Origin of the sequence: Escherichia sp. WS338 (assembly GCF_046486405.1) — a bacterium.
Taxonomy (GTDB): domain Bacteria; phylum Pseudomonadota; class Gammaproteobacteria; order Enterobacterales; family Enterobacteriaceae; genus Escherichia; species Escherichia coli.
The window spans coordinates 1-115,343 of the sequence record NZ_JBJQLL010000002.1; the positions used below are offsets into that span (position 1 = coordinate 1).

At 51.5% G+C, this 115,343-nt stretch carries 98 protein-coding genes, 1 pseudogene and 1 riboswitch; of the genes and pseudogenes, 39 read left to right on the top strand and 60 right to left on the bottom strand.

From position 1 onward, the window contains the following. From fcl to wza, 11 genes are all read right to left on the bottom strand, one after another. On the bottom strand, positions 1 to 951 hold a 951-nt coding region (fcl, locus tag ACJHWT_RS01470; protein WP_410232305.1), incomplete at its 3' end, for a GDP-L-fucose synthase. Positions 952 to 953: 2 nt separating this feature from the next. Continuing rightward, positions 954 to 2,075 carry a GDP-mannose 4,6-dehydratase gene (gmd, locus tag ACJHWT_RS01475; protein WP_000048190.1) on the bottom strand — a complete coding sequence of 374 codons (1,122 nt, stop codon included), beginning with the start codon at positions 2,073 to 2,075 and terminating at the stop codon, positions 954 to 956. A gap of 26 nt (positions 2,076 to 2,101) precedes the next feature. Then, positions 2,102 to 2,650 (bottom strand): colanic acid biosynthesis acetyltransferase WcaF, encoded by a 549-nt coding sequence (wcaF, locus tag ACJHWT_RS01480; protein ID WP_001153582.1) that lies wholly within the window; start codon positions 2,648 to 2,650, stop codon positions 2,102 to 2,104. 15 nt (positions 2,651 to 2,665) lie between these two features. Next, positions 2,666 to 3,412, bottom strand: a complete 747-nt coding sequence (gene wcaE, locus ACJHWT_RS01485; RefSeq protein ID WP_410232306.1) for a colanic acid biosynthesis glycosyltransferase WcaE — start codon at positions 3,410 to 3,412, stop codon at positions 2,666 to 2,668. 10 nt (positions 3,413 to 3,422) lie between these two features. Then, entirely contained in the window at positions 3,423 to 4,640 is a 1,218-nt protein-coding gene (gene wcaD, locus ACJHWT_RS01490; protein ID WP_021539218.1) for a colanic acid polymerase WcaD, read from the bottom strand. Further along, positions 4,615 to 5,832, bottom strand: a complete 1,218-nt coding sequence (wcaC, locus tag ACJHWT_RS01495) for a colanic acid biosynthesis glycosyltransferase WcaC (protein ID WP_065793212.1) — start codon at positions 5,830 to 5,832, stop codon at positions 4,615 to 4,617. Before wcaC ends, wcaD begins: the two co-directional genes overlap by 26 nt. Further along, positions 5,829 to 6,317 (bottom strand): colanic acid biosynthesis acetyltransferase WcaB, encoded by a 489-nt coding sequence (gene wcaB / locus ACJHWT_RS01500; protein ID WP_000888740.1) that lies wholly within the window; start codon positions 6,315 to 6,317, stop codon positions 5,829 to 5,831. The genes wcaC and wcaB overlap by 4 nt, the downstream gene beginning before the upstream one ends. Before the next feature lie 2 nt (positions 6,318 to 6,319). Continuing rightward, the gene (gene wcaA / locus ACJHWT_RS01505) at positions 6,320 to 7,159 is read right to left on the bottom strand and encodes a colanic acid biosynthesis glycosyltransferase WcaA (protein WP_021539220.1); all 840 of its coding nucleotides are present in this window, start codon (positions 7,157 to 7,159) and stop codon (positions 6,320 to 6,322) included. 92 nt (positions 7,160 to 7,251) lie between these two features. Continuing rightward, positions 7,252 to 9,414 (bottom strand): tyrosine-protein kinase Wzc, encoded by a 2,163-nt coding sequence (wzc, locus tag ACJHWT_RS01510; protein ID WP_021539221.1) that lies wholly within the window; start codon positions 9,412 to 9,414, stop codon positions 7,252 to 7,254. A 2-nt stretch (positions 9,415 to 9,416) separates the two neighbouring features. Next, positions 9,417 to 9,860: a low molecular weight protein-tyrosine-phosphatase Wzb gene (wzb, locus tag ACJHWT_RS01515; RefSeq protein ID WP_000482901.1), complete on the bottom strand. Its 444-nt coding sequence runs from the start codon at positions 9,858 to 9,860 to the stop codon at positions 9,417 to 9,419. Positions 9,861 to 9,865: 5 nt separating this feature from the next. Then, complete coding sequence (gene wza / locus ACJHWT_RS01520; protein ID WP_000978094.1) at positions 9,866 to 11,005, bottom strand: polysaccharide export protein Wza; 1,140 nt, start codon at positions 11,003 to 11,005, stop codon at positions 9,866 to 9,868. Between the two features lie 658 nt (positions 11,006 to 11,663). On the opposite strand from wza, the gene ACJHWT_RS01525 reads away from it, so the two are divergent. After that, the gene (locus ACJHWT_RS01525) at positions 11,664 to 13,247 is read left to right on the top strand and encodes a TerC family protein (RefSeq protein ID WP_000454701.1); all 1,584 of its coding nucleotides are present in this window, start codon (positions 11,664 to 11,666) and stop codon (positions 13,245 to 13,247) included. 449 nt (positions 13,248 to 13,696) lie between these two features. On the opposite strand, the gene asmA is transcribed toward ACJHWT_RS01525, so the two are convergent. From asmA to udk, 3 genes are all read right to left on the bottom strand, one after another. Then, entirely contained in the window at positions 13,697 to 15,550 is a 1,854-nt protein-coding gene (gene asmA, locus ACJHWT_RS01530) for an outer membrane assembly protein AsmA (protein ID WP_032251893.1), read from the bottom strand. Between the two features lie 21 nt (positions 15,551 to 15,571). Then, on the bottom strand, positions 15,572 to 16,153 hold the full coding sequence (gene dcd / locus ACJHWT_RS01535; protein WP_001234777.1) for a dCTP deaminase: 582 nt from the start codon (positions 16,151 to 16,153) through the stop codon (positions 15,572 to 15,574). Positions 16,154 to 16,244: 91 nt separating this feature from the next. Further along, positions 16,245 to 16,886 (bottom strand): uridine kinase, encoded by a 642-nt coding sequence (udk, locus tag ACJHWT_RS01540; protein ID WP_001295424.1) that lies wholly within the window; start codon positions 16,884 to 16,886, stop codon positions 16,245 to 16,247. Between the two features lie 317 nt (positions 16,887 to 17,203). Here udk and ACJHWT_RS01545 point away from each other — a divergent pair, with 317 nt between their 5' ends. Then, positions 17,204 to 20,521, top strand: coding sequence for a diguanylate cyclase (locus ACJHWT_RS01545; RefSeq protein WP_021539223.1), 3,318 nt, complete (start codon positions 17,204 to 17,206; stop codon positions 20,519 to 20,521). A gap of 38 nt (positions 20,522 to 20,559) precedes the next feature. On the opposite strand, the gene alkA is transcribed toward ACJHWT_RS01545, so the two are convergent. After that, positions 20,560 to 21,417: a DNA-3-methyladenine glycosylase 2 gene (gene alkA, locus ACJHWT_RS01550; protein WP_021539224.1), complete on the bottom strand. Its 858-nt coding sequence runs from the start codon at positions 21,415 to 21,417 to the stop codon at positions 20,560 to 20,562. A gap of 133 nt (positions 21,418 to 21,550) precedes the next feature. Here alkA and yegD point away from each other — a divergent pair, with 133 nt between their 5' ends. Next, positions 21,551 to 22,903, top strand: coding sequence for a molecular chaperone (gene yegD / locus ACJHWT_RS01555; RefSeq protein WP_000469732.1), 1,353 nt, complete (start codon positions 21,551 to 21,553; stop codon positions 22,901 to 22,903). A 12-nt stretch (positions 22,904 to 22,915) separates the two neighbouring features. On the opposite strand, the gene yegI is transcribed toward yegD, so the two are convergent. The 7 genes from yegI to ACJHWT_RS01590 all read right to left on the bottom strand — a co-directional run bounded on the left by yegI (position 22,916) and on the right by ACJHWT_RS01590 (position 27,536). Beyond that, positions 22,916 to 24,856, bottom strand: coding sequence for a protein kinase YegI (gene yegI, locus ACJHWT_RS01560; protein ID WP_021539225.1), 1,941 nt, complete (start codon positions 24,854 to 24,856; stop codon positions 22,916 to 22,918). Next, the gene (pphC, locus tag ACJHWT_RS01565) at positions 24,853 to 25,614 is read right to left on the bottom strand and encodes a protein-serine/threonine phosphatase PphC (protein ID WP_410232307.1); all 762 of its coding nucleotides are present in this window, start codon (positions 25,612 to 25,614) and stop codon (positions 24,853 to 24,855) included. Before pphC ends, yegI begins: the two co-directional genes overlap by 4 nt. Beyond that, entirely contained in the window at positions 25,611 to 26,270 is a 660-nt protein-coding gene (locus ACJHWT_RS01570; RefSeq protein WP_000003158.1) for a vWA domain-containing protein, read from the bottom strand. The genes pphC and ACJHWT_RS01570 overlap by 4 nt, the downstream gene beginning before the upstream one ends. A 221-nt stretch (positions 26,271 to 26,491) precedes the next feature. Further along, a complete protein-coding gene (gene ibsA, locus ACJHWT_RS01575) occupies positions 26,492 to 26,551 on the bottom strand; it encodes a type I toxin-antitoxin system toxin IbsA (RefSeq protein ID WP_010723109.1) in 60 nt (19 codons plus the stop codon). A 272-nt stretch (positions 26,552 to 26,823) separates the two neighbouring features. Next, entirely contained in the window at positions 26,824 to 26,880 is a 57-nt protein-coding gene (locus ACJHWT_RS01580) for a type I toxin-antitoxin system Ibs family toxin (RefSeq protein ID WP_100249772.1), read from the bottom strand. Between the two features lie 271 nt (positions 26,881 to 27,151). Beyond that, positions 27,152 to 27,208 (bottom strand): type I toxin-antitoxin system Ibs family toxin, encoded by a 57-nt coding sequence (locus ACJHWT_RS01585; RefSeq protein ID WP_012767741.1) that lies wholly within the window; start codon positions 27,206 to 27,208, stop codon positions 27,152 to 27,154. 271 nt (positions 27,209 to 27,479) lie between these two features. Beyond that, positions 27,480 to 27,536 carry a type I toxin-antitoxin system Ibs family toxin gene (locus ACJHWT_RS01590; RefSeq protein WP_100249771.1) on the bottom strand — a complete coding sequence of 19 codons (57 nt, stop codon included), beginning with the start codon at positions 27,534 to 27,536 and terminating at the stop codon, positions 27,480 to 27,482. A 278-nt stretch (positions 27,537 to 27,814) separates the two neighbouring features. On the opposite strand from ACJHWT_RS01590, the gene mdtA reads away from it, so the two are divergent. From mdtA to yegQ, 8 genes are all read left to right on the top strand, one after another. Further along, the gene (gene mdtA, locus ACJHWT_RS01595; RefSeq protein ID WP_001563608.1) at positions 27,815 to 29,062 is read left to right on the top strand and encodes a multidrug efflux RND transporter subunit MdtA; all 1,248 of its coding nucleotides are present in this window, start codon (positions 27,815 to 27,817) and stop codon (positions 29,060 to 29,062) included. Continuing rightward, positions 29,062 to 32,184, top strand: coding sequence for a multidrug efflux RND transporter permease subunit MdtB (gene mdtB, locus ACJHWT_RS01600; protein ID WP_065203328.1), 3,123 nt, complete (start codon positions 29,062 to 29,064; stop codon positions 32,182 to 32,184). Before mdtA ends, mdtB begins: the two co-directional genes overlap by 1 nt. Beyond that, positions 32,185 to 35,262, top strand: coding sequence for a multidrug efflux RND transporter permease subunit MdtC (gene mdtC, locus ACJHWT_RS01605; protein WP_021539226.1), 3,078 nt, complete (start codon positions 32,185 to 32,187; stop codon positions 35,260 to 35,262). Then, on the top strand, positions 35,263 to 36,678 hold the full coding sequence (locus ACJHWT_RS01610; RefSeq protein WP_021539227.1) for an MFS transporter: 1,416 nt from the start codon (positions 35,263 to 35,265) through the stop codon (positions 36,676 to 36,678). After that, positions 36,675 to 38,078: a two-component system sensor histidine kinase BaeS gene (gene baeS, locus ACJHWT_RS01615; RefSeq protein ID WP_021539228.1), complete on the top strand. Its 1,404-nt coding sequence runs from the start codon at positions 36,675 to 36,677 to the stop codon at positions 38,076 to 38,078. Before ACJHWT_RS01610 ends, baeS begins: the two co-directional genes overlap by 4 nt. After that, a complete protein-coding gene (gene baeR, locus ACJHWT_RS01620) occupies positions 38,075 to 38,797 on the top strand; it encodes a two-component system response regulator BaeR (RefSeq protein ID WP_000137881.1) in 723 nt (240 codons plus the stop codon). The genes baeS and baeR overlap by 4 nt, the downstream gene beginning before the upstream one ends. A 190-nt stretch (positions 38,798 to 38,987) precedes the next feature. Continuing rightward, positions 38,988 to 39,320, top strand: coding sequence for a YegP family protein (locus tag ACJHWT_RS01625; RefSeq protein ID WP_000929408.1), 333 nt, complete (start codon positions 38,988 to 38,990; stop codon positions 39,318 to 39,320). Positions 39,321 to 39,467: 147 nt separating this feature from the next. Beyond that, entirely contained in the window at positions 39,468 to 40,829 is a 1,362-nt protein-coding gene (gene yegQ, locus ACJHWT_RS01630; RefSeq protein ID WP_000476014.1) for a tRNA 5-hydroxyuridine modification protein YegQ, read from the top strand. A gap of 329 nt (positions 40,830 to 41,158) precedes the next feature. On the opposite strand, the gene yegR is transcribed toward yegQ, so the two are convergent. Beyond that, positions 41,159 to 41,476, bottom strand: a complete 318-nt coding sequence (yegR, locus tag ACJHWT_RS01635; RefSeq protein ID WP_000716757.1) for a protein YegR — start codon at positions 41,474 to 41,476, stop codon at positions 41,159 to 41,161. Positions 41,477 to 41,890: 414 nt separating this feature from the next. On the opposite strand from yegR, the gene yegS reads away from it, so the two are divergent. After that, the gene (gene yegS, locus ACJHWT_RS01640; protein ID WP_000807362.1) at positions 41,891 to 42,790 is read left to right on the top strand and encodes a lipid kinase YegS; all 900 of its coding nucleotides are present in this window, start codon (positions 41,891 to 41,893) and stop codon (positions 42,788 to 42,790) included. 81 nt (positions 42,791 to 42,871) lie between these two features. Here the strand turns inward: yegS and ACJHWT_RS01645 are convergent, their stop codons facing one another. The 8 genes from ACJHWT_RS01645 to fbaB all read right to left on the bottom strand — a co-directional run bounded on the left by ACJHWT_RS01645 (position 42,872) and on the right by fbaB (position 50,404). Then, a complete protein-coding gene (locus tag ACJHWT_RS01645; RefSeq protein ID WP_001295426.1) occupies positions 42,872 to 43,645 on the bottom strand; it encodes a DeoR/GlpR family DNA-binding transcription regulator in 774 nt (257 codons plus the stop codon). A 105-nt stretch (positions 43,646 to 43,750) separates the two neighbouring features. Then, a complete protein-coding gene (gatD, locus tag ACJHWT_RS01650; protein ID WP_000844230.1) occupies positions 43,751 to 44,791 on the bottom strand; it encodes a galactitol-1-phosphate 5-dehydrogenase in 1,041 nt (346 codons plus the stop codon). 47 nt (positions 44,792 to 44,838) lie between these two features. Then, the gene (locus ACJHWT_RS01655) at positions 44,839 to 46,194 is read right to left on the bottom strand and encodes a PTS galactitol transporter subunit IIC (protein WP_000490679.1); all 1,356 of its coding nucleotides are present in this window, start codon (positions 46,192 to 46,194) and stop codon (positions 44,839 to 44,841) included. A gap of 3 nt (positions 46,195 to 46,197) precedes the next feature. Continuing rightward, positions 46,198 to 46,482, bottom strand: coding sequence for a PTS galactitol transporter subunit IIB (gatB, locus tag ACJHWT_RS01660; protein ID WP_000823288.1), 285 nt, complete (start codon positions 46,480 to 46,482; stop codon positions 46,198 to 46,200). 30 nt (positions 46,483 to 46,512) lie between these two features. Further along, positions 46,513 to 46,965 (bottom strand): PTS galactitol transporter subunit IIA, encoded by a 453-nt coding sequence (gene gatA / locus ACJHWT_RS01665; RefSeq protein ID WP_000182900.1) that lies wholly within the window; start codon positions 46,963 to 46,965, stop codon positions 46,513 to 46,515. Positions 46,966 to 46,974: 9 nt separating this feature from the next. Continuing rightward, on the bottom strand, positions 46,975 to 48,237 hold the full coding sequence (gene gatZ, locus ACJHWT_RS01670; protein WP_021539229.1) for a tagatose-bisphosphate aldolase subunit GatZ: 1,263 nt from the start codon (positions 48,235 to 48,237) through the stop codon (positions 46,975 to 46,977). Between the two features lie 28 nt (positions 48,238 to 48,265). Beyond that, the gene (gene gatY, locus ACJHWT_RS01675; protein ID WP_001362262.1) at positions 48,266 to 49,120 is read right to left on the bottom strand and encodes a tagatose-bisphosphate aldolase subunit GatY; all 855 of its coding nucleotides are present in this window, start codon (positions 49,118 to 49,120) and stop codon (positions 48,266 to 48,268) included. A gap of 231 nt (positions 49,121 to 49,351) precedes the next feature. Continuing rightward, positions 49,352 to 50,404, bottom strand: coding sequence for a class I fructose-bisphosphate aldolase (fbaB, locus tag ACJHWT_RS01680; RefSeq protein WP_000129551.1), 1,053 nt, complete (start codon positions 50,402 to 50,404; stop codon positions 49,352 to 49,354). A gap of 256 nt (positions 50,405 to 50,660) precedes the next feature. Here fbaB and ACJHWT_RS01685 point away from each other — a divergent pair, with 256 nt between their 5' ends. The 3 genes from ACJHWT_RS01685 to ACJHWT_RS01695 are packed head-to-tail and all read left to right on the top strand — an operon-like array spanning position 50,661 to position 53,901. Continuing rightward, a complete protein-coding gene (locus ACJHWT_RS01685) occupies positions 50,661 to 51,938 on the top strand; it encodes a nucleoside permease (RefSeq protein ID WP_021539230.1) in 1,278 nt (425 codons plus the stop codon). Continuing rightward, a complete protein-coding gene (locus tag ACJHWT_RS01690) occupies positions 51,935 to 52,939 on the top strand; it encodes an ADP-ribosylglycohydrolase family protein (protein ID WP_001563635.1) in 1,005 nt (334 codons plus the stop codon). The genes ACJHWT_RS01685 and ACJHWT_RS01690 overlap by 4 nt, the downstream gene beginning before the upstream one ends. Continuing rightward, positions 52,936 to 53,901, top strand: coding sequence for a carbohydrate kinase family protein (locus ACJHWT_RS01695; RefSeq protein ID WP_000011940.1), 966 nt, complete (start codon positions 52,936 to 52,938; stop codon positions 53,899 to 53,901). The genes ACJHWT_RS01690 and ACJHWT_RS01695 overlap by 4 nt, the downstream gene beginning before the upstream one ends. On the opposite strand, the gene ACJHWT_RS01700 is transcribed toward ACJHWT_RS01695, so the two are convergent. The 5 genes from ACJHWT_RS01700 to rcnR all read right to left on the bottom strand — a co-directional run bounded on the left by ACJHWT_RS01700 (position 53,875) and on the right by rcnR (position 57,636). Then, the gene (locus tag ACJHWT_RS01700) at positions 53,875 to 54,621 is read right to left on the bottom strand and encodes a GntR family transcriptional regulator (protein WP_000434038.1); all 747 of its coding nucleotides are present in this window, start codon (positions 54,619 to 54,621) and stop codon (positions 53,875 to 53,877) included. The two genes, ACJHWT_RS01695 and ACJHWT_RS01700, sit on opposite strands and share 27 nt — an antisense overlap. A 51-nt stretch (positions 54,622 to 54,672) precedes the next feature. Then, positions 54,673 to 55,491: a glycoside hydrolase family 25 protein gene (locus ACJHWT_RS01705; protein WP_021539231.1), complete on the bottom strand. Its 819-nt coding sequence runs from the start codon at positions 55,489 to 55,491 to the stop codon at positions 54,673 to 54,675. A gap of 64 nt (positions 55,492 to 55,555) precedes the next feature. Then, entirely contained in the window at positions 55,556 to 56,356 is an 801-nt protein-coding gene (gene thiD, locus ACJHWT_RS01710; RefSeq protein WP_021539232.1) for a bifunctional hydroxymethylpyrimidine kinase/phosphomethylpyrimidine kinase, read from the bottom strand. Then, positions 56,353 to 57,141 carry a hydroxyethylthiazole kinase gene (gene thiM, locus ACJHWT_RS01715; protein WP_001195614.1) on the bottom strand — a complete coding sequence of 263 codons (789 nt, stop codon included), beginning with the start codon at positions 57,139 to 57,141 and terminating at the stop codon, positions 56,353 to 56,355. The genes thiD and thiM overlap by 4 nt, the downstream gene beginning before the upstream one ends. A 34-nt stretch (positions 57,142 to 57,175) precedes the next feature. Beyond that, positions 57,176 to 57,272: riboswitch (TPP riboswitch) on the bottom strand. Positions 57,273 to 57,363: 91 nt separating this feature from the next. Then, complete coding sequence (gene rcnR, locus ACJHWT_RS01720) at positions 57,364 to 57,636, bottom strand: Ni(II)/Co(II)-binding transcriptional repressor RcnR (protein WP_000019944.1); 273 nt, start codon at positions 57,634 to 57,636, stop codon at positions 57,364 to 57,366. A gap of 121 nt (positions 57,637 to 57,757) precedes the next feature. Between rcnR and rcnA the strand changes: the two genes are divergently transcribed. After that, on the top strand, positions 57,758 to 58,582 hold the full coding sequence (gene rcnA / locus ACJHWT_RS01725) for a nickel/cobalt efflux protein RcnA (RefSeq protein WP_021539233.1): 825 nt from the start codon (positions 57,758 to 57,760) through the stop codon (positions 58,580 to 58,582). 218 nt (positions 58,583 to 58,800) lie between these two features. Further along, on the top strand, positions 58,801 to 59,139 hold the full coding sequence (gene rcnB / locus ACJHWT_RS01730) for a Ni(II)/Co(II) efflux transporter accessory subunit RcnB (RefSeq protein WP_000153067.1): 339 nt from the start codon (positions 58,801 to 58,803) through the stop codon (positions 59,137 to 59,139). 81 nt (positions 59,140 to 59,220) lie between these two features. Here rcnB and ACJHWT_RS01735 read toward each other — a convergent pair whose 3' ends face one another. From ACJHWT_RS01735 to apbC, 6 genes are all read right to left on the bottom strand, one after another. Beyond that, entirely contained in the window at positions 59,221 to 60,255 is a 1,035-nt protein-coding gene (locus tag ACJHWT_RS01735; protein WP_021539234.1) for a putative fimbrial-like adhesin protein, read from the bottom strand. A gap of 15 nt (positions 60,256 to 60,270) precedes the next feature. After that, entirely contained in the window at positions 60,271 to 62,751 is a 2,481-nt protein-coding gene (locus tag ACJHWT_RS01740; protein WP_021539235.1) for a fimbrial biogenesis outer membrane usher protein, read from the bottom strand. Between the two features lie 15 nt (positions 62,752 to 62,766). Beyond that, positions 62,767 to 63,441, bottom strand: a complete 675-nt coding sequence (locus ACJHWT_RS01745) for a fimbria/pilus periplasmic chaperone (protein ID WP_000677332.1) — start codon at positions 63,439 to 63,441, stop codon at positions 62,767 to 62,769. A gap of 80 nt (positions 63,442 to 63,521) precedes the next feature. Continuing rightward, positions 63,522 to 64,064 (bottom strand): fimbrial protein, encoded by a 543-nt coding sequence (locus ACJHWT_RS01750; protein ID WP_021539236.1) that lies wholly within the window; start codon positions 64,062 to 64,064, stop codon positions 63,522 to 63,524. 292 nt (positions 64,065 to 64,356) lie between these two features. Beyond that, the gene (locus ACJHWT_RS01755; RefSeq protein ID WP_001046487.1) at positions 64,357 to 64,638 is read right to left on the bottom strand and encodes a YehE family protein; all 282 of its coding nucleotides are present in this window, start codon (positions 64,636 to 64,638) and stop codon (positions 64,357 to 64,359) included. 262 nt (positions 64,639 to 64,900) lie between these two features. Then, positions 64,901 to 66,010 (bottom strand): iron-sulfur cluster carrier protein ApbC, encoded by a 1,110-nt coding sequence (gene apbC / locus ACJHWT_RS01760; protein WP_001005448.1) that lies wholly within the window; start codon positions 66,008 to 66,010, stop codon positions 64,901 to 64,903. A gap of 131 nt (positions 66,011 to 66,141) precedes the next feature. On the opposite strand from apbC, the gene metG reads away from it, so the two are divergent. From metG to ACJHWT_RS01805, 9 genes and pseudogenes are all read left to right on the top strand, one after another. Then, a complete protein-coding gene (gene metG, locus ACJHWT_RS01765; RefSeq protein WP_001563647.1) occupies positions 66,142 to 68,175 on the top strand; it encodes a methionine--tRNA ligase in 2,034 nt (677 codons plus the stop codon). Positions 68,176 to 68,316: 141 nt separating this feature from the next. Beyond that, entirely contained in the window at positions 68,317 to 72,105 is a 3,789-nt protein-coding gene (locus ACJHWT_RS01770; RefSeq protein WP_021539237.1) for a DUF4132 domain-containing protein, read from the top strand. A 9-nt stretch (positions 72,106 to 72,114) separates the two neighbouring features. Beyond that, positions 72,115 to 75,746, top strand: a pseudogene (yehI, locus tag ACJHWT_RS01775) (DUF4132 domain-containing protein YehI). A gap of 61 nt (positions 75,747 to 75,807) precedes the next feature. After that, complete coding sequence (locus tag ACJHWT_RS01780) at positions 75,808 to 76,161, top strand: hypothetical protein (protein WP_000636928.1); 354 nt, start codon at positions 75,808 to 75,810, stop codon at positions 76,159 to 76,161. A 1,147-nt stretch (positions 76,162 to 77,308) separates the two neighbouring features. Next, positions 77,309 to 78,397, top strand: coding sequence for an ATP-binding protein (locus tag ACJHWT_RS01785; protein ID WP_001563691.1), 1,089 nt, complete (start codon positions 77,309 to 77,311; stop codon positions 78,395 to 78,397). Between the two features lie 10 nt (positions 78,398 to 78,407). Then, complete coding sequence (locus ACJHWT_RS01790; RefSeq protein ID WP_021539238.1) at positions 78,408 to 80,687, top strand: DUF5682 family protein; 2,280 nt, start codon at positions 78,408 to 78,410, stop codon at positions 80,685 to 80,687. Beyond that, complete coding sequence (locus tag ACJHWT_RS01795; RefSeq protein ID WP_021539239.1) at positions 80,680 to 81,816, top strand: vWA domain-containing protein; 1,137 nt, start codon at positions 80,680 to 80,682, stop codon at positions 81,814 to 81,816. Before ACJHWT_RS01790 ends, ACJHWT_RS01795 begins: the two co-directional genes overlap by 8 nt. Continuing rightward, positions 81,813 to 83,813 carry an SWIM zinc finger family protein gene (locus tag ACJHWT_RS01800; RefSeq protein WP_021539240.1) on the top strand — a complete coding sequence of 667 codons (2,001 nt, stop codon included), beginning with the start codon at positions 81,813 to 81,815 and terminating at the stop codon, positions 83,811 to 83,813. Before ACJHWT_RS01795 ends, ACJHWT_RS01800 begins: the two co-directional genes overlap by 4 nt. A 124-nt stretch (positions 83,814 to 83,937) precedes the next feature. Continuing rightward, positions 83,938 to 84,399 carry a YehR family lipoprotein gene (locus ACJHWT_RS01805; protein ID WP_001296231.1) on the top strand — a complete coding sequence of 154 codons (462 nt, stop codon included), beginning with the start codon at positions 83,938 to 83,940 and terminating at the stop codon, positions 84,397 to 84,399. 41 nt (positions 84,400 to 84,440) lie between these two features. Here the strand turns inward: ACJHWT_RS01805 and ACJHWT_RS01810 are convergent, their stop codons facing one another. Genes ACJHWT_RS01810 through btsS form a run of 3 tightly spaced genes read right to left on the bottom strand, consistent with a single transcriptional unit; the run spans position 84,441 to position 87,359 of the window. Beyond that, positions 84,441 to 84,911, bottom strand: coding sequence for a DUF1456 family protein (locus ACJHWT_RS01810; protein WP_001295430.1), 471 nt, complete (start codon positions 84,909 to 84,911; stop codon positions 84,441 to 84,443). Between the two features lie 46 nt (positions 84,912 to 84,957). Then, positions 84,958 to 85,677, bottom strand: a complete 720-nt coding sequence (gene btsR / locus ACJHWT_RS01815; protein ID WP_000598641.1) for a two-component system response regulator BtsR — start codon at positions 85,675 to 85,677, stop codon at positions 84,958 to 84,960. Then, the gene (btsS, locus tag ACJHWT_RS01820) at positions 85,674 to 87,359 is read right to left on the bottom strand and encodes a two-component regulatory system sensor histidine kinase BtsS (RefSeq protein ID WP_001309587.1); all 1,686 of its coding nucleotides are present in this window, start codon (positions 87,357 to 87,359) and stop codon (positions 85,674 to 85,676) included. The genes btsR and btsS overlap by 4 nt, the downstream gene beginning before the upstream one ends. 221 nt (positions 87,360 to 87,580) lie before the next feature. On the opposite strand from btsS, the gene mlrA reads away from it, so the two are divergent. Together mlrA and ACJHWT_RS01830 are read left to right on the top strand one after the other, a co-directional pair. Beyond that, positions 87,581 to 88,312 carry an HTH-type transcriptional regulator MlrA gene (mlrA, locus tag ACJHWT_RS01825; protein ID WP_001240405.1) on the top strand — a complete coding sequence of 244 codons (732 nt, stop codon included), beginning with the start codon at positions 87,581 to 87,583 and terminating at the stop codon, positions 88,310 to 88,312. 59 nt (positions 88,313 to 88,371) lie between these two features. Further along, a complete protein-coding gene (locus ACJHWT_RS01830) occupies positions 88,372 to 88,479 on the top strand; it encodes a protein YohO (RefSeq protein ID WP_001216963.1) in 108 nt (35 codons plus the stop codon). On the opposite strand, the gene yehW is transcribed toward ACJHWT_RS01830, so the two are convergent. From yehW to bglX, 5 genes are all read right to left on the bottom strand, one after another. Continuing rightward, complete coding sequence (yehW, locus tag ACJHWT_RS01835; RefSeq protein ID WP_000783127.1) at positions 88,460 to 89,191, bottom strand: glycine betaine ABC transporter permease YehW; 732 nt, start codon at positions 89,189 to 89,191, stop codon at positions 88,460 to 88,462. The genes ACJHWT_RS01830 and yehW overlap by 20 nt on opposite strands. A 4-nt stretch (positions 89,192 to 89,195) precedes the next feature. After that, positions 89,196 to 90,122: a glycine betaine ABC transporter ATP binding protein YehX gene (gene yehX, locus ACJHWT_RS01840; RefSeq protein WP_021539241.1), complete on the bottom strand. Its 927-nt coding sequence runs from the start codon at positions 90,120 to 90,122 to the stop codon at positions 89,196 to 89,198. Then, positions 90,115 to 91,272: a glycine betaine ABC transporter permease YehY gene (gene yehY, locus ACJHWT_RS01845; protein WP_021539242.1), complete on the bottom strand. Its 1,158-nt coding sequence runs from the start codon at positions 91,270 to 91,272 to the stop codon at positions 90,115 to 90,117. Before yehY ends, yehX begins: the two co-directional genes overlap by 8 nt. A 6-nt stretch (positions 91,273 to 91,278) precedes the next feature. After that, the gene (gene osmF / locus ACJHWT_RS01850) at positions 91,279 to 92,196 is read right to left on the bottom strand and encodes a glycine betaine ABC transporter substrate-binding protein OsmF (RefSeq protein ID WP_021539243.1); all 918 of its coding nucleotides are present in this window, start codon (positions 92,194 to 92,196) and stop codon (positions 91,279 to 91,281) included. 189 nt (positions 92,197 to 92,385) lie between these two features. Continuing rightward, positions 92,386 to 94,683 carry a beta-glucosidase BglX gene (gene bglX / locus ACJHWT_RS01855; RefSeq protein WP_000871488.1) on the bottom strand — a complete coding sequence of 766 codons (2,298 nt, stop codon included), beginning with the start codon at positions 94,681 to 94,683 and terminating at the stop codon, positions 92,386 to 92,388. Positions 94,684 to 94,878: 195 nt separating this feature from the next. Here bglX and dld point away from each other — a divergent pair, with 195 nt between their 5' ends. Next, positions 94,879 to 96,594 (top strand): D-lactate dehydrogenase, encoded by a 1,716-nt coding sequence (gene dld, locus ACJHWT_RS01860; protein WP_025492012.1) that lies wholly within the window; start codon positions 94,879 to 94,881, stop codon positions 96,592 to 96,594. Between the two features lie 38 nt (positions 96,595 to 96,632). Here the strand turns inward: dld and pbpG are convergent, their stop codons facing one another. Continuing rightward, positions 96,633 to 97,565 (bottom strand): D-alanyl-D-alanine endopeptidase, encoded by a 933-nt coding sequence (gene pbpG / locus ACJHWT_RS01865; protein ID WP_001319943.1) that lies wholly within the window; start codon positions 97,563 to 97,565, stop codon positions 96,633 to 96,635. Positions 97,566 to 97,738: 173 nt separating this feature from the next. After that, complete coding sequence (locus tag ACJHWT_RS01870; RefSeq protein WP_001295454.1) at positions 97,739 to 98,326, bottom strand: Yip1 family protein; 588 nt, start codon at positions 98,324 to 98,326, stop codon at positions 97,739 to 97,741. Between the two features lie 169 nt (positions 98,327 to 98,495). On the opposite strand from ACJHWT_RS01870, the gene ACJHWT_RS01875 reads away from it, so the two are divergent. After that, a complete protein-coding gene (locus ACJHWT_RS01875) occupies positions 98,496 to 99,074 on the top strand; it encodes a DedA family protein (RefSeq protein WP_000365433.1) in 579 nt (192 codons plus the stop codon). Positions 99,075 to 99,203: 129 nt separating this feature from the next. Here the strand turns inward: ACJHWT_RS01875 and ACJHWT_RS01880 are convergent, their stop codons facing one another. Both ACJHWT_RS01880 and mdtQ read right to left on the bottom strand, forming a co-directional pair. Beyond that, entirely contained in the window at positions 99,204 to 99,965 is a 762-nt protein-coding gene (locus ACJHWT_RS01880) for an SDR family oxidoreductase (RefSeq protein WP_021539245.1), read from the bottom strand. Between the two features lie 52 nt (positions 99,966 to 100,017). After that, positions 100,018 to 101,454, bottom strand: coding sequence for a multidrug resistance outer membrane protein MdtQ (mdtQ, locus tag ACJHWT_RS01885; RefSeq protein WP_021539246.1), 1,437 nt, complete (start codon positions 101,452 to 101,454; stop codon positions 100,018 to 100,020). 223 nt (positions 101,455 to 101,677) lie between these two features. Between mdtQ and yohP the strand changes: the two genes are divergently transcribed. Further along, positions 101,678 to 101,761, top strand: coding sequence for a small membrane protein YohP (gene yohP / locus ACJHWT_RS01890; RefSeq protein WP_000691708.1), 84 nt, complete (start codon positions 101,678 to 101,680; stop codon positions 101,759 to 101,761). A 387-nt stretch (positions 101,762 to 102,148) separates the two neighbouring features. On the opposite strand, the gene dusC is transcribed toward yohP, so the two are convergent. The 6 genes from dusC to ACJHWT_RS01920 all read right to left on the bottom strand — a co-directional run bounded on the left by dusC (position 102,149) and on the right by ACJHWT_RS01920 (position 108,136). After that, complete coding sequence (dusC, locus tag ACJHWT_RS01895) at positions 102,149 to 103,099, bottom strand: tRNA dihydrouridine(16) synthase DusC (RefSeq protein WP_021539247.1); 951 nt, start codon at positions 103,097 to 103,099, stop codon at positions 102,149 to 102,151. 61 nt (positions 103,100 to 103,160) lie between these two features. Further along, positions 103,161 to 104,354, bottom strand: coding sequence for a 3-hydroxybenzoate 6-monooxygenase (locus ACJHWT_RS01900; RefSeq protein WP_065203325.1), 1,194 nt, complete (start codon positions 104,352 to 104,354; stop codon positions 103,161 to 103,163). 14 nt (positions 104,355 to 104,368) lie between these two features. Continuing rightward, positions 104,369 to 105,013 carry a maleylacetoacetate isomerase gene (maiA, locus tag ACJHWT_RS01905; protein ID WP_000781176.1) on the bottom strand — a complete coding sequence of 215 codons (645 nt, stop codon included), beginning with the start codon at positions 105,011 to 105,013 and terminating at the stop codon, positions 104,369 to 104,371. Positions 105,014 to 105,020: 7 nt separating this feature from the next. After that, positions 105,021 to 105,722 (bottom strand): fumarylacetoacetate hydrolase family protein, encoded by a 702-nt coding sequence (locus ACJHWT_RS01910; protein ID WP_001561652.1) that lies wholly within the window; start codon positions 105,720 to 105,722, stop codon positions 105,021 to 105,023. A gap of 15 nt (positions 105,723 to 105,737) precedes the next feature. Next, positions 105,738 to 106,766, bottom strand: coding sequence for a gentisate 1,2-dioxygenase (gene gtdA, locus ACJHWT_RS01915; protein ID WP_021539248.1), 1,029 nt, complete (start codon positions 106,764 to 106,766; stop codon positions 105,738 to 105,740). 11 nt (positions 106,767 to 106,777) lie between these two features. Beyond that, positions 106,778 to 108,136 (bottom strand): MFS transporter, encoded by a 1,359-nt coding sequence (locus ACJHWT_RS01920; RefSeq protein ID WP_065203323.1) that lies wholly within the window; start codon positions 108,134 to 108,136, stop codon positions 106,778 to 106,780. Between the two features lie 126 nt (positions 108,137 to 108,262). Here ACJHWT_RS01920 and ACJHWT_RS01925 point away from each other — a divergent pair, with 126 nt between their 5' ends. The 8 genes from ACJHWT_RS01925 to preA all read left to right on the top strand — a co-directional run bounded on the left by ACJHWT_RS01925 (position 108,263) and on the right by preA (position 115,303). Further along, entirely contained in the window at positions 108,263 to 109,171 is a 909-nt protein-coding gene (locus ACJHWT_RS01925; RefSeq protein ID WP_001561655.1) for a LysR family transcriptional regulator, read from the top strand. Between the two features lie 130 nt (positions 109,172 to 109,301). Continuing rightward, entirely contained in the window at positions 109,302 to 109,700 is a 399-nt protein-coding gene (locus ACJHWT_RS01930; protein ID WP_001295452.1) for a CidA/LrgA family protein, read from the top strand. Beyond that, complete coding sequence (locus tag ACJHWT_RS01935; RefSeq protein ID WP_000968208.1) at positions 109,697 to 110,392, top strand: CidB/LrgB family autolysis modulator; 696 nt, start codon at positions 109,697 to 109,699, stop codon at positions 110,390 to 110,392. The genes ACJHWT_RS01930 and ACJHWT_RS01935 overlap by 4 nt, the downstream gene beginning before the upstream one ends. A gap of 129 nt (positions 110,393 to 110,521) precedes the next feature. Continuing rightward, positions 110,522 to 111,406: a cytidine deaminase gene (cdd, locus tag ACJHWT_RS01940; protein WP_000553553.1), complete on the top strand. Its 885-nt coding sequence runs from the start codon at positions 110,522 to 110,524 to the stop codon at positions 111,404 to 111,406. A gap of 149 nt (positions 111,407 to 111,555) precedes the next feature. Further along, complete coding sequence (gene sanA / locus ACJHWT_RS01945) at positions 111,556 to 112,275, top strand: outer membrane permeability protein SanA (RefSeq protein ID WP_000920064.1); 720 nt, start codon at positions 111,556 to 111,558, stop codon at positions 112,273 to 112,275. A 2-nt stretch (positions 112,276 to 112,277) separates the two neighbouring features. Continuing rightward, positions 112,278 to 112,517: a DUF2542 family protein gene (locus tag ACJHWT_RS01950; protein ID WP_001561657.1), complete on the top strand. Its 240-nt coding sequence runs from the start codon at positions 112,278 to 112,280 to the stop codon at positions 112,515 to 112,517. 318 nt (positions 112,518 to 112,835) lie between these two features. Continuing rightward, positions 112,836 to 114,074, top strand: coding sequence for an NAD-dependent dihydropyrimidine dehydrogenase subunit PreT (gene preT, locus ACJHWT_RS01955; protein ID WP_021539249.1), 1,239 nt, complete (start codon positions 112,836 to 112,838; stop codon positions 114,072 to 114,074). Then, complete coding sequence (preA, locus tag ACJHWT_RS01960; protein ID WP_065203322.1) at positions 114,068 to 115,303, top strand: NAD-dependent dihydropyrimidine dehydrogenase subunit PreA; 1,236 nt, start codon at positions 114,068 to 114,070, stop codon at positions 115,301 to 115,303. The genes preT and preA overlap by 7 nt, the downstream gene beginning before the upstream one ends. The last annotated feature ends 40 nt before the right edge of the window (positions 115,304 to 115,343 follow it).

Below are 115,343 nucleotides of genomic sequence, written 5' to 3' on the forward strand. Positions count from 1 at the left end.
GTCTTGATTCTCAAGGAACCACTGGTAAGTGCTGGCAAGCCCCGCTTCCAGTGAGATTTCGTGATACCAGCCAAGCTGATGCAGGCGCGTCACATCCAGCAGTTTGCGCGGTGTACCATCCGGTTTACTGGCATCAAAAACCACCCGACCTTTGTAACCCACCACTTTGGCGATGGTTTGCGCCAGCTCGCGGATAGTGCAGTCAACGCCCGTGCCGACGTTAATGTGCGACAGCATCGGCTGGGTGTTCTCCAGCCAGACTTCATGCGCCAGCTCCATCACATGAATGCTTGCCGCCGCCATATCATCGACGTGCAGAAATTCGCGCATCGGTGTACCGCTGCCCCACACCACCACGTCCGGTGCATTCTGTGCCGTCGCCTCGTGGAAGCGACGCAGCAATGCAGGGATCACATGCGAATTACTCGGGTGGAAGTTGTCATGCGGGCCATACAGGTTGGTCGGCATGACCGAGCGGTAATCGCGTCCATACTGGCGGTTGTAAGATTCGCACAGTTTGATCCCGGCGATTTTGGCAATGGCATAAGGCTCGTTGGTCGGCTCCAGCGAGCCCTGCAACAGCTCGCTTTCTGCCATCGGCTGTTTTGCTAGTTTCGGGTAGATACAGGACGATCCGAGAAACAGCAGTTTGTTCACGTCGTCCTGATGCGCGGCGTGAATGATGTTGCTCTCAATCATCATGTTCTGATAGATGAAATCCGCCGGATACGTGTTGTTGGCAACAATGCCGCCCACTTTCGCCGCCGCCAGATAGACCTGGTCAATGCGTTCGCTGGCAAAGAAATCATGCACGGCGCGGCTGTCCAGCAGGTTCAGCTCGTCGCGGGTACGTAATACCAGTTCCACATCACCGCGCTGTTCGAGCTGACGGGTGATAGCGGAACCGACCATCCCGCGATGACCAGCAATAAAAATGCGTTGTTTACTCATGCTTATGACTCCAGCGCGATCGCCACGTCGTAGCCGTGAGATTTCAGCAGAGAGTGTTTTTTCGCCGCTTCGAGGTCATTAGCCACCATTTCAGACACCATCTCTCTGAGGGTGATTTCCGGTTTCCAGCCCAGTTTTTCGTGCGCTTTGGTCGGGTCGCCGAGCAGCGTTTCAACTTCTGCCGGACGGAAGTAACGCGGGTCAACGGCGATAATCACATCGCCCGGTTTAACGCCCGGCGCGTCATGCCCGGTGACGGAAACCACAATGCCCTTCTCTTCAACGCCCGTGCCTTCAAAGCGCAGTTTGATGCCCAGCTGTGCCGCCGCCATTTCCACGAACTGACGCACGGAGTACTGAACGCCGGTAGCGATAACAAAATCTTCCGGTTGTTCCTGTTGCAGCATCATCCACTGCATTTTTACGTAGTCTTTGGCATGGCCCCAGTCACGCAGGGAATCCATATTGCCGAGGTACAGGCACGACTCCAGCCCCTGGGCGATGTTGGCGATTGCGCGGGTGATTTTGCGGGTAACGAAAGTTTCGCCGCGGCGCGGGGATTCATGGTTGAAGAGAATACCGTTACAGGCGTACATGCCGTAGGATTCGCGGTAGTTAACGGTGATCCAGTAGGCGTACAGTTTGGCGACCGCATACGGAGATCGCGGGTAGAACGGCGTGGTTTCTTTCTGCGGAATTTCCTGCACCAGACCGTACAGTTCAGAGGTGGAAGCCTGATAGAAACGGGTTTTCTTTTCCAGACCGAGGAAGCGGATCGCCTCGAGCAGGCGCAGCGTACCCATCGCGTCGACGTCAGCGGTATATTCCGGTGACTCAAAAGAAACCGCAACGTGGCTCATTGCCCCCAGGTTGTACACTTCATCCGGCTGCACTTCACGCAAAATGCGCGTCAGGTTGGAGGTATCACTCAGGTCGCCATAATGCAGATGGAATTTCGGGTTGCAGGTGTGCGGATCCTGATAAATGTGATCCACGCGCTCGGTGTTGAATGACGATGCACGACGCTTAATACCATGCACCTCGTAACCTTTTTCCAACAGAAACTCTGCCAGGTAAGAACCGTCTTGTCCGGTTACACCGGTGATGAGAGCGACTTTTGACATGTCTTATTCCTCTGTATTTTTTGAATTTATTCAGTTTCAACGCGTTCGCGTATCACCACTGCGGGATTCCCCCGGCAAACCACATTTGCCGGAAGCGATTTAAAAACACTGCTTCGCGCACCCACGACGGTGCCGTTGCCGATCGTGACGCCAGGGGCAACAAAGACATCGGTTGCCAGCCAGCATTTCTCGCCAATCACAATAGGCGTGGCGTTAATGGTGAAATGTTGACTTGCATGGTCGTGGCTACCGGTGCATAAATAACTTTTTTGCGATATCACCGAATGTGCGCCAATGGTTATTTCACCGAGGGTATATAAATTGACCTCATCGCCGACCCACGCGTAATCACCTAAGGTTAATTTCCACGGATAGGTAATTTTTACTGACGGACGAATTACTACGTTTTTTCCTATTTTTGCGCCGAATAAACGTAATAAAAAAGCCCGCCAGCGATACAATACTTGTGGCGACCAGGCAAATAATGTTGCCTGTACTGCCCACCACAATTGCACTTTAATAGCGTTGCCGCCCCGGAACCCTTTCGGCACCGAGAAACCACTTAAATCCTGCATCGTTTTCCCTTATATTCAGCTTTTGTTATATAAGGCTTTCGTCTTTGAGGTCGTACGTTGGCGTAAATGCCAGGATAATTCAGCCCAAAAGCCAGGCACGTGCAATATCTGCCGTTGGACTTTTTTCGCGTCAGCACACAATTCCATATTATTGGTGGTTGATACCCCACCCATAGAAAATTCAGACACCAGGCCATTGAGTTTTTTAAATGCATAACCGGCTTTATACATTTTGGCCGCCAGAGCGTAATCGGAAGAAACTTTATATTCCAGGTCATAACGCCATTTCTTCAAGCCGGACACCGGGAAAAATATCGCCTGATGACTGGCGGGCAGGCTGTGGTAAATATACCAGCCCGGTTTGGCGCTACGTTTAATTTTATGCCCGTCGCCAAAATCCAGCAGCGCATCGCCGGTGATCATCACGTTATCTTTTTGCACTTTTAACTTACGGACAAAATTTGCGGCATCCTGATGAAAAATATCGCCCGAGTTGAGAAACAACGCGAACTTGCCTTGTGCCATCGCAATGCCTTTGTTCATGGCGTCGTAGATACCGTTATCTGGCTCGCTGACAAAGCGTAGATTATAGATACCATTGAGATTTTCCAGATACTCACGGGTACCGTCGTTGGAACCGCCATCGACAACAATCCATTCGAGGCTGATATCGTCCGCCTGCGCCAGATGCGCCAGCGAGGCATGTGTTTTGACTATCCCTTCGAGGTTACGAAACGCGACAGTGATTATGCTAAGCAACATGTTCTTATTCTTACCTCGTAATATTTAACGCTTTTCGAAAAATAAACGGACAGACGATTAAAAATGCATATTCCGGGCTAAATATCGAACCGGTAAAAAACAGCGATACCGGAGTAAAAAGATATAATTGCACGCGAAAATTGCGGTTATCACCAAAAGCGTTGATCATCATTTTTATCACTTTCCCCATGTACCACAGCGATAAAAACACCGCGAACCAGGAAAAATAAATAATCAGCAGATACAAACCATTGTCTATGGTTTTTCCGACATCCGCACCGTTAAATATTCCGAATGATGCAACATATTCATAAAGTGAGCCAAATCTGACTACACCGTCAATATGGGTCAAAGAATAACCGACCATCACCAGCGGACCGACAATACGATAATACGATGACGATCCTTCCGTACCTAAATCGCCCAGACGGGTGGAAATATAAGGAAACGCGATTACCACACCAACCAGGAATACAGCCAGAGAAATCAATGCTAACGGTAACTTTTTCTTAATCGCCTCTTTATTCAGATATTGAAATGCCCACTCCAGCAAATAAAACAGGATAAAGGTCATAACCCCTGAAAACGATCCGGATAATATTATCCCTGCGAGAATCATAGCATCGGTTTTAGGCGTTTTGATACCAAACTGTTTGATGCTGAGCCAAATTGAGATTAATGCCAGAGCGAAAAATGCCGGTTCGAAATAAAGTGCTGTCGTGCGCTTGCCGCCGAATTTGATGAAATTCAGCACATAGCTATTGCTGTAAATCAGATATTTCGAAATCGACTCCATAATACTGCTGCCACCGGTGAGGATAATTTGCGCCATCTCCACCGCCGCCAGCGCCACCACCAGCCCGACCACCAGATAAAAGAAACGTAATATCTTACGATGGTTGTGTGGCGAAATCGTTTTAAAGCGAATACTCCACACCATGCCAATAATGATCACAATATAGACAAACAGCATGGTTGAAGTGACGTATTTACTGGCATCCAACGACTGACCAAACAGGTAGTTAAACGCCGTGAGTCCCGCGCCAATCCCTAAGGCAATCATCAATTTTTTAACGCTGATGCGTTCTAAAAACAGCAGTAACAAGACAGGTAAAAAAGTGACGATGGTGATGGGAAAACTTTCGCCAAGCTGGGCGATTTTGACGTTAACCAGCAGGTAGATCAGCGGCAGCAGCAGGTAGCTACAGATTCTGATAGAAGTTGACATACTCCTCCAGCATCTGTTGTCCACTGTAGGCCGCGCGGCTGCGTTGGCTGAACTCAGCCAGCGTGGTACCAAATATCGCCTGCGCGATTTCCGGTTTGCTTAACTGGACCAGTTGCAGCACGTCTTCTTCGCTGACGGTTTTACCGCCGGATTTTTGCAACACTTCACGCGCCGCGTCGCTATGGGTGGCAATCACCGGCACGCCAATTGATAACGCCTCACACAAAATCAGCGGGTAGTTATCGACGCGAGAACTGAACACCAGCGCATCCATCTGATTGAGCGCGCTCATCAACTTGCGCTTGTCAGTTTCAAAGCCGTGATTAACCACGTTGCCAGCGGTGAACGGCGAGAACTTACCAAAGGTATGCAGTTCAATTTTGTCGCCCAGCGCCATCATCTCACGCACCAGTTGCTGGTTAGTCTTGCCGTCGTAACGCAGGTCATGCGCCACCACCGCGATTTTCGGCTTGCCCTGAGTTTCGCGCACCGGAGGCAGATCCGCCAGAATCGCTTCGGTTGCCATATCAATACCGTTATTGATAATCCGGCAACGCCCTGGACCGTACAGGCTATTGAAAGCGTCAGCCACATGCTGGCTGGGGGAAATAAACTGACAGCCCAGCGCCAGCATCTCACGGAATAACTGGCGTTTGCCCGCCACCAGCAGGTGCGCCCGATCAATCTTCACCGGCGGATAGTTATTTAAGGTCGAGCATTTCTGGCAGCCCGTTTTCCAGCCTTCGCAACCGTCGGTAAAGGCGCAGCGTCCGGTTACACTCCAGTGGTCGTGCAGCGTCCAGACCAGAGTGACATCCGGTTTGTGGTTTTTCACCTTTTCGCAAAAGCGCACCACGCTCTTAAGATTTAGCCAGTAGCTGTGCAGCACATGAAAATGCAGGACCACCGGACCCGGTGTACGAGTAATGGTGCAATATAACTCATTGAAATTGCCAAACAGATCGCGATTAAACAGACGAAACAGGGCAATATTCGCCATTGCAGTCATCCGCGGCGTATGTTTGATGACCTGCGGATAGTTTTGATGGCTGACACTCTCTTTGCCGCCTTTGCCGTAACCGTAGACAAAATGTGACGCCAGCCCCTGTTGCAGCGCACGCTGGTGGAGATCTAACGCCACACCTGCTGCCCCGCCTTCCGCCAGTCGCACATTAAATTGCAAAATATTCATTTAATTACCTTCACTCGCGCTTTTTCTCCCACCACCAGCGCGTTGTCCGGGACAGAGTCGAGCACCACGCTACCCGCGCCCACGGTGACGTTGTTACCAAGCGTGATATCACCAAGAATAATGACGTTGGCACCGAGTTCGACGCCGTTGCCAATGTGTGGACATGCCATGTTATCGGCACCACGATTGCCGATAGTGACGCCGTGGCGAATGGTAAAATCATCCCCCGCTACCACGTTTTTATTGATCACTACGGCGTAACCGTGATGGATAGTAAAGCGGCGGCCAATGGTCGCGGCAGCCTGGATTTCATAACCGAAAAAGCATTCGGTGATAATGCGATACAGCACCAGCAGCGGGGCCGCCCACAGATTGTTGAGGACGTTCTTTTTGCGCCACACCGAACAAAAATGAGCGACGCGATAGGCAAGAACCATGCAGCACGGGCGTAAACTCCAGCTGTTGGCGCGCAGATCTTCCAGCATCTTTAGCGCCCCCGAATACCATCAGCCAGACGTTTGCCGTTACGCACCGACAGCAGCGTCAGCAAAGTGCGCCAGGTCATGCGTTTATTGCGGATCTGGTAGAGGGTAAACAGCTGATATTTTTTGCTGGCGCGGTCGAATTTGTCTTTGTGCTTGCGGTAAAAGTGGAAGTATCCGGAGAATTTTTTCGGTGACGAGGTGATCTGCATTTCACCGTGATTGATATGCAGGATCTGCGTCGCCTCTTCCACTTTCCACGGTTCGCCATACTCCACCACCATCCGCAGGAAGATGTCGTAATCCTGTGCCGCTTTCAGTTCGGTATCGAACAAACACTCTTTGAAACGCCACGCCCAGGTAAAGACCTGATTGCCAATGATATTGCGTTTATAGAACAGGCGGCGTGAATACGGCGATTTGGGATACAGCGGCAAACTTGCTGGTTGGGAATAGACTTCGCCCTGGCAAACGTAGTCGTTAGCGTACAAAAAGGCGTGAGTGACCAGTTGCTGTTTATGGGCGAGGAAGACGCTCAGACGGTTGGGTGTCCATTCATCATCATCATCGATCCCGGTGATGTATTCCCCTTGCGCCAGCATAATCGCCTGGTTACGTACCGCGCACGCCCCGCTGTTAATGTCGTTGTGAATGTAAGTGATACGCGGATCGTTGAGGGTGGTGACGTACTGTTGCAGTTGTTCCCAGGAGGTGGAGCAATCATCCACGATGATCATCTCCCAGTTGCTGTAGTCCTGGCGCAAAACCGATTTTATTGCCCGAATCGCCAGTTGTTGGCGGTTCCAGGTTGGCATATAGATTGAGATCAGCGGATTGTCTTTCATAGGTTGTACTCCCGGCTTATGAGCTGGTTTACTTGCCGGATGCGGCGTGAGCGCCTTATCCGGCCTACGGGGCGGTGCGAATGCAGGCGTCGTTATTTCGCATCCGACTTATATTCGTATTCGTAATAGCCATAATCCTGATACGCGCTGGCGCGGCGGAAGATGGAGTTCAGAATCACCCCTTTCACCGGAATACCATTTTGCTCAAAGCGGCTCAGACTGGTTTCCACTTCTTTCAATGTGTTGACCGCATAACGCGCCACCATTAACGTGGTTCCGACATGACGACCAACAATTGCCGCATCGGTCACTGCCAGAATCGGCGGCGTATCAATCAACACCAGGTCGTAGTTTTTACTCGCCCAGTTCACCAGTTCGGCAAAGCGTTCGCTCATCAACAGTTCAGAAGGATTTGGCGGTACCTGACCGCGCGGGATCAGGTCAAATTTGGCAATCGAAGTGGGTTTAGCAGCGGTAGTAATATCGCCCTGACCAATCAGAATTTCCGACAGGCCATTGACGTTATTGGTGCCCAACAGCTCGTGGGTGTAGCCTTTGCGCATATCGCAGTCGATCAACAACACCCGTTTATTGGTCTGGCTGATCACCGCCGCCAGGTTGGCGCAGACAAAGGTTTTACCGATTGACGGGCTAACCCCGGTCATCATCAACACATTGTTCTGCGCCTGCATCATCGCGAAGTGCAAACTGGTACGAAGACTGCGGATGGCTTCAATCGCCAGATCGGTTGGATTCCCCACCGCCAGTAGCTGGCTCTGTTTATAGCGTTTAACTCCTTTGATGGTTTTGACGCTATCGCGCGCTTTCTGCCATTCCGACAACGGGATGCTGGCATAGACGCTGATACCGTGTTCTTCCAGCACCTGCGGGCTTTCGATGCCACGATTAAACAACGAGCGCAGCAGCACACCCACGATAGAGAGCATCAGGCCAAGAATAATCGCCCCAAGGATAATCAGCCCTTTCTTCGGTTTTAGCACACCAGGCTGAGTGATTGCCGGGTCAACAATGCGCACATCGCCGACGGTGCTGGCTTCGGTGATTTTCAGCTCCTGCTCTTTATTCAGCAGTTGCATATAGACCTGCTGACCAGACTCGACATCGCGGGTCAGACGGACAATCTCCTGCTGGGTTTTCGGCATCGCCGTTACGCGACCGTTAAGTTTGGCTTTTTCGTCTTCCAGCGCCTGACGTTTCTCCAGCAGCGTGCGGTACGCGGGGTGAACTTTGGTGTACAGCTTGGAGATTTCCGCCTCTTTAAAGGTCAGTTCGTTCAACTGCGCGTCGATGTTCACCATCGAATCGAGCACCGCTTTCGCTTCCAGCGGCAGATCAACAGAATCTTTATCCTGACGGTAGGCATTCAGTTTGTTTTCGGCAACATCAAGGCGGCTACGTACTTCCGGTAACTGTTGCGCGAGGAAAGCGAGGCTTTTCGACGCTTCCGCCGATTTGCGCTCAATATTTTGTTCCTGATAGTTACGGGCGATGCTGTTAAGAATGTCGCGGATCTGTTCGCGATCTTCACCGGTATAAGTCAGGCTCAGTACGCCTGCGTCTTTGCCGTTCTCCGTTACCGTCAGGCTGTTTTGCAGTTGGTTGATCATCCCCAGCGTGGAGTATTTGGTGACGGTAAACTCACTGCCCGGGCTGGCGTGAATGGCTTCAACCATCAGCGTGACGCCTTCTTTTTTCAGCATCTGGCCCGCTTGTCCACGGGCGCTAAAGCCGCCATCACTGCTCAGGGTGTAGTTTTTGTCATCCAGCACATTAAGCGTAAACACCTGATCCGCCATCTCTTTCGGACGGTTAAAGGTAGTCACTTTCACCGTCTCGTTCTGACGTCCCATCAGGCGATCCCAGCCCGCACCGAAAATCGGGAACGTGTTTTTGCTCACCGCAATATCGAGGTCGAGATCGTCCACCGTTTTACCAAGCACCAGGCGCGAACGAATCAACTGGATCTCGGCGTCCGATGCAGGCGGTTTGTTGGCTAACGCCGATCCGATATCCTGCACTAACGAATTGCCGCTGCTTTGCTCGATTTGTACCAGTGCGTCGGCACTATAAATCGGCGTGGCGAAGAAGGTGTAAACCACGGCACAAAGGGCGAATACAGCGGTGATGCCAATCACCCACCAGCGCGCTTCAATGACGGTGCCGACCAGGCGACCAATATCGATTTCATCACTGCCCGTTACCGGAGCGGCATGTTGTTTTACTTTTTCTGTCATTCTTATACCTGCTCTGCGTTCAATGCCTGCGCCCACTGGCGGGCAGACCGTTCAAGTAATGTGTACACCGCTGCAAACGTTTCCCGGCTTTTGCGATACGGATCGGGGATTTCACATTCGTTATCCCAGTGACCAAACAGCATCACTTTGCCGCGCATCTCCGGTGCCATCTCGCATAAGCGTTCGATATGGCGCTTTTCCATGGTCAAAATCAGGTCATAGTTGCGACACAGGCGGCGGCTGATTTGTCGTGCACAGTGGCCTTCCAGAGACAGTTGATGTTCTGCGGCGACGCTGATAGCGGTAGGATCAGCGCCCTTACCGACCAGCGCGCCGAGTCCAGCGGACTCCACTTTTAGCTCCGGGTGATAACGTTGCAGTAAGCGTTCCGCCGTCGGGGAACGGCAAATATTGCCGACACAGACAACTAAGATGTTGTTAAACATGACGATTACCAGTTATGAATGTCGCTGGCTGTATCCGTCATGTAACGGACACCGCTAATAGTTGGCAGCAACTGATTGATCAGACGGTTCCAGCGGGAAACCGGGGCGGTGGTGACATACACCACGTCATAAGGTTGCAGGCGGAATTCTGTCGCCATCACCAGCGACGTGGCATCGGACATATCCAGCTGGTAGATATTGGCAATCTTGCCGTTACGCCCGCCCTCACCTTTCAGCGGACGAATGACAAAGATGCCGCTGGCGTTGGAGGTGGTCATGTCAATGCCTTCAGCATTGCCCAGAGCTTCAGTCAGGGTCATGCCGCTAAAGTCCATTTTCAGGGTGCTCTGTTTCTTCACTTCACCCATCACAAATACTTTCAGATCATCATTACGCGGCACGTAGAGAATATCGCCGGGGTAAAGCAGGCGATTCTGGTTGAGGTCGCCGTTTTGCATCAGCGCCTGCAAAGAAATGCGCTCTTCACGACCATTGTGTGTTAGCACCACGTTGCGCCAGTCAGCGGTGTCGGTCAGGCCACCTGCGGCGTTGATGGCGTCGAGAATGGTCAGTGGTACGTTGGTGATCGCCTGTTGACCAGATTTATTCACCTGACCTGAGATATAGGCCTTTTGTGAGCGGAAGGCGGCGATATTAACGTCCACCTGCGGGTCAGCGATGTACGTCGCTAAGCGCCCGGTAATATCACTGCGGATTTCAGCGAGCGTTTTCCCCACCACGTGAACCTTGCCGATATACGGGTAGAACATGGTGCCGTCAGGCTGTACCCAGTTGCCGGTGTCGCTGGAGCTGCGGTACTGACCTGCTGGCGTGGTGAGCTCCGGGTGATCCCAGACGGTGACATTAAGAACGTCCCCCGGCCCGACGCGATACTGGTAATTCGCGATCTCACTTTCCAGCGTCATATTGGGGCGCGCTACGTTGGGTCGTGGACGTAATTGATCAATCAGGCGCGGGGTCAGCGGATAAACATTCACCATTTTGTCGAGATCGAAATCAGCGTCCTGCTGTTTGATGACGTCTTTGCCCATCGTCGACATATTGCTGCCCGGAAGTACTGTGCAACCGCTTATCAAGGTTACTGACACCAATAATGGCATCAATTTCATTTTGGATTTCATCATTGTTTATTTATCACTTTGGCAGAGTAATTATCCTGTGCACTATTAATAGCAATGTCGCCATGCACATTTACCTTGCAGTTAATTGAATAAAAATTTAACTGGCATCAGTCCTAAAAAAATTGATTTCATCCGCAGGCTATTGACAGAATAATTCAGACTGGTCTTTCAGGCATCCAGACACGCTACCGCCCCTGGCTTTTTAGCTACCAATACACTGATTTAGCTTAATTTTTAAAACCCTCTCTGCATACAATCGTTGATGAGAAAGGGTTATTGCGGAAATTAACTTCCGAATATAAGGTGACATTATGGTAATTGAATATTAGCTCTCCAATAATGCAGGAGGAAGTGTTACAGCTAACGGAATAGCAGGCAAGGTAACAATTCGGCAATTGGCTATTTTTAAGAATTATATTAAGTGTCATTCAATATGGTTTTTAGGAGTTTCTTTAGGTTGACAATATTTAATATTGCGTCTCCACATGCGATATTTCTTAAATAATGTTTTATTATTACCACTTTTAATTCAGGGATAATGTGAGGTTATTACCCTCAAATAATATGAGATAAATAGTGCTGCAACATTGCATTTTTGCCCCGATTTATCCATGATCGAATTGTGACATTTGTCATACAACGAATAGGTTTTGTACTTACTATGGAATGGATTGCCGATCCGTCTATCTGGGCCGGGTTAATCACGCTGATTGTGATCGAACTGGTCCTCGGCATTGATAACCTGGTCTTTATTGCCATCCTCGCCGAAAAACTACCGCCGAAGCAGCGCGACCGCGCACGGGTTACCGGGCTGCTGCTGGCGATGTTAATGCGCCTGTTACTGCTGGCGTCAATCTCCTGGCTGGTCACCCTGACTCAACCGCTGTTCAGCTTCCGCTCGTTTACCTTTAGCGCCCGCGACTTAATCATGCTGTTTGGTGGTTTCTTCCTGTTGTTCAAAGCCACGATGGAGCTGAACGAACGACTGGAAGGGAAAGACAGCAATAATCCAACACAACGCAAAGGTGCGAAGTTCTGGGGCGTGGTGACGCAAATTGTGGTACTGGACGCCATCTTCTCACTCGACTCGGTGATTACCGCCGTCGGGATGGTCGACCATTTACTGGTCATGATGGCCGCCGTGGTTATCGCTATCAGCCTGATGTTGATGGCAAGCAAGCCGTTAACCCAGTTCGTTAATAGCCACCCGACGATCGTTATTCTCTGCTTAAGCTTCCTGTTGATGATTGGCTTTAGTCTGGTGGCAGAAGGTTTCGGCTTCGTCATTCCGAAAGGCTACCTGTACGCTGCCATTGGTTTCTCGGTGATGATCGAGGCACTCAATCAGTTGGCTATCTTTAACCGGCGACGTTTTCTTTCCGCTAACCAGACGCTGCGCCAGCGGACTACCGAAGCGGTAATGCGCCTGCTTAGCGGGCAAAAAGAGGATGCGGAACTGGACGCCGAAACCGCGTCCATGCTGGTGGATCATGGTAACCAGCAGATCTTTAATCCGCAGGAACGGCGGATGATTGAGCGGGTACTTAATCTTAACCAGCGTACCGTCAGCAGCATTATGACGTCGCGCCACGATATTGAGCATATCGATCTCAACGCGCCGGAAGAAGAAATCCGCCAGTTGCTGGAGCGAAATCAGCATACGCGGCTGGTGGTTACCGACGGTGATGACGCAGAAGATTTGCTCGGTGTTGTTCACGTTATCGACCTGCTACAACAGTCTCTGCGCGGCGAACCGCTCAACCTGCGGGTGTTGATTCGCCAGCCGCTGGTGTTCCCGGAAACCTTGCCGTTGTTACCAGCCCTGGAGCAGTTCCGTAATGCCCGCACGCACTTTGCTTTTGTGGTGGATGAGTTTGGCTCGGTGGAAGGGATTGTGACATTAAGTGACGTCACTGAAACCATTGCCGGTAACTTACCGAACGAAGTGGAAGAGATCGACGCCCGCCATGATATTCAGAAGAATGCGGACGGTTCCTGGACGGCGAATGGTCATATGCCGCTGGAAGATCTGGTGCAATATGTGCCGCTGCCGCTGGATGAAAAACGTGAATATCACACCATTGCCGGGCTGTTGATGGAGTATTTGCAGCGTATTCCAAAACCTGGCGAAGAAGTTCAGGTGGGGGATTATTTGCTTAAAACGTTGCAGGTGGAAAGCCATCGCGTGCAGAAGGTGCAGATTATACCGCTGCGTAAGGATGGCGAGATGGAGTACGAGGTGTGATGGTATCGGTCATTTTACCCGATGCTGCGTAACGCCTTATAACTTCAGCAATGAAGCGTTGTCTGTGGTACATGGACATTACAGCGGGGGGGGGGCCGGCTGTAAATCGCCGAATCGTTTCCTGTAGGCCGGGGCAGCCCACATGGATGTGGGCTGAGGGCGCGTTTTACAGGGATGTTACCTCGCGCCCGTACCCGATAGCCGAAAGGAATAAGATGAGGGAACCGCGCCAGCGGCGATTTACCGCCGGGAGCCCGGGTTGCCAGGGTGGTGGCGATTGAGCCACCCTGGCACGTTCACCGGCTTGAGCGTTCCATAGTAGCGAGGAACATCAAGTGAACGGAACAGCCTTCGATCTTACATATTCAGAATATAATGGTGCCGCCGCGAACGCCTGATGCGACGCTTTACGCGTCTTATCAGGCCTACAGGACAGGTCACCTGGTAACCTACATCTTCTCCAGCAACTTCTTCACATCTTTGCCATTGCGGGAATCTTTATTCCGCTCAGCCCAGTCATTCAGGCGACGTTTCGCTTCGTCCTGTAGATGTTTGCGCAGTAACTGATCCACTTGCAGACTGTAATTGAGTTGCTGCCAGTTGCCATAAACCCGCAGCGGTACTGGCGTTTCTTTGAGGAAATCAATCAGTTTGCTTTCCCCGTTCCAGCCACCCACGACCCGAATATCAAACTGGGTGTCGCAGGTTTGATCTGCCAGATTCAACATACCTTCCCCTGTAAGCGCCAGCACAGGCGATTGACCTTGCATGTCGTTTAACGTCACGACGCCATCCTTCAATGTCAAATCAGTGGTAAAGCGGTCAAGCCGCGTCACGTTATCGAAATTTTCAGCGGCCTTCACATCACCACCATTACGTTCTACCGCTTGCTGAATCATCTGCTGGAAGTTCATCCCTTCCATGCGCGTGTCGGTCATTTCGACATGTGCCTGTCCTTGCCAGTTGTGGCGGAATGCGTCGGCATCTATGTCAGCACCGGAGAAATCACCAGCCAGTGACATCTTTCCGGTCAACGAAATCGGATAGTTAAACGCCTTCAGAATGGTGCCAATCTCAACGTTTTCCAGCCGTGGCTGGAAGTTTATCCGCGGATTTATTGATGTCGCGTCCAGCGTGCCCGGCAGTGAAACCTGTCCACCGTTAAGCTTGCCCTGCAGTTGAGTAATTTCCAGCAAACCCGACTTGTTGGTCATTTGCGTGGCAACATCTGTAAAATTCATTCCGCGCCAGCGCACGTTACTGGCCTGCAACAAAATATCAGCCGTAAAGCCTTGCAGTCCCTGATAGGCCGGTTCATCAATACGCGAAGAAATGACCGGGCGCGGCAACGTTGATTGGCTCTGCCCCTGCTGCGCGGCACCGTTTTCACCATTCGCGGTTTCATTAAGCGGGATGAGGTTGTCAAGATTCAGTTGCGGGAATTGCAGTCTCAGCTGCCATTCCGGTTGCTCTGTCAGCGTGACCTGTGCTTGCCCGCTCAGCGTACTGTCATTGGCGGTCAAGCTGATTTGGTTAAATGAAAGGCGTTTATGTGACTCCTGCCACTGGGCCTGGAAACTCCCCTGCCCCTGAATACCTTGTTTTGGTAAATCGGCACCCTGCAACTGCCAGTTAATTTGTTCAATAGCCGCCGTTAAATCATGCGGATAATCAGAAGCATCCACCGTACCGTTAAGGGATATTGTGAGATCGCGCTGATCGCGATTAACCCGCCCGGAGAACTCAAATGAGCCACGATGTTGGGGATCTTGTTCCATTTGCAGGCGGATATTGCGGATTGTCACCTGCTCGTCATCTTCATGCTGGAACACCAGCACGCTGTCCGCCACCTTAAGACTGGATATATCAAACGACCATCCGCGATCGTCTGACAGATCCGGCAAGGTATTGTCGCGCGGTGCAACCGGAGCGTCTTCACTGCGCACCGCTTCCGTCTGCGGCGTCAGTTGGATCACTGCCCCTTTTAGCATCACCTGCTTAACGCTCAGTTGATGACTCAGTAGTGGTAAAAGCGCCACGTCCAGGCGCATGTTGTCGGCGCGAACCAGTGGCTGGCTCGCGCCCTGGGCGGTGAGAGACATTCGCCCGGAGAGGATACTAAGTTGCGGCCAGACGTGCCAACGCAGTGGCCCGTCGAGCTGCAATTGATAACCGCTACGTGCAGCAACTTGCTTGACCATATAGTCGCGGAAATCATTCGGATTCACCAGCAACACTAACGCAGATAACCCGGCCACCAGCACGACCAGGAGTATCATCAGCGTCGTCAGAAATCGTCTCATGGTATCCTCAATGGGCCTGAATTAGTCTTTATCGATTCGGCTGGCTACCGCGCCCTGCTGGTTGCGATATTTCGCATCTTCACGGCGGTTGTAAGGTCGCGCCGCCGGGCCGGAAAGCGGCTCAAAGCTCAGCGCACCAATTAACATGCCCGGACGCAGCGCCAGCGGCAGCTTACCGGAGTTGTAGAACTCCAGCACAATGCAGCCAGACCAGCCCGGATCGATGCGGTGCGCGGTGACGTGCACCATCAGCCCCAGACGCGCCAGTGAGGAACGCCCGTCCAGCCAGCCCACCAGATCGGCTGGCAGCGTCACCGACTCCAGCGTCACCGCCAGCGCCAACTCTCCTGGGTGAAGATAGAACGCCTCGCTTTCATCGAGAACGATCTCATCGCTCATCACGCGGTCAAGCGCGGCGCTCACTTCATCTTTGGGACCGCTCAGATCGATAAACGCTGCCGTGTGACCACGGAAGGTACGAAATTTATTGCCCAGGCGCACATCCACCGTCGCGCCGTTAATACGCTCCACTGGCGGACGTGGGTTGATCGACAAACGGCCTTCATCAAGCCAGGCTTCAATATCTCGGTCACACAGACGCATGGCATTTTCTCCTTTCGCGCATCACTCCCTTAACGCCAATTACGTCAAGGGCATACCAGGTTATCACTGAACGGTACACAATTTATCAAGCTTATTCAAAGAACTGACTTATTTTCGCTTTCAATATATCGATCGCGATGCGGTTTTTCCCGCCGCGCGGCACGATAATGTCCGCATATTGTTTAGAAGGCTCAATGAATTGCAGGAACATCGGACGCACGGTTTTTTGATATTGCGCCATCACTGAATCCATTGAACGCCCACGCTCGTTAACGTCACGCTTGATGCGGCGCATCAGGCAGATATCCAGCGGGGTATCAACGAAAATGGAGAAGTTAAGTTCGTCACGCAAACGCGCATCCGTCAGCAACAAAATGCCTTCGAGAATGATGACTTTCTTCGGCTCAACCGTCACCGTTTCTTTCATACGCGTATGTTCAACATAGCTGTAAACCGGCAGGTCAATTGCCGAGCCGCGTTTCAACGCTTGTAAATGCTCAAGCAGCAGGCTGTGATCCATCGCGCTGGGATGGTCGTAGTTGGTCTTAACGCGTTCTTCCATCGACAGATGGCTTTGATCTTTGTAATAGCAGTCTTCGGGAATTACGCCGATGTGTTCATCACCGACTTGCTCACGTAATTCACGATAAAGGGTACTGGCAATAAGACTCTTGCCGGAAGCCGATGCGCCAGCGATACCGATAATGACGCACTGATGAGACTGATCAGTCATATATTTAGCGACCTGATTAACCTGGATGTTAGGAAGGGGGCGACGAAGCGCCAAACGCGGCAATTATAGGGATTTCATCCGCCTGATACCAGTCGAATAGCGTTGCCGCGCGCTCAGAGTTAATTGTTGACGAAGAATTCCCCGTGGCAAATTACGTTGATCAGTTTTATGTAAGGTAAAAAATGTTATACGCGGTTGCGCAAATTATCCGCCTTTACGTCACTTTATGAGCAATTCGCATATAAAATGTAAAACTTTTGTACTAGCATAAACACAGAAACGAATACTGGCGACCTGGTCTTGCGGATAAAGCGGTAATGAGCAAACAATCACAGCATGTATTAATTGCCCTGCCCCACCCGCTGCTTCACCTGGTCAGTTTAGGTTTAGTCTCGTTTATCTTTACCCTTTTCTCGCTTGAGCTTTCGCAGTTTGGCACCCAACTCGCCCCACTGTGGTTCCCGACGTCCATCATGATGGTGGCGTTTTATCGCCATGCCGGGCGCATGTGGCCGGGGATTGCGCTGAGCTGCTCGCTGGGAAATATCGCCGCATCCATCCTGCTTTTTTCCACCAGCTCGCTGAACATGACCTGGACGACCATCAATATTGTTGAAGCCGTGGTCGGGGCAGTGCTGCTACGTAAATTGCTGCCGTGGTATAACCCATTGCAAAATCTGGCTGACTGGCTGCGTCTGGCACTCGGCAGCGCCATTGTTCCACCTCTGTTAGGGGGTGTTCTGGTTATCCTGCTGACGCCCGGAGACGATCCTCTCAGGGCATTTTTGATATGGGTACTGTCAGAATCCATCGGCGCACTGGCACTGGTGCCGCTGGGATTGTTATTTAAACCACACTATCTGCTGCGCCATCGCAACCCACGGTTGCTTTTTGAGTCGCTGCTCACGTTAGCCATCACACTGACGTTAAGCTGGCTTTCGATGCTGTATCTGCCGTGGCCTTTTACTTTCATTATTGTGCTGTTGATGTGGAGCGCCGTGCGCCTGCCACGAATGGAAGCCTTTTTGATCTTCCTTACCACGGTGATGATGGTGTCACTGATGATGGCCGCGGATCCCTCCCTGCTTGCTACGCCGCGTACATACCTGATGAGCCATATGCCGTGGCTACCGTTTTTGCTGATCCTGCTGCCCGCCAACATCATGACCATGGTGATGTATGCCTTTCGTGCGGAACGCAAACACATTTCCGAAAGCGAAACCCGTTTTCGTAATGCCATGGAATATTCCGCCATCGGCATGGCATTAGTGGGCACCGAGGGACAATGGCTGCAATCCAACAAAGCACTCTGCCAGTTTCTCGGTTACAGTCAGGAAGAGCTGCGCGGACTCACCTTTCAGCAACTGACCTGGCCGGAGGATCTCAATAAAGATCTGCAACAGGTTGAAAAGCTGATCAGCGGTGAAATAAACACCTATTCAATGGAAAAACGCTACTACAACCGCAATGGCGATGTTGTCTGGGCGTTGCTTGCCGTCTCACTGGTGCGCCACACCGATGGTACGCCGCTCTATTTTATCGCTCAGATTGAAGACATTAACGAGCTAAAACGCACCGAACAGGTGAACCAGCAACTGATGGAGCGCATCACGCTGGCTAACGAAGCGGGCGGGATTGGCATCTGGGAGTGGGAGCTAAAGCCGAATATTTTTAGCTGGGATAAGCGGATGTTCGAGCTGTATGAAATTCCTCCGCATATCAAACCGAACTGGCAGGTGTGGTACGAGTGCGTACTGCCGGAAGATCGCCAGCACGCCGAAAAAGTGATTCGCGATTCATTGCAATCACGCTCTCCCTTTAAACTGGAATTTCGCATTACCGTGAAAGACGGCATTCGCCATATCCGCGCCCTCGCCAACCGGGTACTGAATAAAGAAGGCGAAGTCGAACGCCTGCTCGGCATTAATATGGATATGACCGAAGTGAAACAGCTTAACGAGGCATTGTTTCAGGAAAAAGAGCGCCTGCACATAACGCTGGATTCCATCGGCGAAGCCGTGGTCTGTATTGATATGGCAATGAAAATTACCTTTATGAATCCGGTGGCGGAGAAGATGAGCGGCTGGACGCAGGAAGAAGCGTTAGGTGTTCCACTCCTGACGGTGTTGCATATTACTTTTGGCGACAACGGACCATTAATGGAGAACATTTACAGTGCCGACACCTCACGTTCCGCGATTGAACAAGATGTGGTGTTGCACTGCCGGAGCGGCGGCAGCTACGACGTGCATTACAGTATTACGCCGTTAAGTACTCTGGACGGCAGCAATATAGGCTCGGTACTGGTGATTCAGGACGTCACCGAATCACGCAAAATGCTGCGCCAGCTGAGCTACAGCGCCTCCCATGATGCACTGACGCATCTCGCCAACCGCGCCAGTTTTGAGAAACAACTACGCATCCTGCTGCAAACGGTAAACAGTACACATCAGCGACATGCACTGGTGTTTATCGATCTTGATCGCTTTAAAGCGGTGAATGACAGCGCCGGGCACGCCGCTGGCGACGCTTTGCTGCGCGAACTGGCGTCGTTAATGCTGAGTATGCTGCGCTCCAGCGACGTGCTGGCGCGACTCGGTGGCGATGAATTTGGTCTGCTGCTGCCAGATTGTAATGTCGAAAGTGCGCGTTTTATCGCTACACGCATTATCAGCGCCGTGAATGACTATCACTTTATCTGGGAAGGACGTGTACATCGGGTAGGTGCCAGTGCCGGGATTACCTTGATTGATGGCAACAATCATCAGGCGGCTGAAGTGATGTCGCAGGCTGATATCGCCTGTTATGCCTCCAAAAATGGTGGCCGGGGCCGGGTGACGGTTTACGAACCGCAGCAAGCTACCGCACATAGCGAACGGGCGGCGATGTCGCTTGATGAACAGTGGCGGATGATTAAAGAGAATCAGTTGATGATGATCGCCCACGGTGTCGCTTCGCCGCGGATCCCGCAAGCGCGTAATTTGTGGCTGATTTCACTTAAGCTCTGGAGTTGCGAAGGCGAGATTATTGATGAACAAACATTTCGTCGTAGCTTCAGCGATCCGGCACTTAGCCATGCTCTTGACCGACGGGTATTCCACGATTTTTTCCAGCAGGCCGCAAAAGCGGTTGCCAGTAAAGGCTTAAGCATCGCCCTCCCCCTTTCCGTTGCCGGTTTGAGTAGCACCACACTGGTAAATGAACTGCTTGAACAGCTGGAAAACAGCCCTTTACCACCACGGTTATTACATCTGATTATTCCGGCAGACGCGATTTTAGATCACGCAGAAAGCGTGCAAAAACTGCGGCTGGCGGGATGTCGGATCGTATTCAGTCAGGTGGGCCGCGATCTGCAAATCTTCAACTCGCTGAAAGCAAATATGGCAGATTACCTGCTACTTGATGGTGAGTTATGCGCCAACGTGCAGGGAAATTTGATGGATGAGATGCTGATTACGATCATTCAGGGGCACGCTCAGCGGCTCGGGATGAAGACCATCGCCGGGCCAGTAGTTTTACCCCTGGTGATGGATACGCTTTCTGGCATCGGCGTCGATCTGATTTATGGCGATGTGATTGCCGATGCCCAACCGCTGGATTTGCTGGTGAATAGCAGTTATTTCGCGATTAACTGAGGGAGCGTTTGCCCATTGCCTGATGCGACGTATCAGGCCTACAATTCGTCCGTTCCGTCTGGTTGCCAGCCTTCCGTATACCAGATATGCAACAGCGCATAAGAACGCCAGGGCTTCCAGCGTTCGGCATAACGGCGGATTTGTGCCGGCGTCATTCCCGGAAATCGCTGTTTAATCAGATAATCATCCGGCAGAAAAACATCTTTCGCCTGCCAGCCACGCAAAGCAAAATAATTTGCAGTCCAGCGCCCGATACCCGGAAAAGTTTGCAGCGTTTTCATCGCCTGCTCCACATCGCCCGGTATTGTCATTGGTAAGGTGCCCTCCAGCGCCGCATTTGCCAGATGAATCAGCGCCTCTGCCCGTTTCAACGGCATACCTAACGCTTTTAATGCCTGCGGATCTGCTGCTGCCAGCCGCTGAGGCGTGGGGAAGCAGACATAATCCGGAAAATCATCCAGCCGTTCGCCATAAAGCTGTGCCACTCTGGCGGTCAATTTTGCCGCCATCGCCACGCTCACCAGCTGGCCTAAAATCGCCCGCACGCCCTGCTCAAAAGCATCAACACAACCGGGTAAACGCAATCCGGGCCGTGCCGCGCCTAACTTGCCCAACGCACCGTTAACAATCTGCGGGTTACATTGCAGATCAAACAGGCGGCTCATTTTCGCCAGACACTCTGCGGCAACGGGTTCTAAACCTGCACTTAAATTTATGTGCAGAGTATGGCTGGCTATATCCGGAATAGCAGTCACCACGCCGCGACATTCGCCCACCGCCAGACTACGGGCATAATAATCGTCAGCGACCGTTTCCACACCGTTCACCGCACGGGCGGCGAGAAATCCCAACATCCACGACCAGTCATACGGCGGCTGCCAGTTCAAGGTATACATCGCATCTCCTTGTTAATCCGCTTTCAGCATAAACGTTATTCAGACGCTACGCTTTGCTTTCATATTCCGGTTGTCGCGACGGCAACATTTCGCTAAAGTCACGCCCCTTCTTCACCGGCATGGGGATTATTTCGTGTTTATTGGTTTTGATTACGGTACAGCAAACTGTTCAGTGGCGGTCATGCGCGACGGTAAGCCGCAATTACTGAAAATGGAAAACGACAGCACGCTGCTGCCTTCAATGCTTTGCGCGCCAACGCGTGAAGCGGTAAGCGAATGGCTGTACCGCCATCATGATGTTCCGGCAGACGACGATGAAACGCAGGCGCTGTTGCGTCGGGCGATTCGTTATAACCGCGAAGAAGATATCGATGTTACGGCGAAAAGCGTGCAGTTCGGTCTTTCCTCACTGGCACAGTACATTGATGATCCAGAAGAGGTGTGGTTTGTGAAATCACCAAAATCATTCCTCGGTGCCAGCGGCTTAAAACCGCAGCAGGTAGCGCTGTTTGAGGATCTGGTCTGCGCAATGATGTTGCACATTCGCCAGCAGGCGCAGGCGCAGCTGCCGGAGGCAATTACTCAGGCGGTGATTGGTCGCCCGATCAACTTCCAGGGGCTGGGCGGCGATGAAGCAAACGCCCAGGCGCAAGGGATTCTGGAACGCGCGGCGAAGCGTGCCGGGTTTAAGGATGTGGTATTCCAGTACGAGCCGGTCGCGGCTGGGCTGGATTACGAAGCCACCTTGCAGGAAGAAAAACGGGTGCTGGTGGTGGATATCGGCGGTGGTACGACTGACTGTTCATTGCTGCTGATGGGGCCGCAGTGGCGTTCGCGTCTCGATCGTGAAGCCAGCCTGCTGGGTCACAGTGGTTGCCGTATTGGCGGTAACGATCTGGATATCGCACTGGCGTTTAAAAACCTGATGCCGTTACTGGGCATGGGTGGCGAAACCGAAAAAGGCATCGCCCTGCCGATTCTGCCGTGGTGGAATGCGGTTGCCATCAACGACGTTCCTGCACAGAGTGATTTCTACAGTAGTGCCAACGGTCGTCTGCTTAACGACCTGGTACGCGATGCCCGCGAACCGGAAAAAGTGGCCCTGTTACAGAAAGTCTGGCGTCAGCGTTTAAGCTATCGCCTGGTGCGTAGCGCAGAAGAGAGCAAAATTGCGCTTTCAAGCGTAGCGGAAACCCGCGCCTCACTGCCGTTTATCAGCGATGAACTGGCTACGCTGATTAGCCAGCAAGGGCTGGAAAGCGCCCTCAGCCAGCCACTGGCGCGGATTCTGGAACAGGTGCAACTGGCGCTGGATAACGCCCAGGAAAAACCGGATGTTATCTATCTGACCGGCGGTAGCGCCCGTTCACCGCTGATTAAAAAAGCGCTGACAGAACAGTTGCCGGGCATTCCGATTGCAGGTGGCGATGACTTTGGCTCCGTCACCGCCGGGCTGGCACGCTGGGCGGAAGTGGTGTTTCGTTAATTGAAAACTGGCTCAGCAACGGCTTAAATCAGCCTGCGCCTGAGCCAGTTTTTCTGCCGCCTGACGTAGCGGTTCCATCAACGGCATGGTCCGTGCTGGAGCATGAAGGCGGAATCGCTGCAACTCTGTCGCACCGACATTCAGCGCCGATTCCAGCCGATGTCGTTTGGCGGCCATTTTTGCCATTACCGCTTGTCTGTCTGCAGGCGTTACCGCTTCGTTCGGCCTGAACACAAAACGGCGTTCACAGCTCGCTTTCCAGTCGATAACCGCCTGGGTCAGATGATCACCAAAACCTTTCACTTGCTTAACGCTCCGTCGGGTAACATCCGCTGCTGTTTCAATACCAAAGGACCGTAACGCCGCTTTACGCGCAGGGCCAACGCCGGGAATAGAGGCAACATCAATAAAAAATCCTTCCAGAAACTTCTGCTTCTGCCGTTCCCTTGCGGTGTCGTGAAGTGCTACCAGAGCGCGTTTCTCTTCTTCCGGTAACCCGAGAATTTCGTCCTTCATTTTTTCGAGCCTCGCCCGTTTGGCGATAAAACCTTCCAGCCCGCCCAACTGCTGGATCTGGCTGACTAAATGGTCATAGTCCATTTTCGCGCGATTAAATGCCTCACGGCGTTGCTGGATTTCTGCTTTATAAGCTTTGCTTGTCAGACTGCCAATAATCCAGATAGCCGCCAGCACAGGAACCATAATAATATAACGCGGTTCTACCTGAAGGCCGCAAAGCAGCAGCGATAACGCTGACAGTGCGATCTCAATCAGAATGATGTATTCACGCCGTAACAGGCCGAAAGGAAGCGGCCTGCCAGTCGGTTGGAAATGATCGGGTAATGGTAATTGCAATGCTGGCGGTGCTACTGACGCCATCACCATCGCCCAGACTTTCGCCAGCACAAAATCACCACTGGTGGTAATGACCTCTTCGCCGAGATCAATAAAATAGATAACGCCTTGATTATCCAGAGCACACCACGGGCAGTCAGTCAAATGACCGGGGTAAACATGCATTGCCGAAACGGTACATTTCTTTAACTGTTGGCGTAGTAAATCAAGTGCCGCTACCCACGCTTTTGCCGTCGGACGCGCGGTTGCCACGCCACTTTCCGTGAATGCCTGCTGAAACATGGCTTCAACATCGCCCGGTAACATCGACAGCGGAATCGATCGTGGCGGCGGTTTTAAACCACGCCGCTGATTATCTGACGCGTAGGCATAACGGAAATGAGCAATATCCGTCTCCAGCACATTCCCCGCATCAGAGATAAGCGGCACACCAGAATAAGGATGCCGCCCACCAAACAAGACGTGAAAAATCAGCAACGCAAGGCCAAAATTATCGTGATTCGCGGTGCGTTCAAAGCCGACAAATGATGGCAAGGTTTGTAGCTCTGGCGGCGTAAAATGCGACACGCCGACTTCGCATAAATGCAGTGTACCATTGGCGTTAATCTGAAAGGAGTCGCTATCAATCAACACCACTTTGCTGTCGCGACCTACCATAAAGCTGTTCTGGTTTACGTCACCCACGACGTGCCCGTGCTCATGAACCGTAGCAAAAGATGAAGCAATATTGCGCGCAACATAGAGTAGAAAATCCCACGCACAATGAGGGTAACTCTGGCGACGATGTGCCGGGCTATAGATCATATGAATCGGTTCTTTACCAGAAACTTTTGGCATCATAAAACCGATAACTTTTCCGCCTCGTCCACCGTGAAGCGTTGCCTGCGGCCAGGCGACATAATTCAACAACTGCGCGTCAGCTGTCGCAGCCATAAAGGCAAGTTTGTCCTGTTTTAAGGCGGGTGGCGGCGTGTGATAAATCTTGGCGACGCTATCGACAAACTCCTCGATATCATAAACCGCACCTTCGCCGCCTTTGCCCAGTTCACGGCCTGGCGTAACGCACTCACCAGTAGCAGTATATAAAGTGGGTTTCATGGTAACCACATAGCCAGTGCCAACGTTTTATCATCATCCGTACGCTCGTTTACCGCCGGGCTGGACAAAAACTGCTTTAACAATTCAGGTAATAAATCGAGTTGTTCCTGCGTTGCTGACGCCAGCCCATTGAAAAACGGGGTAAAGAAAGGCACATGCGGAGAATTATCCAGCATATTTAACGCCAGCCGCTGGATACCATCCGTAAATGCTGCAACTTTATGCACACGCTCAGTGCTGGTGAAAGTTTCCAGTCTGGAAACGGCATCTTCATCGGTAATGAAGTGCGTCATATTGGCATATTCACCCACCATCGGCGTAAGCGGCAATTGCAGACCGTGACCAAAATCCACCACCACGCCGCCATCGCCAATCTGCATAATCAAGGTGCCATTAGCCGATGAAATCAATCCCAGAAACGTGCAGGCAAAATCGCGAACTGCTAATTCTTTGGCTTCCGCCTCGGCAAAAAGTCGCTGACGAATGGTCAGCACAATGTCCGTTGCGAGAACATCATTAAGCCCCAATTCCCCGCCCTGCACTTTTTGCGACATATAAGCCATCGCTTCATTGACGGCGAGCATCGCACCTTCGCCTCCCTGCGAGGCGCTACCTGCGCCATCAGCGACAAATACCGACAATAATGGCTGCTGGTCATTTAACCAGGCAACCTGCATCTGGCAGGCATCCTGGCAAGGCAAGTCCGCGCTGATGTGCGACGTTCCAACGGTTGATGCATAGACCAGACGCCAGCTCACACTGACGTCCAGCCTTTTGGCGCTTCCAGCACAACTTCCGTTCCCGGCGTGGAGCGGGAAACCGAACGCAGCGAACTGGATAACCAGCTAAATAGTTCGCGGAATTGTAATCCTTGAAGAGGCAAAGGCTGACGAACGCTGATTTGGGCCAGCGTCTTCATATCCGCCCCCTGAACACCGATGGAAAAGAAGGCAAACTTCTTATCTTCTTCCCCCTGAAACACCTTGTTGGCAGCAGCCTGCCACTCATCGGTTGGTGCGCCATCGGTAATCAGGAAAATCCACGGACGATAATAGGAAATACCATTGGCGCGATACTCACGTTTGCGCTCCTCAACCATATTCAGGGCTTTGGTAATGGCGGCGCCCATTGGTGTATCCCCATGGGCAAACAGGATGGGCGGGAAAAAATTAGCGGCACTGGTAAATGGTTGTTCCACATGCACCGGGCCGAACGTCACAATACCGAGTTCCACTCTTTTTAAGGCCAGCGAATCGGCAAGCAGCTCATCGCGAAAGGTAACCAATCCGGCGTTAAGTTCATTAATAGGTCTACCGTTCATAGAACCAGAAACATCCAGCAGCAAAATGCAGGGGCAACGTGGTTCCGGGTTACTGGCAAAATCGCTGGTGGCAAACGTGATTTGTTCGCTCATAAGAAATCCTTTCTTAGAGAATTATTGAGGTCCGGTATCATACCGATTGCAATAATGAAATAAGAGCAAACGAAGAAACTTTCAGAATTAGGCCCGGCGGCGCAGAAAATTTTGCTATTCGCCTCGCAAGAACGGAGAGCCGTCGATTGACACTAAGGGCGGAGTGACATAATTTCAGGAGTGAGGGTTAGGGAGAGGTTTCCCCCCTCCCTCTGGTGTTCTTAGTAAGCCTGGAAGCTAATCACTAAGAGTATCACCAGTATGATGACGTGCTTCATCATAACCCTTTCCTTATTAAAAGCCCTCTTCTCCGGGAGAGGGTTTCCCGTTTCAGCGTCCCGCTGAAATCGTCGGCTTACCTCCTTTCGCCCTGAATGCAGTCTATCGCTAACGCGTGAACAAAATAGTTTCCTCTGTGATTATTGCGTAACGACTCGCAAAGAATATTTGCTGGCAGGATCGCAGACTACAAAGCCTGCGGATTGACAATCTTATCGTGAAGGCATAATTTCAGGAGTGAGGGTAGAGCGGGGTTTCCCCCGCCCTGGTAGTCTTAGTAAGCTGGCCAGCTAATAACTAAGAGCACCACGATGATGAGTAGCTTCATCATGACCCTTTCCTTATTTAAGGCCCCTTCCTCGGGAGGGGCTTTCCCGTTTCAGCGTCCCGCTGAAATCGGCGGCCTACCTCCTTTCGCCATGCAAGCAGTCTATCGCTAACTTGCAGATAAAATAGTTTCACATGTGATTATTGCGTAACGTCTCGCAAAGAATATTTGCTGGCAGGATCGCAGACTACAAAGCCTGCGGATTGACAATCTAATTGTGAAGGCATACTTTCAGGAGTGAGGGTAGAGCGGGGTTTCCCCCGCCCTGGTAGTCTTAGTAAGCCGGGAAGCTTATGACTAAGAGCACCACGATGATGATCCACTTCATCATGACCCTTTCCTTATTTAAGGCCCCTTCCTCGGGAGGGGCTTTCCCGTTTCAGCGTCCCGCTGAAATCATCGGCTTACCTCCTTTCGCCCTGAATGCAGTCTATCGCTGACTTGCGGATAAAATAGTTTCACATGTGATTATTGCGTGACGTCTCGCAAAGAATATTTGCTGGCAGGATCGCAGACTGCAAAGCCTGCGGATTGACAATCGGACCGTGAAGGCATACTTTCAGGAGTGAGGGTAGAGCGGGGTTTCCCCCGCCCTGGTAGTCTTAGTAAGCTGGGTAGCTAACGACTAAGAGCACCACGATGATGAGTATCTTCATCATGACCCTTTCCTTATTTAAGGCCCCTTCCTCGGGAGGGGCTTTCCCGTTTCAGCGTCCCGCTGAAATCATCGGCTTACCTCCTTTCGCCATGCACGTAGTCTATCGCTAACGCGTAGATAAAATAGTTTCCTGTGTTATTACTGGATGGGTGCTCGCAAATGTGCCCGCCATTCAGACGATTCCCGATAGTGTTTCATAATTCCTCCATTTTTCTCCCTGATTGGCTGGCTACACTAGTATCATTCCGCGAATCGTTTCAGGAAGAGAAACTCTTAACGATGAAAAGCAGTTATAAATCCCGTTGGGTAATGGTAATCGTGGTGGTTATCGCCGCCATCGCCGCATTCTGGTTCTGGCAAGGCCGCAATGACTCCCGGAGTGCAGCGCCAGGGGCGACGAAACAAGCGCAGCAATCGCCAGCGGGTGGTCGCCGTGGTATGCGTTCCGGCCCATTAGCCCCGGTTCAGGCGGCGACCGCCGTAGAACAGGCAGTTCCGCGTTACCTCACCGGGCTTGGCACCATTACCGCCGCTAATACTGTTACGGTGCGCAGCCGCGTGGACGGTCAACTGATGGCGTTGCATTTCCAGGAAGGCCAGCAGGTCAAAGCAGGCGATTTACTGGCAGAAATTGACCCCAGCCAGTTCAAAGTTGCATTAGCACAAGCCCAGGGCCAACTGGCAAAAGATAAAGCCACGCTTGCCAACGCCCGCCGTGACCTGGCGCGTTATCAACAACTGGTAAAAACCAATCTCGTATCTCGTCAGGAGCTGGATGCCCAACAGGCGCTGGTCAGTGAAACCGAAGGCACCATTAAGGCTGATGAAGCAAGCGTCGCCAGCGCGCAGCTGCAACTCGACTGGAGCCGCATCACCGCACCAGTCGATGGTCGCGTTGGTCTCAAGCAGGTTGATGTTGGTAACCAAATCTCCAGTGGTGATACCACCGGGATTGTGGTGATCACCCAGACGCATCCTATCGATTTGCTCTTTACCCTGCCGGAAAGCGATATCGCTACCGTAGTGCAGGCGCAAAAAGCCGGAAAACCGCTGGTTGTTGAAGCCTGGGATCGCACCAATTCAAAGAAATTAAGTGAAGGCACGCTGTTAAGTCTCGATAACCAAATCGATGCCACTACCGGTACGATTAAAGTGAAAGCACGCTTCAATAATCAGGATGATGCGCTGTTTCCCAATCAGTTTGTTAACGCGCGCATGTTAGTCGACACAGAGCAAAACGCTGTGGTGATCCCAACAGCCGCCCTGCAAATGGGCAATGAAGGCCATTTTGTCTGGGTGCTGAATAGCGAAAACAAGGTCAGCAAACATCTGGTGACGCCGGGCATTCAGGACAGTCAGAAAGTGGTGATCCGCGCAGGTATTTCTGCGGGCGACCGCGTAGTGACAGACGGCATTGATCGCCTGACCGAAGGGGCGAAAGTGGAAGTAGTGGAAGCCCAGAGCGCCACCACTCCGGAAGAGAAAGCCACCAGCCGCGAATACGCGAAAAAAGGAGCACGCTCCTGATGCAGGTGTTACCCCCGAGCAGCACAGGCGGCCCGTCGCGCCTGTTTATTATGCGTCCTGTCGCCACCACGCTGCTGATGGTGGCGATCTTACTCGCCGGGATTATCGGTTATCGAGCCCTGCCCGTTTCGGCGCTGCCGGAAGTGGACTATCCGACCATTCAGGTAGTCACGCTCTACCCAGGTGCGAGCCCGGATGTCATGACCTCTGCCGTTACCGCGCCGCTTGAACGCCAGTTTGGGCAGATGTCTGGCCTGAAACAGATGTCGTCGCAAAGTTCCGGCGGTGCGTCAGTTATCACTTTGCAGTTCCAGCTAACATTACCGCTCGATGTCGCCGAGCAGGTAGTGCAGGCCGCGATTAACGCTGCGACCAACTTGTTGCCGAGCGATCTGCCTAACCCGCCGGTTTACAGCAAAGTGAACCCGGCAGATCCGCCGATCATGACGCTCGCTGTCACCTCAACCGCCATGCCGATGACGCAAGTGGAAGATATGGTGGAAACCCGCGTCGCGCAGAAAATCTCGCAGATTTCCGGCGTCGGCCTGGTGACACTTTCCGGCGGTCAGCGTCCGGCTGTTCGCGTCAAACTTAACGCTCAGGCGATTGCCGCCCTCGGCCTGACCAGCGAAACCGTGCGCACCGCCATTACCGGCGCTAACGTCAACTCGGCAAAAGGTAGCCTCGACGGCCCTTCTCGTGCGGTTACGCTTTCCGCGAACGACCAGATGCAATCCGCCGAAGAGTATCGCCAGCTAATCATCGCCTACCAGAACGGCGCGCCGATTCGTCTGGGCGATGTCGCAACCGTAGAGCAAGGTGCAGAAAACAGCTGGCTTGGCGCATGGGCTAACAAAGAACAGGCCATTGTGATGAATGTTCAGCGCCAGCCCGGTGCTAACATTATCTCCACCGCCGACAGCATTCGGCAGATGCTGCCACAGCTCACCGAGAGTCTGCCGAAATCGGTGAAGGTGACGGTACTTTCTGACCGTACCACCAATATTCGCGCATCCGTGGATGATACTCAGTTTGAATTGATGATGGCTATCGCGCTGGTAGTCATGATTATCTACCTGTTTTTGCGTAATATTCCGGCGACCATCATTCCCGGCGTCGCAGTGCCGCTGTCGTTAATCGGCACCTTCGCGGTCATGGTGTTTCTCGATTTTTCAATCAATAACCTGACGCTGATGGCGTTAACTATCGCCACCGGATTTGTGGTCGATGACGCCATCGTGGTGATCGAAAACATTTCCCGCTATATCGAAAAAGGCGAAAAACCGCTGGCGGCGGCGCTCAAAGGCGCAGGTGAAATCGGTTTTACCATTATCTCGCTGACCTTCTCGCTGATTGCAGTGCTGATCCCGCTACTGTTTATGGGCGATATCGTCGGGCGACTGTTCCGCGAATTTGCTATTACTCTGGCAGTCGCGATTTTGATCTCAGCCGTGGTGTCGCTGACCCTGACACCAATGATGTGCGCGCGGATGCTCAGCCAGGAGTCGCTGCGTAAACAGAACCGCTTCTCCCGTGCCTCGGAAAAAATGTTCGACAGGATAATCGCCGCCTATGGTCAGGGACTTGCGAAAGTGCTGAATCATCCGTGGCTGACCTTAAGCGTGGCACTCAGCACGCTGCTGCTTAGTGTTCTCTTGTGGGTGTTCATTCCGAAAGGTTTCTTCCCGGTACAGGACAACGGCATTATTCAGGGCACTTTGCAGGCACCGCAATCCAGCTCCTTTGCCAATATGGCCCAGCGGCAACGCCAGGTCGCGGATGTGATTTTGCAAGATCCGGCGGTGCAAAGTCTGACCTCATTTGTTGGCGTTGATGGCACTAACCCGTCGCTGAACAGTGCGCGTTTGCAGATCAACCTCAAACCGTTGGATGAACGTGATGATCGGGTGCAAAAAGTCATCGCCCGTCTGCAAACGGCGGTGGATAAAGTGCCGGGCGTCGATCTCTTCCTGCAACCAACGCAGGACCTGACCATCGATACTCAGGTCAGCCGCACCCAGTACCAGTTTACCTTGCAGGCCACGTCACTGGATGCGCTCAGTACCTGGGTGCCACAGTTGATGGAAAAACTCCAGCAGTTGCCACAGCTTTCTGATGTCTCCAGCGACTGGCAGGACCAAGGGCTGGTGGCGTATGTCAATGTTGATCGCGACAGCGCCAGCCGTCTGGGGATCAGCATGGCGGACGTCGATAACGCCCTTTACAACGCGTTTGGTCAGCGACTGATTTCCACTATTTATACTCAGGCCAACCAGTATCGCGTGGTGCTGGAGCACAACACCGAAAATACTCCTGGGCTTGCGGCGCTGGATACTATTCGCCTGACCAGCAGCGACGGCGGCGTGGTACCGCTAAGCTCAATTGCCAAAATTGAGCAGCGTTTTGCGCCGCTTTCCATCAACCATCTGGATCAGTTCCCGGTAACGACCATCTCCTTTAACGTGCCGGATAACTATTCGCTGGGCGATGCGGTGCAGGCGATTATGGACACCGAAAAGACGCTGAATCTGCCGGTGGATATCACCACGCAGTTCCAGGGCAGCACCCTCGCTTTCCAGTCGGCGCTGGGCAGCACTGTCTGGCTGATTGTCGCGGCGGTGGTGGCGATGTATATCGTGCTCGGCATTCTGTACGAGAGCTTTATTCACCCGATCACCATTCTCTCGACGCTACCCACCGCAGGGGTCGGCGCACTGCTGGCGTTAATGATTGCCGGTAGCGAACTGGATGTGATTGCAATTATCGGCATTATTTTGCTGATCGGTATCGTGAAGAAGAACGCCATCATGATGATCGACTTCGCGCTGGCTGCTGAGCGCGAGCAAGGCATGTCGCCGCGCGATGCAATCTACCAGGCTTGTCTGTTGCGTTTTCGTCCGATCCTGATGACCACCCTGGCGGCTCTGCTTGGCGCGCTGCCGCTGATGTTGAGTACCGGGGTCGGCGCGGAACTGCGTCGTCCGTTAGGTATCGGCATGGTCGGCGGTCTGATTGTCAGCCAGGTGCTGACGCTGTTCACCACGCCGGTGATTTATCTGCTATTCGACCGCCTGGCATTGTGGACCAAAAGCCGCTTTGCTCGTCATGAAGAGGAGGCGTAAGTGAAGTTTTTTGCCCTCTTCATTTACCGCCCGGTGGCGACGATTTTACTGTCGGTCGCCATTACCCTGTGCGGCATACTGGGCTTCCGTATGCTGCCGGTCGCCCCACTGCCGCAGGTCGATTTTCCGGTGATTATGGTCAGCGCCTCGCTGCCCGGTGCGTCACCAGAAACAATGGCGTCTTCCGTTGCCACGCCGCTGGAACGTTCGCTTGGGCGCATTGCCGGGGTTAGTGAAATGACCTCCAGCAGTTCGCTCGGCAGCACGCGCATTATTTTGCAGTTTGATTTTGACCGCGATATCAACGGCGCAGCGCGCGATGTGCAAGCGGCGATCAACGCCGCGCAAAGTCTGCTACCCAGCGGGATGCCCAGCCGTCCGACCTATCGCAAAGCGAACCCGTCGGATGCGCCAATTATGATCCTCACGCTGACATCCGATACTTATTCGCAGGGTGAACTGTACGATTTCGCCTCGACGCAGCTGGCTCCAACGATTTCGCAAATCGACGGTGTCGGTGATGTCGATGTTGGCGGCAGCTCGCTGCCCGCCGTACGCGTCGGGCTGAATCCGCAGGCGCTGTTTAATCAGGGCGTGTCGCTGGACGATGTGCGCAGCGCCATCAGCAATGCCAACGTGCGTAAACCGCAGGGGGCGCTGGAAGATAGCACTCACCGCTGGCAGATCCAGACCAACGATGAGCTAAAAACCGCCGCTGAATATCAGCCGCTGATTATTCATTACAACAACGGCGGCGCGGTTCGTCTGGGCGATGTGGCGACGGTGACCGACTCAGTGCAGGATGTGCTCAACGCCGGGATGACCAACGCCAAACCGGCTATTTTGCTGATGATCCGCAAGCTGCCGGAAGCCAATATTATCCAGACGGTTGACAGCATCCGGGCAAAATTACCGGAGTTGCAGGAAACCATTCCGGCGGCAATTGATCTGCAAATTGCCCAGGATCGCTCCCCCACCATTCGCGCCTCGCTGGAAGAAGTCGAGCAAACGCTGATTATCTCGGTGGCGCTGGTGATTCTGGTGGTCTTTTTATTCCTGCGCTCGGGTCGCGCCACTATTATTCCCGCCGTTGCGGTGCCGGTTTCGCTGATTGGTACGTTTGCGGCGATGTACCTGTGCGGATTCAGTCTCAATAACCTTTCGTTAATGGCGCTCACCATCGCTACTGGTTTCGTGGTGGATGACGCCATCGTGGTGCTGGAAAACATTGCCCGTCATCTGGAGGCGGGGATGAAACCGCTACAGGCCGCGCTGCAAGGCACTCGCGAAGTCGGTTTTACGGTGCTGTCGATGAGTCTGTCACTGGTGGCGGTGTTCCTGCCGCTGCTGTTGATGGGCGGATTGCCGGGCCGACTGTTACGCGAATTTGCCGTGACGCTTTCTGTCGCCATTGGTATTTCGTTGCTGGTTTCCCTGACGCTAACGCCAATGATGTGCGGCTGGATGCTAAAAGCCAGCAAGCCGCGTGAGCAAAAGCGACTGCGTGGTTTTGGTCGCATGCTGGTAGCCCTGCAACAAGGCTACGGCAAGTCGCTGAAATGGGTGCTCAATCATACCCGTCTGGTGGGCGTGGTGCTGCTTGGCACCATTGCGCTGAATATCTGGCTGTATATCTCGATCCCGAAAACCTTCTTCCCGGAGCAGGACACCGGCGTCCTGATGGGTGGGATACAGGCGGATCAGAGTATTTCGTTTCAGGCAATGCGCGGTAAGTTGCAGGATTTCATGAAAATTATCCGTGACGATCCGGCGGTGGATAATGTCACCGGATTTACCGGCGGTTCGCGGGTGAACAGCGGGATGATGTTTATCACGCTGAAGCCACGCGGCGAACGCAGCGAAACGGCGCAGCAAATTATCGACCGTCTGCGCGTGAAGCTGGCGAAAGAACCGGGGGCGAATCTGTTCCTGATGGCGGTACAGGATATTCGCGTTGGCGGACGTCAGTCGAACGCCAGCTATCAGTACACGTTGCTGTCCGACGACCTGGCGGCACTGCGCGAATGGGAGCCGAAAATCCGCAAAAAACTGGCGACATTGCCGGAACTGGCGGACGTGAACTCCGACCAGCAGGATAACGGCGCGGAGATGAATCTGGTTTACGACCGCGACACCATGGCACGGCTGGGAATCGACGTGCAGGCCGCCAACAGCCTGTTAAATAACGCCTTCGGTCAGCGACAAATCTCGACCATTTACCAGCCGATGAACCAGTATAAAGTGGTGATGGAAGTGGATCCGCGCTATACCCAGGACATCAGTGCGCTGGAAAAAATGTTCGTTATCAATAACGAAGGAAAAGCGATCCCGCTGTCGTATTTCGCTAAATGGCAACCGGCGAATGCTCCGCTGTCGGTGAATCATCAGGGATTATCGGCAGCCTCGACCATTTCGTTTAACCTGCCGACCGGGAAATCGCTCTCGGACGCCAGTGCGGCGATCGATCGCGCAATGACCCAGCTTGGCGTGCCTTCGACGGTGCGCGGCAGTTTTGCCGGCACGGCGCAGGTGTTCCAGGAGACGATGAACTCGCAGGTGATCCTGATTATCGCCGCCATCGCCACGGTGTATATCGTGCTGGGTATCCTTTACGAGAGTTACGTACATCCGCTGACGATCCTCTCCACCCTGCCCTCGGCGGGCGTTGGTGCGCTGCTGGCGCTGGAGTTGTTTAATGCCCCGTTCAGCCTAATCGCCCTGATAGGGATCATGCTATTAATCGGCATCGTGAAGAAAAACGCCATTATGATGGTCGATTTTGCGCTTGAAGCCCAACGGCACGGTAACCTGACGCCGCAGGAAGCTATTTTCCAGGCCTGTCTGCTGCGTTTTCGCCCGATTATGATGACTACCCTGGCGGCGCTGTTTGGCGCGCTGCCGCTGGTGTTGTCGGGCGGTGACGGTTCGGAGCTGCGGCAACCCCTGGGGATCACCATTGTCGGCGGTCTGGTCATGAGCCAGCTTCTGACGCTGTATACCACGCCGGTGGTGTATCTCTTTTTCGACCGTCTGCGACTGCGTTTTTCGCGTAAACCTAAACAAGCGGTAACCGAGTAAATGACAGATCTTCCCGACAGCACCCGCTGGCAATTGTGGATTGTGGCTTTCGGCTTCTTTATGCAGTCGCTGGACACCACCATCGTTAACACCGCGCTTCCCTCAATGGCGCAAAGCCTCGGGGAAAGTCCGTTGCATATGCACATGGTCATTGTCTCTTATGTACTGACCGTGGCGGTGATGCTGCCCGCCAGCGGCTGGCTGGCGGACAAAGTCGGCGTGCGCAATATTTTCTTTACCGCCATCGTGCTGTTTACTCTCGGTTCACTGTTTTGCGCGCTTTCCGGCACGCTGAACGAACTGTTGCTGGCACGCGCGTTACAGGGCGTTGGCGGCGCGATGATGGTGCCGGTCGGCAGGTTGACGGTGATGAAAATCGTACCGCGCGAGCAATATATGGCGGCGATGACCTTTGTCACGCTGCCCGGTCAGATCGGGCCGCTGCTTGGCCCGGCGCTCGGCGGTCTGCTGGTGGAGTACGCATCGTGGCACTGGATCTTTTTGATCAACATTCCGGTGGGGATTATTGGCGCGATCACCACACTGATGTTAATGCCGAACTACACCATGCAGACGCGGCGCTTTGATCTCTCCGGCTTTTTATTGCTGGCGGTTGGCATGGCGGTATTAACCCTGGCGCTGGACGGCAGTAAAGGTACAGGTTTATCGCCGCTGGCGATTGCTGGCCTGGTCGCAGTTGGCGTGGTGGCACTGGTGCTTTATCTGCTGCACGCCAGAAATAACAACTGCGCCCTGTTCAGTCTGAAACTGTTCCGTACTCGTACCTTTTCGCTGGGTCTGGCGGGGAGTTTTTCCGGACGTATCGGTAGCGGCATGTTGCCCTTTATGACGCCGGTTTTCCTACAAATTGGCCTTGGCTTCTCACCGTTTCATGCCGGACTGATGATGATCCCGATGGTGCTCGGCAGCATGGGGATGAAGCGAATTGTGGTACAGGTAGTGAATCGCTTTGGTTATCGTCGGGTACTGGTGGCGACCACGCTGGGTCTGTCGCTGGTCACCCTGTTGTTTATGACTACTGCTCTGCTGGGCTGGTACTACGTTTTGCCGTTCGTCCTGTTTTTACAAGGGATGGTCAACTCGACCCGTTTCTCCTCCATGAACACCCTGACGCTGAAAGATCTCCCGGACAATCTGGCGAGCAGCGGCAACAGTCTGCTGTCGATGATTATGCAATTGTCGATGAGTATCGGCGTCACTATCGCCGGGCTGTTGCTGGGACTTTTTGGTTCACAGCATGTCAGCATCGACAGCGGCACCACACAAACCGTCTTTATGTACACCTGGCTTAGCATGGCGTTGATCATCGCCCTTCCGGTGTTTGTCTTTGCCAGAGTGCCGAGCGATACGCATCAAAATGTAGCTATTTCACGGCGAAAAAGGAGCGTGCAATGAAGTTCTGGCGACCCGGTATTACCGGCAAACTGTTTCTGGCGATTTTCGCTACCTGCATTGTCTTATTGATCACGATGCACTGGGCGGTACGTATCAGTTTTGAGCGCGGCTTTATCGATTACATCAAGCATGGTAATGAACAACGGCTGCAAATGCTCGGCGATGCGCTTGGTGAGCAGTACGCCCAGCACGGGAACTGGCGCTTCCTGCGTAATAACGATCGCTTTGTATTTCAGATCCTACGTTCACTGGAGCATGATAACAACGAAGATAAGCCCGGCCCCGGTATGCCACCACACGGCTGGCGCACGCAATTTTGGGTGGTTGATCAAAATAATAAAGTGCTGGTTGGCCCGCGAGCACCGGTTCCACCCGACGGCACACGGCGGCCCATTATGGTCAATGGTGCGGAAGTTGGCGCGGTGATCGCCTCCCCTGTTGAACGACTGACCCGTAATACTGATATCAATTTTGACAGACAACAGCGGCAAACCAGTTGGCTGATTGTTGCTTTATCTACCTTATTAGCGGCGCTGGCGACATTCCCACTGGCGCGCGGTTTGCTGGCTCCGGTAAAACGACTGGTGGATGGCACGCACAAACTGGCAGCGGGTGATTTCACTACTCGCGTAGCCCCCACCAGCGAAGATGAGTTGGGCAGACTGGCAGAGGATTTCAATCAACTCGCCAGCACACTGGAGAAAAACCAGCAGATGCGCCGCGATTTTATGGCCGATATTTCTCATGAACTGCGTACGCCATTAGCGGTGCTGCGCGGTGAACTGGAAGCCATTCAGGATGGCGTGCGTAAATTCACGCCGGAGACGGTGGCGTCTTTACAGGCGGAGGTCGGTACACTGACCAAACTGGTTGACGATCTTCATCAGTTGTCGATGTCTGATGAAGGCGCTCTCGCCTATCAAAAAGCACCGGTAGATTTGATCCCACTGCTGGAAGTGGCGGGCGGGGCATTTCGCGAACGATTTGCCAGCCGTGGCCTGAAACTGCAATTTTCCCTGCCAGACAGTATTACCGTATTTGGCGATCGCGACCGTTTAATGCAGTTATTCAATAACTTACTGGAAAACAGCCTGCGCTACACTGACAGCGGCGGCAGCCTAAAAATCTCTGCCGAGCAGCACGACAAAACGGTGCGCCTGACCTTTGCCGACAGCGCGCCGGGCGTCAGTGACGATCAGCTACAAAAATTGTTTGAACGTTTTTATCGCACCGAAGGTTCCCGCAACCGTGCCAGCGGCGGTTCCGGGCTGGGACTCGCGATTTGCCTGAACATTGTTGAAGCACATAATGGCCGCATTATTGCTGCCCATTCGCCTTTTGGCGGGGTAAGCATTACAGTAGAGTTACCGCTGGAACGGGATTTACAGAGAGAAGTATGACCGAGTTACCAATCGACGAAAACACACCGCGTATTTTGATCGTGGAAGATGAACCGAAGCTGGGACAGTTGCTCATTGATTATCTGCGTGCCGCGAGCTATGCGCCGACGCTTATCAGCCACGGCGATCAGGTACTGCCGTATGTGCGCCAGACACCACCGGATCTGATCCTGTTAGATCTGATGCTCCCTGGCACCGATGGCCTGACGCTGTGCCGGGAAATTCGTCGTTTTTCTGACATTCCGATCGTGATGGTGACGGCAAAAATCGAAGAGATCGACCGCCTGCTGGGGCTGGAGATTGGCGCCGATGACTACATCTGCAAGCCGTACAGCCCACGGGAAGTGGTAGCGCGTGTCAAAACCATTTTGCGCCGTTGTAAACCGCAACGCGAACTTCAGCAACAGGATGCCGAAAGCCCGTTGATGATCGACGAAGGTCGTTTTCAGGCTTCATGGCGCGGTAAAATGCTTGACCTGACGCCTGCGGAATTTCGTCTGTTGAAAACGCTCTCTCATGAACCAGGAAAAGTGTTCTCCCGCGAGCAATTGCTCAATCATCTTTATGACGACTACCGCGTAGTAACTGACCGCACCATCGACAGCCACATTAAAAACCTGCGTCGCAAGCTGGAAGCTCTGGACGAAGAGCAGTCTTTTATCCGCGCCGTCTACGGTGTCGGTTATCGCTGGGAAGCCGACGCTTGCCGCATCGTTTAGTTTTAGCGACATGACTTTGTTAGCCGGAGATGGCGTTCAGATCAGATCCGGCAACATTATCCCACGTATGGTCAGCAAACTGACATTATCTCTCCGCCCTGGCAGGCACCAGAAAATCGCTCATACTTTAATCGGTAAACAGCACCTTTAGATGCTGTTTTCGATACGCAATTTCAATCAAGGAGTCATTATGGCTGGTTGGTTTGAACTCAGTAAGAGCAGTGATAATCAATTTCGGTTTGTGCTAAAAGCGGGCAATGGTGAGACTATCCTCACCAGCGAGCTGTATACCTCAAAAGCCTCTGCGGAAAAGGGCATCGCGTCGGTGCGTAGCAACAGCCCGCAAGAAGAACGCTATGAGAAAAAAACGGCAAGCAACGGCAAATTCTATTTCAATCTGAAAGCCGCCAATCATCAAATTATCGGCTCCAGCCAGATGTACGCCACCGCGCAATCTCGTGAAACCGGAATTGCCTCCGTTAAAGCCAATGGCACAAGCCAGACGGTGAAAGACAATACGTAATTACGATGCCGGGCGCGTGTTGTTGGCGTCCGGCGCTTTACCAGCTCCCCCCTACAGCGCTACAATGCCCGCCCTTAAAGTGGGGGCACTCCCCTGGCCGCTTCATCAGGTGAAGCGGATCTGACCTGTCATCAGAACGAGAGAATTATGTTTAAACCGGAACTCCTTTCCCCGGCGGGAACGCTGAAAAATATGCGTTACGCTTTCGCTTATGGCGCAGATGCTGTTTATGCGGGCCAGCCGCGTTACTCCCTGCGTGTGCGCAACAACGAATTCAACCACGAAAATCTTCAGCTCGGCATCAATGAAGCCCACGCGCTGGGGAAAAAGTTTTATGTCGTGGTCAACATTGCACCGCACAACGCCAAGCTGAAAACCTTTATCCGTGACCTGAAACCGGTGGTGGAAATGGGGCCGGATGCGCTAATAATGTCCGATCCAGGGCTGATTATGCTGGTACGTGAGCACTTCCCTGAAATGCCGATCCATCTCTCGGTACAGGCTAACGCCGTGAACTGGGCGACGGTGAAATTCTGGCAGCAAATGGGCCTGACCCGCGTGATCCTCTCTCGCGAGCTGTCGCTGGAAGAGATTGAAGAGATCCGCAATCAGGTGCCAGATATGGAGATAGAGATCTTCGTTCACGGCGCGCTGTGCATGGCCTACTCTGGTCGCTGCCTGCTCTCTGGCTACATCAACAAGCGCGATCCGAATCAGGGCACCTGCACTAACGCCTGCCGCTGGGAGTACAACGTCCAGGAAGGCAAAGAAGATGACGTTGGCAACATCGTACACAAGTACGAGCCAATTCCGGTGCAAAATGTTGAGCCGACGCTGGGTATCGGCGCACCAACTGACAAAGTGTTTATGATCGAAGAAGCCCAGCGTCCGGGCGAGTATATGACCGCGTTTGAAGATGAGCACGGCACTTACATCATGAACTCGAAAGATCTGCGCGCCATCGCCCATGTAGAACGCCTGACCAAAATGGGCGTGCATTCGCTGAAAATCGAAGGTCGTACCAAATCTTTCTACTATTGCGCACGCACCGCGCAGGTTTACCGTAAAGCTATCGATGACGCAGCTGCGGGAAAACCATTCGATACCAGCCTGCTGGAAACTCTGGAAGGTCTGGCGCATCGTGGCTATACCGAAGGTTTCCTGCGTCGTCATACTCACGACGATTATCAGAACTACGAATACGGTTATTCGGTTTCTGACCGCCAGCAGTTTGTTGGTGAGTTTACCGGTGAGCGCAAGGGGGACCTCGCGGCGGTAGCGGTGAAAAATAAATTCTCCGTTGGCGACAGCCTTGAGCTGATGACGCCGCAAGGGAACATTAACTTTACCCTTGAGCATATGGAAAACGCCAAAGGTGAAGCTATGCCGGTCGCACCAGGCGATGGTTATACTGTGTGGCTCCCGGTCCCGCAGGATCTTGAGCTAAATTACGCGCTGCTGATGCGTAATTTCTCCGGGGAAACCACGCGTAACCCCCACGGTAAGTGATTAATTTCGATTATTTTTCCCGGATGGAAAATTCTTAGAAACCGATCACATACAGCTGCATTTATTAAGGTTATCATCTGTTTCGCTGAAAAACATAACCCATAAAATGCTAGCTGTACCAGGAACCACCTCCTTAGCCTGTGTAATCTCCCTTACACGGGCTTATTTTTTATGCATAAGCCCTATCCCTGGTCACCGTCTTCCATTGACCACATCGATAGAATCTCCCTTCATAGCACGATGCCTTTCACATAACGGCATCGTGCTCGCCCAGGTTCCGGCTACGCACAGCCAGAACGCGCATGTTTGACGCTTACCAAAAAATATTCTCACTCTCCACATTTGAATGTCAGACGAGCGACGCCATGTAATCCTGCACCTTCTGTCTTCAGGTCAACTATCTGCATTTTTTTGCCCTGAGTAACACAGAAATGGGCTGCATCATTTTTTACTATATTTTCTGCACCAGATATTCTGCCCCTGGCTAAAGAAGCTTCGGCTTCGGTGTAGTATTGGTTATCGAGTTTACGCTGAATATTACTTTTATATGCAAGACCAAATTTACCGATACTTGTCTCATCATTATGCACAGCACAACCAGACATAATAAAAATACTAATTAATGATATAGCAGCTATCTTTTTCATCTCACCTTTCCCCATTAAATACCAACGACACTCTCTAGTGTTTAAATATAATAATGGCTGATTATTATATTTGAATAGGATTATAATAAATGTTCTGTACAACATTTCCTACATAAGTAGGAATTACAGACATGGTGGCCCTTCCGGGTAACCCTATGGGGGGCTTAAATATATTTTGAATAGTATATTTAAGATGCCACTGTTTAGTTGAATATTAGATATTTGCTCTTTTTTCAAATTTACTGGTGGCTACCGTTAATATTCGCTGTTCCCATTGCAAGCTCCTGGTGGTAACCACTGAATCCTCCATACTTGAACTGACTTTTTATCCTCCGACTTTCATCCTGTTTTGACTCCACCTTTTCTTTTCTGCTCTACACTATCTACAGTCCAATCATAAAGGCACATACGATCATGGCAGAATTTCCCGCCAGCTTACTGATTCTTAATGGCAAAAGTACTGACAATCTACCCTTGCGCGAAGCAATTATGCTGTTGCGTGAGGAAGGAATGACGATCCATGTGCGGGTCACCTGGGAGAAAGGCGATGCCGCACGATATGTAGAGGAGGCACGGAAGTTGGGCGTCGCAACGGTGATTGCCGGTGGTGGCGATGGCACCATTAATGAAGTTTCTACGGCGTTGATTCAGTGTGAGGGGGATGACATACCCGCGCTGGGAATTTTACCATTAGGAACCGCCAATGATTTTGCCACCAGTGTAGGGATTCCTGAGGCACTGGATAAGGCGCTGAAACTGGCAATTGCCGGTAACGCCATTGCGATAGATATGGCGCAGGTCAATAAACAAACCTGTTTTATTAATATGGCGACAGGCGGATTTGGGACGCGTATTACCACAGAAACGCCGGAAAAATTAAAAGCCGCGCTGGGTGGCGTCTCTTACATCATTCATGGCTTAATGCGCATGGATACTCTGCAACCGGACCGTTGTGAGATCCGCGGTGAAAACTTTCACTGGCAAGGTGACGCCCTGGTCATTGGTATTGGTAACGGGCGTCAGGCCGGTGGCGGTCAGCAATTGTGCCCGAACGCGTTAATTAACGATGGCTTGCTGCAACTGCGCATTTTTACCGGCGATGAAATTCTTCCGGCTCTCGTATCAACATTAAAATCTGACGAAGATAACCCGAATATTATCGAAGGCGCTTCGTCGTGGTTTGATATACAAGCCCCACACGAAATCACTTTTAATCTTGATGGCGAACCGTTGAGCGGACAAAACTTTCATATTGAAATACTTCCGGCGGCGTTGCGTTGTCGATTACCACCAGATTGCCCATTGTTGCGTTAATCACACTATTCTCTCTTGAACCAGGGAGAATCCGTAATGCCGGATGCGGTGTAAAAACATTATCCGGCATACAGAACAATACTACACCGTAATTAATTTCACCCGTGTCTTCTGCAATGCCAGTTTATCCACCTCTGACACAGCATCGTCGGTAATAATAATGTCGATTTTTTCGATTGGCAGTACCTGATTAAAACCGCGACGATTAAATTTCGATGAATCGAGAACGGCAATCACTTTATTTGCGGCGGTGACCATCGCCCCGCTAATCGAATAACCTTCATTAAAGGTCGTAATACCATTAACCGCATCAATACCATCAGCACCGACAAACATTAAATCGGCATTAATATCCTGCAATGAACGCTCGGCAATGGAACCATGCATCGAGCGTGTTTTATGGCGGACGGTCCCACCACAGACGACCAGAGTAATGTCTTTATTTTCGGAAAGGGCAAACGCCGCCGGGAGACTGTTGGTAATCACCGTGATATTTTTGGCGGTCATTAAACCTTCGGCGATAAGCATTGTGGTACTTCCGCTGTCGAGAATAACGGTCATCCCTTCGTGGATCATTTTGACTGCCGCCTGCGCTATTCTGTTTTTCGGCGCGCTGGCGAGCTGAAATCGCTCTTTAAACCCGACTTCCTGGGTCTCGGTTTCGCTATTACCGGACATTATTTTCGCCGCACCGCCATGAAAGCGCGTAACCACGCCTTTTTGTTCGAGAAAGCGCAAATCGGCACGGATTGTCGCTTCCGAGGCAGCAAATACTCCCGCCAGATCCTGAACAAGCACGGTTCCCTGTTCATTCACTAATTGGATGATCTTATTCCTTCGCTCGAATGAATTCATCGTCATTTACCCATATTCAATTGTGGCTAGTGTAAACGAAGGGGGACCATTGGTGAATGATCTGTTTTGCACAATACCGGGCCTGCATCACGCTGGCCCGCGGTTTCAGGGAATGAGCAACACTTTGCCCGGCATGGCATTACGAGCGATGTCACGCACCGCCTGGGCGAAGCTTTCAAAGCTTCCACGGTGAGCGATTAATGGCTCCAGGCTTAACTTACGTTCTGTCAGCAACCGGCTCGCCGTTTCCCACTCCTGCCCCGGCCAAGGGCTGGAGTAGTTCATCCAACTGCCGATAACCGTCAGCTCTTTACGCAATATTTTGCCAAACGTTGCAGATGTTAAATGCAGATCCTGATGCAACGTGCCTACCAGCGCCAGTTGGGCATGAGGACCGGCAATCTCTACCGCCAGTTCGACGGTTTGCGGGACGCCAGCCGTCTCGAGGATAAGCTGATTAAAGCGCAGATCGCGTAAAACGCCCTGTATTTGCGGCGCGCTCATTTCACGGCTGTTAAATGTTTGCATCGCACCGAAAGATTTTGCCAGTGCCAGTTTTTCTGAGCTAATGTCGATAGCCGTCACACTCTTTGCTCCCAGCGCGACAGCGCACTGAATTGCCAGCAGGCCAATGGTTCCGGCACCAATAATAATAACGTTTTTATTCTCACATCCTTGCGCTAAATGGAACGCATGCAGGCCAACGGTAATCGGTTCAATAAAAGCGCCATCCTCAATAGGCATATCCGCAGGTAGTGCAAAGACATTGTTTCGCTTAACGACAATATATTCGGCAAATCCACCATCACGCCGTGAGCCAATAAAATCATATTTTGCGCACTGGGAATAAAACCCTTTCAGACACTCTGGACAAGTAAAACAGGGTAATAACGGCACACAGGCAACCGCATCGCCGGGGTGTAAATCATCAACACCGGATCCCACCGCATCAATATAGCCACTAAATTCATGGCCTAACGTTATTGGATAATAATGTGCACCATTTTTAAATATCCTGGGTAAATCGGAACCACATAAGCCCGAGCTGGCAATTTTTACCCGCACCTCATCCTGATGTTTAATTTCAGGAATGACGCTTTCTGCTACGCGCACGATACCATCAGTATCATTCACCACTGATTTCATAAAAACTCCTGATTGTTAAGGGGGATAACCTCCCCCTCAGGTAAAAATTATTCTGCGAGAACGACTTTCTCTTGTTTGATAAAGCCGCGCGCCCTACGCCAGGTCATGAAAATACCGGTGAGATAAATGGCGCCGATAATAATGAAACCGGGAATATTTTGCGGGGAGAAAACCTGAATCAGTAACCAGGTAATGGGAGAACCGCCCTGATCCATTGAAGCCACCATACCCCCGGCTTTTAACGCCCCAGCATTAGCCGCCAGTTGGGTGTGCAAACCAATAGTTTGCGTCGCGATCCACAGGGTGATGCTCATAATGATGACACCCGAGATTAAGGTGCGGAACAGATTTCCACGATGCACGGCAACTGCCATCGCCACAAAGAAGCCGATAGTTGCAAGATCGCCAAACGGCAGTACCTGATTACCCGGAACACAAACAGCAATTAAAATGGTGAGCGGGATAAAAATCAGGCTTGCCGATACCACCGCCGTATGCCCCAGCAGCAACGCCGGATCAAGGCCAATCAGGAACTCCTGACCGCCGAACTTCGCCTGTAAACGACTACGGGCCTGCTTAGCGATGGGCGTTAAACCATCCATGATGGGTTTAATCACCCGTGGCATCAGCAGCATAACTGCCGCCGTTTTTACCGCCAGCTGCAATACACCTTTGACATCGTAACCCGCGAGGATGCCGATAATCAGCCCCATCACAAAACCCACGGTGACCGGTTCGCCAAAAGGGCCAAATTTGCGCTGAATATCATCGGCGCTAAATTTAATTCGGTTAACGCCTGGGATTTTCTCGATGATAGCATCGACCAGCACCGCAATCGGCCCCATATACGCCGACGTACCGTGCGGAATAGCAATGCCTTCCAGCTCAAAGAAATTTCGGGTATCGCGGGCAAACCAGTCGCCGAGCTTATAAACAAACGCCGCGTGAATTACCACACCCGCCATCCCTATCATCCATGAACCGGTTGCCAGATGCAGCAACGCGCCGGTGAAGGTCATATGCCAGATATTCCAGATATCAACATTTACCACCCGCGTCATACGGGTCAGTAACATCGCCACGTTAACCAGAATCGCAATCGGAATCGCCACCAGCGCAATTTGCGACGCCCAGGTCATGGGTGAAGAGCCCGGCCAGCCGACATCGACCACATGCAGATTCAGGTCGAAATTTTCCGCCATCGCTTTCGCCGCCGGGCCAATGGAATCCAGCATTAAGCCAATCACAAGGCCAATACCAACAAAGCCAATCCCGATATGCAGACCTGCTTTAAAGCAATCGCCTGCCTTCATGCCTAATATTTTAGAAAAAATAATGATGACAATCGGCAGCATCACCGTAGGGCCGAGGTCGAGAATATAACGCATGACTTCTGAAAACATAGGTCACCCCTGTAAGATAGTCAGAATTTTATTTTGTAATGCTTCGATACCGACACCAGAAACAAAAGGCATGCCGTGAACTAACGGAATATCGCCAAAACTTCGATCCACCCTGGCAGTGGTGCATATCAAATGCACGCCATCCATATAGGTTTCTATTTCATTAACCCGACACTGGATTAATTCAACAGGAATATTATGACTCTGACACAACTCTTTAATTTCTTCCGCCGCCATCGTAGAGGTCGCAACCGCGCCTCCGCAAGCGACAATAATCTTGCGTTTCATAAATAGTCCTTTTTATTGTTACAGAGGGATTTATTCGTCTGAATCTAAAACATACTTTGTGAAGTATTCCTTTAACTGGGTTTCAGGAAGAGTGATTAGTGTCTCGACGATCTCGGGCTGTTGTAACTTGCCAAATAAACAGCGTAAAAGTTTCAATTGCTGCTGCGGATTTTCCACAATTAACGCAATCACCAACGATACCGCCACGTCGTTATCATCATCCGCTTGCTGAAAATGAACTTTATTTGTTGGCCTTAACAGATAAATGGCTGACGACTTAGCATGAATCGCCTCACAATGCGGTATTGCAATGGCGTGCTGCTCAAGCATTATCCCGGTAGGGAATTCTGCTTCTCTGGCAATTAATGCCTGTGGCCAGGTATCATGAACCACACCTTTCGCGAGCATCTCATTACCGATATGGGTTAAAACTTCGCTACGATCGACAAAAGAAATTCCGCTACGAACAAACAGGTTAGTCATATACCGTCCTTATTCCGCACAGCCGTAGCGATAGGCGCGCAAAACATCATAAATTTTATCCATAATCAACTGATGCGGTATTGCTGATAATTCCCCGGACTGAATGCGTTCAAATTGTTTAGGAAGATACTGACTAATCATGCCCAGAGGGATTTCCATGCCTTGCAGATTCACCATCATCGTTTCGACGCTATTTTTAATCCGACTATGCGGCCAGTAATAACGAATACGATCCGACAGGCTGTAACGAATATCCAGTAATGAATCGTTAAAACCCGTACGATAATATTTTTTCCAGTATTGCGGTTCGTCAAACATCACTTCTTCAATTACCGCCAGGCAACCGCTGCGATTTTCTGGAGCGATGAGTTCCTGCTCAATTTGTGCCAGCGCAAATATCGCCTCACGTAAAGCAAAGGTTAATGCCGGACCGACTTTCAAAATTGCAAAATGATCGCGAACTAATTCCCGATAGGCCGTCTGAGTCTGGTAATCGGTGGAATGCGCTTCATAAACCATTTTGGTTTTTTCTATCCATTGCGCCAGCGCCTGAGCTTCTTGCGCCTGATAATGAATAATATTGCTATGGTCAAATTCCACACCCGGCTGCACCACGATGGCAATCACGCGTGTTAACGCCTCTGCCAGACCGCGGGCAATAAACGCTTTTTGATGCGTGCGTAAAGTATTGGCGGCATCTTCAACCTGGGTGATATGTACTGACTGAATGGCGCTGGCCTCACCGCCCGGAACCGGAACTTCGGTGCCAATGACATAGCTCAGTTGCTCACGCTGGCAATCTGTCGCCACACTCTCCGCCGCGTGGCAAAGCACGGCAGCTCGTTCCGCAACCGTTTCTGGCGCTAACGGTATAGGATCCCCCGCGCAGGACATTGACGCATCAAGATGAATTTTACTGAAGCCGGCACGAACATATGCCTTTACCAGCTCGACGGATTTTTCCATCGCCGCATCCGCATTTTCTTGCTGCCAGCAGTTTGGTCCCAGATGGTCGCCGCCGAGAATAATACGCTCACGAGCAAATCCGACTTTATCGGCAATCGCAAAAACAAATTCGCGAAAGTCTGCCGGTGTCATTCCGGTATAACCGCCAAATTGATTGACCTGGTTTGACGTTGCTTCAATCAGCACTTTACGCGTGCTGTTGCGATCAAATGCCAGCGCCGCTTCGATAACCAACGGATGTGCAGAACAGACTGAACATATGCCAATATGTTCACCAGCTTTATGCCGGGCAATTAACGTTTTCATGTTTTTTCCTTGTTAAATGGCAGGTGCGTTATGCCCTGCCCTCGCAGCCACAATCGGCAATCACTTTGCTCACCACATCGCGCATTGCAGATTTAGCCGACTGCAAATAATCACGGGGATCGGTCGCTTCGGGGTGCTCGGTCAGGTAATTTTTTAACGCCTGCGAGAAGGCATTTTTCAGCTCCGTTGCAACGTTGATTTTGCATATCCCCAGTTTGATGGTTTGCTGAATATCCTTAGTCGATAACCCTGACGCGCCATGCAGCACCAGCGGTAAGTTCACCCACTGGCGAATGTTCTCCAGTCGAGAAAAATCAAGCGCCGGTGCGCTGGCATACATACCATGAGCCGTGCCGATGGCGACCGCCAGGGAATCAATTCCGGTTGCCTCGGCAAATTCACGCGCCTGAACAGGGTTGGTGTACAACGCATCGGCTTCATTGACTTGCACATCATCTTCCTGGCCGCCAAGTTGCCCCAGCTCCGCTTCGACGCTGACATCAAAGCGATGGCAAAAATCCACCACCTCTTTGACCCGTGAAATATTTTGCGCAAAAGGCAAATGCGAGGCGTCAATCATGACTGAGCGCACGCCAGAACGAACCTTCTGAGCGATATCGTCAAATTTCGTGTGATGGTCGAGATGAATTGCCAGTGGATGGTGATATTGCTTCGCCATCGCGCTGACCAGCGCCAACAGATTTTCTGTACCGGCATGAGTAAATGTGCCAGGCGTTCCGGCGATGATGACCGGCGCATGCAGGTTGGCAGCGGTTTCTACCACCACTTGCATCGTTTCGAGATTGTGAATATTGAATGCCGGAACCGCATAACCGCCGCGCTGTGCGTTGTTCAGCATCTGCTTTGTCGATACCACGTACATTTTCATATCCTGTCGTTTGTTTTCGATTTCAAAATATAATGAAATGATTTGTTTTTAAATGTCGAGATAACGATCACAAAAAACGACAATATGAAAATTGTTCGAGGAGTGAAAGGCAAAAAAAACGGCCTCCCGATAGGGAAGCCGTAGCAAAGTGCGCGTTATTTTATGCCGGATGCAGTGTAAACGCCTTATCCGTCATACGTGGCAGTGCTGGTCGTACAAAGCACATCAGGCGATAGTAATTTTGCTATCGAGATAAACGTCCTGCACGGCGTTAATCAGTTTCACGCCGTCAGCCATCGATTTCTTGAACGCCTTACGTCCAAGAATCAGCCCCATTCCGCCTGCGCGTTTGTTGATAACCGCAGTACGCACTGCATCGCTGAGGTCAGTTTCACCGCCTGCAGCACCGCCGGAGTTTATCAACCCGGCCCGGCCCATATAGCAGTTAGCTAACTGATAACGCACCAGGTCAATCGGGTTTTCACTGGTCAGTTTGCTGTAGACTCGATCGTCGGTATAACCGTAATTAATCGCTTTATAGCCGCCGTTATTTTCCGCCATTTTTTGTTTGACGATATCTGCACCTATGGTTGCCGCCAGATGGTTCGCCTGACCAGTCAGGTCGGCGGAAACATGGTAATCAACGCCATCTTTCTTAAAGGCGGAGTTACGCAAATAGGCCCACAGCACTGTCACCATGCCCAGCTCGTGCGCACGTTCAAAAGCCGCAGAAATTTCTTCAATCTGGCGACGTGACTCTTCCGAGCCAAAATAGATAGTCGCACCAACCGCCACCGCGCCCATATTGAACGCCTGCTCCACGCTGGCATACAGCGTTTGATCGTAGGTATTCGGGTAACTTAGCGTCTCGTTGTGATTAAGTTTGACGAGGAATGGAATGCGATGCGCGTAACGCCGCGATACCGATGCCAGCACGCCGTAAGTTGACGCCACACAGTTACAGCCCGCTTCGATCGCCAGTTCAACAATGTTTTTCGGGTCAAAGTAGAGCGGGTTAGCGGCAAATGAAGCTCCGGCAGAGTGCTCAACGCCCTGGTCAACCGGCAGAATAGAAAGATATCCTGTGCCAGCCAGACGCCCGGTGTTGTACAACGTCTGCATATTACGTAACACCGCTGGCGGGCGATTATTGTCAATCATCACGCGGTCTACGTAGTCATGTCCGGGGAGATAAAGCTGGTCAGAAGGAATAGTCATACAACGGTGCTGTAAAAGGTTGTCGGCGTCTTTGCCAAGCAACTGCGCAATATCTGTCATTACTATGCTCCCGTAAATTCCGATTGGATATCGGCTATGGATTGTCCTGGCCCGCCTTTTGCGGGCAATCATAATCCTGGTCGTTACGGGCGAGTTTTTCCATCTTTTGGATGTTTTTTCAGCGTTTTCTGTTGGCTCGATTCATCAGAAAAAATGTTACCGCGGTCAAGTTTTCACCGCAAAGGTATTTAAAAGGTATTACTAAGTGGTATTGTCATCGCGTACCTTACATTACCTGTCATGAAGGAATTAAAAGATGAAAACAACAGCAAAGCTGTCGTTCATGATGTTTGTTGAATGGTTTATCTGGGGCGCGTGGTTTGTGCCATTGTGGTTGTGGTTAAGTAAAAGCGGTTTTAGTGCCGGAGAAATTGGCTGGTCGTATGCCTGTACCGCCATTGCGGCGATCCTGTCGCCGATTCTGGTTGGCTCCATCACTGACCGCTTTTTCTCGGCGCAAAAAGTGCTGGCGGTATTGATGTTCGCTGGTGCGGTGCTGATGTATTTCGCTGCGCAACAGACCACTTTTGCCGGGTTCTTCCCGTTACTGCTGGCCTACTCACTAACCTATATGCCGACCATTGCGCTGACTAACAGTATCGCTTTTGCCAACGTGCCGGATGTGGAGCTTGATTTCCCGCGCATTCGTGTGATGGGCACTATCGGCTGGATTGCCTCTGGTCTGGCATGTGGTTTCTTGCCGCAAATGCTGGGGTATGCCGATATCTCACCGACGAACATCCCGCTGCTGATTACCGCCGGAAGTTCTGCTCTGCTTGGTGTGTTTGCGTTTTTCCTGCCAGACACGCCACCCAAAAGCACCGGCAAAATGGATATTAAAGTCATGCTCGGCCTGGATGCGCTGATCCTGCTGCGCGATAAGAACTTCCTCGTCTTTTTCTTCTGTTCATTCCTGTTTGCGATGCCACTGGCGTTCTATTACATCTTTGCCAACGGTTATCTGACAGAAGTCGGCATGAAAAACGCCACCGGCTGGATGACGCTCGGCCAGTTCTCTGAAATCTTCTTTATGCTGGCATTGCCGTTTTTCACTAAACGCTTTGGTATCAAAAAGGTATTGTTGCTTGGTCTGGTCACCGCTGCGATCCGCTATGGCTTCTTTATTTACGGTAGTGCGGATGAATATTTCACCTACGCGTTACTGTTCCTCGGCATTTTGCTGCACGGCGTCAGTTACGATTTTTACTACGTTACCGCTTACATCTATGTCGATAAAAAAGCCCCCGTGCATATGCGTACCGCCGCGCAGGGGCTGATCACGCTCTGCTGCCAGGGCTTCGGCAGTTTGCTCGGCTATCGTCTTGGCGGTGTGATGATGGAAAAGATGTTCGCTTATCAGGAACCGGTAAACGGACTGACTTTCAACTGGTCCGGGATGTGGACTTTCGGCGCGGTGATGATTGCCATTATCGCCGTGCTGTTCATGATTTTTTTCCGCGAATCCGACAACGAAATTACGGCTATCAAGGTCGATGATCGCGATATTGCGTTGACACAAGGGGAAGTTAAATGAAAACAGAACGTATTCTCGGTGCTCTTTATGGGCAGGCGTTAGGGGATGCGATGGGGATGCCCTCCGAGCTTTGGCCGCGCAGTCGCGTCAAAGCGTACTTTGGCTGGATTGACCGTTTTCTGCCTGGGCCAAAGGAGAATAACGCGGCCTGTTATTTTAACCGCGCCGAATTCACCGACGATACCTCGATGGCGCTGTGTCTGGCGGATGCGTTACTGGAACGTGAAGGCAAGATCGATCCGGATCTGATTGGGCGTAATATTCTCGACTGGGCGCTGCGTTTCGACGCCTTTAACAAAAACGTACTAGGTCCGACCTCGAAGATTGCTCTCAACGCCATTCGCGACGGTAAACCCGTTGCTGAACTGGAAAACAACGGCGTGACCAACGGCGCAGCGATGCGCGTCTCGCCATTAGGTTGTTTGCTTCCGGCGCGTGATGTTGATTCCTTTATTGATGATGTGGCGCTGGCCTCCAGCCCGACACATAAATCCGATCTGGCGGTTGCGGGGGCGGTAGTCATCGCATGGGCGATTTCTCGTGCCATTGACGGAGAAAGCTGGTCAGCGATTGTTGATTCACTGCCTTCAATTGCGCGACATGCTCAACAAAAACGCATCACTACCTTCAGCGCCTCACTGGCAGCACGTCTGGAGATTGCGCTGAAAATTGTGCGCAATGCCGACGGCACCGAATCCGCCAGCGAACAGCTTTACCAGGTCGTTGGCGCAGGTACCAGCACTATTGAGTCCGTTCCGTGCGCCATTGCGCTGGTTGAACTGGCACAAACCGACCCGAACCGTTGCGCCGTCCTGTGCGCTAACCTTGGCGGCGACACAGACACCATCGGTGCTATGGCGACGGCAATTTGTGGCGCGTTGCATGGCGTTAACGCTATCGATCCTGCGTTAAAGGCGGAACTGGATGCAGTAAATCAGCTTGATTTCAACCGCTATGCCACGGCGCTGGCGAAGTATCGCCAACAACGGGAGGCGATATGAGCGGCGCTCGATTACACACGCTGCTGCCTGAATTAGCCACGCGTCAGCCAGTGATGGTCGTCGGCGCGGCGGTCATTGATGTGATCGCCGACGCTTATGCCCTCCCCTGGCGTGGGTGCGATATCGAACTGAAACAGCAGAGCGTTAACGTTGGCGGCTGCGCACTGAATATTGCCGTGGCGTTAAAGCGCCTCGGCATCGAAGCGGGTAATGCCTTGCCGCTCGGTCAGGGCGTGTGGGCGGAGATTATTCGCAACCGGATGGCAAAAGAGGGCTTAATCAGCCTGATCGATAACGCCGAAGGTGATAACGGCTGGTGTCTGGCGCTGGTTGAGCCGGATGGCGAACGCACTTTTATGTCATTCAGCGGTGTGGAAAATCAGTGGAATCGCCAGTGGCTGGCGCGATTAACCGTTGCGCCTGGCAGCCTGCTCTATTTTTCCGGTTATCAACTGGCCTCGCCCTGCGGCGAATTGTTAGTGGAATGGCTGGAAGAGCTGCAAGACGTGACGCCATTTATCGATTTTGGCCCACGTATTGGCGATATCCCGGATGCATTACTGGCGCGGATCATGGCCTGTCGACCTTTAGTGTCACTCAATCGTCAGGAGGCTGAGATTGCCGCCGAACGTTTTGCTTTATCCGCAGAGATAACAACACTTGGCAAGCAATGGCAGGAGAAATTTGCCGCGCCGTTGATCGTTCGTCTCGATAAAGAGGGCGCATGGTATTTCAGCAACGACGCTTCTGGCTGCATTCCGGCATTTCCAACGCAAGTTGTAGACACCATTGGGGCGGGCGACAGTCATGCCGGTGGCGTACTAGCAGGGCTGGCCTCTGGTCTGCCACTGGCGGATGCCGTATTACTGGGCAATGCAGTGGCGTCGTGGGTTGTCGGGCATCGGGGCGGTGATTGTGCGCCAACGCGCGAGGAACTACTCCTCGCACACAAAAACGTATAGATCGCTGCGACAGTGGCTGATGCTGTACTCAATAGGCCGTTGCTGTTGGTCAAGCGCCACTTGCTTGATCACCAGCACCGGTATTTTGCTATCTAACTGAATATGTGACTGAAACTCGGCATCCGGCATCCGGGCGCTAACGCGGGAACGCGTACGTTGTGGGTAAATGTGCTGGCTGCGGAAGTAGTCATAAAGAGAAATCCCGATGGCATCAACATCATGAATTAAATGTGCCGGAACCCACGATTCCTCAATCGATACCGCCTCTTCATCGACATAGCGAATACGCTTAAGCAAAAAGACATCACTTCCCGCTTCGACCGCCAGCTGCTGCGCGACTTCTTCGGGACATTTCACGACACGCTTGTTAACCCATAGCGTATCGGGCTTTTTCCCGCGCAACACCACCTGCTGAGAAAAACCTCGCGCCTCTTTCAACGAGTATTCGAAGATGTTGTTGATCTGCGTGCCGTAACCACGCGAACGCGTCACCACGCCCTCTTCTTCCAGCGCCTGCATCGCCTTGCGCACCGTAATGCGCGAAACGCCGGTTAACTGACTTAAATCACGCTCACCGGGCAAAATATTGCCATGCTCCAGCACCCCGCTGCGCACGGCATTTTTTACCGTTTCGGCAAACTTAATATAAAGCGGCGTGTTATCCGCCGCTAAAATACGTTCGTTCAGTTGGGCAATCAGCTGGGTATGCGCTTGTTCCATTTGTCTTTTTCCTGCCAGGGAGTCTGGTGGGAGTATATCACTGCTTCTTATTTAAGGCGTTTCTTTAATCCCATCAACGAATCCCTGCAACTCCTCCACCGTGCCATTAAACACATTAAAATCCACCGGACCATTAATGCCATCTACCTGTCCACGGTCGGAATGCTGCCAGAAGCGCCAGGCCATTCCGTCATTGTCCGGACGACGTTGATAGTAGTGAGCCACCCACCACGGATATTCATTGAAATAGCCCGCCAGATTCGTGTGATAAAAAACGGCTCCTGAGTAAATAATCGGCTTTTTCCCCGTACTTTTTTCGACCATTTTTAGCCACTGACTTACCCGCTTGCGTAATTCTTTTGCCGATAATTTTCCCCGTTCTTCTACGTCCAGCACGGCAGGGAAATCACCTTGTGAGAAATCCACCGTTTGCAGAAATAATCGCGCCTGAACTGAAGCGGATACTGACGGGGAGAAATAATGATACGCCCCGCGCAGCAGGCCATTTTCGCGGCTTAGTTGCCAGTTACGCGAAAAATAGGGGTCCACCAGCTTTTCGCCTTCCGTCGCCTTAATAAAAGCAAACTGTAAGCGGATACCGTTGTCGCGCATTTTTGCCACCCGCTGCCAGTCGATCCGCTCCTGCCAGCGCGAAACATCTATTCCGTGAATGGTGTAACTGGCAGGAATGCGAATAGCGAAAGATTTAACCGGGCGATAACCGTAGAAGTGGATGTAGTCTTTAATCTGAATTGCTGTCGAATAGAAAAAATTCACCGTCTGACGCGGATAAATTGCAACGATGGAAATTAGCCCAAGAGCGCATAATAAAGCGGTGAATTTTTTTCGACTGGTGATTCTCAGCTGCATTGGTTTCATCCCTGAATGTCAGCGCCAAAGGCTGACAATAACCAAAGCAGCTATAGTACGGTGCTCACCACCAGGCGTGGAAGTGGTGAACCGGACCAATACCGTGACCAACTTCCAGCGTGTCGGCCTGGGCTAATGCCGATGAAAGCCAGCTTTTTGCCTCCTGTACGGTGTCAGTCCAGTTTGTATGGCGCGGGCGCAGTGCAGCCAACGCCGCAGAGAGCGTACAACCAGTGCCGTGAGTGTTTTTGGTCATAATGCGCTGTGCGGTAAACCGTTGTTCACCCTCGCGGGTAAACAGCCAGTCCGGGCTTTGCTCATCATCCAGATGACCACCTTTCATTAGTACTGCGCCACAGCCCATCGCCAACAGCGATCGCCCTTGTTCCAGCATTTCCTGTTCGGTGCGCGCGTGTGGCGCGTCGAGCAAGGCGGCGGCTTCGGGCAAGTTTGGCGTTATTAATGAAACCTGTGGCAATAATCGACTGCGCAGCGTAGCAACCGCCGAAGGTGAAAGCAGCGGGTCGCCGCTTTTTGCCAGCATAACGGTGTCGAGTACCACGTTTTGGATCTGATAACGTTGCAACCGTTCTGCCACCACTTCAACAATATCGGTTTCCGCCAACATACCGATTTTAGTGGTGTCGATTCGCACATCGCTGAACACCGAATCGAGCTGGGCGGCGACAAAATCAGGCTCAATGCGATACACCGACTGTACGCCACGGGTATTTTGCGCCACCAGTGCAGTAATAACTGAGCAACCATAAGCGCCAAGTGCCGAGAAGGTTTTAAGATCGGCCTGAATCCCCGCACCACCACTCGGATCAGTACCGGCAATCGTCAGAGCGTTAATTCGTTTCATGCCTGCACCTCCTGCGTCAATTGCCAGAGCGCATCAAGGAAATGTGGAACAAAACTGCCTGGCCCCTCGCTTCTGGCGACTGCGCGTTCTCCGGCTTGTTTCATCCAGTGACAGGCAGATGCGATATTTTCCAGCGTATCGCCTGGTAGCGCACAACAGGCAGCGACAACCGCCGATAGTGCACAGCCAGTTCCTACCACTTTGGTCATTAACGGATCGCCACCGTGAATGCCAATGATACGATGTCCATCGGTAACATAATCCACCTCGCCAGTGACCACGACGATTGCGCCAGTTTCCCGTGCCAGTGTTTGTGCAGCGGGTATCGCGTTAGCTGCGGCATCAGTGGTATCCACTCCCCGTCCACCATTAGCAACGCCAGCTAATGCCATGATTTCCGAAGCATTACCACGTATGGCGGTTGGCTTATGGGACAGAAGTTCCACACAAAAACGGCGGCGATAATCGAGCGCACCAACCGCAACCGGATCAAGCGTCCAGGGCGTTTGTGATCGTGTTGCTTGCTCAACGGCAGCACTCATCGCCTGTGCGCGTGGCTGCGTCAGCGTGCCAACGTTAATCAGCAACGCACTGGCGATTGCCGCAAACTGACTGGCCTCTTCGGTTTCGATGACCATCGCTGGCGATGCACCGAGCGCCAGTAAGGTATTGGCAGTAAAGGTTTGCACCACATCATTGGTCATACAGTGCACAAGAGGGGAATGTTGGTGAAAAAGGTGTAACGCGTGCGCAGATTGCGCTGAACTCAGCAGGTCGACTTGCATAGTTTGCTCCTGCCATAACGTGAAGAAGCAATGACCTGGTGGTCCGTGACTTCCCTACGCTGGCATTATCCAGATCAGGTGATACGGGTATTTCTCAGCCTTCACGCAGAAGGGCACCCCGAGTCGTTTGGTTGCGATGATAAATCGCAAAGGAGGATGGTAATGTCCAGCGCACGCGTTGTAAACGAGGAAAAACGGCAGTTTTACAATCGCGTTAATAAATTATTTGATATATGAATCCAGCACCTTCAGAACGACATCCAGATCTTCTTCACGTTTTAGCTCATCCCCCTGGTGAACGATGTGTTCCGTCAGATGACCTTTAATCACTTCCCGCATCAGACCGTTCACCGCGCCACGGATAGCAGCAATCTGTTGTAAAACTGCAGCGCATTCGTGCGGCTCGTCGAGCATTTTCTTGAGCGCCACGACCTGGCCCTGAATCTTACTGGCACGCGCTTTCAGTTTCTGTTTATCACGGATTGTATGAGACATGGCAACACCTGGTTAACAAGAATATGAAAAATCATAGCACTATTAATCTACTGGGGGGTAGTATCAGGTACTGGGGGGGGAGTAGAATCAGATTGCCGAATTAATACTAAGAATTATTATCATGACCGAATTTACAACACTTCTTCAGCAAGGAAACGCCTGGTTCTTCATCCCCAGCGCCATCTTACTTGGTGCGCTTCATGGCCTGGAACCGGGGCACTCAAAAACGATGATGGCGGCGTTTATCATCGCCATCAAAGGCACCATTAAACAGGCGGTGATGCTCGGACTGGCAGCAACCATTTCGCATACCGCAGTGGTCTGGTTAATTGCCTTTGGCGGGATGGTGATCAGCAAACGCTTTACTGCTCAATCAGCAGAACCGTGGCTCCAGTTGATTTCCGCAGTGATCATTATTAGCACCGCGTTCTGGATGTTCTGGCGTACCTGGCGCGGCGAACGCAACTGGCTGGAGAATATGCACGAGCATGATCATGAGCATCATCAGCACGATCACGAAGATCACCACGACCATGGACATCATCACCATCACGAACATGGCGAGTATCAGGATGCCCATGCACGAGCCCATGCCAATGACATTAAACGACGCTTTGATGGTAGAGAGGTCACCAACTGGCAAATTTTGCTATTTGGCTTAACCGGTGGCCTTATCCCCTGCCCGGCAGCAATTACCGTGCTGTTGATTTGCATTCAGTTGAAAGCCCTGACACTGGGCGCAACACTGGTCGTCAGTTTCAGCCTCGGCCTGGCGTTAACGCTTGTCACCGTAGGCGTTGGCGCAGCAATCAGCGTTCAGCAGGTCGCAAAACGCTGGAGCGGATTTAACACTCTCGCTAAACGCGCTCCCTATTTTTCCAGTCTGTTGATTGGCTTAGTTGGTGTGTATATGGGCGTACATGGCTTCATGGGCATAATGCGATAACTCAATCCTTTAGGCTTGCATGTTATCTTCAGCCCAGGATGATTCTTAAATCAGCTATTTCCGCTGACTCTCTGCTCGCTAAGGATGCTTTTAGGGCATCCTTTCATTTACACTTTTTACGAAATCATGGGATCACTAACAAAATATCGCTTGTCAGTTATATTGTATGGCAGGAAAGATATGCGACTGATATTACAGATCCCCAAAGTGGAGAGTTTATGACCATTAAAAATAAGATGTTGCTGGGTGCGCTTTTGCTGGTTACCAGTGCCGCCTGGGCCGCACCAGCCACCGCGGGTTCGACCAATACCTCGGGAATTTCTAAGTATGAGTTAAGCAGTTTCATTGCTGACTTTAAGCATTTCAAACCAGGTGACACCGTCCCAGAGATGTACCGCACCGATGAGTACAACATTAAGCAGTGGCAGTTACGTAACCTGCCCGCGCCTGATGCCGGGACGCACTGGACCTATATGGGTGGCGCGTACGTGTTGATCAGCGACACCGACGGTAAAATCATTAAAGCCTACGACGGTGAGATTTTTTATCATCGCTAAAAAAAAGCCCCCTCGGAGAGAGGGGGGAATGCAGACACCTTAATATTTTTATTATTAGCCACTTGCTCGTCTTGCTTGTTATTAGTCGTATTTCACGTTGATTAATGCGGTTGCCTCCAGTGCGCCAGATTTAACTTTGTTTGTATCGTAGACGTAGTAACTGGCCGTTATCGGAATTGAAACCGTTGTATCTGTAAGTTTTGACTTTGCCGCAATTTCTTTTAAATTTGTATATCCTTTACTGCTGTTAGTGATATTTAAAAGTGTGACTGGCGTACCATTACTTTCAAGAATAAATCCTACGCCATTATCTTCCGCACCTTTCAGGATCGTGTTGCTGTTGGTTAACAAGTCAGAACTTGATAAATACACCTGCATTTTCCGTGATGTTTGATTTTGTTGACCTAATAAATTTTTACAACGCAGAATAATATCCCCTTTTTTACTATTTATTGTTGTTTTGTTACCTGTGGCTGGTAATTGTGAAACGGGAATACTCTCTAACGTAATTAATAAATCGTCCGGTTTGCAGGTTGTGGTTATCGGGTTGTATGACAATGTCAGATTAAAGGAATAGACACCTGCATTTTGTGCCAATGCATTTCTGTAGCTATTTACACATGCATCCCATGACTTACCACCTAATAAACACAGTAGAAATTGTACTGCGGCACTCCCGCGTGTCGATGATGAAGCACTGGATAATGTCGCAACTCCATTAATCATTACTGAACCGCCGCCCCCCGCAGAAACATTCACTTTTGCATTACTGGCCGCAGGTGTCACCGTTACCGAATAACCACTGGTGAAACTGGTCTGATTATTTGACAACGTGATGTTGTTTTTATTGGTCCATTCAAAATGTAAATTTAATTTAATGGTATCGTTATAAAGTCCAACAATAATATCCGACGGGCTCATAGGGGTGATAGTATTTGTACTCACGCATGACGAATCATTAAAATTATGCTCATATGTCGCTATTTGTGTTTGACTAAGTGCAAAATCCCCCTGAACAACCAAATTGTGCTGAACAGATAACTCACTATAACATGCCGCATAGCTCACAGGCATAACCATCATCATTAATATAAATAGCATTATGCGAATTTTCATAGGACCACCTGACTATTACTGGCAAATATAATTTCTACTTTCATCAATCTCTTTACCGAAGGTGATTGTGCATGAAAGTCCTTGTTGCTTATTAATTGCCACATTAACCGATGGCGGTACTTCATTAGTGCGAATAAATAACTGACTTCCCTGGCCGACAACGCCAATATTATGACCATGGATATCATTGACTTCATAACCAAACGTTAATGGTTGCCCATCCGTTCTTAACGCTTTTATAAACCAGGGCTTGCGCTGATCGGTATCAAAATTAACCAGTACAACCGCGCCGCGAAAAGGGGCGGCAATTTTCCGGTTGCCACGTAATTCTGCTTCGCTATCGCTTTGCGACACATCCAGCATCAGGTGATTTTCCCGATAAGGTGTCATTCCGTCGTATACCACCACTCCATTACGGTTTGTTGTGCGATATTTTTGCCCATTGACATAAGCATCTTTAATTCCTGGCGCATTCATCACAGCAAACGTTTCAGAAAGACGGTTTGCCAGATTAACGCCACCCGACCAGGCGACAATGCCCCCTGAAACACTGGCTCCAGCCTGTCGATAAGCACTCGACTGACTATAACTGCCATTCACTGTCGCAACCGGCGCGTTCCAGGTTAAATTCGCCCCAGCTGTCGTTTCATTTCCCTGATACTGATAACTCAGGTTGACCCCATAGTTAAACTGATCCCGGCTTCCAACGGTTCCTGATAATCCCGTATTATTTGAGGCAACCCCCTGATCATCAAACGTCGTTGAGTTAGACATATATATTTGCCGACGAGGCGTCGTAACGTCATCACCCCAATCAAAGGGAATCGATATAAAAATATTAAAACGTTTCTCTTCATGATGATTCTCGTCATAAGCATGGCTTGCCGCGAGGGTATAGCTTATCCTTCGCAGGTTGTTGGAATAACTCAACTGATAATTCTTACTGCTGCCGCTACGCCCCCAGTAATCTCGCCATAACGTACTTAAGGACACAGAACCCCAGCCTTCTGGCAATGACTGACTCATATTGGCAGAGAAGCTATTTTTACGGCCAAAATCGTTCTGGTAATAATCGGCAATGTCATAGATATCGTTTTCATCACGGCGATAATTATCTTTATTGTTTGCCCATACGTGATCATTAAATGTCCGATAATCACGCGACGAATAACGCCAGGCCGCCAGACCAAAACGTGTCGACGTTTGGCTCACAAATTTGTTGTAGGCAATTTGATAACTTTGCCCGTCAAACACATCGCCGTTGTCTTGTTTACTATGCGACTTCGTGGCATCGACGGAAATGGCACCAATGCGTGTATTCCAGCCAGTCCCCAAAGTGAACGCGTAATAATTATTCGCGACCATCGAGCCACCATACAGCGTTAATAAGTTATTAAAACCATACTGATGACCCGCCTGGACAAAATCACTTTGTTTGCTCGCCCCTTCAATATGGCTACGACCCGCCACAAAATCATATTTCGACACGCCGGGTTGCAGCATATTTGGTACCGCTGCATAAGGCACCAGATAGGTGGTTACCGAACCGTCCGCCTCTTTCACGCTGACATCAAGATCTGCTCCACCTCCGGCCAACTGCAAATCTGTAATCGCAAACGGGCCAGGAGGAACCTCTTTCTGATAAACCACAAAACCATTCTGTTCAATAGTTACCAGCGCGTTACTCTGAGCAATCCCCTGCACCCGTGGCGTAAAATTTTGTTTCGAGTTAGGCAACATCTGCATATCACGAAACAACCGCACACCGCTGAAGCGAACAGAATCAAAAATATCGCTTGATGTGTACATATCACCCACACGAAGCGTGCCGAGAAGTTGGGCAAATCCACGTTCCAGATACAGGGTATTGCTTTTCCACACCCCTGGATTGTTATTTGTTTTACTGAAACTGGCATCAGAATGCAGTTGCCACCCCTGTAAATTTAACCCGCTGTTAAAACGTACATATGTACTCTTGCTATTACCGGACGCTTTATAATCGCTGTAATACTGACTCACATAATAAGAGGTATAAAACGCATTAATACCCCGCTCCCAGTTTTCTGGTGGAACATAGCCACTTTCCAGATCTTCCACCCAGGCCTGCGGGACACTGAAATCGAGACGAAAAACTCCGATATCCCAGGTATAGCTCCCGCCCTGAATAAGTTGCTTAAATGTTAAACATTGCTTACCGCTGGCAAAGCTATCGGTATTAATGCCTAACCGCTTGATCATTTCCCTTGATAAACATGTTTCTTGCGGGTTGTCTTTAACAATGATCTCATATTTCCCACGCCATTGCTTATTGACATAAATATCGATGTCATACGGCCCCGGCAAGGGCTGATTATCTTCAAGACGAATATTTGAAACCTGCTGGTCTTTCATTCCACCTATCATGAAATGGGTATCAAAGGTTTCTTCAGCTGCATAAGCTTCAATGCCGATCAATAACGCTACGATTGCTGATGCAAGTGGGGTCATTCTCAACATAGGCAGCTCCTGCAATTAAATTTTGTCACTAATATAATTGCCATGGTCATCGATAATGGTCAGATGCCAGTTATTTGCATTATTACTTTTGACATTAACACTCTGACTTTCTAAGGGGGCAATCATAATAGTTTCATAATTGACTTTGACATTATTAGCTTTGACATCCGAAATCGTCACCCAATTAGCTGAGTCATTTTTTATCACCAATCCATTGCCACTGCGATTTACCAGTAACTTTTTAAAGGTCACTTTATTTACCGGAGCAATACCCGCTGGCCGGTAAAACAACTTAATTCTGTTTTGCATCGCAAACTTCAGTGCATTCTTACCTTCTTGTTCTGGACTATTTGGTGGAATATCCAGAACATTCAGATAAAAAATACTCTCTTTATTAGTGGGTAGTTTATTCGGCATAATTTTAATTTTTACTTGCTGCCCGGAATTTGCCCCTATTTTTGCCACTGGTGGCGTTAACATGAAAGGAACCTGAATTTTTTCTGGTGGTAATGACGTATCGCCATCATCAATCCACGCCTGCATCAGCGAAGAACGGTTTCCCTGGTTCATCAACTGCACCATCACTTCTTTGTGCTCTGCCGGGTAAATAATACGCGTCCCGTAGATAACAATACCGGCATGTGCAGGAAGGACCATAGAAGAAATGAGTAAAGCTAATAATCCTTTCATCTTAATGCCTCTTAAATTAAAAGGCCGCCATGGAGATAGCGGCCATGTTAATTACCTGAAGAATCTTGCAATTTTATTTATTAATCCTGCGCCACACGCATAATCAGGGAAGATAACACATCACCTGAATTCACTGAGTTATCTGTCAGTTTCAGGTATTTTGCTTTAAACGGAATGGCATATTGACCGTCCGCTGTTTTATAACTCTCGATGTTGAAAGGTGCAGAAACATCCAGGACATCACTGTTATCACCTAAATAGAGATAGTAACCCACGGTATCGTTGCTACTGGCTATCGCCTTATCGTTGCCGGTTATTTTGTCGTTTGTGATCAACGAGAGTTTTACACCAGCAACTTCTTTCGGGCAGCTAATTTTTAACATGCTGCTGGTTACACCGACTGCATCATCATAGGTAGAATATTTAGCTTTACCTTCAAAGACAGTGGTTGGTACAGTTGGCATATTAATACTTACTGAATCGCCACCTGCTTCGAATTTACACGGAGATTCTGCAATATTCCCTTTAATGGTTAATGTTCCGGTATCAACGTCTGCGGCAAATACCCCAGCGCTCATAAAAAAAGAAGAAAAAACAGCGGCAGCAATAATTGAACGTTTCATAATATGCTCCTTAATAAAATCAATTTTTGGTTGTTAAGAGTCTGTATCTCTTGGAAACAAATTTCTCACACCCAAAAAGTTGCCGCAATGTAAACACATTGTTTTATTGATTTAAAGCAAATTAACCATTGCAATATAAACACAACAAATACTTAAGCACATTAAATATTTATCAAATCTATTAATTAATGTAGATTTCTATAAATGGTATTATTAATATCAATAAAAAAGCTTAAATCATTCATGTGAATGATTTAAGCTTTCTAAATCCAATTAAAACCAGGGTGGCAAATTAATCGTAGCGATTTAACACGATTCGACGTTTGCTATCGCTATCTGCAGCAATCACTTCCGTCGTTACACCTTTAACTGGCGAAGAAACCTGATGACGGGTATCAACATTATACGTTAACTGACCACAATGCTGTTGAGGTTGACCATTAACCATAGCCATACTGCATGTTGGGGGACTGATCCTACCATTAATCGTTAATGTAGCAGTTTCTGAAGAGAACGCGGGAGAAGCCAATCCATAGGCAAGAAAAATAATTCCTGACAGCCAGTACTTATTCATTGAACGTTATCCCTGTAGTAAAGGTTATGCCTGGAAAGAATGAGTGCATAACAAACTATAGCTGTACATCCACTACACAGCCACGAAGGATGATAATGAAGCATCGCCGGTACGATCAATCGACTTTGTAGAGTTTCGGACGAAGGTCCGCAGAATATTCGCAGCATTAAATAAGTGTTCATTAATGCGGCAAAAACAAATACACCGCATCAATGTAACATCTCTGCGGTGTATGAAGAATAATCAGAATGGTTAATACGCGTTAGACCGCGCGGAAGGAAATCTCGCCTGGAATGACTTCACCCTGCCAGTAGAGCTGAGCTGCAACGCGGTCAGCCAGCTGGCGGTAGATAGCGGTAAATTCGCTCTCAGGACGGCTGATAACCGTTGGCGTGCCTTTATCGAGATCCTCACGTAAGGAGATGTGTAACGGCATCTGCCCCAGCAGCTGCGTGTGGTATTTCTCGGCCAGTTTCTCTGCACCACCGGTACCGAAAATCGGTTCATGGTGACCACAGTTACTGCAAATATGCACACTCATGTTCTCGACAATACCGAGCACCGGAACTTCGACTTTCTCGAACATCACAATGCCTTTTTTCGCATCGATCAACGCGATGTCCTGCGGGGTGGTGACCACGACTGCACCGGTTACTGGAATGTTTTGTGCCAATGTCAATTGAATGTCACCGGTACCTGGCGGCATATCAAGCACCAGATAGTCGAGATCCGGCCACAAGGTTTCCTGCAACATTTGCATTAACGCCTTGCTCGCCATTGGGCCACGCCACACCATCGCATTGTCGTCTGTCACCAGATAACCAATTGAATTAGTTGCCAGGCCATGAGACATAATCGGTGCCATATGGGTACCGTCCGGCGAAGTTGGACGCTGATTTTCTGCACCCAGCATGGTGGGTATTGATGGGCCGTAGATATCGGCGTCCAGAATGCCGACTTTCGCCCCTTCCGCCGCCAGTGCCAGCGCCAGGTTTACCGCCGTGGAGGATTTACCCACGCCGCCTTTACCGGAGCTGACCGCAATGATGTTCTTCACGCCGTTAATTCCCGGCTGATTCTTCACGCGTTTTAAGGTGGCGATATTGTGCGACAGTTTCCAGTCGATAGCTTTCGCCCCGGTGATGCGCAGCAGTTCGGCGCTACATTGCTCTTTTAACTCTTCGAACGCGCTATGCCAGACGAATGGCATAACCAGTTCCACATGCAACGTGTCGTCCATCCAGGCGACATGGTGCAACGCTTTCAGCGTGGTGAGGTTATGCTTCAGGGTTGGGTGCTGAAAATTGGCCAGTGTCCCGGCGACCATTGCGCGCAAGGCTTCTGGTGATTTGGCCTGGGATTGTTCGTTCATCCCGACTCCTTTTTTGTATAGATAAACCATCAGCTGATAGTTTACCTGAAGAATATAGAGAAGTACTTACTTAACATTTTCCCATTTGGTACTATCTAACCCCTTTTCACTATTAAGAAGTAATGCCTACTATGACTCAAGTCGCGAAGAAAATTCTGGTGACGTGCGCACTGCCGTACGCTAACGGCTCAATCCACCTCGGCCATATGCTGGAGCACATCCAGGCTGATGTCTGGGTCCGTTACCAGCGAATGCGCGGCCACGAGGTCAACTTCATCTGCGCCGACGATGCCCACGGTACACCAATCATGTTGAAAGCTCAGCAGCTTGGTATCACTCCGGAGCAGATGATTGGCGAAATGAGTCAGGAGCATCAGACTGATTTCGCAGGCTTTAACATCAGCTATGACAACTATCACTCGACGCACAGCGAAGAGAACCGCCAGTTGTCAGAACTTATCTACTCTCGCCTGAAAGAAAACGGTTTTATTAAAAACCGCACCATCTCTCAGCTGTACGATCCGGAAAAAGGCATGTTCCTGCCGGACCGTTTTGTAAAAGGCACCTGCCCGAAATGTAAATCCCCGGATCAATACGGCGATAACTGCGAAGTCTGCGGCGCGACCTACAGCCCGACTGAACTGATCGAGCCGAAATCGGTGGTTTCTGGCGCTACCCCGGTAATGCGTGATTCTGAACACTTCTTCTTTGATCTGCCCTCTTTCAGCGAAATGCTGCAGGCATGGACCCGCAGCGGTGCGTTGCAGGAGCAGGTGGCAAATAAAATGCAGGAGTGGTTTGAATCTGGCCTGCAACAGTGGGATATCTCCCGCGACGCCCCTTATTTCGGTTTTGAAATTCCGAACGCGCCGGGCAAATATTTCTACGTCTGGCTGGACGCACCGATTGGCTACATGGGTTCTTTCAAGAATCTGTGTGACAAGCGCGGCGACAGCGTAAGCTTCGATGAATACTGGAAGAAAGACTCCACTGCCGAGCTGTACCACTTCATCGGTAAAGATATTGTTTACTTCCACAGCCTGTTCTGGCCTGCCATGTTGGAAGGTAGCAACTTCCGCAAGCCGACCAACCTGTTTGTTCACGGCTATGTAACGGTGAACGGCGCGAAGATGTCCAAGTCTCGCGGCACCTTTATTAAAGCCAGCACCTGGCTGAATCATTTTGACGCTGACAGCCTGCGTTACTACTACACTGCGAAACTCTCTTCGCGCATTGATGATATCGATCTCAACCTCGAGGATTTCGTTCAGCGTGTGAATGCTGATATCGTCAACAAAGTGGTTAATCTGGCGTCCCGTAACGCGGGCTTTATCAACAAACGTTTTGACGGCGTGCTGGCAAGCGAACTGGCTGACCCGCAACTGTACAAAACCTTCACTGATGCCGCTGAAGAGATTGGCGAAGCGTGGGAAAGCCGTGAATTTGGTAAAGCAGTGCGCGAAATCATGGCACTGGCTGACCTGGCTAACCGCTATGTCGATGAACAGGCTCCGTGGGTGGTGGCGAAGCAGGAAGGTCGCGATGCTGACCTGCAGGCGATTTGCTCTATGGGCATTAACCTGTTCCGCGTACTGATGACTTACCTGAAGCCGGTACTGCCGAAACTGACTGAACGAGCAGAAGCATTCCTGAATACGGAACTGACCTGGGATGGTATCCAGCAACCGCTGCTGGGCCATAAAGTGAATCCGTTCAAAGCACTGTATAACCGTATCGACATGAAGCAGGTTGAAGCACTGGTGGAAGCGTCTAAAGAAGAAGTGAAAGCCACTACCGCGCCAGTTACTGGCCCACTGGCAGATGATCCGATTCAGGAAACCATCACCTTTGACGACTTCGCCAAAGTTGACCTGCGCGTGGCGCTGATTGAAAACGCAGAGTTTGTTGAAGGTTCTGACAAACTGTTGCGCCTGACACTGGATCTCGGCGGTGAAAAACGCAATGTCTTCTCCGGCATTCGTTCTGCTTACCCGGATCCGCAGGCACTTATTGGTCGTCACACCATTATGGTGGCTAACCTGGCACCACGTAAAATGCGCTTCGGTATCTCCGAAGGCATGGTGATGGCTGCTGGTCCTGGCGGGAAAGATATCTTCCTGCTAAGCCCGGATGCCGGTGCTAAACCGGGTCATCAGGTGAAATAATCCCCCCTTCAAGGCGCTGCATCGACAGCGCCTTTTCTTTATAAATTCCTAAATTTGTTTTCTTGCGATTTTGTCTCTCTCTAACCCGCATAAATACTGGTAGCATCTGCATTCAACTGGATAAAATTACAGGGATGCAGAATGAGACACTTTATCTATCAGGACGAAAAATCACATAAATTCTGGGCGGTGGAGCAGCAGGGAAACGAACTGCACATCAACTGGGGTAAAGTCGGCACCAACGGACAAAGCCAGGTAAAAAGTTTTGCGGATGCAGCAGCGGCGGAAAAAGCGGGACTGAAGCTGATTGCAGAGAAGGTGAAGAAGGGGTATGTGGAGCAAGCGAAGGATAATTCTTTGCAACCTTCCCAAACGGTAACGGACTCTCTCAAGGTAGCTGACTTATCCACCATTATTCAGGAACAACCCTCTTTCGTAGCAGAAACCCGTGCGGCTGACAAAAATACAGATGCTGTTTTACCGTGGCTGGCGAAAGATATTGCTGTCGTTTTTCCGCCCGAAGTTGTACACACCACGTTAAGTCATCGCCGCTTTCCCGGAGTTCCTGTTCAGCAAGCAGACAAATTGACCCAATTACGTCGCTTAGCCTGTAGTGTGTCGCAACGGGATAATAAAACAGCCACATTTGACTTCAGCGCCTGTTCTTTAGAATGGCAAAACACCGTCGCCCAGGCGATCAGTCAGATCGACGGCCTGAAAACAACACAGCTACCATCACCCGTAATGGCTGTACTCACTGCACTTGAAATGAAATGCACAAGATATAAAGAGCGTGAGGATGTTATGGATCAGATTATTCAGGAAGGCGGTCTGGAATATGCTACTGATGTAATAATACATCTTCAACAAATATCTATTGAATGGGATTATGTCAACAATAATATTGTTTTCCTGTCGTCTGGCATTTCACCTGATTACTTGCAGCAATATTCCAGCTTTGAATTACGCCTACGTAAACATTTATCACTGGCGGAAGAGTCTCTCTGGCAAAAATGTGCACAAAAACTTATTGCCGCAATTCCACATATTCCAGAATGGCGGCAACCATTAATTGCTTTGTTATTACCCGAAAAACCAGAAATTGCACATGAAATTTCCCAGCGTCTACTGGGGCAAAAGAAATTACCCTCGCTTGAGTGGCTAAAAATAGTGGCGACTGATGAGCACATTCTTGCCTCATTAGAAAAATATCACGAGCCATATGCCATTTTTGATGATTACTATTGTGGTGCGATATGGTCAGCCACCGTATTACAGGAGCAAGGTGTTACAGCCCTGCCCCGATTTGCTCCCTATGCCGCAAGTGACTACTGCGCCGATGTGTTGCGTCATATCAATCATCCGTTCGCATTAACACTGCTTATACGTGTAGCCGGGCATACTAAACGCTGTCACGATCGAATGACGAAAGCCTGCGCTGCGTTCCCACACGCAGCACTGGCAGCACTGGCGGAACTTCTAGTGCAAAAAGAAGAGAATAGTTGGCGCATTATGCTAATGACGATGCTTATCTCGCAACCGACACTAGCAGAACAGGTCATTCCCTGGCTTTCGACACCCGCAGTTGCAGTGCTGAAATCATGTCAGCAACAACTGACACAGCCCTCAAACCATGCCAGCGCCGATCTACTGCCGGCCATAGTAGTCTCCCCACCATGGCTTTCGAAAAAGAAAAAATCGCCGATTCCGGTGCTGGATTTAGCACCGCTCAACCTCGAATCCATATGCACAATAACCGACACAGAAGCTAAAGAGTTTCAAACTCATTGGGACTGGGAACCGCATAAGCCAAGTGAAGGTGCTAAAAATTTCCTTTACTCGCTGGGGTATCGCCGCTGGGATTTTGACACATATAAATATATCGGCGCTTCTGACTCGGCAATTGACGCATGGGAACGTGAGGACTTCGCTACACTCATCCAAATGTTTAAAGCCCACCATGCACCGTATCAGGGGGAGTGGCATCTCAACTCACTTCCCTTTTTACCTATGCAAAAAGCGATTAAGCTATGGGAATTTCTCAGCAAAGAGCCGCATACCGCGATAAAACCAGTCATGCTTTATTTGCGACTGGCAGGTATGAGTGGTTTTCTACACTCGTTTTCACGCTACCCTCAAGAAGGTTTTGCGGTTGCTAATTATTTTGCCGCAACGGAACTGGCACCTGCCGTCGCCCGCGCCTTCAACAAACTCAAAACATTACGACAAGACGCCAGTAGCTGGCTGCTGAAATACCCGGAACACGCCATTACCGGCCTGCTGCCTGCAGCGCTCGGCAAAACCGGTGAAGCACAGGACAACGCCCGTGCTGCCTTGCGTATGCTTACTGAAAACGGTCATCAGCCATTGCTGCAAGAAATCGCCCGGCGTTATAACCAGCCGGAAGTAACCGATGCGGTGAACGCTCTCCTTGCGCTCGATCCCTTAGATAATCACCCGACAAAAATCCCCACTCTTCCGACCTTTTATCAGCCATCGCTCTGGACGCGCCCGTTATTAAAAGCAAACGCCCAATCACTGCCTGATAGCGCACTCCTCCACCTCGGTGAAATGCTCCGCTTCCCTCAGGAAGAGGCACTGTATCCAGGATTATTGCAGGTGAAAGATGCCTGTACCACCGACTCATTGGCTGAATTTGCCTGGGATCTGTTTACCGCCTGGCAGACCGCTGGCGCGCCGTCGAAAGAGAGTTGGGCGTTCACTGCGTTAGGCGTTCTCGGTAACGATGACACCGCCCGCAAACTGACGCCATTAATCCGTGCCTGGCCTGGTGAATCTCAGCATAAACGTGCCACCGTTGGGTTGGATATCCTCGCCGCTATCGGTAGTGATATCGCCCTGATGCAGCTTAACGGCATCGCCCAGAAACTGAAATTCAAAGCATTACAGGAGCGGGCAAAAGAAAAAATAGCCAACATTGCCGAGAGCCGCGAACTCACGGTGGCGGAGCTTGAAGATCGGTTAGCACCGGATCTCGGTCTGGATGATAACGGTTCGTTGCTGCTGGATTTCGGCCCACGCCAGTTCACCGTCAGCTTTGATGAAACCTTAAAACCGTTTGTGCGTGACGCTTCCGGCAGTCGTCTGAAAGACCTGCCCAAACCAAACAAAAGCGATGATGAATTACAGGCGAACAATGCTGTTAACCGCTACAAATTGCTGAAAAAAGATGCGCGTACCGTCGCCGCCCAGCAGGTAGCAAGGCTGGAATCCGCCATGTGCCTGCGTCGCCGCTGGTCACCGGAAAACTTTCAGCTCTTCCTGGTTGAGCATCCGCTGGTCCGCCACTTAACCCGCCGTCTGATTTGGGGCGTTTATAGCGCCGAAAACCAGCTACTGGCTTGCTTTCGCGTAGCGGAAGATAACAGCTACAGCACCGCTGACGATGATCTTTTCACCCTGCCGGAAGGCGATATCTCTATTGGTATTCCTCACGTTCTGGAAATATCACCGACGGATGCTGCCGCCTTCGGGCAGCTTTTTGCCGACTACGAACTGTTACCACCGTTCCGCCAGCTTGATCGTAACAGTTACGCGCTGACAGAAGCCGAGCGCAATGCCAGCGAACTGACACGCTGGGCAGGCAGAAAATGCCCGAGTGGTCGGGTAATGGGGCTGGCAAATAAAGGCTGGATGCGTGGTGAACCGCAGGACGGTGGCTGGATCGGCTGGATGATCAAACCTCTGGGCCGCTGGTCGTTAATCATGGAAATCGATGAAGGTTTTGCGGTCGGCATGTCGCCAGCCGAACTCAGTGCCGAGCAACTCTTAAGCAAGCTGTGGCTATGGGAAGGCAAAGCGGAAAGCTATGGCTGGGGGAGTAATTCAACACAGGAAGCGCAGTTCTCCGTACTCGATGCCATCACCGCCAGCGAGCTAATTAACGATATTGAAGCCCTGTTTGAATAAGGAAAGAGCATGGACAAGGAATTACCGTGGCTGGCGGATAACGCCCAACTGGAACTGAAATATAAAAAAGGCAAAACACCACTCAGCCATCGCAATTGGCCAGGCGAACCGGTACCTGTTATCACTGAAAACATCATTCAGACACTGGGTGATGAATTGCTACAAAAAGCAGAGAAGAAAAAAAACATTGTCTGGCGTTATGAAAACTTTTCACTGGAGTGGCAGTCCGCCATCACGCAGGCCATCAACTTGATCGGCGAACACAAACCCTCAATCACGGCCCGGACAATGGCGGCGCTAGCCTGTATCGCGCAAAATGATAGCCAACAGTTGCTCGACGAAATCGTCCAACACGAGGGGCTGGAATATGCAACTGAGGTGGTGATTGCACGCCAGTTTATTGTACGGTGTTATGAGAGTGATCCTCTGGTAGTAACATTGCAATATCAGAACGAGGACTATGGCTATGGTTATCGCTCAGAAACCTATAACGAATTCGATCTCCGATTGCGTAAGCATCTCTCTCTGGCAGAGGAAAGCTGCTGGCAGCGTTGCGCCGACAAACTCATTGCCGCACTGCCAGGAATAACCAAAGTTCGCCGCCCTTTTATTGCGCTGAACCTCCCGGAAAAACCCGAAATCGCCAACGAGCTGGTAAGCCTTGAATGTTCGCAAACTCATTTTCGCTCAAAAGAGTGGTTAAAAGTTGTTGCTGATGACCCTAAGGCGGTGAAAGAACTCGCACGTTACTGGAGCCAGGATATATTTAGCGATCGAGAAGCCAGCTACATGTCGCATGAAAACCACTTCGGCTACGCGGCCTGCGCTGCCCTTTTGCGCGAACAAGGACTGGCAGCCGTTCCGCGCCTCGCGATGTATGCACATAAAGAAGATTGCGGCAGTCTGCTGGTACAAATTAACCATCCGCAAGTCATCCGCACCTTGCTACTGGTGGCTGATAAAAACAAACCCAGCCTGCAACGTGTGGCTAAATACAGTAAAAACTTCCCCCATGCGACGCTCGCCGCACTGGCAGAACTGCTGGCGTTAAAAGCCCCCCCTGCGCGCCCTGGTTATCCCATCATCGAAGACCAAAAGCTGCCTGCACAGCAAAAAGCACGTGATGAATACTGGCATACGCTGTTACAAACGCTGATGGCATCGCAGCCACAACTGGCAGAAGAGGTGATGCCGTGGTTAAGTACTCAAGCCCGGGCAGTGCTGAATAGTTATTTATCGGCACCGCCCAAAACGGTTATTGATAGCACCGATAACAGCCAAATGCCTGAAATCCTCGTTTCACCACCGTGGCGTAGTAAGAAAAAAATGACAGCTCCACGTCTTGATTTGGCACCGCTCGAATTAACCCCGCAAGTTTACTGGCAACCAGGCGAACAAGAGAGGCTTGCCTCCACTGAGTCTGCCCGTTATTTCAGCACGGAATCTCTTGCTGAACGCATGGAACAAAAAAGTGGACGAGTTGTATTACAGGAACTGGGTTTTGGGGATGATGTATGGCTGTTTCTGAATTATATACTCCCCGGAAAACTGGATGCTGCACGCAATTCACTCATTGTTCAGTGGCATTACTACCCAGGGCGGGTTGAAGAGATCATGAATGGCTGGAGCTCCCCGGAAGCTCAATTAGCAGAACAGGCGCTTCGCAGCGGTCACGTAGAAGTGTTAATTAACATATGGGAAAATGACAGCTACTCACGTTATCGTCCGGAAAAGAGTGTCTGGAACCTGTATTTATTGGCACAGTTGCCGCGTGAGATGGCTTTGCCTTTCTGGCTACGTATCAATGAGAAAAAGCATCTGTCTGCGGGTGAGGACTATTTTCTCAGTATCTTCGGATTGGATGCTCTACCAGGTCTGCTGTTGGCTTTTTCACATCGTCCAAAAGAAACATTTCCGTTAATTTTAAATTTTGGCGCAACAGAACTGGCCCTGCCCGTTGCCCGCGTCTGGCGACGTTTCGCGGCGCAGCGTGATCTGGCCCGCCAGTGGATTTTACAATGGCCGGAACATACGGCTACTGCACTTATCCCTCTTGTCTTCACCAAACCCAGCGATAATAGCGAAGCTGCATTACTTGCCCTACGTTTACTTTACGAACAGGGACATGGTGAATTGCTGCAAACCGCGGCAAACCGCTGGCAGCGTACAGATGTATGGCCTGCCCTGGAGCATTTACTTAAACAGAGTCCAATAGAGATTTACCCGGCACGCATGCCAAAAGCCCCTGATTTCTGGCATCCGCTAATGTGGTCCAGGCCGCGCCTAATCATTAATCATCAACTTATTACCGATGACGCTCTGGAAATTATCGGCGAAATGCTGCGCTTTACCCAGGGGGGACGTTTTCATAGCGGGCTGGAACAACTGAAAACGTTCTGCCAGCCGCAAACGCTGGCAGCTTTTGCCTGGGATCTCTTCACTGCGTGGCAACAAGCTGGTGCCCCCGCAAAAGACAACTGGGCATTTCTGGCGTTAAGTCTCTTTGGTGACGAAAGCACGGCACGGGATCTAACGACACAGATCCTCGCCTGGCCACAAGAAGGCAAATCTACCCGTGCTGTCAGTGGCCTGAACATCCTTACCCTGATGAATAATGATATGGCGCTGATACAGCTGCATCATATATCGCAACGGGCGAAATCCCGCCCCTTACGTGATAACGCGGCGGAATTTCTTCAGGTGGTCGCAGAAAATCGCGGGCTAAGCCAGGAAGAGTTAGCGGACAGATTAGTCCCAACACTGGGCCTTGATGATCCGCAGGCGTTGAGTTTTGATTTTGGTCCCCGGCAGTTTACCGTTCGCTTCGATGAAAACCTTAACCCGGTTATCTTTGATCAGCAAAACGTTCGCCAGAAAAGCGTTCCCCGGTTGCGCACCGATGACGATCAACTGAAAGCGCCGAGGCACTGGCCCGATTAAAAGGGCTAAAAAAAGATACGACTCAGGTGAGCAAAAACCTGCTCCCCCGTCTTGAAGCTGCCCTGCGTACCACCCGACGCTGGTCGCTGGCAGATTTTCATTCTCTGTTTGTTAATCATCCCTTTACCCGTCTGGTTACCCAGCGATTAATATGGGGCGTGTATCCGGCAAATGAACCGCGTCGTTTACTCAACGCCTTTCGTGTGGCCGCAGAGGGGGAGTTCTGCAATGCGCAAGATGAGCCCATTGACCTGCCTGCGGATGCTCTGATTGGCATTGCCCACCCGTTAGAAATGACAGAAGGAATGCGCAGTGAATTTGCACAGCTTTTTGCCGATTACGAAATTATGCCGCCTTTTCGCCAGTTGGCGCGGCGCACGGTGCTGCTCACACCTGACGAGTCAACCAGTAACAGCCTGACTCGCTGGGAAGGTAAATCCGCTACCGTTGGGCAGCTTATGGGAATGCGATACAAAGGCTGGGAGTCAGGCTATGAGGACGCATTTGTCTATGGCCTGGGCGAGTACCGGCTGGTCCTTAAGTTTTCACCCGGTTTTAACCACTACAATGTTGATAGCAAAGCGTTAATGAGCTTCCGTTCTCTTCGAGTGTACCGTGACAATAAATCCGTCACTTTTGCCGAACTTGATGTGTTTGATTTGAGTGAGGCGTTAAGCGCACCTGACGTCATTTTCCATTAAAAACACAGCGGGCAGTGATGCAACTGCCCGTTATCAACACGACTTACCAGCGGGGAAAGCGATGATCGTGCAAAAAGAGCTGGTTGCTATTTACGATTATGAGGTCCCTGTACCTGAAGATCCGTTTTCCTTCAGACTTGAGATCCATAAATGCTCTGAATTATTTACAGGTTCCGTCTATCGACTGGAGCGATTCCGGCTACGTCCAACATTTCATCAACGTGATCGAGAAGATGCTGACCCGCTAATAAATGATGCGTTGATTTATATAAGAGATGAGTGTATTGATGAGCGGAAATTACGAGGTGAATCACCTGAAACTGTAATAGCAATTTTTAATCGTAAACTACAGAATATATTCAACCAACTAATAGAATATTACTTTATTAAAGGGGGAAGCGGTTTTCCCCCTTAGTTGCGTTTCAATTTGCCCATTACTTCAACAAATCAATCAACCGTAACAGAGCCACTAATAGCTCCAGTACAGCAATGAGCACGGTTAACTTTTGTGTCAGCGTGTCCATCCGCTCTCCTTATTAAGGAGCGCAACACCAGCACCTTACCCTTACACTGCCTGTCGACACTGGTTTACGTTTGTTGAGTCGCCATGTTGCACTCCGGATCAGAGCACTACCTGCGGCACCACCCGTCCGGTAGCCAGGACTTGAAATGGGTTCGATCCGGCGCAACTTCCCAACAGTCAGGATTATAAATCTCATTATCTTAATTGCAACACGGTCCAGCGGTGGTTATAATTCGTTAGTTGAGATGCCATGTTGCACTATCAGTAACTTAACATCAAAGTAGTAAATAAAAGAACCTGCCTCACCAGCAGGTTCTTTTATTTTCTGCGATCTACTTTCCAGATATTTTTCGCCAATAGCCCACCATAAATATTCACATCCCGGCCAAATAGTACGTTGATTATAAAATCGATGAATTTATAAATAAAAATGAGTTATATGATGAATTAATAAAAACAGTAATCATTTTATTAAAGGGGGAAACGGTATTCCCCCTTAGATGCGTTTCAATTTGCCCGTTACTTCAACAAATCAATCAACCGTAACAGAGCCACTAATAGCTCCAGTACAGCAATGAGCACGGTTAACTTTTGTGTCAGCGTGTCCATCCGCTCTCCTTATTAAGGAGCGCAACACCAGCACCTTACCCTTACACTGCCTGTCGATACTGGTTTACGTATGTTGGTACGAAACGTTGCTCTCCGGATCAGGGCACCGCCTGCGGCACCACCCGTCCAGCAGCCAGGACTTAAAATTGGTCCGATCCGGCACAACCTCCCAACGGGCAGGATTATAAATCTCATTCACTGAATTGCAATGGAGTGTGGATATGGTTATAATTTATTCGTTGGTACGAAATGTTGCACAATCAGCAAGTTAGCGTCATTGTAGTAAATAAAAGAACCTGCCTCACCAGCAGGTTTTTTTATTTACTGTGATCTGCTTTCCAGATATTTTTCGCTCAAACAACTAATGCGGCAAACATTTATTGCGCGTAAAATATCGTTTATTTCATTAATACATTTCAGGGATGAATATATGTCACCGCAGAATAATCATCTGCAGCGTCCGCCTGCCGCTGTGTTATACGCCGATGAACTGGCAAAATTAAAACAAAATGATCACGCACCTTGCCCGCCCGGTTGGCAGTTAAGTTTGCCTGCGGCCCGCGCTTTTATCCTTGGCGATAGCGCGCAAAATATTAGCCGTAAAGTCGTGATCAGTCCCTCCGCTGTCGAACGCATGTTAGTCACTCTCGCTACCGGGCGCGGTTTGATGTTGGTGGGGGAACCTGGCACCGCAAAATCGCTCCTGTCTGAATTACTGGCAACCGCTATTAGCGGCGATGCCGGGTTAACCATCCAGGGCGGCGCATCTACCACCGAAGATCAAATCAAGTACGGCTGGAACTACGCCCTGCTTATCAACCATGGTCCGTCAACGGAAGCGCTGGTCCCTGCCCCGCTTTACCAGGGAATGCGCGACGGCAAAATTGTCCGTTTTGAAGAGATAACGCGTACACCGCTGGAAGTACAAGACTGTCTGTTAGGTATGCTTTCTGACAGGGTAATGACGGTGCCGGAACTCACCGGTGAAGCCAGTCAGCTCTATGCGCGAGAAGGCTTTAATATTATTGCCACTGCCAATACCCGCGATCGCGGCGTCAATGAGATGAGTGCCGCGCTAAAGCGTCGCTTCGATTTTGAAACCGTCTTTCCGATTATGGATTTCGCCCAGGAGCTGGAACTGGTCGCCAGTGCTTCGGCGCGTTTGCTGGCCCATAGCGGTATTCCGCATAAAGTGCCTGACGCGGTACTGGAGTTACTGGTCCGCACCTTCCGCGATCTGCGTGCCAACGGCGAAAAGAAAACGTCAATGGATACCCTGACGGCAATTATGTCCACCGCTGAAGCCGTGAACGTGGCCCACGCAGTGGGCGTCCGCGCCTGGTTTTTAGCGAATCGCGCAGGTGAGCCAGCCGATCTGGTGGACTGTATTGCCGGAACCATCGTCAAAGATAACGAAGAAGATCGCGCGCGCCTGCGCCGTTACTTCGAACAGCGAGTCGCCACACATAAAGAAGCTCACTGGCAGGCTTATTATCAAGCCCGCCACCGCCTGCCGTGAGGAAAGATGCATGAGCGAGCCGTTAATTGTCGGCATCCGGCATCATAGTCCGGCCTGCGCCCGGCTGGTGAAATCGTTAATCGAAAGCCAGCGGCCACGATACGTGTTGATTGAAGGCCCGGCTGATTTTAATGACCGGGTAGACGAACTGTTTTTAGCCCACCAGCTTCCGGTAGCTATTTACAGTTATTGCCAGTATCAGGACGGTGCAGCCCCCGGGCGTGGTGCCTGGACGCCATATGCTGAATTTTCGCCGGAGTGGCAGGCGCTACAAGCCGCTCGTCGTATTCAGGCACAAACTTACTTCATCGATTTGCCTTGCTGGGCGCAGAGTGAAGAAGAGGACGATTCGCCTGATACGCAAGAGGAAAGCCAGACCTTGCTGCTGCGTGCCACCCGCATGGATAACAGCGACACCCTGTGGGATCACTTGTTCGAAGATGAAAGCCAGCAAACTGCATTACCCTCTGCACTGGCGCACTATTTTGCACAACTGCGGGGCGATTCCCCCGGAGATGCTCTCAATCGTCAGCGCGAAGACTTTATGGCCCGCTGGATTGGTTGGGCGATGCAGCAAAACAATGGCGACGTGTTAGTCGTCTGCGGTGGCTGGCACGCTTCTGCACTGGCAAAAATGTGGCGCGAATGCCCGCAGGAAATTAACACGCCGGAATTGCCCTCGCTGGCAGATGCCGTTACAGGTTGTTATCTCACCCCCTACAGTGAAAAGCGCCTTGATGTGCTGGCAGGATACCTTTCCGGTATGCCTGCCCCGGTCTGGCAAAACTGGTGCTGGCGGTGGGGCTTGCAGCAGGCAGGTGAACAACTGCTGAAAACGGTTCTTACCCGTTTGCGCCAGCACCACTTGCCTGCTTCAACAGCGGATATGGCTGCCGCTCATCTGCATGCGATGGCACTGGCACAGTTGCGTGGTCATACACTACCGTTACGCACTGACTGGCTGGATGCCATAGCAGGCTCGCTGATTAAAGAAGCCCTGAATGCGCCGTTGCCGTGGAGCTATCGCGGCGTTATTCATCCCGATACCGATCCGATTCTGCTAACGTTGATAGACACATTAGCGGGTGACGGATTCGGTAAACTTGCCCCCTCTACGCCACAGCCGCCTCTGCCAAAAGATGTCACCTGCGAACTGGAACGTACAGGAATCTCTTTTCCGGCAGAGCTTACTTTAAATCGCTTTACCCCCGATGGACTGGCGCAAAGTCAGGTGTTACATCGGCTGGTAATACTGGAGATCCCAGGGGTTGTGCGCCAGCAGGGAAGTACACTGACACTTGCAGGCAACGGTGAAGAACGCTGGAAATTAACCCGCCCGCTTAGCCAACATGCGGCATTAATTGAGGCCGCCTGCTTTGGTGCCACACTCCAGGAAGCCGCACGCAATAAATTAGAAGCCGATATGCTGGACGCGGGTGGAATCGGCAGTATCACCACATGTCTTAGCCAGGCGGCGTTAGCGGGTCTGGCGTCCTTCAATCAACAATTACTGGAGCAACTCACATTATTAATCGCCCAGGAAAATCAGTTTGCCGAAATGGGCCAGGCGCTGGAAGTGCTATATGCCTTATGGCGGCTGGATGAAATTAGCGGTATGCAGGGCGCGCAGATATTACAAACGACATTATGCGCGGCCATCGATCGCACGCTGTGGCTATGTGAATCCAACGGCAGACCGGATGAAAAGGAGTTTCACGCTCACCTGCATAGCTGGCAAGCGCTTTGCCATATCCTGCGCGATCTACATAGCGGCGTTAATTTACCCGGCGTTTCTCTTTCTGCGGCGGTAGCCTTACTGGAGCGACGCAGTCAGGCGATTCATGCCCCGGCGCTGGATCGCGGCGCGGCACTTGGCGCACTGATGCGTCTGGAACATCCCAACGCCAGTGCCGAAGCGGCGCTGACAATGCTGGTGCAATTATCCCCGGCACAATCCGGCGAAGCGCTGCACGGTTTGCTGGCGCTGGCCCGCCATCAACTGGCCTGTCAGCCGGCATTTATCGCCGGTTTCAGTAGTCATTTAAATCAACTGAGTGACGACGATTTTATTAACGCCCTGCCCGATTTACGCGCGGCGATGGCCTGGCTACCACCACGAGAACGCGGGACGCTGGCGCATCAGGTGCTTGAGCATTACCAGCTCGCACAGCTTCCCGTTTCAGCGCTGCAAATGCCGTTGCATTGTCCACCGCAAGCCATTGCACATCATCAACAACTCGAACAGCAGGCACTGGCATCGCTGCAACACTGGGGAGTTTTCCATGTCTGAACTGAACGATCTTCTGACCACCCGTGAGCTACAACGCTGGCGATTAATTCTTGGCGAAGCGGCAGAAACGACGCTTTGTGGGCTGGATGACAACGCCCGGCAGATAGACCACGCGATGGAGTGGCTGTATGGGCACGATCCTGAACGGTTCCAGCGTGGTGAACGCTCCGGTGGATTAGGTTGCTCAAATCTCACCCCCCCTGAGTGGATCAACAGTATTCACACGCTGTTTCCGCAACAGGTGATTGAACGGCTGGAAAGCGATGCCGTACTGCGCTACGGCATTGAAGATGTGGTGACGAATCTCGACGTGCTGGAACGTATGCAACCGTCTGAAAGCCTGCTACGCGCCGTTTTGCACACCAAACATCTGATGAATCCCGAAGTACTGGCTGCCGCCCGCCGGATAGTACGCCAGGTTGTTGAAGAAATTATGGCTCGACTGGCAAAGGAAGTTCGTCAGGCTTTTTCTGGTGTCCGCGATCGCCGTCGCCGCTCATTTATTCCACTGGCGCGAAACTTTGATTTCAAAAGTACTCTGCGCGCCAACCTGCAACACTGGCACCCGCAACACGGCAAGTTGTATATCGAATCCCCCCGCTTTAACAGCCGCATTAAACGCCAAAGCGAACAATGGCAACTGGTCTTACTGGTTGATCAAAGCGGATCGATGGTCGATTCGGTGATCCACTCTGCGGTGATGGCGGCCTGTTTATGGCAGTTACCCGGCATTCGTACCCATCTGGTGGCGTTTGACACCAGCGTGGTTGATCTCACGGCAGACGTTGCCGATCCGGTAGAGTTATTAATGAAAGTACAACTGGGCGGCGGGACCAATATCGCCAGTGCCGTGGAGTATGGTCGGCAACTTATTGAACAACCTGCAAAAAGTGTCATTATTCTCGTGAGCGATTTTTATGAAGGTGGGTCATCATCATTGCTGACGCATCAGGTGAAAAAGTGTGTCCAGAGCGGCATCAAAGTGCTGGGGCTGGCAGCGCTCGACAGCACCGCAACGCCTTGCTATGACCGCGATATGGCCCAGGCGCTGGTTAATGTCGGCGCACAAATAGCCGCAATGACACCGGGCGAGCTGGCTTCCTGGCTTGCGGAGAATCTTCAGTCATGAATTCACTACGTCCGGAATTATTAGAACTGACGCCGCAGGCCCTGACGGCGTTAAGCAATGCCGGTTTTGTTAAGCGCAGCCTTAAGGAACTGGAAAATGGCAACGTCCCGGAAATCAGTCATGAGAACGGCGCTTTAATCGCCACCTTCAGTGACGGTGTCCGCACCCAGCTGGCGAACGGTCAGGCACTGAAAGAGGCTCAGTGCAGCTGCGGGGCCAGCGGCATGTGCCGCCATCGCGTGATGCTGGTGTTAAGTTATCAGCGACTTTGCGCCACCACCCAGCCTACGGAAAAAGAAGAAGAGTGGGATCCGGCAATCTGGCTGGAAGAACTGGCTACCCTGCCCGATGCCACCCGCAAACGCGCGCAGGCGCTGGTCGCTAAAGGCATCACCATTGAGTTGTTCTGTACGCCAGGCGAAATTCCCTCTGCCCGCTTACCGATGAGCGATGTGCGTTTTTATTCCCGCAGCAGTATTCGTTTCGCCCGTTGTGATTGTATTGACGGCACACTTTGCGAACATGTCGTACTGGCAGTACAGGCCTTTGTCCAGGCAAAAGCGCAGCAAGCGGAATTGACTCATTTAATCTGGCAGATGCGCAGCGAACACGTCACATCATCTGACGATCCGTTTGCCAGCGAAGAAGGCCAAACGTGTCGTCAATATATTCAACAATTAAGTCAGGCATTATGGCTGGGCGGCATCAGCCAGCCGCCAATCCATTACGAGGCCGCGTTCAGCCGCGCACAGCAGGCGGCGGAACGCTGTAACTGGCGCTGGGTGAGTGAATCGCTACGGCAACTGCGCGCCAGCGTTGATGCCTTCCACGCCCGCGCCAGCCACTATCATGCCGGAGAATGCTTACGTCAGCTTGCGGCATTAAACAGTCGATTAAATTGCGCACAAGAGATGGCGCGGCGCGACAGTGTTGGTGAAGTTCATCCGATGCCGTGGCGCACGGTCGTTGGCGCTGGCATTGCCGGAGAAGCAAAGCTTGATCATCTGCGGCTGGTGTCTTTAGGTATGCGTTGCTGGCAGGATATTGAGCAGTATGGTTTACGCATCTGGTTTACCGATCCCGACACCGGCAGTATTTTGCATCTTTCGCGTAGTTGGCAGAGAAGCGAACAGGAAAACTCACCGGCCGCGACGCGTCGGCTGTTTAGTTTTCAGGCTGGCGCACTGGCGGGCGGGCAAATTGTTTCACAAGCAGCAAAACGCAGTGCCGATGGCGAGCTGCTGTTAGCTACCCGCAACCGCTTAAGCAGCGTTGTGCCGCTGTCGCCTGATGCCTGGCAAATGTTGAGCGCGCCGTTACGCCAGCCGGGCATTGTGGCTTTGCGTGAATATTTACGCCAGCGTCCCCCCGCCTGCATACGACCACTCAACCAGGTCGATAACTTATTTATTCTGCCGGTAGCGGAGTGTATTTCGCTCGGTTGGGATAGCAGCCGCCAGACGCTGGATGCGCAGGTAATCAGCGGCGAAGGGGAAGATAATGTGCTGACGTTATCCCTTCCAGCATCTGCCTGTTCTCCTTTTGCCGTTGAACGCATGGCAGCTCTGTTACAACAAACAGACGACCCCGTGAGTCTGGTTTCTGGCTTTGTCAGTTTTGTTGATGGGCAATTGACACTGGAACCACAGATAATGATGACAAAGACTCGTGCCTGGGCGCTGGACGCAGAAACTGCGCCTGTGGCTCCGCTACCTTCTGCCAGCGTTTTGCCTGTGCCGTCTACCGCTCATCAGTTGCTGATGCGCTGCCAGGCGTTACTTATTCAACTGCTCCATAACGGCTGGCGCTATCAGGAACAGAGTGCTATTGGTCAGGCAGAGTTGCTGGCGAATGACCTCACCGCGGTCGGTTTTTATCGGCTGGCACATGTGTTGGCACAATTTCGTAATACAGAAAGCGATGCACGGGTAGAAGCAATGAATAACGGTGTTTTGCTTTGCGAACAATTATTCCCCATGCTTCAGCAACAAGGATGAAATAGTGCTTTTTACTAAGAGTTCTACTCCAGTTCCGGACTGCTCACGCCACAGTATTAGGCATATCCTATATAGCCCCTGGTGAGAGTCACCAGTTCCTTGATTAAATAAAATGGAGTTTTACATGAAGGCTTTCAATAAGCTGTTTTCCCTTGTTGTTGCATCTGTTCTGGTTTTCTCTCTTGCTGGCTGCGGTGACAAAGAAGAATCGAAAAAATTCAGCGCCAATCTGAACGGTACTGAAATTGCCATTACCTATGTCTACAAAGGTGACAAGGTGCTTAAGCAATCTTCTGAAACCAAAATTCAATTTGCCTCCATTGGTGCAACCACCAAAGAAGACGCTGCCAGGACACTTGAGCCGTTAAGCGCCAAATACAAAAACATCGCGGGTGTTGAAGAAAAATTAACCTATACCGATACTTACGCGCAGGAAAACGTGACTATCGATATGGAAAAAGTGGATTTCAAAGCCCTGCAGGGTATTTCAGGAATCAACGTTTCTGCTGAAGATGCCAAAAAAGGTATCACTATGGCGCAAATGGAACTGGTGATGAAAGCCGCTGGTTTTAAAGAAGTGAAATAATCTGTCGGCGGCCATGTTTTTGCATGGCCGCCATACCCGTCTTAGCTTTTCTTCACATGCTGGCGCGCTGCCAGTCCACGCAGAAAATAACGTAAAAATTGATCGCCGCATTCGCGGAAGTTTTTATGATCCGGTGCGCGCATCATCGCTGTAATTTCCGGCATCGAAACGCGGAACTGCTGTTCGGTGAGGATCGCCAGAATGTCATCGGTTTTCAGCGAAAACGCGATGCGTAATTTTTTCAGCACGATGTTGTTATTAATGCGACGTTCCGGCTCCAGTGCCGGAGCAGACTCATCCTTGCCGCGTTTTTCATAAATCAGGCCATTGAGGAATGACGACAAAACAATGTCCGGACAACGCTGAAAACCCTCTTCGTCTTCTTTACGTAGCCAGACGGCGATCTGTTCCGCGGTGGCTTCGACATTACCCAGCGCCAGAATACGCACCAGGTCATTATTATTGGCTTTCAAAATGTAGCGCACGCTGCGCAGAATATCGTTACTTAGCATGAGGCCTTCAGGTGTTGATGAGGCAAAAAGCCATTTTAGCAGTCTTTTACAGGCCAATCGCCTCTTTTAAGCTTTTCAGATAACGGCGGCTGACCGGCACGGTTAAGCCATTACGCAAAATCAACTCGGCCTGGCCGTTATCTTCCAGACGAATCTCCTGTAAATGCGCGAGGTTAACCAGATACTGACGATGGCAGCGCAGTAGTGGTGTACGACTTTCCAGGGTACGTAATGTCAATTCGGTAAAGCCCTCTTTCCCTTCGTGGCTGGTAACGTAGACACCGCTCATCCGACTGCTGACAAATGCCACATCTTTCATTTGCAGTAAATAAATCCGACTATGCCCCGTACAAGGGATAAATTTCAGCGCCTGTTGATTTTCCGGTAACAGCGAAACATCCTGCTTACTGCGTTCCTGACGCAAACGCGCCAGCGTTTTCTCCAGTCGCGCTTCATCAATTGGCTTCAGCAGATAGTCAAAGGCATGTTCTTCAAAGGCTTTAATAGCGTATTCGTCAAACGCGGTGAGAAAAACGATATACGGTCGATGTTCGGGGTCGAGCATCCCCACCATTTCCAGACCACTGATGCGCGGCATCTGGATATCGAGAAACAGCACATCCGGGCGCAGTTTATGCACCGCGCCGATCCCTTCTACGGCGTTAGAACACTCTCCAACGATTTCAATATCGCTCTGCTCCTGCAAAAATACGCGCAGGTTCTCCCGTGCAAGCGGTTCATCATCGACAATTAAGACTTTAATCATGCCTCGTCCCTCCATGGTAGTCGTAACGTTATTCGGGTGTAACAATCAGGCTCACAGGCGACGCTTATCCCATAGTCATCGCCAAACCGTTCACGTAAACGCTTATCCACCAGATTCATCCCCAGCCCACTGGCATTGGTTACCGGTTGATACAAACCGGCATTGTCTTCGATCTCCAGCATCAAATGTTGCCCCTCACGTCGGGCGCTGATTGCCACTCGCCCTGTATCCAGCAGTTGTGATGTCCCATGTTTAATGGCGTTTTCCACTATCGGTTGCAGGGTAAACGCGGGCAATTGCTGCTGGGATAATTCTTGCGGAATAGCAATGTTGACCTGCAACCGCGACTGGAAGCGCGCCTTTTCAATTTGCAGATAAGCGTTCACATGTTCAATTTCGTCTGCGAGAGTAACAAACTCCGAAGGCCGCTTTAAGTTTTTGCGGAAAAAAGTGGAAAGATACTGGACCAGCTGGCTGGCCTGTTCGCTGTCGCGGCGGATCACCGCTTTAATGGTGTTAAGCGCATTAAACAAAAAATGGGGGTTCACCTGGGCGTGAAGCAGTTTGATCTCTGACTGGGTGAGCATCGCTTTTTGCCGCTCATATTGCCCGGCGAGGATCTGCGCCGAAAGCAGTTGCGCAATCCCCTCGCCCAGCGTGCGGTTGATTGAACTGAATAAACGGTTTTTGGCTTCATACAATTTGATGGTGCCCATCACCCGCTGATTTTCGCCACGCAACGGAATTACCAGCGTCGACCCCAGTTTGCATTGCGGATGCAAAGAGCAACGATAAGGTACTTCGTTGCCATCAGCGTAGACCACTTCACCGGTTTCAATCGCTTTTAAGGTATAAGTCGAAGAAATCGGTTTGCCGGGTAAATGGTGGTCGTCACCAATTCCGGTAAAGGCCAGCAATTTCTCTCGATCGGTAATCGCGACTGCACCAATATCCAGCTCCTGATACAGCACCTGTGCCACTTTCATGCTGTTCACTTCGTTAAACCCCTGGCGCAAAATGCCTTCCGTCGAGGCCGCCACTTTCAGCGCAGTGGCAGAAAAAGCCGAAGTGTATTTTTCAAACATCGCGCGTTTATCGAGCAATATACGCATAAACAACGCCGCGCCGACGGTATTGGTGACCATCATTGGCGCAGCAATATTACTCACCAGACGCACCGCATCTTCATAAGGTCGGGCGATCGCCAGGATAATCAACATTTGCACCATTTCAGCGACGAACGTGACGGCACCGGCGGTAATGGGGTTAAAGACTTTATCAGTGCGCCCGCGACGGATCAGGATGCTGTGTACCAGGCCGCCGAGCAATCCTTCAACGATGGTCGAGATCATGCAACTTAGCGCGGTCATGCCCCCCATCGAATATCGATGTAACCCGCCGGTCAGACCAACCAGCCCACCGACGACCGGACCGCCGAGTAAGCCGCCCATTACCGCACCTATCGCACGGGTATTGGCAATAGAATCGTCAATGTGCAACCCAAACCAGGTGCCCATGATGCAGAAGATGGAAAAGACGATGTAGCAGAGAAATTTATGCGGCAGACGAACCGTGACCTGCATTAACGGTATGAATAATGGCGTTTTACTCATTAACCACGCAATGACTAAAAAAACGCACATCTGCTGAAGCAGCAGCAACACCAGATTAAAATCGTACATACCCGCAAACCACACTTCCCTTTAAAACGCGTAACATACATTGCTTGCGTTTAACTTTCTTTGAACTCTTGCAGAAAAATGAGAATTCGTGAGTACGATCACTCAAAATCGCCTGGCAAAAATAAAATCACCCTATAGATGCACAAAAAACGGGCAAAACTACCTGGTTCGCAAAACTGCGTCTAAAGTTAAACCGGGACCTCGCGAGCAAGGGTGAGACGATGGCGCTTTACACAATTGGTGAAGTGGCGTTGCTTTGTGATATTAACCCTGTCACGTTACGCGCGTGGCAGAGGCGTTACGGATTGCTGAAACCACAACGGACAGACGGCGGTCATCGGCTGTTCAACGATGCCGATATTGACCGGATCCGCGAGATCAAACGCTGGATCGACAACGGCGTGCAGGTCAGCAAAGTAAAAATGCTGCTCAGTAATGAAAATGTTGATGTGCAGAACGGCTGGCGCGATCAGCAAGAAACATTACTGACTTACCTGCAAAGCGGCAATCTGCATAGCCTGCGAACGTGGATCAAAGAGCGCGGTCAGGATTACCCCGCCCAGACACTCACCACACATCTGTTTATTCCTCTGCGCCGACGGCTTCAGTGCCAACAACCGACTCTCCAGGCGCTGCTGGCGATCCTCGACGGCGTACTGATCAACTACATCTCTATTTGCCTGGCTTCGGCGCGCAAAAAACAGGGTAAAGATGCACTGGTGGTTGGCTGGAATATTCAAGATACCACTCGTCTGTGGCTGGAGGGCTGGATTGCCAGTCAACAAGGATGGCGCATTGATGTCCTCGCCCACTCGCTCAATCAACTACGCCCTGAACTGTTCGAAGGCCGTACATTGCTGGTATGGTGCGGTGATAATCGAACCTCCGCCCAACAGCAGCAACTCACCAGTTGGCAGGAACAAGGCCATGATATTTTCCCACTCGGCATTTAATGATTCGTTAACAAATGCGCTTTACTGTACAATCCTTTCGTTAACATAAGGAGTGCATTATGCGCATAGCTAAAATTGGGGTCATCGCCCTGTTCCTGTTTATGGCGTTAGGCGGAATTGGTGGCGTCATGCTCGCAGGTTATACCTTTATTTTGCGTGCTGGCTGAACGCCTGCACCAGCCTTTCAAACAGGCGGTCTGCGATGATCGCCGCCAGTGCCACCAGTAACGCTCCCTGGATCACATACGCGGTATTAAATCCGCTAAGTCCGATGATGATGGGCGTACCCAGCGTGTTGGCCCCTACCGTTGAGGCGATCGTCGCCGTGCCAATGTTGATAATCACCGAAGTTCGTACACCCGCCAGAATCACCGGAGCTGCCAGCGGTAGCTCGACCTTACGCAGTCGCTGACTACAGCTCATTCCCATGCCTTTGGCAACTTCGGTCACGCTGGCATCAATCGATCCCAGCCCGGCAAGTGTCGCCTGCAGGACGGGCAGCACACCGTAAAGGATCAAGGCGATAATCGCCGGTTGCTGACCAAAGCCGATCACCGGAACGGCAATCGCCAGCACTGCAACGGGCGGAAAAGTCTGTCCAACGGCGGCAATAGTTTCCACCAGTGGACGAAATTCCGCGCCCCAAGGGCGAGTGACAGCAATTCCGGCACCAGTACCAATGATCACCGCAAACAAACTCGAAATTCCCACCAGCCAGAAATGAGCCAGTGCCAGAGCTGCAAAACTTTCTTGCTGATAAACGGGTCGTGGCAGTTGTGGGAACAAGGCAGCAAACAGCGGCTGGCTGTAAGGCAGCCAGAAAATCAGCGCCACAAACAGAGCAATGAGCCAGAACAGCGGATCGCGCAACATCTTCATACGCTTACGCCTCCACCAGCAGATCCTGAAAATGCAGCGTGCCGCAAGGCTGGCCCTGCGTGTTCACCACCGGCAGCACCTCGCATCCCCGCGCGACAAACAGGGAGAGCGCATCGCGTAGCGTCATCTCTTCTGCCAGTGCCTCACCTTCTGCCCGTTCTTCGCGACGCACGTAATCCGCCACACTACGTAACGAAAGCAGGCGGACACCCAGTTCACTATGCCCAAAAAACTGGCGGACAAAATCATTCGCCGGACGAGTCAGCATCGTCAGCGGATTGCCCTGCTGCACCACTTCACCGTGACCCATCAATACCAGATGTTCTGCCAGCCGTAGCGCCTCATCAATATCATGAGTGACCAGCACAATAGTGCGCCCCAGCAAACGGTGAATGCGCGTCATCTCTTGTTGCAACGCGCCGCGCGTTACCGGGTCCAGTGCGCCAAAAGGTTCATCCATCAGTAAGACTTGCGGATCGGCAGCCAGTGCGCGCGCCACTCCCACACGTTGCTGCTGACCACCGGAAAGCTGATGTGGATAACGCTCACGCAAATTTGGCTCCAGCCCCAGTAGCGCCATTAATTCGTCGATACGATCGTCGATCCGCGCCCGTGACCATTTTTGTAATTGCGGCACGGTAGCGATGTTTTGCGCCACGCTCCAGTGGGGAAACAGGCCAATAGATTGAATGGCATAGCCCATCCGGCGGCGCAACTCCAGCACTGGCAGCGAGCGAATTTCTTCTCCGGCAAAGCGGATCACGCCACTGTCATGCTCCACCAGGCGGTTAATCATTTTCAGAGTGGTGGATTTACCGGAGCCTGATGTACCAATCAGCACCGAAAAACTCCCCTCCTGAAAATTGAGATTGAGATCGTTAACGGCTTTTTGTGCGCCGAACAGTTTGCTGACATGGCTAAATTCAATCATTACGTTTCACCTTCAGCAGTGCGATAAGCAAATCGAACAGCGCATCGATCAGCACCGCCAGAACAATTACCAGGATCACCCCCAGCAACACTAAATCAATGGCACTGCTTAGCAGCCCCTGGAAAACCAGCGCACCAAAACCGCCTGCACCGATTAACGCCGCAATCACCGCCATGCCGACGGTTTGCACCATCACCACCCGCAGGCTACGCAGAAATACCGGTAACGCCAGCGGTAACTGAACATGCAGGAATCGCTGCGCCCCGCTCATGCCCATCGCTCTGGCGCTCTCCAGCACATCGCGCGGGATCTGGTTCAAACCGACTACCACACCGCGCACCAGCGGCAGCAAGGCATAGAGCACCAGCGCAATCAGTGCGGGTGTCATTCCGGTTCCTGCTATGCCGAGCTTACCCAGCCACGGAAAGGCCGTAACCAGTGCGGCAAGCGGCGCAATCAGCAGGCCAAAGAGCGCCACCGAAGGCACGGTCTGAATGACATTGAGCAGAGAAAAAATCGCCCCCTGCCGCGCGGTGGAAAAGTAGCACCAGATGCCCAACGGCACACCAATCACTAACGCAGGCAGCACCGCACCAAACAGCAACGTCAGATGTTGTGCCAGCGCGTCGTCAAACACATCCTGACGGTTGGCGTATTCTTTCATTAGTGAGAGATCGTTAAGCGCGCCGGAATACAGCAACCACAGCGGAATGATGGCAATCTGCATATGCAACAACCAGCGCCACAGCGGATGCGTGGAGATTCGGCGGATGGCATCGCTACAGGCCAGCAATGCCAGCGCCGCAGCCAGCCAGAAACCACTGCCGAGGCTGGTACGCGCCAGCGCACTGCCATTTTGTGCCAGTTGTGTCGCCGCCTTTCCTGCTCCCCACACCAGCAATACGAAGACGAATTGCGCCAGAATGAGTGCAAAAATGCTGCCTTTTTTAGCGGGAATAAAACAGGCTGTCATCCAGGCGCAACCAACGCCCACCAGCATCCAGATCGTTTGCGGCCACAGCTGCCAGAGATGACGCCCCTCACCCGAAACTAAACGATTAGGCGCGTAACTGATAAACGGCAGCGCCGCTGCGATTGCCGTCAGCAACAGCAGCAGCGCCAGAACAGGATTAATACGGAAATAAGTCACGGGAAATTACTTCGTCCACCCTTTTTGTTTCAGGTAGTCGGCAGCCACTTTTTTGGCATCCAGTCCTTCCACAGCAATGCTGGCATTCAGTTGCTGCAATGTTTTTTCATCGAGGCTGGCGAAGACTGGCTGTAGCCACTGTGCCATTTGCGGATACTCCTTCAACACCGATTCACGAACCACTGGTGCAGGCGCGTAGATAGGTTGCACGCCTTGCGGATCGCTTAAAGTTTGCAGCCCCAGCGCCGCGACCGGGCCGTCAGTGCCGTAAGCCATCGCCGCATTAACGCCAGAGGTTTGCTGGGCAGCGGCTTTGATCGTCACCGCCGTGTCACCACCGGCCAGTGACAGCAACTGATCCTGACTGAGCTTAAAGCCATAGGCTTTTTCAAACGCGGGTAAGGCATCGGCGCGTTCGATAAACTCTGCCGAGGCTGCCAGTTTAAAGGTGCCGCCCTCTTTCAGATAACGACTCAGGTCGGCAAGCGAAGTGAGTTTGTTTTTCTCTGCCACATCCTGACGCACGGCGATGGTCCAGGTGTTATTTGCAGGCGCGGGCGTCAGCCAGATTAACTTGTTTTGCTCTGCATCGAGTTTTTTGACTTTCTCATAGCCTTGCTGCGCGTTTTTCCATGCCGTATCGTTTTCATCTTTAAAGAAAAACGCGCCATTGCCAGTATATTCCGGATAGATATCCAGCTCGCCAGAAGTGATCGCCCCGCGCACTACGGGAGTCGTTCCCAGCTGCACTTTATTTACCGTAGGAACGCCGTGACTTTCCAGCACCTGCAAAATGATATTGCCGAGCAGCGCGCCTTCCGTATCGATTTTTGAACCAACCTTAACGGGGGAAGCCGCCTGTAGCGGCAGGCTCACGGCTGCCAACAAAACCAGTGAACCTGCCCAGACCTTTGAGAGTGGCATGATGCTTTCCTCATTCTTTTACTGTTGTTTTCAGCGAATTAAGAGAAAAGCATAGTTGATAATGGCGGAGTTAGCCTGAGCGGACGGATTCAGTTGCAGAATCAGATAAATACTTAAAAGGCATATTTTGCCCGGCGTTTCTTGCCGGATGCGGCGTAAACGCCTTATCCGGCCTACAAACATCGAAAATTACAGCAACTCAAACTCGCCTTTCTTAACGCGTGCGGAATCAGTGCCGATGAAGACATTGAACTTGCCAGGCTCGGCGTCATATTTCATCTGTTGATTCCAGAACTTCAGCGCCTCAATATCGATTGGGAAGCTGACGGTCTGAGTTTCGCCCGGTTTCAGGGTGATTTTCTCAAAGCCTTTCAGCTGCTTCACCGGGCGACTCATGGAAGCCGTCACATCCTGCAAGTACATCTGTACTACCGTGGCCCCTTCGCGTTTACCGGTGTTCGTCACCTGCACGCTGGCCGTCACTTTGCCGTCACGCTTCATGGTCGGCGCAGAAAGTTTCACATCAGAGACGGTGAAAGTGGTGTAGCTCAGACCATAGCCGAACGGATAAAGCGCCCCGTTAGCTTCATCAAAATAACGCGAAGTGTATTTGTTCGGCTTGTCGGCATTATACGGACGCCCGGTATTCAGATGGCTGTAGTACACCGGGATCTGCCCGACAGAACGCGGGAAGGACATCGGTAGCTTACCGGACGGGTTGTAATCGCCAAACAATACATCGGCAATCGCATTCCCCCCTTCCGTACCCGCAAACCAGGTTTCCAGAATCGCATCAGCCTGCTGATCTTCTTTCACCAGCGCCAGCGGACGCCCGTTCATCAGCACCAGCACCAGCGGTTTACCGGTGGCTTTCAGCGCCGCAATCAAGTCACGTTGGCTTTGCGGAATAGTAATATCGGTACGGCTGGAGGCCTCGTGCGCCATCCCCTGTGCTTCACCGACCACAGCCACCACCACATCAGATTGTTTCGCGGTTTGCACTGCTTCATCAATCATCTCTTGCGGCGAACGCGGATCAACTTTGACCGCCTCTTCATACTGATTCAGGAAATCGATAATGCCTTTGTCACTGGTAACGTTCGCCCCTTTGGCATACAGCACTTTACCGTTTTCACCGACGGCGTTTTTAATCCCTGTTAGCACAGTAACAGATTGATCGGCGACACCTGCCGCCGACCAGCTTCCCATCACGTCACGCTTGCTGTCTGCCAGCGGGCCAACCACCGCAATGGTTGCAGATTTTTTCAGCGGCAGCGTTTCGAGACGGTTTTTCAGCAACACCAGGCTTTCGCGCGCCACTTCACGCGCTTCTTTACGGTGCAGGCGGCTTTCGGCATTGGTATCCACCGGGTCAGACTCTTTCGGCCCCAAATGGCTGTATGGGTCGTTAAACAATCCCATATCATATTTAACGTTCAGTACATGGCGGGCAGCATCGTCCAGCTCTTCCATCGTCACTTTGCCGGATTTGATCAACCCAGGCAGATACTTCGAGTAATACTCGTCGCTCATGCTCATGTTGATTCCGGACTTCAGCGCCACGCGTACCGCATCCTCTGGGTCTGCCGCCGTGCCATGTTTAATCAGCTCTTTGATTGCGCCGTGATCGGAAACGGTGATGCCTTTAAAGCCCCACTGGTCGCGCAGAACATCTTTCAGCAGCCAGGAGTCGGAGGTGGCTGGCGTGCCGTTCAGCGAGTTCAGCGCCACCATCACCGCACCGCTGCCTGCATCCAGCCCCGCTTTGTACGGCGGCATATAGTCGTTAAACAGGCGCTGCGGACTCATATCGACGGTGTTGTACTCTTTACCGCCTTCTACCGCGCCGTATGCGGCAAAGTGTTTGACGCTGGTCATCACCGAGTAGCGATCTGCCGGGCTTTTACCCTGCATCGCTTCCACCATGGTTTTGCCCATTATTGAGGTGAGATACGTATCTTCGCCAAAACCTTCGGAAGCACGTCCCCAGCGCGGATCGCGCGAGACATCGACCATCGGTGCCCAGGTCATATTCAGGCCATCATCTGCCGCTTCATAAGCAGAGACACGCCCGACTGTTTTCACCGCATCGAGGTTAAAAGACGAAGCCAGACCGAGACTAATCGGGAACACCGTGCGCTGACCGTGCAGCACGTCGTAAGCAAAGAAAAGAGGAATTTTCAGGCGGCTTAATTCCATCACCTGATCCTGCATGGCGCGGATATCCTGACGGGTTACAGTGTTGAAAATCGCCCCAACCTGACCGTCTTTGATCATCTCGCGGATCGCCTCTTTCGGGTTATCCGGGCCGACGCTGATTAAGCGCAGCTGACCAATTTTCTCGTCAACTGTCATTTTCTTAAGCAGTTCGGTGACGAACGCATCCCGCGCTTCGGGCGTTAATGGATGGTTGCCGAATAAATCATCCGCCAGTGCTGGCTGCAGGGCCAGACTCACCGCGATTCCTACTGAACATAGCCATTTCATATGGATTTTTCTTCCTTTGTTGCCCGACGTGGCAGCGAAAATGGTGCAAAAACCGTAGTTTGCCATAAGCATGATGGAGAGAGAAAAAGAATGCTCAGTTTATTGTCTGAATTTTCAAAATATTCACTCGCTGAATTGTCATACAAGGCGCTATTCTAGTTTGTGATATTTTTTCGCCACCACAAGGAGTGGAAAATGTCTTCCATGACAACAACTGATAATAAAGCCTTTTTGAATGAACTTGCCCGTCTGGTCGGTCATTCACACCTGCTCACCGATCCCGCCAAAACGGCCCGCTATCGCAAGGGCTTCCGTTCTGGTCAGGGCGACGCGCTGGCTGTCGTTTTCCCTGGCTCACTACTGGAATTGTGGCGGGTGCTGAAAGCCTGCGTCACCGCTGACAAAATTATTCTGATGCAGGCTGCCAATACAGGCCTGACCGAAGGATCGACGCCAAACGGTAACGATTATGATCGCGATATCGTGATCATCAGCACCCTGCGTCTCGACAAGCTGCACATTCTCGGCAAGGGCGAACAAGTGCTGGCCTATCCGGGCACCACGCTCTATTCACTGGAAAAAGCCCTCAAACCGCTGGGACGCGAACCGCACTCAGTGATTGGATCATCGTGTATAGGCGCATCGGTCATCGGCGGTATTTGTAACAACTCGGGCGGCTCGCTGGTGCAACGTGGCCCGGCGTATACCGAAATGTCATTATTCGCGCGTATAAATGAAGATGGCAAACTGACGCTGGTGAACCATCTGGGGATTGATCTGGGCGAAACGCCGGAGCAGATCCTTAGCAAGCTGGATGACGATCGCATCAAAGATGACGATGTGCGCCACGATGGTCGTCACGCCCACGATTATGACTATGTCCACCGCGTTCGTGATATTGAAGCCGACACGCCCGCACGTTATAACGCTGATCCGGATCGGTTATTTGAATCTTCTGGTTGCGCAGGGAAGCTGGCCGTCTTTGCAGTACGTCTTGATACCTTCGAAGCGGAAAAAAATCAGCAGGTGTTTTATATCGGCACCAACCAGCCGGAAGTGCTGACCGAAATCCGCCGTCATATTCTGGCTAATTTCGAAAATCTGCCGGTTGCCGGGGAATATATGCACCGGGATATCTACGATATTGCGGAAAAATACGGCAAAGACACCTTCCTGATGATTGATAAGTTAGGCACCGACAAGATGCCGTTCTTCTTTAATCTCAAGGGACGCACCGATGCGATGCTGGAGAAAGTGAAATTCTTCCGTCCGCATTTTACCGACCGTGCAATGCAAAAATTCGGTCACCTGTTCCCCAGCCATTTACCGCCGCGCATGAAAAACTGGCGCGATAAATACGAGCATCATCTGCTGTTAAAAATGGCGGGCGATGGCGTCGGTGAAGCCAAATCGTGGCTGGTAGATTATTTCAAACAGGCCGAGGGCGATTTCTTTGTCTGTACGCCGGAGGAAGGCAGCAAAGCGTTTTTACACCGTTTCGCCGCTGCGGGCGCAGCAATTCGTTATCAGGCTGTGCATTCCGATGAAGTCGAAGACATTCTGGCGCTGGATATCGCTCTGCGGCGTAACGACACCGAATGGTATGAGCATTTACCGCCGGAGATCGACAGCCAGCTGGTGCACAAGCTCTATTATGGCCATTTTATGTGCTATGTCTTCCATCAGGATTACATCGTGAAAAAAGGCGTGGATGTGCATGTGTTGAAAGAACAGATGCTGGAACTGCTTCAGCAGCGTGGCGCGCAATACCCTGCCGAACATAACGTCGGTCATTTGTATAAAGCACCGGAGACGTTGCAGAAGTTTTATCGCGAGAACGATCCGACCAACAGTATGAATCCGGGGATCGGTAAAACCAGTAAGCGGAAAAACTGGCAGGAAGTGGAGTAATAATAACGGATGGCAGAGTATCGCCATCCGTCATTCATTTAATCGTTCTGTGCCGTCTGCCCCGCCGCCGCCATTTGGGCGGCTTTTTGTTTTTTATAGCTCAACGCTGCTGCCGGAACAGGCATCACTTTACCGGTTTCAATCCAGGTACGCAGGCGGCTGGCATCGGCAAAATGGGTATATTTGCCAAACGCGTCCATCACTACCAGCGCCACCGGTTTATTATTGATAACCGTGCGCATCACCAGACAATGGCCCGCCGCATTGGTAAAACCGGTTTTGGTTAACTGAATATTCCAGTTATCACGATACACCAGATGGTTAGTATTGCGGAACGGCAGCGTATACGTCGGGTTAGAGAAGGTTGCCATATCTTCCCGGGTAGTACTTAACTGCCCGATCAACGGATATTGTTTGCTGGCAATAAGTAGTTTGGTTAAGTCACGGGCGGTTGAAACGTTATGCACCGACAATCCGGTTGGTTCAACAAAGCGCGTGTTGTTCATTCCGAGCGATTTCGCTTTCGCATTCATCGCCTTAATAAAGGCTTTGTAACCACCGGGATAATGGTGCGCAAGGCTTGCCGCCGCGCGGTTTTCTGAAGACATCAGCGCCAGCAACAGCATATCTTTACGGCTGATTTCGCTGTTCAGTCGTACGCGCGAATAGACCCCTTTCATCTCCGGCGTCTGGCTGATATCCACTTTTAGTTTTTCATCCAGCGGCAGTCGTGCATCCAGCACAACCATCGCGGTCATTAATTTGCTGATAGACGCAATCGGACGCACCAAATCCGGGTGGTTCGAATAGATCACTTTGTTGGTATTCAGATCAACAATCATCGCGCTACCGGAGGCAATTTCCGGTTGTGACGCGGTGGTAGCGGCTGCCGTTTTCGCAACGGCCTGCGGTGCAAAAGGCACAGCCAGCATCAGGGCCAGGCTAAATAAAGAAACTCGAAATTTCGGCATGATGAGCATTCAGATAGTGGTTCACGCGCACGGGTTGCGCACCGCCGGAGTAAGGATTTACTGAGGCTAGCGACGCCATCATAACGAGCAAAAAGTGCGATCGTCAAAGAAGAATCGTGAGGAAATGCTGCATTGCTGACATTTACGCCAGCAATGCAGCGCAAAAGAACTTTCTAGAACAAACGATAACCGTAGCCCCATAGTATAACGGTAAGGGCGAGCAGCACTTCCAGCACCAGCACGCCTATCGCCAGTGTCGAACTGGAGAAGCTAAGGCCTTCCTCTTTGTTGATATTCAGGAAGCTCGGAATACCGAGATACAGCAGGTAGCCGGTGTAAAACAGCGCCACCGTGCCGACCAGCGCACACAACCAGACCAGCGGGTAAAGCGCCACCAGACCGCTTAAAAACAGCGGAGTTGCAACGTAGCCCGCGAAGACCATGCAGTGCGCAAGTGACGGACGCTGCGGGTAATTGCGCGCCATCCACCAGATGACCCGCCCCATCACCGCGACCCCAGCGAGCATAACGCCGTAAAACAAGACAGCCAGCGCCAGTCCGGTAAACCAGGATAACTTCAGGATAGTGCCATCGCCAAAATTCCAGCCAATCTGTGTAGTGCCAATGAAGGCGCAAATCACCGGAATCGCCGCCATCAGCAAAACGTGGTGGGTGTAATGGTGAGAAATCGTTTCGTTTTCACGATTAATCACCTGCATTTCACGATCGGGATGGGAAAACAGACCCCAGACATGGCTCATACCGCCCCCTTGTTGTGAGTTCATGAACCTGACAGTTCAAGTATAAGTCAGCTTGTGATTATTTTTTGTTCACTCATGTAATTTGCACCGTCTGATGTACGTCCTTTTTCAGCGTGAATGATTCACAGGGTGTATGCTTACAGGCAAGCAAAGGGAGACAGACTGTCCTATGGATCTCAATACACTCATCTCACAATATGGTTATGCCGCGCTGGTGATCGGTAGCCTGGCGGAAGGTGAAACCGTGACTTTGCTGGGAGGCGTTGCGGCACATCAGGGGCTATTAAAGTTTCCGCTGGTGGTACTTTCTGTGGCGCTTGGCGGCATGATTGGCGACCAGGTGCTTTATCTGTGCGGGCGGCGGTTTGGCGGCAAGCTGTTACGCCGTTTCTCGAAACATCAGGATAAAATTGAGCGGGCGCAGAAACTTATCCAACGCCATCCGTATCTGTTTGTCATTGGTACGCGTTTTATGTATGGCTTTAGGGTGATTGGCCCGACGCTGATTGGTGCCAGCCAGCTGCCGCCGAAAATCTTTCTGCCGCTGAATATTCTCGGCGCATTTGCCTGGGCGTTGATTTTTACCACTATCGGTTATGCTGGTGGTCAGGTGATTGCGCCGTGGTTGCACAATCTCGACCAGCATTTGAAGCACTGGGTCTGGTTGATTCTGGTCGTGGTTCTGGTGGTAGGCGTGCGCTGGTGGCTGAAACGACGCGGGAAGAAAAAGCCGGATAATCAGGCGTAAAACTATTGCCTAGGATAAGGCGTTCGCACCGCATCCGACATCCGGTGCACCATGCCTGATGCGACGCTTGTGCGTCTTATCATGCCTACCCAAATATTACCCATTGAAATAACCACGCACCTCACTGCGCTATTCTGGGTTGAACTGCGGATTCGCCAACATAAAGCCGCCATCCACTATCAACGACTGCCCGGTGGTGTAATTTGCGCCCTCCGAACAAAGCCATACCACCAGGCTGGCAATCTCATGCGTTGTGCCAAAACGTCGCAAGGGAATCGAAGGCTCCGCGTCGGGCTTCACGTCCCCGTCATCCATGCCGTTCATTGGCGTGGCGATCGCCCCAGGTGCAACCGCATTCACCAAAATCTTATGCCTGACCAGCTCCAGCGCCATCGCTTTGGTTAACCCGCCGAGCGCATGTTTAGCGGCTGTGTAGGCGCTGGCATCCGGCAACGGCGTATGTTCATGCACCGACGTAATGTTGATGATGCGACCGCCCTGCCCTTGTTTCACCATCTGACGAGCCGCAATTTGCGAGCATAAGAATGCACCGTCGACATCAACGGTAAAAATCTTGCGCCACTCATCAAAAGCCATATCAAGAAACGGCGCTTTGGTCATTGCACCCGCATTATTCACCAGCACATCGATGCGCCCCAGTCGTTGAATGAGTTTCTCCAGCGCCTGCGCACCTTCTGGCAGTTTACCGAGATCCAGCTGCACGATCTCCGCACGTGCGCCGTGGCTAACCACCTCACGCGCAGTATCTTTTGCCCCTTCTTCATCAGAGTGCCAGGTAATGCCAATATCAAACCCCTGCTGCGCCAGTAATAACGCGCACTCTTTGCCGATCCCCGAATCGGAGGCGGTAATAATCGCAACCTGTGCCATCGAGTTCTCCACTTAACGCTGAATAAACGTTAAGTATAGAAGGCGCATATCATCAGCGTTTGTAACCCCCGCCCAACGCACCAGTGAGTTGAATGGAGGCATCCAGCCACTGCCCTTGCAATAACAGGCCATTGGCCCGCTCGCGAAGCGCCGGGATTCTGGCTTCGCTGACGCGGGAACCGGCAATGATGCCCGCGTTAAAGCGCGCCTGTGCAAGACCTACTACACGCAAGGCATCGCGCTCAATTTGCGCCTGATGCTGGTTTTTCTCCGCCAGTGTCTGAACCTGACTGGCTGCCCGCGCCACGTCATTCACCGCGTCAACCACCGCTTTGTTGTAGCTGGCGATAGACAAGTTGCTTTCGGCTTTTGCGATATCGAGGTTGGCGTTAAGACGACCACTATCGAAAATGGGTAGCGTCAGGCCTGCCGTAACGCCCATTTGCTGCGCGGAATGACGGAACAGATCGCTTAAGTGCAACGCATCCTGTTGCAGGAAGGCCATCAGGTTGATGTCAGGATAAAATGCCGCTTTTGCCGCATCAATAGTGCTTAACGATGACTCAACGTACCAGTGCGCCGCCTGCAAATCTGCCCGCCGGGCCAGTAAGGAGTACCCCAGTTCATCAGGAAGCTGGCTTGCCACTTTCGGCAACGCGACCGGATTAAGCTTCAATGCCTTTGTCTGGTGATTTGTAAGTGCACTTAACCGTGCCTCAATAATTTTCATTTTCCCCGCGACATCGTTGAGCTGCTGCCGGGTTTTGCTGGCATTAATATCGGTTTCCACACCTTCAACTGAAGAAGTAATCCCGTTCTGATATAGCTGGCGATCGGTGGCGATAATGGTGTTCTGCTCTTTTTCGATTTGCTGCAAGACCGTGTTTAACGCCGCCTGGGTTTGCCACTCCCAGTACAGGCGGGCTACGCTGCCAGCCAGCAATTGGCGGGTTTGCTCGCGTTCCGCCGCTCGTGCTTTAACCGTACCCAGGCGAGCAGTTACCTCCGCCCGATTCTTTCCCCAGATATCGAGATGCCAGCCCGCCGTTAAGCCAAAAGTACCGTTGGTGTACCACGGACCGGTCGTACCTGCGGCAGGATCGTTCAGAGCAAACGGCCCCATTAACCCTTCTGCCGACATTTTTTGCCGCTCCATATCCGCAGAAAAGTCGATCTGCGGACCATCCTGAGTGGCAACTGCCTTCGCCTGGGCTTCAGCCAGCTGAATGCGCTGTTCAGCCACCTGCATATCCGGTGCGTTCTGTAGTGCGTTATTAATTAAGGAAGTGAGTTGATTATCGTGATACTCCAGCCACCATTGGCTGTCTGGCCAACCATTTTTCAGCGCCGTGGGTAATGCGGTGTCAACTTGTGAAGCGGGCGTTTGCTGGCTTAACGCCTGGCGGGTTTCATGCATAGGCGCACACCCGGCCAGCATCAGTAACAGCAGAAAACAGGCGATGGCTGGATAAAAAGAATCACGATTCATGGGGGAATAATCAGGTAAGAAAAGGTGCGCGGAGATTACCGTGTGTTGCGATATATTTTTTAGTTTCGCGTGGCAATACATCAGTAGCAATAAAACGACATATCCAGAAAAATATACACTAAGTGAATGATATCTTCCGATTTATCTTAATCGTTTATGGATAACGGCAAAGGGCTTCGTTTTTTCCTATACTTATTCAGCACTCACAAATAAAGGAACGCCAATGAAAATTATACTCTGGGCTGTATTGATTATTTTCCTGATTGGGCTACTGGTGGTGACTGGCGTATTTAAGATGATATTTTAAAAATCAAATATGGCATATAAGTTGTCAGGTCAGTAACTAGATATTTTGTGTACTTGATTTGCAAACACCTCCGGTGTTGGTGGCGTCAAAATCGCTGAAGCGTTCCCCGAAGGCCGGGGCAGCCCACATGGATGTGGGCTGAGGGCGCGTCTTACAAGGACGTTACCTCGCGCCCGACCCGGTAGCCGAAGGGGATAAGCTGAAGGTACCGCGCAGCGGCGATTTTGTTCGCCAGAGCCCGGGGGTGCAGGGGGAGGAGGCGATTGTCCTCCCCCTGCGCGCTCCTTGCGCCAGTGGCAATATGTGGCTTAGCTCATGAAAGGAGCGCAACAAGATGATGAAGCTGAATAAGCGATTCATTGTCTCAGATAAGCTGCGATTCCACTATTATCGCAGCTTATCGATATCAATGGCCTGAATAGCCCTTGCAATATCAGGAGAATTATTCAACACCCGAACATGCTGAAATAATTCTGTTGCTTCATCGTATTCTTTACGCAAATAACTCAACCACTGTTTAATCCGCGCTACGTGATATAACCCGGTATCGCCCTGCTTTTCCAGACGGGTATATTTTTGCAGCAAAGCAACTACCTCCGGCCACGGCATTCGCGGTTCGTTATATTTTACCACCCGGCTCAGGTTGGGAATATTGAGCGCCCCGCGACCAATCATCACTGCGTCGCATCCGCTGATCGTCATGCATTGTTGCGCACTCTGCCAGTCCCAGATTTCACCGTTGGCAATCACAGGAATATTCAACCGCTGGCGAATCTCGCCAATCGCCTGCCAGTCAATATGCTCCGCGCGGTAACCCTGCTCTTTTGTCCGCCCATGTACTACCAGCTCCGTAGCGCCAGCCTGTTGCACCGCATCGGCGATTTCAAATTTCTTCTCACCGCTGTCCCAGCCCAGACGCACTTTTACGCTGACGGGCAAATGCGCCGGTACAGCTTCGCGCATCGCTTTTGCACCCTGATAGATGAGTTCAGGATCTTTGAGTAACGTCGCCCCACCGCCGCTACCGTTAACCGTTTTCGACGGGCAGCCGCAATTGAGATCCACGCCCCAGGAACCTAACTCGACCGCACGGGCGGCATTCTCTGCCAGCCATTGTGGGAACTGACCTAACAACTGCACGCGCACCAGCGTACCGGCTGGTGTCCGGCTGGCGTTTTGTAGCTCAGGGCAAATGCGATGAAAGACTTTTACCGGCAGCAGTTGATCCACCACGCGGACAAACTCGGTGATGCACAGATCGTAGTCGTTAACTTCGGTCAGCAATTCACGCACCAGAGAGTCAAGTACCCCCTCCATCGGAGCCAGTAACACACGCATATCATCACCCGCAAAAAAATGAGGCGCTATGTTAGCGCCTATGGTCAGCGGATTAAAGTACTCAGCGTGGTTGCAAACAGTTATCTTCTTTCCAGCCGTACAGCCACTCCATGCCGCGGTAAAACTCTGCCTGCGATTTCCCTTTCCACAACAGGTTACGTACCTGGCGCTCTACTCCTGCGGCATGATAAACCCGCCCCATTTCACGGGTCGACCAGACGATGCGCGCGGTGCGCGGAATACGTACCGACTCATACAGCGCAAAGGCTTGTGCCGCATCACCCTCACACTGCGCCAGCGCCTTACCCAGTGTTACCGCGTCTTCCAGCGCCATACAGACACCCTGCGCCATATACTGCGCCACCGGATGGGCCGCATCGCCCACCAGCGTAATGCGCTTCGTTCCCCACTTCGCTACCGGTTCACGGTCGGCGGTTGACCAGCGTCGCCAGGAGGTCGGTTTATCCAGCATCTGGCGCGGACGGGGGTGAATCCCTTCAAAGTAAGAGAGCACTTCCTCTTTACTGCCATCCTTCACGCCCCACTCTTCCTGCTGGCGGCTGTGGAATGTCACCACCAGGTTATACTGCTTGCCGCCGCGTAAAGGGTAATGCACCAAGTGACAGCACGGCCCCGCCCACAGTACTGGTGCGTTAATGCGCAAATCTTCCGGCATATCGGCACAATCGATAACAGCACGGTAGACCACATGCCCGGTGACACGCGGCGCATCGCCCAATAAGCTCTGGCGCACCACTGACTTCACGCCGTCACAGCCAATCAGAATATCGCCGATCCAACTATTGCCGCGATCGTCGAAAACGGTGACATCGTCTTCTGTCTCGCGAATATCCACGACGTTGGTGGAGGTGTGATATTCCACGTCCGGATGCGTCAGTACCGCTTCCCACACCGAGGCGTGAATATCAACCCGGTGGATCACCGCGTAAGGGCCGCCGAAATGATCGCGAAAGGCCTGACCGGTTTCAATGCGCACCACTTCTTCGGCGTTTACCGCATCCATCATGGTGATGTGATCGGTGAATACCGCGCGCTGGCGGGCGATTTCGCCGACGCCGAGGCTATCCAACGCCGAAAACGCATTTGGCCCCAACTGGATACCTGCGCCAATCTCACCGATCTCATGCGCCTTTTCCAGCAGCACCACTTTGATCCCCTGGCGGGCCAGTGACAATGCAGTTGCCGCACCGCCGATCCCGCCTCCCACAATTACTGCGCGTGTCACTTTAGTCATTATGGTTCTCCTGGTCAGGCTGAAATTTTATCTTGTTGATTTTCTGGCGCTGCGGCAATGAACGCTGGCAGCTGCGTGCAGGCGTCGTATACCGCTTTGCAGCGCGGATACCCGCTCAGATCGCAGTTCATACGTAGCGCGTTCGCCCACTGTGGAACAAGGCAGCAATCTGCCAGCGTCGGCGTCTCGCCCACACAAAATTGCCCCGACTGGCTCTGGCGCAGTAGCTGTTCCACCGCGCTTAACCCTTGCTGGATCCAGTGCGCATACCAGCGTTTTTTATCTTCTTCACTGACGTTCAGCTCTTCGGTCAGGTAGCGCAGCACGCGTAGGTTATTCAATGGATGAATATCGCAGGCGATGGCATAGACAATTTCCAGCACCTTGTTGCGGGCCGGTTCTTCCTGCGGCATCAGCGGAACTTGCGGGTAGTGACTCTCCAGCCAGTCAATAATCGCCAGCGATTGTCCGAGTGATTCGCCCTCGTCGGTCAGCAGCGTCGGCACCAGCCCGACCGGATTCATCCGCCGGTAGGCCAGTTCGTTTTGCTGACCAATGCGGATATTCACCCCTTCGGTCTGGTAATCGATACCCTTCAGCGCCAGCGCAATGCGCACCCGGTAAGACGCTGAACTATTAAAAAAACTGTACAGCTTCATCATCACCTCAGACAATCTTCACCGCGATAGGCGTTAAGCCCTCGACGTTGCCCGTGATCACATCACCTTTGACTACTGAGCCAACCCCTTCCGGCGTACCGGTAAAGATTAGATCGCCCGGTTGCAGTTCAAAGAAGCCTGACAGGTAGCTGATGGTTTCATTCACTGACCAGATGAGATGACGAATATCGCTGCGCTGATGATCTTCGCCGTTAACCTGTAACCAGATAGGTGCGTTGTCAATACCGCCAGTTTCGCTGGCTTTGTGCAGCGGCGCGATGGGGGCCGAGAGATCGAACGCTTTGCCGATTTCCCACGGGCGGCCCATCTGGCGCATTTCCATTTGACGGTCACGGCGAGTCATATCAAGACCCGTGGCATAACCCCAGACATATTCATGGGCGTTTTCCAGCGGGATATCACTGCCTTTTTTACCAATCGCCACCACCAGTTCAATTTCATAATGGTAGTTATCGGTCTGCGCCGGATACGGCAGCGCCAGCGTTTCGCCAGCGGCAACCGGAACAATGGCATCCGCCGGTTTGCAGAAGAAGAATGGCGGTTCACGATCCGGATCAAAGCCCATTTCGCGGGCGTGGGCGGCATAGTTACGTCCGACGCAGTAAACGCGGCGTACGGGGAATTGTTCATCACTGCCAACAACCGGTACGGTAACGGGCGCTTGTGGTTCGAATACGTATTGAGTCATTTTCTCTCTCCCAAATTAATAACGTGCTTCGCGGAACAGCCCCAGGGCTTCTTGTACCGGTCTGTCCGAAAAACTAAATAAAACGGTATCTTGCGTGGTCTGGAACGACACGCCGTGCCAGGTCGGCACCACGAAGATATCTTTTGCACTAAAGCTGAAGGTTTCATTGCCGATAGTGACCTGCCCGCTACCTTCCACCACATGGTAGATGGTGCTGTCAGTGGTACGCGCCACGCGTGAGGCAAACCCTTTCGGCAGCAGTTGCAGGAAAGCGCCCATCGACGGCATCGGATAGCCACCGGTGACCGGGTTGACGTAGCGCATTTTGTAGCCATCCCACTCATCGGCATCGCCCAGGCGGGTTAAATCGTGTAGCACTTCGCGGCTACGGTCATAACGGTAGTTAAAGATGGGCGAGGAGTTCCCGGTCTGATGGCGCAACGGCAACATATTGGCAGCGTAACGCGGCAGGTAATCGCCCTCTTTACGCCTTACTGGTTGTTGCTCCTCCGGGTAATCTTCGGCAAAACCGCAGCCCAGAGTGTTCACTAATGGCAGATCCAGCCCATCGAGCCAGATAACCGGTTCGTCGCCAGGGTTACCGTGATCGTGCCAGCGCCACTGCGGGGTCAGGATAAAATCGCCCTCATTCATTGACGTGCGTTCGCCATCAACGGCGGTGAATGCCCCTTTACCTTCAACAATAAAACGCAGCGCCGACTGGTTATGGCGATGACTCGGTGCCACTTCGCCCGGCATGATCAGTTGCAAACCGGCATATAAAGTCGCGGTGATGGAAGACTGCCCGCGCAGCGCCGGGTTTTCCAGCACCAGCACGCGGCGCACGGCTTCTTTCGCGCCAATCAGGCTGCCGCTCTCCAGCAGCAACGGGCGGATCTCCTGATAATTCCAGTACGCTGGCGCACAGTTAGCGTTGGGCGTTTTTGGCACCAGATGGTGCAGTGACTCCCACAGCGGGGTCAGGTTTTGCCCGGAAATATGCTGATAAAATTGCTCGCGGCTATTTTGATTGTTATCAGTCATTGGGATGCTCCTTATTCGTTCACAACACCTGCGTGAGGCAGTGAGTCAGGGACAGAGGTCGACTGGCGAACCACGGTGATCAGCTGGGTTAACATCACCGCACTGATCGCCGCGGGCACAGCGATAATGAAAAACAGGGTGTCGAAAGAGAAATTCATCGCCATCATAACGCCGCCAGACAGCGAGCCAACAATCGCGCCGCAGCGGCCCACGGCGTTTGACCAGCTCACGCCCGTGGCGCGACTTTGTGTTGGATAAAGTGTTGCGGTCAGCGCATTCAGCCCCACCTGCGATCCGCTGATGCCAATGCCGGTGCCGAAAATCGCCAGCGCCATTAGCCATAATCCGTCCTGGCTTAAGCCAATCATCACGATGCATACAGCGCCTATGGCATAGCTCAGCGCCAGTACGCGGAAAGGATTGAACTTATCCATAAGCACGCCCAGCGCCAGCGCGCCCAACGTACCGCCAATCTGGAACGCGGCGGTAACCCAGGAGGCATGTTGCAGGTCGATGCCGCGATGGTTGAGCAGCGTTGGCATCCAGCTTGAGAGCAGGTAAATAATCAGCAAGCTCATAAAGAACACCACCCACAGCATCAACGTGATGGGTAACTGACGCCCCATAAACAGTTGACGAATGCTGCCTTTTGTAACGGAGGCTGATTCAATGAGATAAAAGTGGGTATCGACATAACGCTCGCGGATGATGGCGCTGACGGTTTTCGCAATCACCGCCTGGGGTAGCTGGCGGCGCACCTGCCAGCGTGGCGATTCCGGCAGAAGCACCAGCAGTGCAACAAACAGCATCAGCGGTAATACGCCACCCAACACCAGGATCCCGTGCCAGCCAATCACCGGCACCAGCTGCGCGCTGACAATCCCGCCAAACGCCGAACCCAGGGTAAAGCCGCAAAACATCAGCGTCACCAGCGCGCCGCGGCGGCGGGCAGGCAGATATTCCGAGGTCATGGTAATTGTATTTGGCATCGCGCCACCCAGCCCAAGGCCGGTGAGGAAACGCAGGAATACCAGCGTTTGCAGATCCGGTGAGAAAGCCGAGGCGAGGCTTAACGCGCCAAACAAAAAGACGCACAGCTCAATCACCCGTTTGCGGCCAAAGCGATCGGACAACGGACCACAAAGCAGTGCGCCTGCGGTTAACCCCAGCAGACCCGCGCCAAAAAGCGGGGCGAGATCGCCTGCGGTGAGTTGCCAGTGAGTGCGAATATCAGGGGCGATAAAGCCGATAGCCGCGGTGTCAAAACCATCGAGCATTACCACCAGAAAACAGCAGATGATAACGCGCCACTGCATCTTGCCGACCGGAGCAGCATCGATCAGTGCTTGTAAATCACGTCGTTGAGTCATAGTAAATGCCTCAGTGCAGGTAAGGTAGATGTTTCATTTGTTTTATGTATGTTGCGATATTGTGATTAAAGAGATGAAATGTACAATGGCATTTCGGACAGAGAGATAACCTGGAGGTTATGGCAAATGGCAAACTGGGCGCAGAAACTAAAGCTTCATCACCTGCAAATGCTGGTGGCGCTGGGTGAACAGGGCAATCTGACCCATGTCGCGCGGATGATGAATATCACCCAGCCTGCGCTGTCGAAATGGTTGTCACAACTCGAAGATGAGATCGGCCTCACACTCTTTGAGCGGCACAGCAAAGGACTTCGTCCTACTGAAGGCGGCAAATTGTTATTGCAACATGCCCAACGGTTAATCAATGACATGGAGCGCTCGCAACATGAACTGGCCCGTTTTAAACAAGGTGGACTGGTCGGCAGTCTGAAAATTGGCTGTTCTCCCGTCGCCACTGACTGCGTATCCCAGGCGATTTTGCATTTGCTCAAGGAGATGCCAACTCTACACCTGAATATCGAAGAGAAGGTGATGACCCCATTGCTGCAAGATCTGTTGGCAGGTTCTGTCGATGTGGTGGTTGGGCGAATTGGCGGTCGCGCGTTGCAGCTGCCGCTGAATTATCGCGTGCTCTACACCGAGCCGGTGTGTTTTGTCGCCCGTCCTGAGCATCCACTGGCGAAATACGCCACCCTCAGCTGGAATGATCTTGCTAACTGGCGGTGGATAGTCTGGCCGACAGGTACCCCCATCCGCATCAGCATTGATAATGCGCTGGTAGACCACGGCGTGATGCTGCCAGAAAACACGATTGAGTCGGCGTCGATGAACGTCAGTACCAACCTGTTACAAAGCAGCGATATGATCTCTATTTTGTCATTACGCCTGGCGCAACGTTATGCCAGCCAGGGACAACTGGTGATTCTCAACCTGCCAAAGATAGAACAGAAAGGCAGCGTCGGTGTGTTCTGGCGCAATAACGAAACGCCTTCTTATGCTTTAAGTCAGTTTCTGCACTTTTTACAGCAGAATTAGTGTGCTGAACTGGGCGCTCGCCCGAGGTTACGTCCCTAAAATTCAACTATGCTGAGATTTCTTAATGTGATCGGTAGCACGTTTTACGAATTAATTGTATGATGAATCCATCTCATCTGGGGTGTTGATTATGAGTAAGACACTGAACATTATCTGGCAATATTTACGTGCTTTTGTCCTGATTTATGCCTGCCTGTATGCAGGCATTTTCATTGCTTCCCTGCTACCGGTAACCATTCCGGGCAGCATCATCGGGATGCTGATCCTGTTTGTCCTGCTGGCCTTGCAAATTCTTCCGGCGAAATGGGTCAATCCGGGGTGCTACGTACTGATTCGCTATATGGCGCTATTGTTTGTGCCGATTGGTGTAGGCGTCATGCAATATTTTGATTTGCTCCGCGCACAGTTTGGTCCGGTAGTGGTTTCCTGTGCAGTCAGTACGCTGGTGGTTTTTCTGGTGGTGAGCTGGAGTTCACAACTGGTGCACGGTGAACGTAAAGTCGTAGGTCAGAAAGGATCAGAAGAATGATGGCGAATATCTGGTGGTCATTACCGCTGACGTTGATTGTCTTTTTTGCCGCCCGCAAACTGGCGGCACGGTATAAGTTTCCCCTGCTTAACCCGTTGCTGGTAGCAATGGTGGTGATCATTCCTTTTTTAATGCTGACCGGCATCTCTTACGACAGCTACTTTAAAGGTAGCGAAGTGCTAAACGATCTGCTTCAACCGGCGGTTGTCGCACTGGCCTATCCTTTATATGAGCAGCTGCACCAGATCCGCGCGCGCTGGAAATCGATCATCACCATCTGTTTTATCGGCAGCGTGGTTGCGATGGTGACGGGGACTTCTGTGGCATTGTTGATGGGCGCTTCACCGGAAATCGCCGCGTCAATCCTGCCGAAATCAGTCACCACGCCTATTGCAATGGCGGTTGGCGGCAGTATTGGCGGTATTCCGGCAATCAGCGCAGTTTGCGTGATTTTCGTCGGCATCCTCGGCGCTGTGTTTGGCCATACATTGCTTAATGCGATGCGTATTCGTACCAAAGCTGCGCGCGGTCTGGCAATGGGCACAGCCTCGCACGCCCTCGGTACGGCGCGCTGCGCCGAGCTGGATTATCAGGAAGGTGCATTTAGTTCGCTGGCGCTGGTGTTATGCGGGATTATTACTTCGCTGATCGCACCGTTCCTTTTCCCGATTATTCTGGCAGTAATGGGCTAAAATTTGCGATGCGTCGCGCATTTTTGATGTAAGTTTCACGCGTTGCATAATTAATGAGATTCAGATCACATATAAAGCCATAACGGGTTCGTAAACTGTTATCCCATTACATGATTATGAGGCAACGCCATGCATCCACGTTTTCAAACCGCTTTTGCCCAACTTGCGGATAACTTGCAATCTGCACTGGAACCTATTCTGGCAGACAAGTACTTCCCCGCTTTGTTGACCGGGGAGCAAGTCTCATCGCTGAAGAGCGCAACGGGGCTGGACGAAGACGCGCTGGCATTCGCACTACTTCCGCTGGCGGCAGCCTGTGCGCGTACGCCATTGTCGAATTTTAATGTTGGCGCAATTGCGCGCGGTGTGAGCGGAACCTGGTATTTCGGTGCCAATATGGAATTTATTGGTGCGACAATGCAGCAAACCGTTCATGCCGAACAAAGCGCGATCAGCCACGCCTGGCTGAGTGGTGAAAAAGCGCTTGCAGCGATCACCGTTAACTACACGCCTTGTGGTCACTGCCGTCAGTTTATGAATGAACTGAACAGCGGTCTGGATCTGCGTATTCATCTTCCGGGACGCGAGGCACACGCGCTGCGTGACTATCTACCGGATGCCTTTGGGCCGAAAGATCTGGAGATTAAAACGCTGCTGATGGACGAGCAGGATCACGGCTATGCGCTGACTGGTGATGCGCTTTCTCAGGCGGCGATTGCGGCGGCAAACCGTTCGCACATGCCTTACAGTAAGTCGCCAAGCGGTGTCGCGCTGGAATGTAAAGACGGTCGTATTTTCAGCGGCAGCTACGCTGAAAACGCCGCATTCAACCCGACTCTGCCGCCGTTGCAGGGGGCGTTAATTCTGTTGAATCTCAAGGGTTATGATTACCCGGATATCCAGCGCGCGGTTCTGGCAGAAAAAGCCGATGCGCCGTTGATTCAGTGGGATGCCACCTCCGCAACGCTGAAAGCTCTCGGCTGTCACAATATCGACCGCGTGCTTCTCGCTTAAGCCTGGTGCCGGATGCGGCGTGAACGCCTTGTCCGGCTTGCCAGCCCTTTCCTGGTGTCGAAAATCCCGGCAAACAGTTTGCCGTTTCTTGCGCAAAACCAGCGGGTAAAGTAGCCTGATGGAAATTTTCCTTAGATCGAGTCTCCTGCATGTTAAAGCGCGTGTTCCTCAGCCTGTTAGTCCTGATCGGCTTGCTGCTGTTGACTGTGCTCGGCCTCGATCGCTGGATGAGCTGGAAAACCGCGCCTTATATCTACGACGAATTGCAGGATCTCCCCTACCGCCAGGTCGGTGTGGTGCTCGGCACAGCAAAATATTATCGGACTGGCGTAATTAATCAGTATTATCGCTACCGCATTCAAGGAGCGATTAATGCCTATAACAGCGGTAAGGTAAATTATCTATTACTGAGCGGCGATAACGCATTGCAAAGTTATAATGAGCCGATGACCATGCGCAAAGATTTAATCGCTGCTGGTGTCGACCCATCAGATATTGTTCTCGATTACGCAGGCTTTCGTACGCTGGATTCCATCGTGCGTACACGCAAAGTTTTCGATACTAATGATTTCATTATTATCACCCAACGTTTCCACTGTGAGCGGGCATTATTTATTGCGCTGCATATGGGGATTCAGGCTCAGTGTTATGCCGTACCGTCACCGAAAGATATGCTGTCAGTACGTATTCGCGAATTTGCCGCCCGTTTCGGTGCGCTGGCTGACCTTTATATTTTTAAACGTGAACCGCGTTTTTTAGGGCCGCTGGTCCCTATTCCGGCTATGCACCAGGTGCCTGAAGATGCGCAGGGGTATCCCGCCGTCACACCCGAACAGTTACTTGAATTACAAAAGAAACAAGGAAAGTAGTTATGGATGTACAGCAGTTTTTTGTCGTTGCCGTTTTTTTCCTTATCCCGGTATTTTGTTTCCGCGAAGCATGGAAAGGCTGGCGCGCAGGCGCGATTGATAAACGGGTTAAAAATGCACCGGAACCGGTGTATGTCTGGCGAGCAAAAAATCCCGGACTCTTCTTCGCTTATATGGTGGCATATATCGGCTTCGGAATTTTATCTATCGGCATGATTGTTTATCTTATTTTCTATCGTTAATATTTTCTCTTTTCTGTTAATTATTGAGAATAATTATTACTTCACTCAATAAGCTGCGGATATAACATTCTGAACCGCAGCTATTTGTGAATCCTTTCACAGTTTAAATTTCCCCACGCGCATAGCCTTAATATCAGCACGCAATATTTATACTCTAAATAATTCGAGTTGCAGGAAGGCGACAAGTGAGTGAGTCCCCAAGAGCTTACATAAGTAAGTGACTGGGGTGAGCGAACGCAGACGCAGCACATGCAACTTGAAGTATGACGAGTATATTTAGCGTTCGCCTTAATTACTCATAGCATTAAGGAAGATCACATGCCGCAACAAAATTATCTGGATGAACTCACTCCGGCTTTTACACCGTTACTGGCGATTAAAGAAGCCTCTCGCTGTTTATTATGCCATGACGCCCCCTGTAGTCAGGCTTGCCCGGCACAGACCGATCCGGGGAAATTTATTCGCTCAATCTACTTTCGTAATTTTAAAGGCGCTGCCGAGACAATTCGTGAAAATAATGCCCTCGGTGCCGTTTGTGCCAGAGTGTGCCCGACGGAGAAATTATGCCAAAGCGGTTGTACCCGTGCCGGTGTTGATACTCCCATTGATATCGGTCGCTTACAGCGTTTTGTTACTGATTTTGAACAACAAACTGGGATGGAAATTTATCAACCCGGTACTAAAACGCTCGGCAAAGTCGCCATTATTGGCGCGGGTCCTGCCGGATTGCAGGCCAGTGTGACACTGACAAACCAGGGTTATGACGTCACGATCTATGAGAAAGAAGCACAAGCCGGTGGCTGGTTGCGTAACGGCATTCCGCAATTCCGGTTACCGCAATCAGTACTGGATGCAGAAATCGCCCGTATTGAAAAAATGGGCGTGACCATTAAGTGCAATAAAGAAATCGGTAAAACACTCACCTTGGAGCAGCTGAAAGCGGAAAACCGCGCGGTACTGGTCACTGTGGGGTTATCGAGCGGTTCGGGGCTACCACTGTTTGAGCATAGCGACGTTGAGATTGCCGTCGACTTCTTGCAACGTGCACGACAGGCGCAAGGCGATATCAGCATTCCACAAAGCGCATTAATTATCGGCGGCGGTGATGTCGCGATGGACGTAGCCAGCACGCTGAAAGTTCTCGGCTGTCAGGCAGTAACTTGCGTAGCGCGTGAAGAGTTAGATGAGTTTCCGGCAAGCGAAAAAGAGTTTGCCAGCGCCCGGGAGCTGGGCGTTTCGATCATTGATGGATTCACGCCAGTAGCCGTGGAAGGCAATAAAGTCACGTTTAAGCATGTACGGTTACCGGGCGAACTGACGATGGCGGCAGATAAAATTATTCTCGCCGTCGGTCAGCATGCCAGACTGGATGCCTTTGCGGAGTTAGAGCCGCAGCGTAACACCATCAATACACAAAATTACCAGACCCGCGATCCGCAAGTCTTTGCTGCTGGCGATATTGTTGAGGGTGACAAAACCGTGGTCTATGCAGTGAAAACCGGGAAAGAAGCCGCCGGGGCGATTCATCATTATTTAGAGGGAGCTTGCTCATGTTAACGAAAGATCTTTCTATTACCTTTTGCGGCGTGAAGTTTCCCAACCCGTTCTGCCTCTCTTCTTCGCCGGTAGGCAACTGCTATGAGATGTGTGCCAAAGCCTACGACACAGGCTGGGGTGGCGTGGTGTTTAAAACGATCGGTTTTTTTATCGCCAACGAAGTCTCGCCGCGTTTTGATCATCTGGTGAAAGAAGATACCGGTTTTATCGGCTTCAAAAATATGGAGCAGATTGCTGAAGATCCGTTGGAAGATAATCTGGCCGCACTGCGTCGGCTGAAAGAAGATTACCCGGACAAAGTATTGATCGCTTCAATCATGGGCGAAAATGAGCAGCAATGGGAAGAGCTGGCGCGTCTGGTGCAAGAAGCTGGCGCGGATATGATCGAGTGTAACTTCTCCTGTCCGCAAATGACTTCTCATGCGATGGGTAGCGATGTCGGGCAAAGCCCGGAGCTGGTAGAAAAATATTGTCGGGCAGTAAAACGTGGTTCCACGCTGCCAATGCTGGCGAAGATGACGCCGAATATCGGTGATATGTGCGAAGTGGCGCTGGCGGCAAAACGCGGCGGTGCAGATGGCATTGCGGCGATTAACACCGTTAAATCCATCACCAATATCGATCTTAATCAGAAAATCGGTATGCCGATCGTTAACGGTAAATCGAGTATTTCCGGATATTCCGGTAAAGCGGTAAAACCGATCGCCCTGCGCTTTATTCAGCAAATGCGCACCCATCCAGAGCTGCGCGATTTCCCAATCAGCGGTATCGGCGGTATTGAAACCTGGGAAGATGCGGCAGAGTTTTTATTGCTCGGTGCAGCGACGTTGCAGGTGACCACCGGCATTATGCAGTACGGGTATCGGATAGTGGAAGATATGGCGAGCGGGTTGTCGCATTATCTCGCCGATCAAGGGTTTGATTCGTTGCAGGATATGGTAGGTCTGGCGAATAACAATATTGTCCCGGCGGAAGATTTAGACCGCAGTTATATTGTCTATCCCCATATCAATCTCGATAAATGTGTTGGCTGTGGACGCTGTTATATTTCCTGTTACGACGGCGGTCACCAGGCGATGGAATGGAGCGAGAAAACCCGTACACCGCATTGTAATACCGAGAAATGTGTTGGTTGCCTGCTTTGTGGTCACGTCTGCCCGGTGGGTTGTATTGATCTCGGAGAAGTGAAGTTTAAGAAGGGAGAGAAAGAACACCCGGTAACGTTGTAAAACCAGCGTTGCATCCGGCATTTGGCTCCTGTCGCCGGAT

Coding starts and splice junctions, on each gene's coding strand:
- bglX (WP_000871488.1), bottom strand. CDS start 94,683: ATGAAATGGCTATGTTCAGTAGGAATCGCGGTGAGTCTGGCCCTGCAG.
- apbC (WP_001005448.1), bottom strand. CDS start 66,010: ATGAACGAACAATCCCAGGCCAAATCACCAGAAGCCTTGCGCGCAATG.
- ACJHWT_RS01800 (WP_021539240.1), top strand. CDS start 81,813: ATGAATTCACTACGTCCGGAATTATTAGAACTGACGCCGCAGGCCCTG.
- ACJHWT_RS01700 (WP_000434038.1), bottom strand. CDS start 54,621: ATGGAACAAGCGCATACCCAGCTGATTGCCCAACTGAACGAACGTATT.
- mlrA (WP_001240405.1), top strand. CDS start 87,581: ATGGCGCTTTACACAATTGGTGAAGTGGCGTTGCTTTGTGATATTAAC.
- ACJHWT_RS01950 (WP_001561657.1), top strand. CDS start 112,278: ATGGATGTACAGCAGTTTTTTGTCGTTGCCGTTTTTTTCCTTATCCCG.
- ACJHWT_RS01695 (WP_000011940.1), top strand. CDS start 52,936: ATGAGCGGCGCTCGATTACACACGCTGCTGCCTGAATTAGCCACGCGT.
- wzc (WP_021539221.1), bottom strand. CDS start 9,414: ATGACAGAAAAAGTAAAACAACATGCCGCTCCGGTAACGGGCAGTGAT.
- cdd (WP_000553553.1), top strand. CDS start 110,522: ATGCATCCACGTTTTCAAACCGCTTTTGCCCAACTTGCGGATAACTTG.
- btsR (WP_000598641.1), bottom strand. CDS start 85,677: ATGATTAAAGTCTTAATTGTCGATGATGAACCGCTTGCACGGGAGAAC.
- ACJHWT_RS01705 (WP_021539231.1), bottom strand. CDS start 55,491: ATGCAGCTGAGAATCACCAGTCGAAAAAAATTCACCGCTTTATTATGC.
- mdtQ (WP_021539246.1), bottom strand. CDS start 101,454: ATGAATCGTGATTCTTTTTATCCAGCCATCGCCTGTTTTCTGCTGTTA.
- dusC (WP_021539247.1), bottom strand. CDS start 103,099: ATGCGTGTGTTACTGGCTCCGATGGAGGGGGTACTTGACTCTCTGGTG.
- ACJHWT_RS01570 (WP_000003158.1), bottom strand. CDS start 26,270: ATGAGCGAACAAATCACGTTTGCCACCAGCGATTTTGCCAGTAACCCG.
- rcnB (WP_000153067.1), top strand. CDS start 58,801: ATGACCATTAAAAATAAGATGTTGCTGGGTGCGCTTTTGCTGGTTACC.
- ACJHWT_RS01795 (WP_021539239.1), top strand. CDS start 80,680: ATGTCTGAACTGAACGATCTTCTGACCACCCGTGAGCTACAACGCTGG.
- maiA (WP_000781176.1), bottom strand. CDS start 105,013: ATGAAGCTGTACAGTTTTTTTAATAGTTCAGCGTCTTACCGGGTGCGC.
- sanA (WP_000920064.1), top strand. CDS start 111,556: ATGTTAAAGCGCGTGTTCCTCAGCCTGTTAGTCCTGATCGGCTTGCTG.
- yegQ (WP_000476014.1), top strand. CDS start 39,468: ATGTTTAAACCGGAACTCCTTTCCCCGGCGGGAACGCTGAAAAATATG.
- ACJHWT_RS01910 (WP_001561652.1), bottom strand. CDS start 105,722: ATGACTCAATACGTATTCGAACCACAAGCGCCCGTTACCGTACCGGTT.
- ACJHWT_RS01935 (WP_000968208.1), top strand. CDS start 109,697: ATGATGGCGAATATCTGGTGGTCATTACCGCTGACGTTGATTGTCTTT.
- wcaA (WP_021539220.1), bottom strand. CDS start 7,159: ATGAAAGACAATCCGCTGATCTCAATCTATATGCCAACCTGGAACCGC.
- btsS (WP_001309587.1), bottom strand. CDS start 87,359: ATGTACGATTTTAATCTGGTGTTGCTGCTGCTTCAGCAGATGTGCGTT.
- baeS (WP_021539228.1), top strand. CDS start 36,675: ATGAAGTTCTGGCGACCCGGTATTACCGGCAAACTGTTTCTGGCGATT.
- yegS (WP_000807362.1), top strand. CDS start 41,891: ATGGCAGAATTTCCCGCCAGCTTACTGATTCTTAATGGCAAAAGTACT.
- udk (WP_001295424.1), bottom strand. CDS start 16,886: ATGACTGATCAGTCTCATCAGTGCGTCATTATCGGTATCGCTGGCGCA.
- metG (WP_001563647.1), top strand. CDS start 66,142: ATGACTCAAGTCGCGAAGAAAATTCTGGTGACGTGCGCACTGCCGTAC.
- gatD (WP_000844230.1), bottom strand. CDS start 44,791: ATGAAATCAGTGGTGAATGATACTGATGGTATCGTGCGCGTAGCAGAA.
- mdtA (WP_001563608.1), top strand. CDS start 27,815: ATGAAAAGCAGTTATAAATCCCGTTGGGTAATGGTAATCGTGGTGGTT.
- rcnR (WP_000019944.1), bottom strand. CDS start 57,636: ATGTCTCATACAATCCGTGATAAACAGAAACTGAAAGCGCGTGCCAGT.
- ACJHWT_RS01525 (WP_000454701.1), top strand. CDS start 11,664: ATGGAATGGATTGCCGATCCGTCTATCTGGGCCGGGTTAATCACGCTG.
- ACJHWT_RS01740 (WP_021539235.1), bottom strand. CDS start 62,751: ATGTTGAGAATGACCCCACTTGCATCAGCAATCGTAGCGTTATTGATC.
- thiD (WP_021539232.1), bottom strand. CDS start 56,356: ATGAAACGAATTAACGCTCTGACGATTGCCGGTACTGATCCGAGTGGT.
- ACJHWT_RS01830 (WP_001216963.1), top strand. CDS start 88,372: ATGCGCATAGCTAAAATTGGGGTCATCGCCCTGTTCCTGTTTATGGCG.
- ACJHWT_RS01925 (WP_001561655.1), top strand. CDS start 108,263: ATGGCAAACTGGGCGCAGAAACTAAAGCTTCATCACCTGCAAATGCTG.
- ACJHWT_RS01805 (WP_001296231.1), top strand. CDS start 83,938: ATGAAGGCTTTCAATAAGCTGTTTTCCCTTGTTGTTGCATCTGTTCTG.
- mdtB (WP_065203328.1), top strand. CDS start 29,062: ATGCAGGTGTTACCCCCGAGCAGCACAGGCGGCCCGTCGCGCCTGTTT.
- ACJHWT_RS01785 (WP_001563691.1), top strand. CDS start 77,309: ATGTCACCGCAGAATAATCATCTGCAGCGTCCGCCTGCCGCTGTGTTA.
- ACJHWT_RS01655 (WP_000490679.1), bottom strand. CDS start 46,194: ATGTTTTCAGAAGTCATGCGTTATATTCTCGACCTCGGCCCTACGGTG.
- gatZ (WP_021539229.1), bottom strand. CDS start 48,237: ATGAAAACGTTAATTGCCCGGCATAAAGCTGGTGAACATATTGGCATA.
- ACJHWT_RS01790 (WP_021539238.1), top strand. CDS start 78,408: ATGAGCGAGCCGTTAATTGTCGGCATCCGGCATCATAGTCCGGCCTGC.
- ACJHWT_RS01750 (WP_021539236.1), bottom strand. CDS start 64,064: ATGAAACGTTCAATTATTGCTGCCGCTGTTTTTTCTTCTTTTTTTATG.
- wcaD (WP_021539218.1), bottom strand. CDS start 4,640: ATGTCAACTTCTATCAGAATCTGTAGCTACCTGCTGCTGCCGCTGATC.
- ACJHWT_RS01875 (WP_000365433.1), top strand. CDS start 98,496: ATGGATCTCAATACACTCATCTCACAATATGGTTATGCCGCGCTGGTG.
- fbaB (WP_000129551.1), bottom strand. CDS start 50,404: ATGACAGATATTGCGCAGTTGCTTGGCAAAGACGCCGACAACCTTTTA.
- rcnA (WP_021539233.1), top strand. CDS start 57,758: ATGACCGAATTTACAACACTTCTTCAGCAAGGAAACGCCTGGTTCTTC.
- gtdA (WP_021539248.1), bottom strand. CDS start 106,766: ATGACTGATAACAATCAAAATAGCCGCGAGCAATTTTATCAGCATATT.
- gmd (WP_000048190.1), bottom strand. CDS start 2,075: ATGTCAAAAGTCGCTCTCATCACCGGTGTAACCGGACAAGACGGTTCT.
- dld (WP_025492012.1), top strand. CDS start 94,879: ATGTCTTCCATGACAACAACTGATAATAAAGCCTTTTTGAATGAACTT.
- preA (WP_065203322.1), top strand. CDS start 114,068: ATGTTAACGAAAGATCTTTCTATTACCTTTTGCGGCGTGAAGTTTCCC.
- alkA (WP_021539224.1), bottom strand. CDS start 21,417: ATGTATACCTTGAACTGGCAGCCGCCGTATGACTGGTCGTGGATGTTG.
- ACJHWT_RS01735 (WP_021539234.1), bottom strand. CDS start 60,255: ATGAAAATTCGCATAATGCTATTTATATTAATGATGATGGTTATGCCT.
- wcaE (WP_410232306.1), bottom strand. CDS start 3,412: ATGTTGCTTAGCATAATCACTGTCGCGTTTCGTAACCTCGAAGGGATA.
- yegR (WP_000716757.1), bottom strand. CDS start 41,476: ATGAAAAAGATAGCTGCTATATCATTAATTAGTATTTTTATTATGTCT.
- gatB (WP_000823288.1), bottom strand. CDS start 46,482: ATGAAACGCAAGATTATTGTCGCTTGCGGAGGCGCGGTTGCGACCTCT.
- gatY (WP_001362262.1), bottom strand. CDS start 49,120: ATGTACGTGGTATCGACAAAGCAGATGCTGAACAACGCACAGCGCGGC.
- yehW (WP_000783127.1), bottom strand. CDS start 89,191: ATGAAGATGTTGCGCGATCCGCTGTTCTGGCTCATTGCTCTGTTTGTG.
- wcaB (WP_000888740.1), bottom strand. CDS start 6,317: ATGCTGGAAGATCTGCGCGCCAACAGCTGGAGTTTACGCCCGTGCTGC.
- ACJHWT_RS01880 (WP_021539245.1), bottom strand. CDS start 99,965: ATGGCACAGGTTGCGATTATTACCGCCTCCGATTCGGGGATCGGCAAA.
- wcaC (WP_065793212.1), bottom strand. CDS start 5,832: ATGAATATTTTGCAATTTAATGTGCGACTGGCGGAAGGCGGGGCAGCA.
- ACJHWT_RS01810 (WP_001295430.1), bottom strand. CDS start 84,911: ATGCTAAGTAACGATATTCTGCGCAGCGTGCGCTACATTTTGAAAGCC.
- pbpG (WP_001319943.1), bottom strand. CDS start 97,565: ATGCCGAAATTTCGAGTTTCTTTATTTAGCCTGGCCCTGATGCTGGCT.
- ACJHWT_RS01755 (WP_001046487.1), bottom strand. CDS start 64,638: ATGAATAAGTACTGGCTGTCAGGAATTATTTTTCTTGCCTATGGATTG.
- wcaF (WP_001153582.1), bottom strand. CDS start 2,650: ATGCAGGATTTAAGTGGTTTCTCGGTGCCGAAAGGGTTCCGGGGCGGC.
- ACJHWT_RS01690 (WP_001563635.1), top strand. CDS start 51,935: ATGAAAACAGAACGTATTCTCGGTGCTCTTTATGGGCAGGCGTTAGGG.
- ACJHWT_RS01645 (WP_001295426.1), bottom strand. CDS start 43,645: ATGAATTCATTCGAGCGAAGGAATAAGATCATCCAATTAGTGAATGAA.
- ACJHWT_RS01870 (WP_001295454.1), bottom strand. CDS start 98,326: ATGAGCCATGTCTGGGGTCTGTTTTCCCATCCCGATCGTGAAATGCAG.
- ACJHWT_RS01780 (WP_000636928.1), top strand. CDS start 75,808: ATGATCGTGCAAAAAGAGCTGGTTGCTATTTACGATTATGAGGTCCCT.
- thiM (WP_001195614.1), bottom strand. CDS start 57,141: ATGCAAGTCGACCTGCTGAGTTCAGCGCAATCTGCGCACGCGTTACAC.
- asmA (WP_032251893.1), bottom strand. CDS start 15,550: ATGAGACGATTTCTGACGACGCTGATGATACTCCTGGTCGTGCTGGTG.
- ACJHWT_RS01685 (WP_021539230.1), top strand. CDS start 50,661: ATGAAAACAACAGCAAAGCTGTCGTTCATGATGTTTGTTGAATGGTTT.
- ACJHWT_RS01900 (WP_065203325.1), bottom strand. CDS start 104,354: ATGACTAAAGTGACACGCGCAGTAATTGTGGGAGGCGGGATCGGCGGT.
- dcd (WP_001234777.1), bottom strand. CDS start 16,153: ATGCGTCTGTGTGACCGAGATATTGAAGCCTGGCTTGATGAAGGCCGT.
- ACJHWT_RS01545 (WP_021539223.1), top strand. CDS start 17,204: ATGAGCAAACAATCACAGCATGTATTAATTGCCCTGCCCCACCCGCTG.
- gatA (WP_000182900.1), bottom strand. CDS start 46,965: ATGACTAACCTGTTTGTTCGTAGCGGAATTTCTTTTGTCGATCGTAGC.
- preT (WP_021539249.1), top strand. CDS start 112,836: ATGCCGCAACAAAATTATCTGGATGAACTCACTCCGGCTTTTACACCG.
- ACJHWT_RS01770 (WP_021539237.1), top strand. CDS start 68,317: ATGAGACACTTTATCTATCAGGACGAAAAATCACATAAATTCTGGGCG.
- ACJHWT_RS01625 (WP_000929408.1), top strand. CDS start 38,988: ATGGCTGGTTGGTTTGAACTCAGTAAGAGCAGTGATAATCAATTTCGG.
- osmF (WP_021539243.1), bottom strand. CDS start 92,196: ATGCCACTCTCAAAGGTCTGGGCAGGTTCACTGGTTTTGTTGGCAGCC.
- ACJHWT_RS01610 (WP_021539227.1), top strand. CDS start 35,263: ATGACAGATCTTCCCGACAGCACCCGCTGGCAATTGTGGATTGTGGCT.
- ACJHWT_RS01920 (WP_065203323.1), bottom strand. CDS start 108,136: ATGACTCAACGACGTGATTTACAAGCACTGATCGATGCTGCTCCGGTC.
- ACJHWT_RS01745 (WP_000677332.1), bottom strand. CDS start 63,441: ATGAAAGGATTATTAGCTTTACTCATTTCTTCTATGGTCCTTCCTGCA.
- wzb (WP_000482901.1), bottom strand. CDS start 9,860: ATGTTTAACAACATCTTAGTTGTCTGTGTCGGCAATATTTGCCGTTCC.
- yegI (WP_021539225.1), bottom strand. CDS start 24,856: ATGAAACCCACTTTATATACTGCTACTGGTGAGTGCGTTACGCCAGGC.
- wza (WP_000978094.1), bottom strand. CDS start 11,005: ATGATGAAATCCAAAATGAAATTGATGCCATTATTGGTGTCAGTAACC.
- ACJHWT_RS01930 (WP_001295452.1), top strand. CDS start 109,302: ATGAGTAAGACACTGAACATTATCTGGCAATATTTACGTGCTTTTGTC.
- yohP (WP_000691708.1), top strand. CDS start 101,678: ATGAAAATTATACTCTGGGCTGTATTGATTATTTTCCTGATTGGGCTA.
- baeR (WP_000137881.1), top strand. CDS start 38,075: ATGACCGAGTTACCAATCGACGAAAACACACCGCGTATTTTGATCGTG.
- yehX (WP_021539241.1), bottom strand. CDS start 90,122: ATGATTGAATTTAGCCATGTCAGCAAACTGTTCGGCGCACAAAAAGCC.